Annotated in this window: 105 protein-coding genes (2 of these 105 cut by a window edge); 51 read left to right on the forward strand and 54 right to left on the reverse strand. The window is 66.8% G+C overall.

The features are described 5' to 3' along the window. A protein-coding gene (locus LMQ14_RS25415; protein ID WP_267732365.1) for a GMC family oxidoreductase crosses the window boundary here: on the reverse strand, positions 1-294 show its start. It extends 1,239 nt beyond the left edge of the window; only the first 294 of its 1,533 coding nucleotides appear in the window; its start codon is at positions 292-294; the stop codon falls past the left edge of the window. A gap of 99 nt (positions 295-393) precedes the next feature. On the opposite strand from LMQ14_RS25415, the gene LMQ14_RS25420 reads away from it, so the two are divergent. Continuing rightward, positions 394-1,119, forward strand: coding sequence for a TetR/AcrR family transcriptional regulator (locus LMQ14_RS25420; RefSeq protein ID WP_267732366.1), 726 nt, complete (start codon positions 394-396; stop codon positions 1,117-1,119). Positions 1,120-1,128: 9 nt separating this feature from the next. On the opposite strand, the gene LMQ14_RS25425 is transcribed toward LMQ14_RS25420, so the two are convergent. Continuing rightward, positions 1,129-2,619, reverse strand: a complete 1,491-nt coding sequence (locus LMQ14_RS25425; protein WP_267732367.1) for a bifunctional phosphatase PAP2/diacylglycerol kinase family protein — start codon at positions 2,617-2,619, stop codon at positions 1,129-1,131. Positions 2,620-2,661: 42 nt separating this feature from the next. Here LMQ14_RS25425 and LMQ14_RS25430 point away from each other — a divergent pair, with 42 nt between their 5' ends. Continuing rightward, a complete protein-coding gene (locus LMQ14_RS25430) occupies positions 2,662-3,453 on the forward strand; it encodes a hypothetical protein (RefSeq protein ID WP_267732368.1) in 792 nt (263 codons plus the stop codon). 12 nt (positions 3,454-3,465) lie between these two features. On the opposite strand, the gene LMQ14_RS25435 is transcribed toward LMQ14_RS25430, so the two are convergent. Beyond that, positions 3,466-4,158, reverse strand: a complete 693-nt coding sequence (locus LMQ14_RS25435) for a GAP family protein (RefSeq protein ID WP_267735677.1) — start codon at positions 4,156-4,158, stop codon at positions 3,466-3,468. A gap of 118 nt (positions 4,159-4,276) precedes the next feature. Between LMQ14_RS25435 and LMQ14_RS25440 the strand changes: the two genes are divergently transcribed. Beyond that, complete coding sequence (locus LMQ14_RS25440) at positions 4,277-5,671, forward strand: amidohydrolase family protein (RefSeq protein ID WP_267732369.1); 1,395 nt, start codon at positions 4,277-4,279, stop codon at positions 5,669-5,671. 12 nt (positions 5,672-5,683) lie between these two features. Here LMQ14_RS25440 and LMQ14_RS25445 read toward each other — a convergent pair whose 3' ends face one another. Next, positions 5,684-5,989: a hypothetical protein gene (locus tag LMQ14_RS25445; RefSeq protein WP_267732370.1), complete on the reverse strand. Its 306-nt coding sequence runs from the start codon at positions 5,987-5,989 to the stop codon at positions 5,684-5,686. Positions 5,990-6,109: 120 nt separating this feature from the next. Between LMQ14_RS25445 and LMQ14_RS25450 the strand changes: the two genes are divergently transcribed. Continuing rightward, positions 6,110-6,337, forward strand: a complete 228-nt coding sequence (locus LMQ14_RS25450) for a hypothetical protein (RefSeq protein ID WP_267732371.1) — start codon at positions 6,110-6,112, stop codon at positions 6,335-6,337. 48 nt (positions 6,338-6,385) lie between these two features. Next, positions 6,386-7,888: a glycosyltransferase family 39 protein gene (locus LMQ14_RS25455; protein ID WP_267732372.1), complete on the forward strand. Its 1,503-nt coding sequence runs from the start codon at positions 6,386-6,388 to the stop codon at positions 7,886-7,888. Here LMQ14_RS25455 and LMQ14_RS25460 read toward each other — a convergent pair whose 3' ends face one another. The 3 genes from LMQ14_RS25460 to LMQ14_RS25470 all read right to left on the reverse strand — a co-directional run bounded on the left by LMQ14_RS25460 (position 7,889) and on the right by LMQ14_RS25470 (position 10,085). Beyond that, positions 7,889-8,719, reverse strand: a complete 831-nt coding sequence (locus LMQ14_RS25460; protein ID WP_267732373.1) for a glycoside hydrolase family 16 protein — start codon at positions 8,717-8,719, stop codon at positions 7,889-7,891. It lies immediately after the preceding gene. 120 nt (positions 8,720-8,839) lie between these two features. Next, the gene (locus tag LMQ14_RS25465) at positions 8,840-9,685 is read right to left on the reverse strand and encodes a glycoside hydrolase family 16 protein (RefSeq protein WP_267732374.1); all 846 of its coding nucleotides are present in this window, start codon (positions 9,683-9,685) and stop codon (positions 8,840-8,842) included. Beyond that, positions 9,654-10,085, reverse strand: coding sequence for a MarR family winged helix-turn-helix transcriptional regulator (locus LMQ14_RS25470; RefSeq protein WP_267732375.1), 432 nt, complete (start codon positions 10,083-10,085; stop codon positions 9,654-9,656). Before LMQ14_RS25470 ends, LMQ14_RS25465 begins: the two co-directional genes overlap by 32 nt. Before the next feature lie 117 nt (positions 10,086-10,202). Between LMQ14_RS25470 and LMQ14_RS25475 the strand changes: the two genes are divergently transcribed. Beyond that, positions 10,203-10,841, forward strand: a complete 639-nt coding sequence (locus tag LMQ14_RS25475; RefSeq protein ID WP_267732376.1) for a hypothetical protein — start codon at positions 10,203-10,205, stop codon at positions 10,839-10,841. Between the two features lie 185 nt (positions 10,842-11,026). Here the strand turns inward: LMQ14_RS25475 and LMQ14_RS25480 are convergent, their stop codons facing one another. Beyond that, positions 11,027-12,043, reverse strand: a complete 1,017-nt coding sequence (locus LMQ14_RS25480) for an NADP-dependent oxidoreductase (RefSeq protein WP_267732377.1) — start codon at positions 12,041-12,043, stop codon at positions 11,027-11,029. A 47-nt stretch (positions 12,044-12,090) separates the two neighbouring features. On the opposite strand from LMQ14_RS25480, the gene LMQ14_RS25485 reads away from it, so the two are divergent. Next, the gene (locus tag LMQ14_RS25485) at positions 12,091-12,825 is read left to right on the forward strand and encodes a DUF3060 domain-containing protein (RefSeq protein WP_267732378.1); all 735 of its coding nucleotides are present in this window, start codon (positions 12,091-12,093) and stop codon (positions 12,823-12,825) included. Positions 12,826-12,831: 6 nt separating this feature from the next. Here LMQ14_RS25485 and LMQ14_RS25490 read toward each other — a convergent pair whose 3' ends face one another. The 4 genes from LMQ14_RS25490 to LMQ14_RS25505 form a co-directional block, all read right to left on the reverse strand. Further along, entirely contained in the window at positions 12,832-16,005 is a 3,174-nt protein-coding gene (locus tag LMQ14_RS25490) for an adenylate/guanylate cyclase domain-containing protein (RefSeq protein WP_267732379.1), read from the reverse strand. A gap of 54 nt (positions 16,006-16,059) precedes the next feature. Then, positions 16,060-16,446: a hypothetical protein gene (locus tag LMQ14_RS25495; RefSeq protein ID WP_267732380.1), complete on the reverse strand. Its 387-nt coding sequence runs from the start codon at positions 16,444-16,446 to the stop codon at positions 16,060-16,062. Positions 16,447-16,537: 91 nt separating this feature from the next. Then, a complete protein-coding gene (locus LMQ14_RS25500; protein ID WP_267732381.1) occupies positions 16,538-18,493 on the reverse strand; it encodes an Hsp70 family protein in 1,956 nt (651 codons plus the stop codon). Between the two features lie 154 nt (positions 18,494-18,647). Beyond that, positions 18,648-19,877 (reverse strand): hypothetical protein, encoded by a 1,230-nt coding sequence (locus tag LMQ14_RS25505; RefSeq protein ID WP_267732382.1) that lies wholly within the window; start codon positions 19,875-19,877, stop codon positions 18,648-18,650. A gap of 38 nt (positions 19,878-19,915) precedes the next feature. Between LMQ14_RS25505 and LMQ14_RS25510 the strand changes: the two genes are divergently transcribed. Together LMQ14_RS25510 and LMQ14_RS25515 are read left to right on the forward strand one after the other, a co-directional pair. Beyond that, positions 19,916-20,536 carry a TetR/AcrR family transcriptional regulator gene (locus LMQ14_RS25510; protein WP_267732383.1) on the forward strand — a complete coding sequence of 207 codons (621 nt, stop codon included), beginning with the start codon at positions 19,916-19,918 and terminating at the stop codon, positions 20,534-20,536. A 4-nt stretch (positions 20,537-20,540) separates the two neighbouring features. Further along, positions 20,541-21,020 carry a nuclear transport factor 2 family protein gene (locus LMQ14_RS25515; RefSeq protein WP_267732384.1) on the forward strand — a complete coding sequence of 160 codons (480 nt, stop codon included), beginning with the start codon at positions 20,541-20,543 and terminating at the stop codon, positions 21,018-21,020. A gap of 3 nt (positions 21,021-21,023) precedes the next feature. Here the strand turns inward: LMQ14_RS25515 and LMQ14_RS25520 are convergent, their stop codons facing one another. Both LMQ14_RS25520 and LMQ14_RS25525 read right to left on the reverse strand, forming a co-directional pair. Beyond that, positions 21,024-21,701 carry a L,D-transpeptidase family protein gene (locus LMQ14_RS25520; protein ID WP_267732385.1) on the reverse strand — a complete coding sequence of 226 codons (678 nt, stop codon included), beginning with the start codon at positions 21,699-21,701 and terminating at the stop codon, positions 21,024-21,026. 74 nt (positions 21,702-21,775) lie between these two features. After that, the gene (locus LMQ14_RS25525) at positions 21,776-22,423 is read right to left on the reverse strand and encodes a phosphatase PAP2 family protein (protein WP_267732386.1); all 648 of its coding nucleotides are present in this window, start codon (positions 22,421-22,423) and stop codon (positions 21,776-21,778) included. Positions 22,424-22,490: 67 nt separating this feature from the next. On the opposite strand from LMQ14_RS25525, the gene LMQ14_RS25530 reads away from it, so the two are divergent. Then, complete coding sequence (locus LMQ14_RS25530) at positions 22,491-22,973, forward strand: hypothetical protein (protein ID WP_267732387.1); 483 nt, start codon at positions 22,491-22,493, stop codon at positions 22,971-22,973. Positions 22,974-22,985: 12 nt separating this feature from the next. Here the strand turns inward: LMQ14_RS25530 and LMQ14_RS25535 are convergent, their stop codons facing one another. Beyond that, positions 22,986-23,258: a hypothetical protein gene (locus LMQ14_RS25535; RefSeq protein WP_267732388.1), complete on the reverse strand. Its 273-nt coding sequence runs from the start codon at positions 23,256-23,258 to the stop codon at positions 22,986-22,988. Continuing rightward, entirely contained in the window at positions 23,251-23,751 is a 501-nt protein-coding gene (locus LMQ14_RS25540; RefSeq protein ID WP_267732389.1) for a hypothetical protein, read from the reverse strand. Before LMQ14_RS25540 ends, LMQ14_RS25535 begins: the two co-directional genes overlap by 8 nt. A gap of 110 nt (positions 23,752-23,861) precedes the next feature. Between LMQ14_RS25540 and LMQ14_RS25545 the strand changes: the two genes are divergently transcribed. Beyond that, positions 23,862-24,341: a winged helix-turn-helix transcriptional regulator gene (locus tag LMQ14_RS25545; RefSeq protein WP_267732390.1), complete on the forward strand. Its 480-nt coding sequence runs from the start codon at positions 23,862-23,864 to the stop codon at positions 24,339-24,341. A 32-nt stretch (positions 24,342-24,373) separates the two neighbouring features. Here LMQ14_RS25545 and LMQ14_RS25550 read toward each other — a convergent pair whose 3' ends face one another. Continuing rightward, complete coding sequence (locus LMQ14_RS25550; protein WP_267732391.1) at positions 24,374-25,270, reverse strand: alpha/beta fold hydrolase; 897 nt, start codon at positions 25,268-25,270, stop codon at positions 24,374-24,376. Positions 25,271-25,400: 130 nt separating this feature from the next. Beyond that, positions 25,401-25,685: a hypothetical protein gene (locus LMQ14_RS25555; RefSeq protein ID WP_267732392.1), complete on the reverse strand. Its 285-nt coding sequence runs from the start codon at positions 25,683-25,685 to the stop codon at positions 25,401-25,403. A 49-nt stretch (positions 25,686-25,734) separates the two neighbouring features. On the opposite strand from LMQ14_RS25555, the gene bluB reads away from it, so the two are divergent. Together bluB and LMQ14_RS25565 are read left to right on the forward strand one after the other, a co-directional pair. Continuing rightward, positions 25,735-26,496: a 5,6-dimethylbenzimidazole synthase gene (gene bluB / locus LMQ14_RS25560; protein WP_267732393.1), complete on the forward strand. Its 762-nt coding sequence runs from the start codon at positions 25,735-25,737 to the stop codon at positions 26,494-26,496. A 247-nt stretch (positions 26,497-26,743) separates the two neighbouring features. Continuing rightward, positions 26,744-28,111, forward strand: coding sequence for a sulfatase (locus LMQ14_RS25565; RefSeq protein ID WP_267735678.1), 1,368 nt, complete (start codon positions 26,744-26,746; stop codon positions 28,109-28,111). A gap of 7 nt (positions 28,112-28,118) precedes the next feature. Here the strand turns inward: LMQ14_RS25565 and LMQ14_RS25570 are convergent, their stop codons facing one another. Next, entirely contained in the window at positions 28,119-28,898 is a 780-nt protein-coding gene (locus LMQ14_RS25570) for a trans-aconitate 2-methyltransferase (RefSeq protein ID WP_267732394.1), read from the reverse strand. 153 nt (positions 28,899-29,051) lie between these two features. Between LMQ14_RS25570 and LMQ14_RS25575 the strand changes: the two genes are divergently transcribed. After that, entirely contained in the window at positions 29,052-30,254 is a 1,203-nt protein-coding gene (locus LMQ14_RS25575; RefSeq protein WP_267732395.1) for an alpha/beta hydrolase family protein, read from the forward strand. Here LMQ14_RS25575 and eccE read toward each other — a convergent pair. The 15 genes from eccE to LMQ14_RS25650 all read right to left on the reverse strand — a co-directional run bounded on the left by eccE (position 30,241) and on the right by LMQ14_RS25650 (position 50,891). After that, a complete protein-coding gene (gene eccE / locus LMQ14_RS25580) occupies positions 30,241-31,251 on the reverse strand; it encodes a type VII secretion protein EccE (protein WP_267732396.1) in 1,011 nt (336 codons plus the stop codon). The genes LMQ14_RS25575 and eccE overlap by 14 nt on opposite strands. Then, complete coding sequence (mycP, locus tag LMQ14_RS25585) at positions 31,248-32,660, reverse strand: type VII secretion-associated serine protease mycosin (RefSeq protein ID WP_267732397.1); 1,413 nt, start codon at positions 32,658-32,660, stop codon at positions 31,248-31,250. Before mycP ends, eccE begins: the two co-directional genes overlap by 4 nt. Continuing rightward, positions 32,657-34,057 (reverse strand): type VII secretion integral membrane protein EccD, encoded by a 1,401-nt coding sequence (eccD, locus tag LMQ14_RS25590; protein ID WP_267732398.1) that lies wholly within the window; start codon positions 34,055-34,057, stop codon positions 32,657-32,659. The genes mycP and eccD overlap by 4 nt, the downstream gene beginning before the upstream one ends. Positions 34,058-34,140: 83 nt before the next feature. Continuing rightward, positions 34,141-35,019 (reverse strand): ESX secretion-associated protein EspG, encoded by an 879-nt coding sequence (locus LMQ14_RS25595; protein WP_267732399.1) that lies wholly within the window; start codon positions 35,017-35,019, stop codon positions 34,141-34,143. Positions 35,020-35,029: 10 nt separating this feature from the next. Beyond that, on the reverse strand, positions 35,030-35,320 hold the full coding sequence (locus LMQ14_RS25600) for a WXG100 family type VII secretion target (RefSeq protein ID WP_025736523.1): 291 nt from the start codon (positions 35,318-35,320) through the stop codon (positions 35,030-35,032). Between the two features lie 32 nt (positions 35,321-35,352). Next, the gene (gene esxG, locus LMQ14_RS25605; protein ID WP_267732400.1) at positions 35,353-35,646 is read right to left on the reverse strand and encodes a type VII secretion system protein EsxG; all 294 of its coding nucleotides are present in this window, start codon (positions 35,644-35,646) and stop codon (positions 35,353-35,355) included. A gap of 51 nt (positions 35,647-35,697) precedes the next feature. Then, entirely contained in the window at positions 35,698-37,176 is a 1,479-nt protein-coding gene (locus tag LMQ14_RS25610) for a PPE family protein (RefSeq protein WP_267732401.1), read from the reverse strand. A 2-nt stretch (positions 37,177-37,178) separates the two neighbouring features. Continuing rightward, on the reverse strand, positions 37,179-37,478 hold the full coding sequence (locus LMQ14_RS25615; RefSeq protein WP_267732402.1) for a PE family protein: 300 nt from the start codon (positions 37,476-37,478) through the stop codon (positions 37,179-37,181). A 34-nt stretch (positions 37,479-37,512) separates the two neighbouring features. Then, positions 37,513-41,493, reverse strand: coding sequence for a type VII secretion protein EccCa (eccCa, locus tag LMQ14_RS25620; protein ID WP_267732403.1), 3,981 nt, complete (start codon positions 41,491-41,493; stop codon positions 37,513-37,515). Next, positions 41,490-43,097 carry a type VII secretion protein EccB gene (gene eccB, locus LMQ14_RS25625; RefSeq protein ID WP_267732404.1) on the reverse strand — a complete coding sequence of 536 codons (1,608 nt, stop codon included), beginning with the start codon at positions 43,095-43,097 and terminating at the stop codon, positions 41,490-41,492. Before eccB ends, eccCa begins: the two co-directional genes overlap by 4 nt. After that, positions 43,094-44,947 (reverse strand): type VII secretion AAA-ATPase EccA, encoded by a 1,854-nt coding sequence (gene eccA / locus LMQ14_RS25630; protein WP_267732405.1) that lies wholly within the window; start codon positions 44,945-44,947, stop codon positions 43,094-43,096. Before eccA ends, eccB begins: the two co-directional genes overlap by 4 nt. A 569-nt stretch (positions 44,948-45,516) precedes the next feature. Beyond that, complete coding sequence (locus tag LMQ14_RS25635) at positions 45,517-47,001, reverse strand: PPE family protein (RefSeq protein ID WP_267732406.1); 1,485 nt, start codon at positions 46,999-47,001, stop codon at positions 45,517-45,519. 208 nt (positions 47,002-47,209) lie between these two features. Next, entirely contained in the window at positions 47,210-48,115 is a 906-nt protein-coding gene (locus LMQ14_RS25640) for a class I SAM-dependent methyltransferase (RefSeq protein WP_267732407.1), read from the reverse strand. Positions 48,116-48,244: 129 nt separating this feature from the next. Next, positions 48,245-49,831 (reverse strand): PPE family protein, encoded by a 1,587-nt coding sequence (locus LMQ14_RS25645; protein ID WP_267732408.1) that lies wholly within the window; start codon positions 49,829-49,831, stop codon positions 48,245-48,247. Between the two features lie 148 nt (positions 49,832-49,979). Beyond that, on the reverse strand, positions 49,980-50,891 hold the full coding sequence (locus tag LMQ14_RS25650) for an oxygenase MpaB family protein (protein ID WP_267732409.1): 912 nt from the start codon (positions 50,889-50,891) through the stop codon (positions 49,980-49,982). 83 nt (positions 50,892-50,974) lie between these two features. Between LMQ14_RS25650 and LMQ14_RS25655 the strand changes: the two genes are divergently transcribed. Further along, positions 50,975-51,679: a TetR/AcrR family transcriptional regulator gene (locus LMQ14_RS25655; RefSeq protein WP_267732410.1), complete on the forward strand. Its 705-nt coding sequence runs from the start codon at positions 50,975-50,977 to the stop codon at positions 51,677-51,679. Here the strand turns inward: LMQ14_RS25655 and LMQ14_RS25660 are convergent. Both LMQ14_RS25660 and LMQ14_RS25665 read right to left on the reverse strand, forming a co-directional pair. Continuing rightward, positions 51,612-52,160: a hypothetical protein gene (locus tag LMQ14_RS25660; RefSeq protein WP_267732411.1), complete on the reverse strand. Its 549-nt coding sequence runs from the start codon at positions 52,158-52,160 to the stop codon at positions 51,612-51,614. The two genes, LMQ14_RS25655 and LMQ14_RS25660, sit on opposite strands and share 68 nt — an antisense overlap. Positions 52,161-52,195: 35 nt before the next feature. Beyond that, the gene (locus LMQ14_RS25665; RefSeq protein ID WP_267732412.1) at positions 52,196-52,777 is read right to left on the reverse strand and encodes a VOC family protein; all 582 of its coding nucleotides are present in this window, start codon (positions 52,775-52,777) and stop codon (positions 52,196-52,198) included. A gap of 92 nt (positions 52,778-52,869) precedes the next feature. On the opposite strand from LMQ14_RS25665, the gene LMQ14_RS25670 reads away from it, so the two are divergent. From LMQ14_RS25670 to LMQ14_RS25685, 4 genes are read left to right on the forward strand one after another with little or no spacing between them, the layout of a single operon-like run. Then, positions 52,870-53,508 carry a TetR/AcrR family transcriptional regulator gene (locus LMQ14_RS25670; RefSeq protein WP_267735679.1) on the forward strand — a complete coding sequence of 213 codons (639 nt, stop codon included), beginning with the start codon at positions 52,870-52,872 and terminating at the stop codon, positions 53,506-53,508. 1 nt (position 53,509) lies between these two features. Further along, on the forward strand, positions 53,510-54,643 hold the full coding sequence (locus tag LMQ14_RS25675; protein ID WP_267732413.1) for an alpha/beta hydrolase: 1,134 nt from the start codon (positions 53,510-53,512) through the stop codon (positions 54,641-54,643). Beyond that, positions 54,619-55,590 carry a 2-hydroxyacid dehydrogenase gene (locus LMQ14_RS25680; RefSeq protein ID WP_267732414.1) on the forward strand — a complete coding sequence of 324 codons (972 nt, stop codon included), beginning with the start codon at positions 54,619-54,621 and terminating at the stop codon, positions 55,588-55,590. Before LMQ14_RS25675 ends, LMQ14_RS25680 begins: the two co-directional genes overlap by 25 nt. A 51-nt stretch (positions 55,591-55,641) precedes the next feature. Then, positions 55,642-57,828: an acyl-CoA dehydrogenase gene (locus LMQ14_RS25685; protein WP_267732415.1), complete on the forward strand. Its 2,187-nt coding sequence runs from the start codon at positions 55,642-55,644 to the stop codon at positions 57,826-57,828. Positions 57,829-57,999: 171 nt separating this feature from the next. On the opposite strand, the gene LMQ14_RS25690 is transcribed toward LMQ14_RS25685, so the two are convergent. Further along, complete coding sequence (locus LMQ14_RS25690; RefSeq protein WP_267732416.1) at positions 58,000-58,389, reverse strand: hypothetical protein; 390 nt, start codon at positions 58,387-58,389, stop codon at positions 58,000-58,002. A gap of 633 nt (positions 58,390-59,022) precedes the next feature. Here LMQ14_RS25690 and LMQ14_RS25695 point away from each other — a divergent pair. Further along, positions 59,023-59,406 carry an ATPase gene (locus LMQ14_RS25695; protein WP_267732417.1) on the forward strand — a complete coding sequence of 128 codons (384 nt, stop codon included), beginning with the start codon at positions 59,023-59,025 and terminating at the stop codon, positions 59,404-59,406. 22 nt (positions 59,407-59,428) lie between these two features. Here the strand turns inward: LMQ14_RS25695 and fadD2 are convergent, their stop codons facing one another. Beyond that, on the reverse strand, positions 59,429-61,108 hold the full coding sequence (gene fadD2, locus LMQ14_RS25700) for a long-chain-fatty-acid--CoA ligase FadD2 (RefSeq protein ID WP_267732418.1): 1,680 nt from the start codon (positions 61,106-61,108) through the stop codon (positions 59,429-59,431). Positions 61,109-61,166: 58 nt separating this feature from the next. Between fadD2 and LMQ14_RS25705 the strand changes: the two genes are divergently transcribed. The 10 genes from LMQ14_RS25705 to LMQ14_RS25750 all read left to right on the forward strand — a co-directional run bounded on the left by LMQ14_RS25705 (position 61,167) and on the right by LMQ14_RS25750 (position 71,607). Beyond that, complete coding sequence (locus tag LMQ14_RS25705; RefSeq protein ID WP_267732419.1) at positions 61,167-62,420, forward strand: DNA polymerase domain-containing protein; 1,254 nt, start codon at positions 61,167-61,169, stop codon at positions 62,418-62,420. A 56-nt stretch (positions 62,421-62,476) separates the two neighbouring features. Beyond that, positions 62,477-63,478, forward strand: coding sequence for an ABC transporter substrate-binding protein (locus LMQ14_RS25710; protein ID WP_267732420.1), 1,002 nt, complete (start codon positions 62,477-62,479; stop codon positions 63,476-63,478). A 100-nt stretch (positions 63,479-63,578) separates the two neighbouring features. Beyond that, a complete protein-coding gene (locus LMQ14_RS25715) occupies positions 63,579-64,241 on the forward strand; it encodes a 5-oxoprolinase subunit B family protein (RefSeq protein ID WP_267732421.1) in 663 nt (220 codons plus the stop codon). 14 nt (positions 64,242-64,255) lie between these two features. Next, entirely contained in the window at positions 64,256-65,158 is a 903-nt protein-coding gene (locus LMQ14_RS25720; protein WP_267732422.1) for a 5-oxoprolinase/urea amidolyase family protein, read from the forward strand. Positions 65,159-65,208: 50 nt separating this feature from the next. After that, positions 65,209-65,754 (forward strand): GNAT family N-acetyltransferase, encoded by a 546-nt coding sequence (locus LMQ14_RS25725; RefSeq protein WP_267732423.1) that lies wholly within the window; start codon positions 65,209-65,211, stop codon positions 65,752-65,754. 223 nt (positions 65,755-65,977) lie between these two features. After that, the gene (locus tag LMQ14_RS25730; RefSeq protein WP_267735680.1) at positions 65,978-67,378 is read left to right on the forward strand and encodes a nitrate/nitrite transporter; all 1,401 of its coding nucleotides are present in this window, start codon (positions 65,978-65,980) and stop codon (positions 67,376-67,378) included. A 400-nt stretch (positions 67,379-67,778) separates the two neighbouring features. Then, the gene (locus LMQ14_RS25735; RefSeq protein ID WP_267732424.1) at positions 67,779-69,176 is read left to right on the forward strand and encodes a nitrate/nitrite transporter; all 1,398 of its coding nucleotides are present in this window, start codon (positions 67,779-67,781) and stop codon (positions 69,174-69,176) included. A 77-nt stretch (positions 69,177-69,253) separates the two neighbouring features. Further along, a complete protein-coding gene (locus LMQ14_RS25740) occupies positions 69,254-70,399 on the forward strand; it encodes a uroporphyrinogen-III synthase (RefSeq protein ID WP_267732425.1) in 1,146 nt (381 codons plus the stop codon). Further along, the gene (locus LMQ14_RS25745) at positions 70,396-71,133 is read left to right on the forward strand and encodes a sirohydrochlorin chelatase (protein WP_267732426.1); all 738 of its coding nucleotides are present in this window, start codon (positions 70,396-70,398) and stop codon (positions 71,131-71,133) included. Before LMQ14_RS25740 ends, LMQ14_RS25745 begins: the two co-directional genes overlap by 4 nt. Positions 71,134-71,157: 24 nt before the next feature. After that, positions 71,158-71,607: a hypothetical protein gene (locus tag LMQ14_RS25750; protein WP_267732427.1), complete on the forward strand. Its 450-nt coding sequence runs from the start codon at positions 71,158-71,160 to the stop codon at positions 71,605-71,607. On the opposite strand, the gene nirD is transcribed toward LMQ14_RS25750, so the two are convergent. Further along, on the reverse strand, positions 71,604-71,960 hold the full coding sequence (nirD, locus tag LMQ14_RS25755; RefSeq protein WP_267732428.1) for a nitrite reductase small subunit NirD: 357 nt from the start codon (positions 71,958-71,960) through the stop codon (positions 71,604-71,606). The two genes, LMQ14_RS25750 and nirD, sit on opposite strands and share 4 nt — an antisense overlap. A gap of 14 nt (positions 71,961-71,974) precedes the next feature. Next, complete coding sequence (gene nirB / locus LMQ14_RS25760) at positions 71,975-74,542, reverse strand: nitrite reductase large subunit NirB (RefSeq protein WP_267732429.1); 2,568 nt, start codon at positions 74,540-74,542, stop codon at positions 71,975-71,977. 225 nt (positions 74,543-74,767) lie between these two features. Between nirB and LMQ14_RS25765 the strand changes: the two genes are divergently transcribed. Next, a complete protein-coding gene (locus LMQ14_RS25765) occupies positions 74,768-75,217 on the forward strand; it encodes an Hsp20/alpha crystallin family protein (protein WP_267732430.1) in 450 nt (149 codons plus the stop codon). Between the two features lie 72 nt (positions 75,218-75,289). Here the strand turns inward: LMQ14_RS25765 and LMQ14_RS25770 are convergent, their stop codons facing one another. Together LMQ14_RS25770 and LMQ14_RS25775 are read right to left on the reverse strand one after the other, a co-directional pair. Continuing rightward, positions 75,290-75,829: a DUF302 domain-containing protein gene (locus LMQ14_RS25770; protein WP_267732431.1), complete on the reverse strand. Its 540-nt coding sequence runs from the start codon at positions 75,827-75,829 to the stop codon at positions 75,290-75,292. 8 nt (positions 75,830-75,837) lie between these two features. Continuing rightward, positions 75,838-76,848 carry a quinone oxidoreductase family protein gene (locus tag LMQ14_RS25775; RefSeq protein ID WP_267732432.1) on the reverse strand — a complete coding sequence of 337 codons (1,011 nt, stop codon included), beginning with the start codon at positions 76,846-76,848 and terminating at the stop codon, positions 75,838-75,840. Between the two features lie 92 nt (positions 76,849-76,940). On the opposite strand from LMQ14_RS25775, the gene LMQ14_RS25780 reads away from it, so the two are divergent. Continuing rightward, positions 76,941-77,435 (forward strand): winged helix-turn-helix transcriptional regulator, encoded by a 495-nt coding sequence (locus tag LMQ14_RS25780; protein WP_267732433.1) that lies wholly within the window; start codon positions 76,941-76,943, stop codon positions 77,433-77,435. Between the two features lie 5 nt (positions 77,436-77,440). On the opposite strand, the gene LMQ14_RS25785 is transcribed toward LMQ14_RS25780, so the two are convergent. Next, on the reverse strand, positions 77,441-78,202 hold the full coding sequence (locus LMQ14_RS25785) for an isocitrate lyase/PEP mutase family protein (RefSeq protein WP_267732434.1): 762 nt from the start codon (positions 78,200-78,202) through the stop codon (positions 77,441-77,443). 114 nt (positions 78,203-78,316) lie between these two features. Here LMQ14_RS25785 and LMQ14_RS25790 point away from each other — a divergent pair, with 114 nt between their 5' ends. From LMQ14_RS25790 to LMQ14_RS25805, 4 genes are all read left to right on the forward strand, one after another. Further along, complete coding sequence (locus tag LMQ14_RS25790) at positions 78,317-78,613, forward strand: hypothetical protein (RefSeq protein WP_267732435.1); 297 nt, start codon at positions 78,317-78,319, stop codon at positions 78,611-78,613. Between the two features lie 79 nt (positions 78,614-78,692). Next, positions 78,693-79,520, forward strand: a complete 828-nt coding sequence (locus tag LMQ14_RS25795) for a hypothetical protein (protein ID WP_267732436.1) — start codon at positions 78,693-78,695, stop codon at positions 79,518-79,520. A gap of 42 nt (positions 79,521-79,562) precedes the next feature. Continuing rightward, positions 79,563-81,485: a fumarate reductase/succinate dehydrogenase flavoprotein subunit gene (locus tag LMQ14_RS25800; RefSeq protein WP_267732437.1), complete on the forward strand. Its 1,923-nt coding sequence runs from the start codon at positions 79,563-79,565 to the stop codon at positions 81,483-81,485. Next, positions 81,482-82,228 carry a succinate dehydrogenase/fumarate reductase iron-sulfur subunit gene (locus LMQ14_RS25805; RefSeq protein ID WP_267732438.1) on the forward strand — a complete coding sequence of 249 codons (747 nt, stop codon included), beginning with the start codon at positions 81,482-81,484 and terminating at the stop codon, positions 82,226-82,228. The genes LMQ14_RS25800 and LMQ14_RS25805 overlap by 4 nt, the downstream gene beginning before the upstream one ends. A gap of 12 nt (positions 82,229-82,240) precedes the next feature. On the opposite strand, the gene LMQ14_RS25810 is transcribed toward LMQ14_RS25805, so the two are convergent. Then, on the reverse strand, positions 82,241-82,729 hold the full coding sequence (locus tag LMQ14_RS25810) for a flavin reductase family protein (protein ID WP_267732439.1): 489 nt from the start codon (positions 82,727-82,729) through the stop codon (positions 82,241-82,243). Continuing rightward, complete coding sequence (locus tag LMQ14_RS25815; RefSeq protein ID WP_420714720.1) at positions 82,726-83,772, reverse strand: isopenicillin N synthase family dioxygenase; 1,047 nt, start codon at positions 83,770-83,772, stop codon at positions 82,726-82,728. The genes LMQ14_RS25810 and LMQ14_RS25815 overlap by 4 nt, the downstream gene beginning before the upstream one ends. Positions 83,773-83,985: 213 nt before the next feature. Between LMQ14_RS25815 and LMQ14_RS25820 the strand changes: the two genes are divergently transcribed. Next, the gene (locus LMQ14_RS25820; protein ID WP_267732441.1) at positions 83,986-85,821 is read left to right on the forward strand and encodes an acyl-CoA dehydrogenase; all 1,836 of its coding nucleotides are present in this window, start codon (positions 83,986-83,988) and stop codon (positions 85,819-85,821) included. 306 nt (positions 85,822-86,127) lie between these two features. On the opposite strand, the gene LMQ14_RS25825 is transcribed toward LMQ14_RS25820, so the two are convergent. Continuing rightward, positions 86,128-87,480 carry an acetyl-CoA C-acetyltransferase gene (locus LMQ14_RS25825; protein WP_267732442.1) on the reverse strand — a complete coding sequence of 451 codons (1,353 nt, stop codon included), beginning with the start codon at positions 87,478-87,480 and terminating at the stop codon, positions 86,128-86,130. 123 nt (positions 87,481-87,603) lie between these two features. Between LMQ14_RS25825 and LMQ14_RS25830 the strand changes: the two genes are divergently transcribed. Both LMQ14_RS25830 and LMQ14_RS25835 read left to right on the forward strand, forming a co-directional pair. Next, positions 87,604-88,968: a 3-oxoacyl-ACP reductase gene (locus LMQ14_RS25830; RefSeq protein ID WP_267732443.1), complete on the forward strand. Its 1,365-nt coding sequence runs from the start codon at positions 87,604-87,606 to the stop codon at positions 88,966-88,968. A 16-nt stretch (positions 88,969-88,984) separates the two neighbouring features. Then, the gene (locus LMQ14_RS25835; RefSeq protein WP_267732444.1) at positions 88,985-89,827 is read left to right on the forward strand and encodes a MaoC/PaaZ C-terminal domain-containing protein; all 843 of its coding nucleotides are present in this window, start codon (positions 88,985-88,987) and stop codon (positions 89,825-89,827) included. Positions 89,828-89,832: 5 nt separating this feature from the next. On the opposite strand, the gene LMQ14_RS25840 is transcribed toward LMQ14_RS25835, so the two are convergent. The 3 genes from LMQ14_RS25840 to LMQ14_RS25850 all read right to left on the reverse strand — a co-directional run bounded on the left by LMQ14_RS25840 (position 89,833) and on the right by LMQ14_RS25850 (position 92,961). Then, entirely contained in the window at positions 89,833-91,092 is a 1,260-nt protein-coding gene (locus tag LMQ14_RS25840; RefSeq protein WP_267732445.1) for a chloride channel protein, read from the reverse strand. An 18-nt stretch (positions 91,093-91,110) separates the two neighbouring features. Continuing rightward, positions 91,111-91,740 carry a TetR/AcrR family transcriptional regulator gene (locus LMQ14_RS25845; protein WP_267732446.1) on the reverse strand — a complete coding sequence of 210 codons (630 nt, stop codon included), beginning with the start codon at positions 91,738-91,740 and terminating at the stop codon, positions 91,111-91,113. A gap of 66 nt (positions 91,741-91,806) precedes the next feature. Next, on the reverse strand, positions 91,807-92,961 hold the full coding sequence (locus tag LMQ14_RS25850; protein WP_267732447.1) for a glycoside hydrolase family 3 N-terminal domain-containing protein: 1,155 nt from the start codon (positions 92,959-92,961) through the stop codon (positions 91,807-91,809). A 143-nt stretch (positions 92,962-93,104) separates the two neighbouring features. Between LMQ14_RS25850 and LMQ14_RS25855 the strand changes: the two genes are divergently transcribed. From LMQ14_RS25855 to LMQ14_RS25875, 5 genes are all read left to right on the forward strand, one after another. Continuing rightward, on the forward strand, positions 93,105-93,365 hold the full coding sequence (locus LMQ14_RS25855; RefSeq protein ID WP_267732448.1) for a DUF2613 family protein: 261 nt from the start codon (positions 93,105-93,107) through the stop codon (positions 93,363-93,365). Positions 93,366-93,463: 98 nt separating this feature from the next. After that, the gene (locus LMQ14_RS25860) at positions 93,464-93,679 is read left to right on the forward strand and encodes a hypothetical protein (protein WP_267732449.1); all 216 of its coding nucleotides are present in this window, start codon (positions 93,464-93,466) and stop codon (positions 93,677-93,679) included. An 85-nt stretch (positions 93,680-93,764) separates the two neighbouring features. Next, a complete protein-coding gene (locus LMQ14_RS25865; RefSeq protein ID WP_066947240.1) occupies positions 93,765-93,938 on the forward strand; it encodes a DUF2613 domain-containing protein in 174 nt (57 codons plus the stop codon). Positions 93,939-94,134: 196 nt separating this feature from the next. After that, positions 94,135-98,361 (forward strand): alpha-(1->3)-arabinofuranosyltransferase, encoded by a 4,227-nt coding sequence (locus LMQ14_RS25870; protein ID WP_267735681.1) that lies wholly within the window; start codon positions 94,135-94,137, stop codon positions 98,359-98,361. Positions 98,362-98,447: 86 nt separating this feature from the next. After that, complete coding sequence (locus tag LMQ14_RS25875) at positions 98,448-99,896, forward strand: lipase maturation factor family protein (protein ID WP_267732450.1); 1,449 nt, start codon at positions 98,448-98,450, stop codon at positions 99,894-99,896. Positions 99,897-99,903: 7 nt separating this feature from the next. Here LMQ14_RS25875 and LMQ14_RS25880 read toward each other — a convergent pair whose 3' ends face one another. Then, the gene (locus tag LMQ14_RS25880; RefSeq protein WP_267732451.1) at positions 99,904-100,371 is read right to left on the reverse strand and encodes a hotdog domain-containing protein; all 468 of its coding nucleotides are present in this window, start codon (positions 100,369-100,371) and stop codon (positions 99,904-99,906) included. Positions 100,372-100,517: 146 nt separating this feature from the next. On the opposite strand from LMQ14_RS25880, the gene LMQ14_RS25885 reads away from it, so the two are divergent. Then, positions 100,518-101,468 (forward strand): R2-like ligand-binding oxidase, encoded by a 951-nt coding sequence (locus tag LMQ14_RS25885; protein WP_267735682.1) that lies wholly within the window; start codon positions 100,518-100,520, stop codon positions 101,466-101,468. A 458-nt stretch (positions 101,469-101,926) separates the two neighbouring features. After that, positions 101,927-102,298, forward strand: coding sequence for a hypothetical protein (locus LMQ14_RS25890; protein ID WP_267732452.1), 372 nt, complete (start codon positions 101,927-101,929; stop codon positions 102,296-102,298). Positions 102,299-102,429: 131 nt separating this feature from the next. Here the strand turns inward: LMQ14_RS25890 and LMQ14_RS25895 are convergent, their stop codons facing one another. Next, on the reverse strand, positions 102,430-104,073 hold the full coding sequence (locus tag LMQ14_RS25895) for an acetolactate synthase large subunit (RefSeq protein WP_267732453.1): 1,644 nt from the start codon (positions 104,071-104,073) through the stop codon (positions 102,430-102,432). Positions 104,074-104,163: 90 nt separating this feature from the next. Here LMQ14_RS25895 and LMQ14_RS25900 point away from each other — a divergent pair, with 90 nt between their 5' ends. After that, positions 104,164-105,540 (forward strand): NADP-dependent succinic semialdehyde dehydrogenase, encoded by a 1,377-nt coding sequence (locus LMQ14_RS25900; protein ID WP_267732454.1) that lies wholly within the window; start codon positions 104,164-104,166, stop codon positions 105,538-105,540. Positions 105,541-105,591: 51 nt separating this feature from the next. Here LMQ14_RS25900 and LMQ14_RS25905 read toward each other — a convergent pair whose 3' ends face one another. Together LMQ14_RS25905 and LMQ14_RS25910 are read right to left on the reverse strand one after the other, a co-directional pair. Next, complete coding sequence (locus LMQ14_RS25905) at positions 105,592-106,530, reverse strand: R2-like ligand-binding oxidase (protein WP_267732455.1); 939 nt, start codon at positions 106,528-106,530, stop codon at positions 105,592-105,594. Continuing rightward, positions 106,527-107,228 carry a TetR/AcrR family transcriptional regulator gene (locus LMQ14_RS25910; RefSeq protein ID WP_267732456.1) on the reverse strand — a complete coding sequence of 234 codons (702 nt, stop codon included), beginning with the start codon at positions 107,226-107,228 and terminating at the stop codon, positions 106,527-106,529. The genes LMQ14_RS25905 and LMQ14_RS25910 overlap by 4 nt, the downstream gene beginning before the upstream one ends. Before the next feature lie 210 nt (positions 107,229-107,438). Between LMQ14_RS25910 and LMQ14_RS28225 the strand changes: the two genes are divergently transcribed. Then, on the forward strand, positions 107,439-110,069 hold the full coding sequence (locus LMQ14_RS28225) for a helix-turn-helix transcriptional regulator (RefSeq protein WP_324291088.1): 2,631 nt from the start codon (positions 107,439-107,441) through the stop codon (positions 110,067-110,069). A 123-nt stretch (positions 110,070-110,192) separates the two neighbouring features. Continuing rightward, on the forward strand, positions 110,193-111,407 hold the full coding sequence (locus LMQ14_RS28230) for a PPE family protein (RefSeq protein WP_324291089.1): 1,215 nt from the start codon (positions 110,193-110,195) through the stop codon (positions 111,405-111,407). A 135-nt stretch (positions 111,408-111,542) separates the two neighbouring features. Here the strand turns inward: LMQ14_RS28230 and LMQ14_RS25925 are convergent, their stop codons facing one another. Continuing rightward, positions 111,543-113,252 carry an acyl-CoA dehydrogenase gene (locus LMQ14_RS25925; protein ID WP_267732457.1) on the reverse strand — a complete coding sequence of 570 codons (1,710 nt, stop codon included), beginning with the start codon at positions 113,250-113,252 and terminating at the stop codon, positions 111,543-111,545. A 121-nt stretch (positions 113,253-113,373) separates the two neighbouring features. On the opposite strand from LMQ14_RS25925, the gene LMQ14_RS25930 reads away from it, so the two are divergent. Together LMQ14_RS25930 and LMQ14_RS25935 are read left to right on the forward strand one after the other, a co-directional pair. Beyond that, complete coding sequence (locus tag LMQ14_RS25930) at positions 113,374-114,354, forward strand: phosphotriesterase-related protein (RefSeq protein ID WP_267732458.1); 981 nt, start codon at positions 113,374-113,376, stop codon at positions 114,352-114,354. Further along, positions 114,347-115,343, forward strand: partial view of an AMP-binding protein gene (locus LMQ14_RS25935; RefSeq protein WP_267732459.1) — the 5' portion only. Its footprint extends 500 nt past the window's final position; 997 of the gene's 1,497 nt are visible here — the first part of the coding sequence; the start codon lies at positions 114,347-114,349; its stop codon lies beyond the right edge, outside the window. The genes LMQ14_RS25930 and LMQ14_RS25935 overlap by 8 nt, the downstream gene beginning before the upstream one ends.

The following is a 115,343-nucleotide window of genomic DNA, read 5'->3' on the forward strand; positions in this document are numbered from 1 at the left end:
CATGGCGTTGGTCGCCGATGATCCCCCGATGCCCCGGCCCCGGACCAGCCGGATTGACGACCCGGTGGCCGACTGCACGGTCGTCGAGTCACCCCAGTCGGCCGGACCGCCGATCATCGTGGGCCACAGGTGCGGAGTCGCACTGGCCGGAGGCGGGGTCGCCCGGCCGGCTTCCAGCAGCAACACCCGGGTGCCGGGCTGCTCCGAGAGTCGGCTGGCGATTACCGAACCGGCGACGCCGGCGCCGACGACGACGACGTCGTAGCTGCTCGTTGGTTTCGATGTTGAAGACATGGGGTCCCTCCACGCGGTCCTGTTGTTAACAGTGATAACACGAAGGACGATATCACTGATTGATACCACCGCAACCCTTAATTTGTTATCGTTGAAAACATGAATGGTCAGCGGACCCGGACACCCGGCCCCGAAGCGGCAGAGAAGGTGCTGGAAGCCGCGGCCGCACTCCTCGGCTCCGGCGGCGTCGACGCGGTCTCGACCAGGGCCGTCGCGTCGGCGGCGGGCGTGCAGCCGCCGACGATCTATCGGCAATTCGGCGACAAGCAGGGCCTGCTGGATGCCGTAACGGGATACGTGTTGCAGAGCTACTTAGAGGACAAGCGCCGCGCCGTCGTCACCGACGACCCCGTGCAGGACTTCCGCGACTCCTGGGACCTGCATGTCGGTTTCGGCCTGACCCATCCCGATTGCTACATCCTCGCCTACGTCCAGCCGCACCCCGGCAGGATGCCGGCACTGGCCCGCGAATCGATCGAGATCCTGCACGGGCTGATCGCGCGGATCGGCGATTACGGCCTGCTCAAGATGAGCGTCAAGCGTGCCGTGGAGTACGTGCATGCCGCGGCGGTGGGCTATGTGCTGGCCCAGGTTCGTGTTCCAGTCGAGGAACGCGACCCGGAGTTGTCGGCCATCACACGCGAGAACGCCATCGCCGCGATAGCGACGGACGGCTCGCGGCAGCCGACTCCTTCGGATGTTCCCGGGCGCGCGGTCGCCTTGCGAGAGGCGTTGCACGGCAACACTAATGGTGTGTTGAGCGTGGGCGAAAAGGCGATGATGGCCGAGTGGCTCGACCGGTTGGCCGATCAGGTGGACGGGTAGCGCCGGCCCTCAGCGAAATGGCCGGAACACCGGCAGAATCCGGTATTTCGCGGTGAAGCTCGCTTCGCGGTATTCGTCGCCGACCTCGCCGTCATGCGCGATAACCGTCGGCGCGTCAACGGCCGAGAAGCTGAATTCGGGCACCTGCAGCTCGTGGTAGAGCGGGCTGCGCTGCAGCCGTCCGAGGGCGAGCGCGGTCAGGATCCTCGTGGTGGCGAACCGGCGACCAGTTTCGAGGATGCGCACGTCGATCAGGCCGTCGTCCATGCGAGTTCGACGCGACGGGGCGAATCCGGTGGGCAGATACAGCGAGTTGCCCAGGAAGAGCAGCGATGTCAGCAGCGTCTTGTTGTCGTAGCGGATTCGGACGGGTTGATCGTTGCGCAGCGTATGCAGCATCGCGTAGAAGCCGGCCAGCGGCTTGCCGATGCGTTTCTCCAGCTTCTCGCGCTGCTGCACGAACGCGGGGTACGCGCCGACGCTGGCGGTGTTGATCACTATCTGACTTTCGTTGAGGCACACCAGATCAACGCGAACCACGCTGCCGCTCCGGATCGCCTCCACGGTCTTGGCCACGGTGTCGCAACCGATGTCCTTCGCGAAGTGGTTGAACGTTCCGGCGGGAAAGACCGCCAGCGGGAGTCCCGCGTCGACCGCGACCGCCGCGGCGGTGGCCACCGTGCCGTCGCCGCCACCGACCGCAAGCACCTCGGCCCGCGCGGCGGCGCCGCGCAGCACCTGCTCGGGGTCATCGTCGGGACCGAGTGCCACGATCTCGGCATTCGGCAGCTCCGCACGAACCTCGTCGACGACGCGAGCCCCGGTGCCGCTGCCCGACGCCGGATTGACCACGAACACCACGCCGGCGCCGTCGGGCCGTTCCGGCGTCTCGATGCGCAGCGGTTCCGATTGCGGCAGAGCGGTTTCCACGACCGGCGGGACCAATTTGCCACCGAGGACCGCGATCCCGGCGCCGATACCCAGCCCGACGACGACATCGCCGGGGTAATGCGCGCCGGTGGCCACTCGCGACAATCCGACCAGTCCGGCCAACAGCGCCAGCCCGAAGCCCAGCGGCGGATTCTCCAGACCCACACCGACGGCGAACGCGGCGGCGCTGGCCGAGTGTCCCGACGGAAGCGAATTGGACGTCGGGCGGCGGTGGGCTCTTCTGACCACCGGCACCGAGTCGTAGAGCGGTCGCGGGCGTGGGCGGATTCGCTTGGCGATCTGGTTGGTGAACAGGCTTGTGACACCGAGCGTCACGAGTCCACGGGCCGCGGCGCGCTGCGCGACGGGCTTCCTGGTCGCGAACAGGCCCCCGGCGATGACGAACCACAGCTTGGAATGGTCGGCCGCCCGGGTCAGCGGGGGCATCACCGTGTCCAGCAGTGGGGTCGGGGTTTCGGCCACCGCGACGAACAACTCGCGATCGAGGGTGCCCAAACCGCGGGTGATCTGCTTGATTCCGCGTATGCGTTGCCAGGGCCCCCTGCTCATTCGCTACACCTTAGCGGCGCGACTGATAACAATTGACGCACTATGACCAGGCGGCCGGCAGCGGACTACCACCAGAAGTGGCTGGCCAACGCCGAACGCCTGGGCGTGCCGCCGGCGGTCACCGCCGCGATCGCTGCACAACACGGCGTCACGCACGAGAGCTTTCGGGTTCTCGACGAAATGGCGGAGATCAACGACCCGGACGGCAAGTCGTTCTTCCTCATTCCGCCGGGCACCGCCGGCGACGCGGCGCGCGCCGCGACGCTGATGACCTACGTCCTCAACGCGGGCACCGGTTACGGCCGCCCGTCGCACCAGCCCGCTGACTTCCCCGAGACGCCGTACACCGCCGACGAGGTGCAGCGCATTGCCGATCGCCAGCAGGCGAACAACTGGAGTTACGGCCAGGACGTCGGATTCGTCGACCGCAATGGCGGGCGCCTCGTCACAACCCCGAACGGCATGCTGATGGGCTTGGGCGGCAACTGGATCCAGCGACTGTTCAGCCAGCAGGGCGGCACGGCCTGGGGTGACATCTTCCTGGTCAACGTCGCGGTTGACGTCGCAGACTCGACCGGCCCCGCCCGACGGTTGCGCCAAATCGTCGAGTCCGGGCACGCGTGGTACACCGACCGCAAGGGCCGGCCCGTGGAAAGCAATCTCGCGCTCGATCGGGTGCTGCACCACGAGGAGCTGCATTCCCAGCAGTGGGCCGCCAAGGGTCACTCCCGCATGATCGTCGCCTACGTCTGGGAAGTGCTCCGCGACAGGCTCTTTGGCAAGAGCAACCGGCTCGAAGCGCAAGCCGGGCTGGCCGATGGCGGCTACCAGTGATTCGACGCGTTACTACAACGCGCGAATTCCGTTGTGCAGCACCATCGCACCGATCAACACCAGAACTACGGCCAGCAGCGCGGCATTGTTTTTCGCCATCCAGTTTTTGAGGCGTTCCAGGAAATCGTCGAGGCGATGGCCCGCGGCGACGTAGGCCAAGATGGGAAGCGCGACCGTCGACGCGGAGATGGCGACGAAGACGATGCCGGATGACACCTTGTCGACATCGTCGAGCCCGCTGGTGCCGATGGCCAATCCGGCGGCCAAGCACATGAACAGCACCTCGACCCGGACCACCGTCAAGACCAGTCCCGTGATGCCCGCCCGCCTCGGGGTGATGGTTTCGAACGACCGCATCCACTTCGGCGTCTCGGTGTGACCATGCCGGGTCACCCACCGGTAAATGCCGAACAGGATCAGCGCGGACCCGAGGACCACCCGCAGCCAGGACGCCCACGTCGGTGGCGACGACTTGTGCACATCGCCGAGCGCACCGGAACCCGCGACGAAAAGCGCGGTCTCGGCCGCCAGCCCGACCAACCAGCCGACCAGGAAGGCCAGCCCAGCGGGCCGGGGCCGCGGCGCGTGCAGCACCAGCACGGCCGGGATGATCGTCAGCGGAGAGACGGCATTCACGAGCGCCAGCGGAATGAGCGTGGTCAACAGCGAGCTCGAGCTTCCTGCCACGGGCAGCAATCCTCTCATTGACATCGTTGCCGTGCTACCGAACCAGCCGCGCTCACTGTCCGGGCCGACGCTGAACACGCCCTGGTGGTTGTATGTGAATTGCAGCGCGACGGGGAAGACACTAGGGGAAGATCACGTGGCTCGGATTCACCTTGGGCACATTTTTCACCTTGCCGGCTCTCCGCTGGTGTCCGAAGCCGCCCATGCGTTGGTGTCCATCCCACAGGGCGCGCTGGTGGTCGAGGACGACGGCAAGATCGCATTCTGCGGTGAGCGCGCCGGCGTCCCCCTCAAATACCGTTCCACACCCGTGACGGATCACCGGCCCGGGTTTCTGCTTCCGGGCTTCGTGGATACCCACGTTCATTTCCCGCAGACGTATGCGGGCGACTCGTACAACGGTGGGCAGCTGCTGGAATGGCTGAACCACTGCATCTATCCCGCGGAAGCCCGCTTCGCCGACCGGAACTTCGCCCGCCGGGCGGCCGTCGAGTTCTGCGATCGGCGCATCGCGAGCGGAACGACGGCCGCCATGGTCTTCGGATCCCCCTTCCCCGAAGCCCAGGACGCGTTGTTCACCGAAACGGCGCGCCGCGGGCTGCGGATCGTCGGCGGCCGCGGCATCCAGACCGTCGGCCCGCAGCCCGCCAAGCCGTTGATGACGTCGGAAGACGACGCAATCCGGCTGGCCCGCGAAGAGATCAACAAGTGGCACGCGGCCGACACCGGCAACGTGAAGACGGCCCGGCTGCATGTGGCGCTGGTACCACGATTCGCGATCGCGGTGACCGCGGAGACCCTGAAAAGGCTTGGCGACCTTTATGATTCGGTGAGAGACCGCGGCGTGTACTTCCACACGCACCTCAACGAGAACGACCGCCCGGGCACCGGCGAAGTCGACACGACCAAGCAGATCTATCAGGTCGACTCGTACCTGGACACCTACGACGGCAAGTTTCTGCCCGGCTCGAAAGTCGGCGGCCCGACCATGCTCGGGCGGCGCAGCGTGCTGGCGCACGCGGTGCACTGCCAGGACACCGAACTGCAGCGGATGTCGGAGACGGGCACGTCCATCGCGCACTGCCCGGTGTCGCAACAGTTCCTCGGGTCCGGCACCATGCCGTGGCTGCGGACGGTCGCTTCCGGGGTAAACATCGCTGCCGGAACGGATTTCGGCGGCGGGGACGAGTGGCCGATCCCGCAGGTGCTCGCGACGGCCTTCAAGGCGCACATCTCCGAGCCCGGCGACGCGGGCGTGTCGATGCATCCGGCCGAGATGCTCTTCATCGGAACACTCGGCGGCGCGCGCGCACTCGACATGGAGGACCGGTTCGGCAACTTCGACGTCGGCAAGGAGGCCGACTTCGTCGTCATCGACCCGAACCGCACGCCGGCGCTGAAGGCCGTGATCACCGACGGCGTGCGATCCGACGACCCCGCCATGGCCCGCGACCAGACGCTGTTCGGCTTGCTGATGCGAACGCGTGAGACGTCCATCGCCGGCACCTACGTGCAGGGCCGCCGGCTGTAACCCTCACCGGGCCTAGCCCTTTCGTCGCAGCGTCCAGGCCGGTATCCAGTGCGTCACGGTTTTCTGCTTGGACCCGTACACGATTGGATAGGTGACCAGCCCCCACCAGTCGCCCTGCTCGCACAGACCCCAGCAGCTCAACCGCCCCTCGACGACCTTGTGCAGCTGCAGCCCGTTGGGCTGATACCGGCCGGAGCGATGCGGCTCGCGCGGGAAGAGCACCGTCAGGTCGATCAGCACCGCGATCGGCGGACGCACCACCCGAAACGGGTCGCGGACCGGCTGGCCGTTGTACCCGATCGACGCGAGCGGCCTCATTGTTCGATCATACGTTCGAAAGATGAAGGTCTGGTCAAGTCCGGTCGATTGTCCCTCGGCGGCCCGGGCGACTCGATATAGTTCGCCTCGCAACCGACCGATACGACGGGGGAGATCCGCATGAAGAGGGTTATCGCTGCCGGCTTACTGGCCTTGGGCGGGCTGATGACCACTGCGGTGGGTGTGGCCAATGCCGATGAAATTCAGGTCGACGGCGTCTACTCGACCCTGGGCGCGTGCGAAGCCGACGGCCCCCACGTCGAGATCACCCAGAACGACCACTTGTACACGCACTGGGACTGCCGCCAGCACGGCGACGGCCTGTACTACCTGTACCTGACCAACTAGCAGGCGCGCCCGGGGAGAGTCCGGGTTTGCTTCTGGCACCATAACGGTGTGTCAGGGCGTCGCGTGCTGGACCCGCTGATCGTCGGAGTACTAGCCACCGCGGTAAGTCTTGTCGGCGCTGGCCGCCCCTCGTTCTGGTACGACGAGGCCGCGACCATTTCGGCCGCCTACAGTCGTTCCCTCGGCCAGCTTTGGCAGATGCTGCGCAACGTCGACGCCGTCCATGGCTTGTACTACCTGCTCATGCACGGCTGGTTCCAGCTGTTCGCACCCACCGAGTTCTGGTCTCGTGCGCCAAGCGGTCTGGCCGTCGGAGGCGCCGCGGCCGGCGTCGTGGTGCTGGGCAACCAGTTCTCCTCTCGCACCGTGGCGCTGGCCGCCGGGGTCATCTGCGCGGTCTTGCCGCGTGCGACGTGGGCGGGCATCGAGGCTCGCCCATACGCCGTTTCGATGATGGCCGCGGTATGGCTGACGGTTTTGTTCGTCTATGCCACGCGTCGCAGCAACGCCTGGGTTTGGGCGGCTTACGGTGTCGCTCAAGCGGTTTCGGTCGTGTTCGATGTGTACCTTGTGCTGCTGGTGCTGGTGCACTTCGTGTTTGTCTGCGTCTTCCTGCGCAGCCGAGCCGTGGTGACCGGCTTTGTCGTCACGTCGGTGCTGGCGAGTGGTGCCGTGGCGCCGTTTCTGTTCGTGGCCGCGGGGCAGGTGCACCAGATCAGTTGGGTCGCACCGATCGGGCACCGAACGATCGAGGATGTGACGGTTCAGCAATACTTCGAGCGCAGCCCACCGTTCGCGGTGTTGTCGGCACTTGTGATCGCGCTGGCAATTGCCATGTGGCGCTGGACTTCCACGAAACTCGTTGCGGCAGATCGGCAATTGCTGATCTTGGCGGTCGCCTGGCTGGTGATACCGACCGCGCTGATCGTGGCGTGGTCGGCGTTCTTTCACCCGATCTACACGCCGCGCTACCTGTGCTTCACCGCGCCCGGGATCGCGCTGGTCCTGGGTGTCTGCGTGGGCGCGCTGGCAGCCAAACCGTGGGTGGCGGCGGCGATTGTTGGCCTCTTCGCGGTTGCGGCTACACCGAATTACCTACGGGCGCAACATAATCCGTATGCAAAGTACGGCATGGACTACAGCCAGGTGGCGGACCTGATCACCGCCCAGGCGGCGCCGGGTGATTGCCTGCTGATTAACGACACTGTGACGTTTATGCCCGCACCGATGCGGCCCTTGATGGCGGCGCGCCCCGATGCCTACCGGAAGCTGGTCGACCTCACCCTGTGGCAACGGGCAACGGAGCGCCGCGACGTCTTCGACACCAACCTCATCCCGGAGGTCGTCGCCCAACCGCTAAGCCAGTGTCGCGTGGTGTGGATCATCACCCAGGCCGACGAGTCGATGCCCGCCCACGAGCAGGGTTCGGCGCTGCCGCCCGGCCCGCGCTACGGCGCCACACCGGCCTTCGCGGTCCCGCACGACCTGGGCTTCCGGCTCGTCGAGCGCTGGCAGTTCAACCTGGTTCAGGTGTTCAAGGCGCAGCGGTAGCTACCAGATACGGATGTAGTCGACGAGCATCGACGCCGGGAAGACACCCGCGGCGGGATCACCGGCGCCGACGCCGCCGACGGCCAGCGTGAACATCGGCGTCATCCAGTAGCCGGGAATGTTGAACGGCCACCGCATGTCTTCCGGCGGGTTGCCGGCGACGTGAATGGGTTTGTTGGGGACCTTGAAGTACTCGGACCCGTCGCGGGAGAACTCGAATCCCTTTTCACCCCAATACATCCGCCAGGTGTGCCAGTCACCGTCGACCAGACCGGGGATCGATTTGCCTTCCCAGGTCTTCCCGTTGGACGCCGCGTGGACCGTGGTACCAGGGGCCCACGCGCCGTTGCCGTACCACTCGAAAATGTCGACCTCGCCGTCCGGCAGCGGATCCTCGTTGACTCCCCAGAACGACGGCCACAGGCCGGGGGTCAGGCAGTCGAGTTTGATCTTTGCTTCCCAGGTCTGGTTGATCATGCTGCGGAAGTTGCCGCGCAGCTTGCCGCTGTAGTAGGCGTTGCCCAGCAGGTCGTGGGTGGCGCGCAGGACGAGGTTGGAGTGGCCGTCCTGGAATACGTTTTGGGGGTCGGCGCGGTAAATCCCCTCGACCGGCGGGAAGACGTCGTCCTGCCAGGTCTGGATGGTCCATTTGGCCGGATCGGGCAGCGAGCCCGCGGGCCCGTCGAACTCGTCGGCAAAGATGTACCCACCCGGCCCGGCAGCCGGTGCGGCCGGCGCGGAGGGGGACGCCAACGCTTCCGGGAGAGGCATCGATGCCGCCGCCGCCAGCATGCCGAGCCCCGTCGTCAACAACATGCGGCGACGATCCATATGCACAACCACCCATCGCTAGAAGCCGGAGCTCCGACTCGGCACGGTCCCCCCGGCCAACTCCCGCAAACGGTGTTATACAACCATGCGCGTAGACGGCGTGCATCCCACACCCTTGACTTAGAAGACGCGCACCCAATCGACCAGCATTTCCGCCGGGTAGGCGCCCGACGCGGGGTCGCCGCCGCCCGCACCGCCGACCGCGAGGTTGAGCATCGGAAACATCGTGTAGCCGACGTCGTTGAACGGCCACATCCGGATCGGGTCGTGCACATCCTGGATGCCGGTCGCCGGCACGCTGAAGTACGGTTCGGCGCCCTCGGCATAGTCTTCCCAGAACGACATGCCGCCCGTATTCCACGTCACCCGCCAGGTGTGCCAGGCGCCGTCGACCGCAATCGGGTGGGTCTCGAACGCGGTGCCGTCCGGGTTCGCGTGCACGGTGGTACCCGAGGGCCACTGCCCGTTGCCGTACCACTCCATCAGGTCGACTTCCCCGCTGCGACCGGGATCGTCATTGGACAACCACCAGGCGGGCCAGCAGCCGCCGGTGAGGCAGTTGAGTTTGATGCGCGCTTCCCAGGTGGACCCGATGCCGCCTCGCCAGGTGCCGCTCACCAGGCCGCCGAAGTAGCTGCCGCCATCCCGGGTGGCGCGCAGCACGAGGTTGGATTTGCCGTCGACGAACACGTTCTGCCGGCTGTCGCGGTACTGCCCGAAAAACTCGGGCCGGTCGAACCCGGTCGGATTGTGGATCGGCGTACGTTGGCTCGCCACAACCCATTTCGACGGATCGGGAGCCGAGCCGGCCGGGCCGTCGAACTCGTCGTGAAACAGGTACGCCCCGGACCGCGCCGGGGCGGCGCCCGCGGTGGGGACCGCCGCAGCCAGCGCACCGAATCCCGCCAGCATCATCATCCGGCGACGATCCATCTCAACCTTTCGCGCAAGGGGTGCCCGCAGCATAAAGCAGTTCCTTGAGCTGACTTTGCTGCTCGGCGGCGAGCCGGGTCAGAATTCGCTGTTCGGCCACCGCCACGGCCGCATCCGCGCGCTTCAGCACGGCTTTGCCCCGCCGCGTCAGCTGGGCCGGCATCGCACGCCCGGCCGGTGCCGAGGCGACACGGCTCAACACACCGCGGTCCTCGAGGCCATGCAGCACCTGGTTCATCGCCTGCGCGGAGACGTTGGTGCCACGAGCCAATTCCGCACTCGTGAGCCCGGGGCGGTTGGCCAAGATCCGCATGCAGACGAATTCGGGCAGGCCGAGTCCCAGCGGCTTCAGCTCCGCGGCGACCTGGGGCCGCAACGATGCCATCACTCGGTACAACAGGAAGCCCAAAGGCTCGTCATGGGAAGCACTCATGTTCACATGCTGGCATGCGCCACAACGTTCATCGCACCGAACCATCAACTTTGTTGACATTGCCAGAGTCGGTGGTATCAAGGAGGTTGATGGTCCGATATGAAAGGAATGACAAGGATGTCTGGTGACGGATTCTTCGGCGGCCCCGGTGGTTTCGGGGGCGGCTTCGGTGGTCCCGGCTTTGGCGGCTTCGGCTTCGGAGGCGGCCCGGGTGGTTTCGGGGGCGGTTGGGGCAAACACGGTTGGGGTCAGGGCGGACCCGGCGGTCCCGGTTTCGGTGGTGGTTTCGGTCCGGGCGGTCGCCCGCCGCTGAAGCGCGCCGCCTTTGTCACGGCGGCGCTGTTGCTCGACGGTCCGGCCGATGCGGCGCAGGTCGTCCAGCGGGTGTCCGACGCGACTGACGGCGCGATCACTCCCCCGCAGGAGATCGCGGAGCTGGCCATCGGCCTGCTCGCCGGCCGTGGCGTGGTGACGGTCGACAACGGCGTGGCGACGTTGACCGAGCTCGGCAACAACCTCTTGAAGTGGCGGGGCGTCAGCAGCGAGACCGCGCACGCTTTCCTGGCGCGCGCGGGTCAGTTCGGCGACGTGTTCAAGATTCGCAGGGAACTGTTCGAGATCGCGGGCCTGGCGCGCACGATCACCTGGACCGGCACCGACGAGCAGAAGCAACAGCTGGCCGAGTCGCGGACCAAGGTTCTCGAGGCGCTGCGCGAGGCCAAGAAGACGCTGCACCGCGTGCTCGGCGAGGACTAGCGCACGCAGTCCTCAGTCACAGTGCCCACAACAGCACCGTGCTGCGGAGGACACCCCTTTTGCCCGCCTCCGAGCGACAAGCCAGGACAGTATTCGACGGCGCAATTTGTCGCTCGGAGGCGGGCAAATTACACCTCCATCTCGGCGGAAACGGATGGGACGGATGTGACGCCGCCGTCGGCTCGTTAGGCCGTGGGCTCGCTGATCTTGACCAACGTCTTGCCGATGTTGGCACCGGTGAATAGCCCGTTGAGGGCGTCCACACAGGAGGCGATGCCGTCGAAAACGGTTTCGCGGTGCGCAAGCCGGCCTTCGGCCCCCCACTTGCGCAGCGCGGCGTGGGCCTCGTCGAAGCGGCCCCATTGGTCGAGCGCGTTAAATCCCTGCATCCGTGCGGTTTTCGACAGCAGGTTCACATAGTTGGCCGGCCCCGGGTGCTCCCCGGTCAAGTAGCTGGAGATGACGCCGCAGAGCACGACTCGTGCGTTGTTGGCGAGCCGGCCCAGCACCGCGTTGAGGATCGGGCCGCCGACGTTGTCGAAGTAGACGTCGACGCGTTTCGGGCAATGCTCCTTGAGCGCCGCCGCAATGTCGTCGTTCTTGTAGTCGATGCACGCGTCGAAGCCGAAGTCCTCGACTACGGCCCGGCATTTCTCCGGGCCGCCCGCGATGCCCACCACCCGGGCGCCGGCGATCTTGGCGATCTGTCCGGCAATCGATCCGGTGGCGCCCGCGGCAGCCGAGACGACCACGGTCTCTCCGGGCTGGGGCATGCCGACGTCGACCATGCCGATGTAGGCGGTGGCCCCGGTCGGGCCGTACACCGACATCACCGCCAGTTGATCGTCCTCGCTCGGGACGGGTGTGCTGAAGACGTCGTCGCGGATGATCACATACTCCTGGAACCCGGACAGCGTGGTGACCACGTCCCCGACGGCGAAGGCGTCACACCGAGTCTGGACGACCTCCCCGATGCCGGCCGCCCGGATGACCTCGCCGAGCTGCACCGGCGGAAGGTAGCCGGGCTGGTCGTTCAGCCAGGTCCGGACCGCCGCGTCGAGTCCGACGTAGGTGGTCCGCAGCAGTGCTTCACCGTCGGCGGGCACGGGTGCCGCCGCGGTGATCAGCTCGGTGTCATCGAGCGCAACCAGCCCGGTCGGGCGGCGACGCAACAGGATCTGGCGATTCGGCGTGTCTGGCACGCTGCTGAAACTACCCATTAGACGCCGTCTGGTGGGAGCATCTGTCCATGGAATCGCAGGACGACCCGGAAAAACGAATCCGGGACCTCGAGCGCCCGCTGGCCGAGACCGCGCGCGCTTCCGAATTGGGAGGCGCACCGCAGGGCGGTCAGGCCTACCCGCCGCCGCCCCCGGGCCCGGTGCCACCGCCGCCATTCGGCACCGCACCACCGCCACCGCCCATGTACGGCGGCTATGGCGGCTCCTACGGCGGGCCCGCGCCGAAATCTTCCTCGGGAAACCGCATGTGGTGGATCGTGGGCACCATCATCGTGATTGGCGTGCTGGTGCTCGCGGGCGGCATCGCCGCCTTTGCCGCACACCAGCTTTCCGGTGTCCGGTCGATCATCTCCTCGGGCGTGACCACCTCGCCGGTGACGACGTCGCCCCGCAGCACGACGCGTAGCCCCCGGCCGTCGACCAGCGCGACGAGTCCGACCCGCAGTTCGGGTCCCTCGACGTTGCCGCTGCCGCCGCAGGGCGCACCGCTCGACGTGTCCGGAATCGATGAGAACAAGACGATCGCGTGCAACGACAACGTGGTCACCGTCAGTGGGATCAACAACACGATCGTGATCACCGGCCACTGCACGAGCCTGACGGTGTCCGGCATGAAGAACTCGGTCACCGTCGATTCCTCCGACAGCATCGATGCTTCGGGCATGAACAACCAGGTGACGTTTCACTCCGGTGCGCCGAAGATCTCCAACTCCGGCGTCGACAACGTCGTCGCGCAGGGCTGAGGTGCGTCAGTCAGCGTCCATCGCGTCGGCAAGCGCCAGATCGCCCTCGAATTCGACGTCTTGCGCTCTGGCCCGAAAGCGTTGCAGGAACTGCCGATAGCCGGCCTCGTCGCCGCGGGTCCGCGCCAGCAGTGCCCGCAGCCGCAGCACCGGAATTTCGTGCAGCACGAATCCCGGCTCGGTCGGGACGTCCGCGAGTCTGTCGACCGCGCTCTGCGCGGCCTCGATATCGCCGGGGCCGTTGCGGGTCAGCAGCGTCTCGACGAGCACGGTGGTGGCGGGTGCCCGGAACATCATCGTCCCGGCTTCGAACTGCGCGTTGAGGATTCGCGAAACCTGGTCGATCGCGCCGTCGAGATCGCCGGAGCGGGCACGGCCACGGGCGATTTCGGCGTCGGTCATGCGCCGGATCGCCACGATCAGCTTCTCGTCGACGAGCATCTCGCGAGCCTTGGCCAGATATTCGAAGCCCGCGCCTGCGCTGTCGTCGTTGCAGTGGATCAGCGCGTTGGCCCGATTCACCAGCGCGTACGCCAGCGCGGCGTTGTCACCGGAGCGTTGGGCGATGTTCAGCGACTCAGCCGTCTGCGCCACGTCTTCGGCAGTGGGCAGCACCCCGCCGTTCTGCACCGCGGCCGCATATTTGTACAGCTGCGCGAACGGATGGGTGGTCGGGTCGAACGACCTGGCCGTCGCGATGCCCTCCTCGAGGTCCTGTCGCCAGCCCGGCCGGCCCAAAAACATTCCGGCCGCGCCCTTTAACGTCAGCGCCCAGGCCAGCGGGGAGCCGATCACGAAGTTGCCCATGGTGGGGTCGCCGTGTGCGACGTCGATGATCCGTTGCGCCAGCTGCAGGCATTCGGTCGCCTCGCCCACCTCCCACTTGGCTTGGGCGGCGGCATAGAACAGCCCGGCCGTCATCGCCGGGTCGCCGATCGACTCGACCAGCGTGGCGAACTCCATCGCCATGGCGGCCGCCTCCCGATGCTGGGAGTTGAACGTCAGCGTGGTGAGGTGACCCGCCATGCCGACGGCCAATGACCTCTTGTCGCCGGCCTGCGTGGTGAGCGCCCGTAATTCGTCGAAACCGGTCTCGTCGGGCGTGCCGCCCACCTGAAACACGCTGCCGCACAACAGTGCTCGCGGTGCAATGCGCATAGCCAGCCGGTCGGGGTGATCGTCGGCGAGCCGATCGGCGATTCGCTGCGCCTGCTGCCAACTGGCCCGGGCCGCGCGGATATCCCGTCCGCCATACCAAGTCCCGGCCTGCATGTACCACTCGTAGGCCTCACGCAAATCCCCGGCCGCCGCGTACTGGGTGGCGACGATCGAGGCCTCCTGGCCGGTGAATTCGCCGTAAGTTCGCTGCAATACCGCGGCCACCCGACGATGCAATTCGGCTCTGCCGGCTTTCAATTGGGATTCATAGGCCACCGCCTGAATAAGCGGATGGCAGAAGGCGTACGTCGCGTGTGGTGTGAAGCCGACCTGTTCGACCAGTGCCGCCTGGACCAACGGTGCCACGTCGACGGCGCCCAGCAGACAATTCAGCAATTCGGTGTCGAACTGCGCGCCGATGACGGCCGCGGCGTTCAGGGTGCGTTTCGCGGTGGCATTGAGCCGATCGATGCGCGCCCCGATGATGCCCTGCAGGCTTGCCGGAACATGGATTTCGCGCACTTCGCGCACACACACGTAGGCGCCGGGCGCACCCTCGAGCTCGCCCCGCTCGGCGAGGTCACGCACGATCTCCTCGGCGGCGAATGGCAGGCCGGCCGCCCGGTCGGCGATCACCGTCGGCAGTCCGGCCACCGAAGGGTCGGCCCCCAGCAGCTCGTTGATCAATTCGGTGATGTACGAATCACCCAGTGGCTCAAGGAAGAACGGATGCGCACCCGGGATATGTGCCAGCGGCCCCGAGTATTCGGGTCGATAGGCAATGAGCAACGCCGCGTGCATTCCGGGGACCGCCGCCGCGAATTCGGCAAGCAGCGATTCGCTCACGCTGTCGATCCATTGGGCATCGTCGATGACGTAGATCGCGGACTCGGGCCGACCCAGCGAAATGGTGTTGATCAGGTCGACCAGCCGGCGGCGCCGGGCGTCCGGGGTGACGTCCGGGCAGGGCGTATCGGGGTCACGGATGCCGAGCAGGTCGTCGAGCAGCACCAGGTCCTCGGCACCCGCCCCGGGGATTTCGGTGCGCACGCGGGCCCGTGCCACCTCCAGCGTGAGCCCGCCGAGGCCGAAGACCGCGCGCAGCAACCGGGAGATCACGTGGAATGGAATCTCGCGGGTGTGCGATTCGCAATAGGTGACGGACACCTCAAATCCGGCGTTGCGCGCGATCGCCAACGACTCGCGGACCAGCCGTGTCTTGCCCACGCCCGGGCGGCCCGTCACCGTGATCACGGTTCCCGCACCACGGCCGGTCTGCTCCAGTAATTCCGCGACGGCGTCCTTTTCGCGCTGCCGCCCGACGAGGCGGGACTGGCGGCGCGGCTTGCGGTGTTCAGCGTCGGTGGCCAGCAGGCGCCGTGCCGGCACGGTGGTGGCGAATCCCTTGATGTGCACGGTCTCGGGCTCACCCAGCACGGCCCGGTCCTCGACCAGGCGTGCCGTCGATTCGCTGAGCATCACACCGCCGGGCGGCGCCACGGATTCCATCCGCTGGGCCATGCCCACCTGTTCGCCCACCGCGGTGTAGCCGAGGTGGGTCGCGCCGAGGTCGCCGGCGATCACCTGGCCGGAATTCAGCCCGACCCTCAGCCGCAGGTCGATCCCGTCCCGGCGGCCCACCTCGACCGCCAGCCGGCGGGCCACCTCCTGAATGTCCAGGGCCGCCAGGCACGCGCGAAACGCGTGATCCTCCAATGTGATTGGCGCCCCGAATAGCGCCATGATGCCATCGCCGGTGAACTTGTCGACGGTGCCGCCGTAACGCTGGACCACGGTTGCCGACTGATTGACGAGCTCGGTCATCACCTCACGCAGCCGCTCGGGACCCAACGATGCGGCGATGTCCATCGACCGCACCACATCGGCGAAGAGTACGGTCACCTGCTTGTATTCGGCGGTCTCGACGTTGGGCGCCAGCGGGGCACCGCAGGCATCGCAGAAACGCGCGCCCTGACGCGGCGTCGAACCGCACACTTGGCACACCGACGACGCTGGCGTCACGTCTGAAACCCTAGGCGCTATCCCTGCGAGGGGGAACGCCCGGAAATCGACAACCTACGTTTGCTCTTCCGTATCGTCGTCGAGGACGCTGACCGCAATGCCGTACGGCAAGAAGCGCACCTTGCGCTTCGGGTCGACGTTGTTCTTATTAGCCCGCAGCGCGTCGAGCTCGCTGGCATACACCTGTTCGACGCGCGCGTCACCCGCGGCATCGACGGTGTAGATCGCCCAGACACCGTCGCCGGCCTCACCCGCGGTCTCCGGCCCGGACCGGGGCCGCCGGGACAGGTCGTCGAAGAATGCCGAAAAGCCTGTCCGGGCGCCCGGAGCGGCGGCAAACCTGCCGATCCGCTCGAACACGTCGCGCAGCCCTTCGCTGCCTTCCCTGATCACCCGATCGAAGTCCTCGGGATCAAATCCGAATGCACCGTGCTCGCCCACGTGGCCTCCTCGCAGCTCGTAGCGTTAGTGCCCAGTGTGCGCCCGCGCGCGCTGATCCGCCACGAAGTTTGCTCGTAGCCGAACGCCACCGCTAATAGCCGGGGCCCAGGAACGGGTTCTGTGAGTACCCGCCGCCGCTGGGGGGATAGCCGCCCCCGTAGCCGCCGCCCGGATACTGCCCCGGATATTGCTGAGCCGGGTATTGCGGAGCCGGATTCGCGGGCGCCTGACTGGCCGGCACCTGGATCGGGATCGGCACCGGCAGCAGCGGAACGTGGATCCACTGCGTGGTCATCGGCACCGTCGTCGAGGTGGTCGGCGGCGGCGGAGGGGTCGTCGTCTCGGGTGGCGGTGGCGGAGGCGTCGTCGTCGGCGTGGTCATCACCGGCGATGGCGGCTGAGTCGTCTGCGGCGGACGCGGATGCGGATGCGTGACGACCGGCGGCGGCTCGGCGGTCACCACCGGTGGCGGTGGCGGTGGCGACGGTGGAGGTTCCGGCGGTGGCGGCGGAGGCGGCACCGAGGAGGGCACCGGCGCAGCGGTGGGGGGCGGTGGCACCGCCGTCGGAGGCGGCGGGACCGGACTGGGCATCAGCGAGCTGACCGGTGGCAGCGGCACGGGCGCGACGGAGGGCACCGGAGGTGCCTGGCGATTTTCGATCCCGGTCAACGTGTACGCCACACCGCCGACCGCGGTCATGGCCACCAGCGCGAACATGCCGACGACCAACTGCGACAGCCGCACCCGGCGCCAGGCGCGCTCCCGGGGCGGCTCGATCACGTTCAGGCGCATCGACCAACCACCGGGGTTGCTTTCTTCGTCGAAGGCCTCGGGCGTGTAGGGCACCCGGATATCGCCGGGGTATTCGGTTTGGGACCAGGCCAACTCGCGATCGGTGAGCGCTTCCTCGTCGATCACCAGCAGGTCGCCGGCGGGCAGTTCGATGATGTCGCTGCCCGACGACGCGGCGAGCAAGCTGATGGACGTGCGGGTGCGCAGGTCTTGTTCTTCACCGCGCGCGGCCAGCACCAGTGCGCCGGCGGCGGCCGCGAATGCGGGTTGCGCCGGTGAGACCACCGGCCGACGGCTGTGCACCGAAAGGCGTTCGTTGACAAGAGGAATGCTGGCACCACCGCCGACGGTGACCACCGCGGACAGGTCGTTCCAGCTCTTACGGTGCCGGCACAGCATGTCGTCGAACGCGTAGATGAGTCCGGTCAGCCGATCCTGGATCAGGTCGCCCAGCTCGTCACGGGTGAACTTCATGGTGGCCCGGCGTCCTCCGAGCTCGGCCGCGAATTCCGTTGCGCGTTCCGTGGATAGCTGCTCTTTGGCGGTGCGGCACTGTTCCCGGAGCCGGGCCAGTTGCCCGACCGCGGCGGTGCTGGCCGGGTCGATACCGCTGCCGTGTCCGAGCTCTTCGAACACGCAGAGCAATAATGCCGCGTCGATATCGTCACCGCAGAAGTCGGTGTAACGCATTGTGGCGCTTAGCGGTTTGAAATCGCCCGCGAGGTCTATCAGGGTGGCGGAGGTACCCGAGCCGCCGAAGTCAAGCAATCCGACGACGCCGGTTGCGGCCAGGCACAGCTCGGCGTTCGCCGCGGTCAACGAGGCGATCGAGTCCGACACCAGGCGCGGTGCCATACCGCTTCGCACGAAGCCCAGATGTGTACGCAATCCGTTGCGTAATGCCTGAGCGGTAGCGGGTTTCCAATACGACGGAACAGCGATCGAGATCTCCGAGGAGCCCGCGTCCGCGCCGGCCGCCAGCACCATCGCGTCCAGTGCTTCGACCATCAAGAGGTCGGGGTCGTGAGCGGAGCCATCGCCGGACACCAGCGCCACCGAATCGCCGACGCGGTCGACGAACCCGCTCATCAACATGCCGGGCTCAGTGAGCTTCGGGTCCTCTTCGGGTAGACCAACTTTCGGTGCGCAGTGCGGGTACAGCGTTAGTACCGCACGACGTGAAACCGGCGGGTTTCCGTCACGTGCTGCGACCAGGTTGGTGGTTCCGATCGACAACCCAAGTGGGTCGTACATAGAGCGAATACTTTCGTCTATAGGGGTCGGTGGCCAGCGTTAACGATAGCCGCGGACACGCGGAAAGCCGATGGCTTGCAATGCCATTGGTATCGCCCCGATGCGATTGTGTCACCGAAGCGGTACTAAAAACCCCTTGACAAACGCGTCGTGGTCACACGACGGTGAGTGGCAGCGAACGCCGTGGCTCGAACACGAATGATGCTCCGCCGCTGAACTTAACCACTTCCACCTCAGGTAGTTCGGCTGCGGTGGCGTCGGTTTCGGTGAACCCGGCCGTCCAGTCGGTGTCCGTCCCGCTAACACGCACCTCGATATGCGGGTCCACGGCGGTGGCGATGGCTTGCAACGGCTGCACAACCTCCGGTGAGCACAACGAGATCCAGGAACCGTCGTCGTGAGCCGGCGAGGAGTGCACTGCCAGCCGGTTGGCCTCGATGTCGGCCGTGACGTAGCCCACCGGATTGAGCAGTGGGTGCAATTCCAGCACCCGGAGCACGCCTTCGGGGCCACCCGGCAATTTCAGCGCCTTGTGAATGCGTTCGGCGGCCACCCCGGCGATGCCGACCAAGCCCTTGGTGCACACCGAGATGGCTTCGGCCTCGTCGGCGGCGCGGGCCCGCACCGCGATGGCGAACGACAGGTAGAGCAGATGCATCTGCAGGCAGACCTCGTCGGCCATCCGGACCAGTGCCGAATGCGAGAAGGCGGCAAAGTCGAAATCGGAGAGCAACGGACCCGAGTAATCCGACTGCCCCTCGTCCGCGGCATCGATGGGATCGAGTTTCCAAGTCGCAGCCCGCGTTTGGCGAACCATGTCCAGGGCGGGAATGCCCTTTACCTCCGGATAGGACTCGTCGATGACGACGGTCCACGCGCAGTGCGGATGCCGGTCCGACGGCGTTCGCGGCGGGCGGTGGATGGGACGCACCTGAGCCCGGGCATTGGTCGCCACCGCGGTCGCGTCGAAGGTCGGATCCTCGATGGTGTGGCACATCCCGAAGACGTACTGCTCGCCCATCGGCTCCACATCGAGCAGTGCGCCGCAGTGGTCGAGGTGGAATTCGCCGTGCCAGCGGTCGTGGACGGTGTAGCGGAAATCCATGAATTGCGGTGGGGCGCCGATGTCGAGCTGCAGGCCCTTGAAGATGGTCACCACGTCGACGCCCTCGTACTTCAGGGCCTGCTGCATGCGCCTGGTGTAGATCGGGCTGGCACCCGCCCACTCCTCGATGGCGATCTGCACCATCTCGTCACGGCCGAACGAGCTGATGCACCAGGCCATCCCGGAACGGTCGATCAACTGCCCGATCAGCAGCAGTTCGGGAAGCAAGACGGCCAGCTGCTCACGGGACAACTGCCGATAACGCGAGGGGCTGCTCACGCTACAAAAATAGACGCGACTATGTTATAAAGTCAACAATGTCCATCGTCGCAGGCCAGACACCCGGGCGCTCGGTCAGCCCGACCCGGCGCACCAGTGCGCCGCGTAAACGCGGCGACGACACCCGGGCCAAGATCATCGACGAGACGGTCCGCTGCATCCAGGAGGAAGGCTTCGCCGCCGCGACCGCCAAGCACGTGGCCGAACGCGCCGGCGTCACGTGGGGCGTCATCCAATACCACTTCGGTGATCGCAACGGCCTTTTGATGGCTGTCGTCGACGACGGCGTGGACCGACTGATCGAGAGCCTGTCGTCGGCCGACGTCAGCGAGCTGTCGCCACAACAGCGCATCGAGGTCGTCATCGACACCGCGTGGAGTTGCTATAGCAGCCCGACGTCGCTGGCCGCTTTCGAGATCCTGCGGGCGACCCGCGGCAGCCTGGGCGATTCCTCACGGCGGCACCTGCTCGAAATGAACTCCGCGATCGCCCAGCTCGGCCGGCTGATCACCACAGATCCAGCCAATGCCGGTGTGGCCGAGGTGATTTGGGCCACACTACGAGGTGTGGTGCTGGCCCAGATGGTGACCGGGACGACCATCGATTGGAGCCTGGAGCGACGGGCCCTGATCGACATGGTCACCCGTGTGCTGCAATGACGGGATGACCCTCGACGATCTAGCCGACATCGAAGCCATCAAGCAAGTCAAATACCGGTATCTGCGCGCACTGGACACCAAGCACTGGGACGACTTCACCGACACCCTGGCCGAGGACATCAAGGCCCACTACGGGCCGTCGATCGGCAACGAGTTGCACTTCACCAACCGCGCCGACTTGGTCGAGTACATGCGGACCTCGCTGCCCGCGAACGTCCTCACCGAACACCGGGTGACCCATCCCGAGATCATCGTGGACGGCGACTCCGCAACGGGCAGTTGGTATCTGCAGGACAAGGTCATCGTCGCCGATTTGGACTTCATGCTGATCGGCGCGGCCTTCTACCGCGACACCTACCGGCGCACCGAGAACGGTTGGAAGATCAGCGGAACCGGTTACGACCGAACCTACGACGCCACAATGTCGTTGAAGGGCATGGACTTTAACGTCAAGCCCGGTCGCGCTATCGCCAGCGCCGGCTGAGAACTACTTGCCGATCGCGATGACTGCGCCGGGCCGCAGCCATTTCATGATCGACACCAGCTGAGCATCGTCGACCGCCACGCAACCCTCGGTGGGTTGGCCGTCGGTGGTGTGGAAGAAGAACGCGGCGCCACCACCCGGGGTCTTGTTCTTGTTGACGCCCATCACGACCGCGTGCTTGTACTGCGGGATCTGCAGGTTCTCGCTCTCGGACGTGTTGAACTGGCACTGCGCCTTCTGACACACCTGCATCGAGTTGAACGTGGGGCTATGGTCGTCGCCGCTCCACCAATAGTTGGACCCGGCGACCTGGGTGTACGGCAGTCCGGTACCGGGATTCGGCGCGGTGCCGAACGCGGCGTCGAGGCTGTAGACGCCCATCGGCGTGGCCGGAACCCCGCTCTTGGCCTGCGGCGCCATGCCGGCCGACCCGACGTGAGTCGGAACGCCGGTGCGCAGCGCCTGCCAGCCGGCGGCGGTGCGTTGGTAGATGTCCATCGTCGCGTTGGAGCCACCGGTGCTGACGACCGAAACCACCTGTGTGGCATTGCCAACCGAGTTCGCGAACCACGGCGTCCCGGCTTGGGTGCCCGCCGGGGCGGCACTTCCCGTCGGCGCGAGTACCAGCGAAATCAACACGCAGCACGCCACTACGCACAGCGAAGCTAGCAATCGGCGCATGCGTTCAATCGTCAGGCGGCGCCCACCTCGGGGTCAAGTCAAGCTTTAGCGCCGATTGGGTCACAGCGCCGTGATCAACGAAAAGCCCACCACGGCAGTGGTTTAGGACGAAACACCGCCAGGCACGCCAGGACGTACAGGTATCCCAGGGCCCAGCCGGCCAACACATCGGACGGGTAATGCACGTTCAAGGCGACCCGGGAAAACCCGACCAACAACAGAATGAGCCCGCTCACCGTCATCGCGATGCGCCCCATCGTCGCGCTCATCATCGGCACGAGAAAGGCCAGCAGGGCGAGCAGGGAAGCCGTCGTCTCGAGCGCGTGCCCGGAGGGAAACGACGTCTGCGGTATGGCTACCAGCATGGTCGACGGTCGCGGCCGATCCGCCAGGCCCTTGGCCGCCTGCGTCACCAATCCGTTCAGCAGCCCGCAGGCCAACAGCACCAGCGCCGCGCGCACGTTGCGTCGCAGCAGCGCCGCCACCGCCGCCGCCGTGTCCAGCAGCCGCAGTGGGACCGGCCCCAGCACATTCGTCAACGCTTCCCAAAAGCGCAGCCACACCGGATGCTTGACCGCGACGTCGTGCGAGGCGCTCAACAACGACCAATCCATCCAATGCAGCCAGCCCCAATTCTGGCGGTACCCCACCCACATCAACACGTAGACCGCTGCCGCCGCGAGGGCGGCGTAGCCGGCCATCGAGGGCCGTAAGCGGGTCATCCCCTAAGCGATACCAGGCTCGCCACGCAGATAGCAGCAGGCGCCGCGGCGCCGTCATACTGGCGTGATGGCGGTCTTTGTCCGCAGGTTGCTCGGTATCGGCAAGCTCCCCGAGGATCTGCATGCTCAGGTCGAGGCGGAGGGTCTGCTCTATCTCGCCGACTACGTCGCGGTGACCAGGCGGTTCAGCGGTGTCATCCCCGGTGTGCGGTTGCCGCACAGCGTGGCCTACTACACCGGCTCGCTGGTGCTCACCCGACAACGGGTGCTCGCGACGCTGTCGATGCTGCCGAAGCTGGCCGGCGTGACCGTCGACGTGCCCTGGGATGCCCCGCCCGCCGGCGCGGCCCGGGCGGAGATCTCGTCGGCGGGCTTGGAGGTCAACGTCGACGTCGCGGACGTCGACGAGAAGTTCAGCGGCGAGCTGTCGCTGGTCTACAAGGCCGAGATTCCGGCGGATGTGCTCACCGGGTTGCCGGTGCATACGTTGACGTTCGACATGGCGCCGGACTGCGTCGTGCGCGCCGTCGGCGTCACCTATAGTCCGTGATTCGCGGCCATCTCAGAGCCTGAACATTTCGCGGGACATCGCTGCGTCCTCGACGAAGCGTTCGCGCCGGTGGTAGTGCGGTTCGGAAGGCCGGTCCCTGCGTCGCGGTGAAATCACCGCGGCGCGGACCGCGGTCGCGGTCTGGACGACCCAGCGCGGGATTTGTCGACCGACGATGTTGCGCGCCGAGCTGCCAGCCGACAATCGCCGCGCTGTGGAGCTCCGTTCGGGGCTGATCGGTTTGTTGACCGTCGGCTGTCTAGCCCCTACCGCGAGGTCAGTCACCGGAGGGCTCCGCGAATGCGACCTGTCGCCCAGCCAGCCGTTGCTGGGCGTACTCGCGCCCCTTGTCGGCGTCACGCAACACAGCGGCCGCGATGTCGGCAAGACGGACCACACGTCCGCCGGCGCCCCAGTTGCCGTCGGGGATCTCGTTGCCAATGACCCAGATTCGCAGCGGATCCTGGTCGTACCGCCCGTCTTCGGCCGCCAGGATTGCGTTGGTGATGGCGGCGAAGGCGCTTGCGGTGCGCGCATCGTCCAGCTGGCCTTGGGGCACTGAGGCGATCACCTTGTAGTGCGGGGCCGCGGGCGTCTCACCGGCGTGCAGCATCGCGGCGGGCCGATGCAGCCACACCTTGGCGAGCGACCGCGCAACCGGATCGGACGGGTCGGCTCCCTCATGTTCGATCAGGATCTCGGCGAGCTGGCGCAGCAAGTCTTTTTCGGCATCTGCCGGCAAGGCCTGGTCGGGAATGTAGACGTCGAGCATGGGCATAACGGTCTGCCTTCCGATTCGGGCGGCGGGCCTCAACCGCCCTGAGTTGTGTAATACAACGCAGCCTAGGAAAGCTGGGTTGCAAAGTCAAACCCTGATACGGTGGTGGGATGTCCGACCTGCGCGATCACTATGTCGCCGACAATTGCTCGATCAAGCGGGCACTCGACGTCGTCGGTGAAAAGTGGACCTTGCTGGTGATGCGTGAAGCGTTCTACGGTGCGCGCCGATTCGATCAGTTCCAAGCCCGCATCGGATGCGCGCGCAACATCCTTAGCGAACGCCTGCTGACACTGACCGAGGCCGGGATACTGAGGCGGGTCCCCTACCGCGAACCTGGACAACGCGAGCGCCACGAATACCGGCTCACCGACAAGGGATTGGATCTGATCACCGCCGTCATCGCCCTCATGCAATGGGGAGACCGCTGGGAAGCCGATGAAGACGGACCGCCGGTCACCATCTTGCACGACGATTGCGGCCACCCCGTCGAAGCAATCCTGCACTGCCCCCACGACGGCACCCTGCTGACCGCCCGAGACCTGCACCCCGTACCGGGGCCCGGTGCCCAGCCGGCACCCGGCGCGTAAAGATTTGGCCGAGGCGCTGTCTCGCTGCTTCGCTAGGTGATCGACCAGAATTCGAGCAGGGTGCGCAACGTCGCGACAAGCGGCAGCGGTTGGTCGAGCATCGGATGGTGGCCGGCTTCGGCGAGCTCCACGAAAGGGCCCCTGAGCTGGAAGATGGAGCGCAGCCGCTCGCCCATGGCGGCCGACACCAACCCGCCCTCGCAGCTCAGATACCCTATGCGGCAATGCATTTGGGCAATCATGGTCTCCAGCGACTCTTCGTCGTCGGCTTGAGGCTCAAGAAATTCACCGTCGAAGATCGTCGGATCGAATTTCCACACCCACCTTTTGCCTTCTTTGCGGACCGATTCGGCGGCGATGTGCTTGGCGATGTAGGGCAGCACCAACTCCTGCCGGGGCACCGCGGCGAAGTGGGAAAGGATTTCATCTCGTGACCCGTACTCGGTACGTCTACGGTTGCGCAGCCGTGCCGCTTCGGGCGCACGGTCCCGCAATGGCGAGTCGATCACCACGACGCTGTTGATTTCGTCGCCACAATCCATCGCCGCGATCGCCGCCACCCAACCGCCCATGCTGTGGCCGACGATCGTGGGCCGCCCCGAGGCCCCGGCGGCCGGCAGGATCGCCATCACTTCGGATGCCCAGGTTTCCAGGTCGTAGCCGGCGCGGGTGTCGCTGTCGCCGTGTCCGGACAGATCCGGCGCGATCACCCGATGGGTATGGGAAAAGAACGGCGCGATGTGGTCCCACCAGCCGGAGTGCGCGGCGCCGCCGTGGACGAACACCACGGGCGGTTGTTCCGGGTCTCCCCACGCGCGCAGGTGTATGCGGCAACCGTCCACGTCGACATCACAATGGTCCGGCTTTTGACCGAGCGCAGCGGTGAACCAGGACGGTTCCGCCGGCGTCAGGTGAGAACGGGAAAACAAGTCCGGATCCTTCGCGTTCGCGATGAAAAGTCAGCTCAGTCGATGTCTCACATTAGCGGCGGCGAACCGAATCCAAACGACACCGACGGGCCTGGCAGCTACCGGCGGGCGGTGGCGAACGCGGTCGGGGTTACTTATTCTCCGTGATCGTCATCAGCGGCCACGGCGGCTGCCGCAGCACGGCCAGGCTGCCGATGACCGCCGCGAGCAGACCGGTGAGCACGCCGATCAGCGCGACGCGATTGGCATCGACGGCGGGCACCCAGGTGCCCTTGCCCGCACGGATGACGAAGATGCCGACGGGTTTTTCGACCCGGATCACGGTGGCACCGTCGCTGGTCTCGAAGGGCTCGCCGTAGATACGGCGGCCGTCACCGTCGATGGGCAGCTGTTCGAGCACGTCGGAATACTTCACTGCACGCTCCCTTGGTCGTGTTGTGCGACTGCGCGATACATTGACGCTAATGCCATTCTCCGCTGGCGAGTACTCCGATGGCGCAGTGAGCGAACACGCGTTCAGCTCGCAAGACCGTCGCGTCGTGTACCGGGTGATCGCCGAACGACGAGACATGCGCCGGTTTGTGCCCGGCAGCGTGGTGCCCGAGGAGGTGCTGGCCCGCTTGTTGCAGGCCGCGCACGCCGCGCCCAGCGTCGGGCTGATGCAGCCGTGGCGTTTCATCCGGATCACCGATGACGCGTTGCGCCGCAGCATCCACGCCCTGGTCGACGAGGAACGCCCGCGCACCGCGGAAGCGCTGGGACAGCGGGGCGCGGAATTTCTGCGGCTGAAGGTCGAGGGCATTCTCGAATGCGCCGAACTCCTGGTGGTGGCGCTGGCCGACAATCGCGATGTCCACATTTTCGGCCGGCGCACGCTACCGCAGATGGATCTCGCATCGGTGTCCTGCGCAATCCAGAACCTGTGGCTGGCCGCTCGGGCCGAAGGACTCGGGGTGGGCTGGGTCTCGCTGTTCGATCCGCAACCCCTGGCCGCGCTGCTGGCAATGCCGGCCGGCGCCGAGCCGGTGGCCATCCTGTGCGTCGGCCCGGTGCCCGAATTCCCCGACCGGCCGGCGCTGGAGCTCGACGGCTGGACGCATGCGCGACCGCTGTCGGAGTTCGTCTCCGAAAACCGGTGGGCTCAGCCGCCCGACACCCGTCCCGGCCAGCCCGCGCCGGGGACGGATACCGGAACGGGCAGCACGGTGCCGTCCCACTCGGTGTGACTCATCAGGTGCTGCGGGCCGGGCCAATGCGCGGCGACCACGCGTCGAACGTGCTCTCCGGGCGAGAAAATCGCCGAAAACCCGCCCTCAGTGCACGTTCGGCGAAGGGCAGGACACTAATGTTCACGAAGATCGTTTCGGCCACCTGGCCATCTGCTGTTGTCTGACTGGGTGGCACACTCAGATTCATCGCACGTCGCTGCGGGTATCGTCGCCGGTCGCAAGGCAAGGTGAAAAGGTGACGGAGATGACCGGCGACAACGTACTGATCGTGCACTGGCACGACCTCGGACGCTATCTCGGCGCCTACGGTCACTCGGACGTCAGCAGCCCGCGATTGGACCGGCTCGCCGCCGAGAGCATCCTGTTCACCCGGGCCCACGCCACCGCGCCGCTGTGCACGCCGTCGCGAGGGTCGTTGTTCACCGGTCGCTATCCGCAAAGCAACGGGCTGGTCGGCCTGGCCCACCACGGCTGGGAATACCGGGCCGGCGTCCAGACCCTCCCCCAGATCCTGTCCGAATCGGGTTGGTATTCAGCACTTTTCGGCATGCAGCACGAGACGTCCTACCCAAAACGGCTGGGCTTCGACGAATTCGACGTGTCGAACTCCTACTGCGACTACGTGGTGGACAAAGTCCAGGATTGGCTGCGCAACGACGCTACGGCGCGGGGTGGACAACCGTTCCTGCTGACCGCGGGCTTCTTCGAGACGCACCGTCCCTACCCGCGGGACCGCTACGAGCCGGCCGACAGCGCGGCCGTCGACCCGCCCGACTACCTGCCCGACACCCCGGAGGTGCGCGGCGATCTCGCCGACTTCTACGGCGCGATCAGCACCGCCGACGCCGCGGTCGGCCGGATGCTGGACACACTGGCCGAGACGGGTCTGGATGCCAGCACCTGGGTGGTGTTCTTCACCGATCACGGCCCGGCCTTCCCGCGCGCCAAATCCACGTTGTACGACGCCGGAACCGGCATCGCCCTGCTCATCCGCCCGCCCACGCCGGCGAAAGGGGCCGCAACGCCCCGGGTCTACGACGAGTTGTTCAGCGGCGTCGACCTGGTGCCGACGTTGCTGGAGCTGCTGGGCCTCGACGTGCCCGCCGAGATCGAGGGCGTCTCGCACGCGCACGCCCTGCTCGCGCCGGACACGCCGGCCGACCCGGTGCGTGATCAGGTGTACACGATGAAGACGTATCACGACTCGTTCGATCCGATTCGGGCAATCCGCACAAAGGAATACAGCTACATCGAGAACTACGTGCCACGCCCGCTGCTGGATCTGCCGATGGATATCGAAGAGAGCCCGTCGGGTTTGGCGGTCGCGCCGTACGTCAAATCGCCGCGTCCGGAGCGGGAACTCTACGATCTGCGAACCGATCCCACCGAAACCACCAATCTGCTGATCGATGGCGATTCGGGCATGGACGCGGTCGCCGCTGATTTGGCTGTCCGCCTTGATGATTGGCGCCAGCGCACCGGCGACGTCATCCCCTCGGACTTCGCCGGCACCCGCATCGCGATGCGCTATACCGAAACGTATCTACAGGTCCATCACACGACCCCGACAAGCCGGTCGGCGATCGCCGCCGACCGCGGCGTCGAAGAGTAGCCGGTCGCTATCCGCCGGCGGCGCCACCGACCTCGGCGACGATGAACACCCGCCGGAACGGGAAGATCGTCGTACCGTCGGCCCGGGGTGGGTAAGCGTCGTCCAGCAGCGGGATGAGTTCCTCGCGGAACTGCGCCCAGCCCGCCTCGTCGAGTCGCTCACGCACCGGAACCAGCGCGGTGCCGGTAATCCATTCCAGCACTGGGTGTTCCCCGGTCAGCTGGTGCAGGTACGTCGTTTCCCAGGCATCGACGCGGCATCCCGCATCCATCAACAGGTTGGCGTAGTGTGCCGGCGGCTGGACCACCGCGCCGACGCGGAAAGGTATGTCCTTCAGGGTCTTTGCATAGTGTTCGCGGCGCGCCACGGCCCGCACCGCGGCATGCGAGGGAGTTTCGAAATTACCCGGAATCTGGACCGCGATCCACGATCGGTCCGGCAGTGCGCCGGCCCACCGGAGGAGCAGGTCGGAGTGATCGGGAACCCAATGCAGGGCGGCGTTGCTGACCACCACGTCGGTGTCGGGTTTTGGCTTCCAGTCCCGCAAGTCGCTGACCGAGGCATCGATCCCGCGCTCCCGGGCGGCGGCCACCATTTCCGGCGAGGTGTCCAGGGCCTCGATGGCCGAGCCGGGCCAGCGCTTCTCCAGGTACTTCGTCAAGTTGCCGGGTCCGCAGCCCAGGTCGACCACCCGGCGGGCCCGCTCGGCCCCCACCCTCGAGAGCAAGTCGTAAAACGGACGGCTGCGATGGTCTGCAAATGCCAGGTAGACGTCTGGATCCCACATATCGGTCCTCCTGATCAACACCGCGGCTGTTCGGCATATAGACAAAACGTATTACCGCATGATGCCCCCGCGCTGCCCGAGCGGCCCCGGAATCCGCCCGGAACCCGTCAAATGCCGAGGATCCACCCCTTCGGCGGGCTAGCATCGGCATTCGTGGCGACCGACACAGATCCGATCGATCCGCCCATTCCAGTTCCCGACGTTCCCGGTGCCGATGTGCCACCCGGCGCCGACGGATTGCCCCCGCTTTCGGCATTGTCGGTGCACGACCGCGGGGTGGTCGCGGCGTCGGCTCTCGGCGATATCGCATTGCGCACCTGGGTCTCGTCGCTGCTGGCCGCGACGGCCGCGCCGGTCGTGGTCGCCACCTCGTTGCGCCACACCAAATCCGGTAGCGAACGCAGCAACCTGAACTTCTACGCCGAGCTGGCGGCCGAACACGACCCGGCGAAGTCGTTTCCGGCTCCCTCCGAACTGCCACGGGTATCGTCGCGGCCCGCCGGTCCGGTCGCGAGATGGATCGCCCGCGGCACCGTCGACAACATCTCGTTTCCCAGCAGCTTCACGGCCGTCAACCCCGCGATGCGCGAGCGGTGGAATAGCTGGGGGTCCAACAACATCGTGCGCGCCCAGCATTGGCGCCACGACGACGGACCGCGTCCCACGCTGTGCGTGATCCACGGCTTCATGGGCTCGTCGTATCTGGCGAACGGCCGCTTCTTCTCGATGCCGTGGTATTACCGGTCCGGCTACGACGTCCTGCTGTACACGTTGCCGTTTCACGGTCAGCGCGCCGAAAAGTGGTCGCCGTTCAGCGGTTTCGGCTATTTCGCCGGCGGGCTCAGCGGGTTCGCCGAATCGATGGCCCAGGCCGTGCACGACTTCCGTTCCATCGTTGACTATTTGCGTCATACCGGCGTCGACCGCATTGCGCTGACCGGCATTTCGCTGGGCGGCTACACCTCCGCACTGGTGGCCTCGGTCGACGACCGGCTGGCGGCCGTCATCCCCAACTGCCCGGTCGTCACACCGGCGACGATGTTCGACCAGTGGTTCCCCGCCAACAAACTGGTCGGCCTGGGGCTTGGGTTGTCCAGCATCGACCGCGACGAACTAAGCGCCGGGCTGGCCTACCACTGCCCGCTGAACTACCAGCCGCAGCTTCCCAAAGACCGGCGGATGATCATCACCGGCCTCGCCGACCGGATGGCTCCGCCGGGGCAGGCCGTCATGCTCTGGGAGCACTGGGATCGCTGCGCGCTGCACTGGTTTCCGGGCAGTCACGTGCTGCACGTGAGCCAGCTGGACTATCTGCGCCGGATGACCGGCTTCCTGCACGGATTTATGCTGGACTAGCCGCCTCGGTTCGCGCCGCGCGGTGGACGCCCGTGACCGGCGTCGGCCAGTCGAGGCTGGCCAGCAAGTCGGCGGGCGGGTCGGTGTGGCCGTCAAGTCGTTGCGTGGACAACAGATCCAGCGCCGCCAGCGCCGGCGCTTGGTTGCCGCGCTGCGGGATCAGTCCGGCGACCGGCGCGGCGCCCTCCGGCGGAGCATCGGTGAGGAAGGCGCACGCGGCCGCGACCGTATTCTGGTCTCCCGACCGCGTGCCGACGATCTCGAGCGCGGTGCACGTCTCGCGGGCCGGATGCGACCGGATCGCCTCCAGCGTCGCGGGCAAGCCCGCGTCGACGACGATCTGGTATGCGGCAACGAAATCCGAGGTGCCGCGCTGCACCGCACGCCAGCTCTCCCGGGCCTTGGCCGTCACCCAGCGCGGCACGTCCTCCGGCGCGACAGTGTGGGCTTCCCAACCGATCTCGCGAAGGTGGTCGGCCAGCCGCCGCGCGGCGACCTCGGCGGTCTCGTACAGCGGGATGCGCGACGAACGCGCCTGCAGTGCCGGCAGGTTGTCGGCGGCCGCCACCGTGATACCAACCCACGTCTCGCGGCGTGAGGCGTCGGATGCGTTGTCGCGGCTGGTGATACGGACCTTGTCGGCGCGGATGCCGTAGCGATCCAGGTACCGCGCGATCAGCTCCAGCGGGAGCACCGCGCCGTCGGCACTGGACGGGCCGATCCGCACCAGCGCGGTTGTCTTTGCGGCATCGACGGATTGAGGGTCGGGCTCGTCGGTTCGGTTGGAACCGCGGCTCATGATGGCCAGCCGGCGCCGCAGGATCGTGGTGAAATGCAGTCCACGCCACCAGCCGAACAACACGATCACTGCTACGACGGCGATGCCGAGTAGCCAGTAGGCGCGAGTCGAGTGCCAGGGGTAGGCCAGCGCCGCGGGCACTACCGCCAACGCCGCCAGGGTGATTCGGGCACTCCCCGGGATCGAGATCGAGCTCACGAGGTGGTCTCCTTCCGTCGGCGCGCGGCGGTGATCGCGGCCGCGGCGGCAACCGCCGCGACAATCAACGCCAGCGCGGCAGTCCCGGCGAACGCGACGGTCCGCGGGGTGTTGTCTTTCGGCGCCGGTACCGGGGGCACGGCGACCGGCTTCGCCGGCGTTGCGGCCGGCCCCGTGCTCGCGGGCAGTTCCCAGGTCAGGGCCGCCAGTGGGTCCACACTTCCGGTGCCGACGACGTTCGACGGCGCCCTGGCGCCGTTATGCGCGGTCGCGGTGATCCGGCGCACCACGTCGGTGGCGGACAGGGTGGGGTACTTGCTGCGGACCAGGGCCGCGACGCCCGACACGTAGCCGGCCGCGTAGCTGGTCCCACTGAGCGCGCCCAGTTGCTGATGTTCGTCGGGCAGGCCGTTGGCGAGGCCGCCGCCGTCGCGATTGCTCACCGACACGATCTTTTCGCCCGGGGCCGCGATACCAACCCACGGCCCGGACATGGTGAATTTCGACGGCTGGCCATCCGCGGCCAGGGAGGCCGCCGATAGCACGTAGGGCTGCCAGTACGACGGGATGGAGACCGACGTGACGCCGGCCCAGTTCCGCGCATCGTCGGGGCGGCCGAGGTCGGTGAGCGGGTTTGACTCGCAGGACATTCCGCCGCCGAGCGATCCGGTGGCCCCGGTGTTACCGGCCGCCGCCACGATCACCGCGTCCTTGTCCACCGCCGCGTAACGAATCGCCGCGCCGAGCGCGGCCTGGTCGACGGGCCGATCGGCGGCCATGCAGGTGACCTCCGAGATGTCGATCACCCGGGCGCCGAGGTCGGCCGCGTGCACGATCGCCCGGGCCAGCGTCGCGACCTCGAGGGACACCCGCGCCACCATCGGGTCGCCGCCCGGTGAGCGCGGCGAGAACTTGCCCGACGCCGTCCGGATCGCCAGCACGCGGGCCGCGGGCGCGACCCCTGAGAAGCCATCCTCGGCGGACGGCTGGCCGGCGACGATTCCGGCGACCAGCGTGCCGTGCCCGTCGCAGTCGGTCAGGCCGTCCGTCGTCTCCACGAAATCGCCGCCGGGATCGACATTGGGCAACCGGGCCCCCGGCCGCACACCGGTGTCGAGCACCGCCACCAGCTGGCCCTCGCCGCGGGAAAATTGCCATGCCGCAGGAAGATTCAGCATTGCCTGACTGGGCGTAACGGCAGCGGGATCGCTGCCGCCGATGACGCCGGAGGCGGTGCAGGGCGCGCGCTGCTCCATCGGCTGCACCGGTCCCGCGGTTCCGCTGGGCGGTTGCACCCCGGGGTCGACCACCGGCTGGCTGATCGCCGATGCCGACGGACAGCCCCACGGCACAATGGCCTGCGAGAAGACCAACGCCGCTGTGAGGCAGGCGAATCCGGCACGAATCATCGATTGAGCACCCAGGCGAAGAGGCCGACCAGGTAGGCGATGACGGGAATCAGTGAAGCGTCCAGACCAGTCGCGACGAAGCCCAGCAGGCGGCGCAGCGGCAGCGAATAGGTTTCCGGCGAGGCGATCCCCGGGTTCAGCGCCACCACTGCCCACGCCAACACCAGCACGACGAGCACCGCCGCCGCGATGAGTGCGGCGACGAAACGTCCGGTCGAGGCGTAGAACACCAGCAGGACACCGGCAACCAGGAACGGCTGAGCCAACAGCCAGGCCTTGCACGCGGCCGAATCCCACACGCGGGCACGCAGCACGGAGGTCGCCGCGGTGGCGGCCAGCACGTACCAGCCCCATCCGCTCAGCGACTCGGGCCGCAGCGCGACCGCCACCGATCCCAGGACACTGAGCAGCACCGCACCGGCGATGAAGCCGCTCTGGTGGGCGTCACCGATGCGCACCCGCCGCGGCAGGTCCTCGAGCACCCGAAGCGCGGGCGCCGACGGACTCGGGTCACCCGGCGCCGGAATGACCGGCAACGGGAAGCGTGCCCACAGCGCGGAAAGCTGCGCCGCCTCGATGGTCACCAGCAGCGCCACCACAACAAGGCCGGCACCGATGGTCAATATCGGCAATTGCCAAAGCAATTCGGCACCCGCGGCCAACAACACCCCGGCCCCGACCACCGCGGACGCGGTGAAGAAACCGGCGATGCGCTCACGCTCGCTGGACGGCACCATCAGAACAATCAGCGACCACGCGGTCACACCGGCGGCGGCCAGCACCAGCTGTGCCGCCCCGAACTTCCCGGGCACCGCCAATGCGAGGGCGGCGCCGATCGGCACCAGCGCCGACATTGACAGCGCCGTCCCGGTGCGTTCCGAACGAAGCGTGACGAACAAACCGGTGATCGCGGCCACCGCTGCGATCACGCTGACCGCGACCAGTCCGGCCAGTCCGCCGGTGGCCACGCGGTAGGTCACTCCCAGACCCGTCGCCAGGAAAGCCACCACGATCGTCGCCAGCAGCGCCCCGCGCTGGATCTGCGCGATGCCCCACGGCTTGCGCCGGGATGTCGAGAAGATCATCGCGGCGTCGGCGATGTCCTCGACGATGCCGGGCGCGGCCGGGCCGGACGGAACCGGTTGCAGCGCAAGCAGATCCCCGTCGACGACGCCGACGGTGTCCAGGCTGGCGTCCAGACTGAACGGCGCTCCCCCGATAGGGGCCAGGCTCAGTAGGGAAACCGCGCCGTCGGGGTCACCGCCGTCGCCGTTCTGTGCCGCCGGGACCACCAATCGCTGTACTGCGGGCAGGACTTCGCGCAGCGGCAGCTCGGCGGGCAGGGCAACTTCTGTCAGCCTGCTGTGCGCGAGGATAGCCACGCGAACGATTGGCATGACGGCGCCGGACGTCACCGGACCCTCGAATTAGACTGGGGCCGTTCCTGGAACATCATGCTCTCTCTCTATCTGGTTGTGATTTACGCGTATTGGGTGGACAAATCTCGGGACAGCCGCTGATTGGGGAACCAGTGGCCGTCGGGCAGGCAGGCGGTCAAGTGCTCGATCGCGACGGCGATCGCGAAGGGGGTTCCCGGACTGAACGTCGAGACCCATTCACCGTCGAACGCGCGGGACGGACTGACCAGGATCCGGCCCGCGGTGGTGTCGACGATGCTCATTCCGACGTCGGTGGTGGCATGCTGCCCGTCGCGATGGCAGCCGGCAACGATCTCCACGTACGTGCGCGGACCGGTGAATACGGATTCCACCACCGTGCGCGCTGATTTTGGAATGCCCAGGTAGTCAAGGACTTCCACCAGCGGCGCACCGGAGCGCAGCCGTTCGTCGGCCCGGGCGCCGACGCGCGCCGGCATGCTGAACTCCGCGAACTGCGCCGGCGGCCGCTGGCCCAATCCCACACCGAGCACCGGAACCAGTGCGCGGGCATCGTCGATATTCATGGCGGTGAAGGTGACCAGCTGCGCGCTGCGCAGCGCGACGATGGTCTTCGAAGGCTTGCCGGTGGTGCCGGCGCGCCGCGCGACCACACCGCGCAGCAACTCGCCGGCACCGCTGGCTGCGCCGGAGCCCACGTAGCGCAAATCAAGCCATTGGTCGGGAAAACACACCAACTTGATCCAGTCGGCGACCGCCGGATTCACGACGCCGTCCGGCGACATCAGACCCATCCGGGTCAACTCGTCCTTCTGATCACGGAAGAACGCGTTGCGTTGCGCGGCGTCGCGATAGGGCGTCGTGATCGCCAAAACCCACGGGAAGCTACCCGCTCCAATGGTTTCGGCAATGAACCACGCGTTTTCGACCGTCAGCTCGACGGCATTGGGCTCGACACTCATCGAGGGAGGACTAGCCGCCCCACTTGGCTGCTTCGGCCGTGTCGCGGGCAAACATGGCCAGGGTGTTGTTTTCGTGCGTGCTGGCCATCGCCTGGTAGGAGCGCACCAACGCCTCCATGGCCTGGTTCCACTGGGCCTGCCAGACCTGGTAGGTCATCCCGGTGTCACCCTGCCACGCGTTCTGCAGTGCGGCCTGCTCGGTGGCGATGTCAGCGCCGAGCCCCTGCATCGTGCCGGCGTAGCCCGACATGTCGGCAGCGTGGCTCAGCATCGCCGGGTAGTTGTACATAATCTGCGACATCTCAAGTCCTTTCGCGGTTACTAGTGGTCAGCTCAGAACGAGGTGTAGCCGGACGCGGCTGCGGCGTCGGCGGCCACATAGGTGCCCGCTGCGTCACCGAGGTTGGCCTGGGCGATGTCCAGCAGGGTGTTGACCCGTGCGGCCATTTCCACAAACCGGGCGTGCGCGGCCTGGAACGCGGCCGAGGACTCACCCTGGTGGAACGCCTGGGCGGACATCGCTTCCTGCTCGGCACCCTGGATCGTGCTGCGCATCAGGGCCGCCTTGGCGCTGAACGCCGACTGCGAGGCCACCAATTGTGGAATGTGTGCATCCAGAAGACTCATAACGTTTCCTTTCTCTTCTGTCCCTTACGATTTCGGTTTTTGGCTGACTTGCTAACTTTTGGAGCCCCCTCCCCCCGCTTCATCGGGCTCGCCGGGAACCGGGCCGTTCTGGTCCCAGGTGCCCGGCACCATCGGCATCCGCGGGCCGCTGCCGTATTCATCACCGGCCAGCTCGGTCAATCCCGACGCCTGCAGATCCGCGTCTTTGCGCGCGGTTCCCGCAAACCCCAGCCGTCCGGCTCCACTTCCCGAAGCCATCGCGGCCGCCACTAATTCCTCTTCACTGGGCGTGCCCCAGTCGGGGTCGACGTCGACGTTCATATCCAGGAATTCGTCGCCGTGATCACGCATTGCGGCCCGTCGGCGCCGCCGCGCCGCGGCCGCCCGGCCCGGTACCGCCGCGGCGGCCGCCGGGATGGTTGCGGCCGGCGCCTTCATTCCGCCGCGGCCACCGAGGGTGGGGCCGAAGCCGGTTTCCGGATCGGCGCCCATGGCCACCGCGTAGCCGAAACTCCCGGCGACCGGTGCGGGCGCCGGCGCGGCGGCCGCACTGGCAGCCGGGGCCGGCGAGGACGCGGGCGCCGAGGCGGGCGCCGAGGCCGGCGGCGCCATGGCTGCCACCGGGGGCATCGAGGAAGCTTGCGACGGTTGAACCGGTGGGACCACCGCGGGCACGTCGTCCGGTAGGTCCCCGGGATTCAGGTAGAAGTAGGCGGCAATGCCGATGATCAAGGGAATCAGGAAGGGCGCGGTCAAAATCGCGCCCCAGGTGGGCCAGCCAAGCAGGTTGGTGACGACCTGGTAGGCGAGGAAGAACAATATCGGCCCATAGGCCACCAGGAACGGCCCCAAGTTCTGCATGAACTGCTGAATCAAGTCGGACAGGTTCTGGAAGAACTGCTGCAATTGCCTGAGCAAGTTCTCGAGCCAGTTGCCGGAGTCCTGGTCGTTCGGAGCGGCCAACGTCGAGAAGTTGTTAGTTTCGGCACCGGGACGCAGCACGTTGGGCGCCGGGTCGGTCTGCGGCGTCGCCATCAGCGCCGCGTCGGAGACGACCTGGTACGTGCTCATCGTGGTGGCGGCCTGGACCCACATCCGCGCGTAGTCGGCCTCGTTGACAGCAATCGGAATCGTGTTGATCCCAAAGAAGTTCGTCCCCACCAACACCCCGTGGATGGTGTGGTTGGCAGCCAACTCCCCCAGGGTCGGCATGGCCGCCAGGGCGCCGGTGTAAGCCGCCGCCGCGACCTCGTGCTGGGCGGCCAGACCCGCGCTGTTGGCGCTGGCCTGCATCAGCCACGCCAGATACGGCAGATGCGCGGCCGCATACTGTTCGGCGGTCGGCCCTTCCCACGCCCCCGCTTGTACTTCCCCCAGTAGCCCACTGAGTTCGGCTGCCGCGTCGGCGTATTCGGTGCTGAGCGCGGTCCACGCCCCGGCGGCCGCCAGCAGCGGCCCCGGACCCGGACCTGCGGTCAGCAACGCCGAATGCACCTCCGGCGGAGCAGCCATCCAGATAGGCGCGGTCATGCTCAGACGCCGTAGGTAGCGGCCGCCGCGGTGTCACCCACGAGATAGCTTGCCCCGCCTTCGCCCACACCGACACCGGCGCGGCCCAGCTCCTCAACGCCCTCGGCGGCCACCACGGAGTGCACCTGGCCCTGGGCGCTGAATCCGGCAGCGGTCGTCAGCGACACCGGATCCGCCGCGGGCGGCACCACTGCGGTGATCGCCGGAGCGGCCGCCGCATGCGCACTCGCCAACCGCGCCGTCAACGCCTCCACCGCCGCACTCGTCGCCGCCAGGCCTTCAGGAACAACTCGCAACGTCATAACGACTCCTTTTGTTGCGTTTCACGAACCATCATCAGCGGGCGAAACCATCATCGGCTCCCCCTACAACAGACTCGCCAACCAACGGGTTGACCAACTGCACATATGTCGGGCTTTCGCTGTCTCCCAACAGAATTGCCCGTCCCGCAGGCAACCGCCCAAATCGTTGACCACGGATCTTCCCGCTGTCCTGCGGGTTGCCCGCCAACATCAACGTCGTCGCCTGCAAGTCGTTGAAGCGGCGCAGCAACGGACTGGTCATCAGCGCGTGCCCCGACCCCGTGGCCCGTGCCGTGACGATCACCCTCAACCCCAGATCAGCAGCCTGACTCAGCTCCGGCAGGAGGCTGGTCCACGGCCGCTGGCCAATGTACGGGCCACTCATCGCCGGTGTATCCGGAATCTGGTCGACGTCATCGATGATCAGGTAGTGGGTGTGGCCCTCGTAGCTCCACCGGGCCAACTCCGCTGCCGACAAGCCTGCCGGCGGGCGCCGCGATCCGATGATGTTGGACAGGCCGAGCATCGCCGGGATGATGCGGTCGATGTTGGCGGTGTACTCGTTGTCCGCGAAGAGCGGCTCATCGACGAGATGCAGCCGCCGGTCCAGCACCGTGAACGCCACCTGGTCCGACGTGGAGTGCTCGCGGATGGTGCGAATGATGTGGCGCAGCAACGTGGTTTTGCCCGCCTTGCTGTCGCCGAACACCATCAGCAGCGGGTTCTCCGCGAAGTCGAGCACGACCGGCGCCAGGTCCTCTTCGCGCTGGCCGATGACGACCTGTTCGGATCCGCGATACAACGGCCCGAGGGCATCGGGCGCCAGGTTGGTCGGCAGCAGCCGAACCGGCGGTGCGGCAACCCCCGGGTAGCGGGCGTTGATCGCGGCCACTGGGTTTGTTTCCGCGTCCAGCTCGGGCGCCGCGAACAGGAAGTGCTCGGCGGCCATGGTCAGGCCGCGGCCCGGCTGCTCGGCCGGCACCGCGTCGGCCGGGCGGCGCAGCGCCCCGACCACCCGCACATTGCTGTCCCGCGCATCGTGCAGCTTGAGCTCGAGGCGCAGACCAAGGCCGTCGCGCATCGCCAACGGCACCTCCAGCCAGCTCGGGGTGGTGACGATCACGTGGATGCCGTACGCGAGGCCGACATTGACGAGTTCAGTCACCTTGGCCAGCAACGGGTTACGCGTGTTGAACTGGTCGGTGTTGTCCCGGGCGAAGGCGTAGAGGTTGTCGACGACCAGGAACACCTCGCCGAAGCCATCGTCGTGAGTCGCACCCTGCTTGTCCCGGAACGCCTCTCGCTGCTGCCGGGAAATCAGCAGCTGCTCGAGCTCACCGAAGGTGCGGCGAATGCGCTCGGGTTCCAACGGTGACGCCACACTGCCGACGTGCGCCAAATCTTCGAGCGCGCGCAGCTTCCCGCCGCCGTAGTCCAGGCAGTAGAAGGAGACGTCACGGGGCGAGTGCAGGCTGGCGGCCGACAGGATAAACGTCTGCAGCGCAGACGATTTACCGGACTTGGCGCCGCCGTGGATCACCATGTTGCCGGACGCCGACGTGGCGTCGAACACCAGCGGGTCGCGGCGCATCTCGAATGGCTTGTCGATCTCACCGAGCGGCCAACGCCATTGCCGGTCCGGCACTCCGGCGTGCTCGAGCACCGTGGTCAACGGGATCGGTTCGTCCAGCGGCGGCAGCCAGAGCTGCGGCGCCCGCGGCCCGTAGCGAGCGAGCTGCTCGCCGATGGTCGCGATCAGCTTGCGCGGCGGACCGGCGAACTCTTCGGTGTCCGCCCCGGTGATGACCGTGCCCTGATCGGGTTCCACCCGCCCGGCCGTGAACAGCCTTGGCTGCGGAATAGACCGCACCACAAGTGCTTTGGCGGTCTGCGGCGGCTCGTAGACGCCGTCGACGTAGGTGCTGCGGAACTTGATCGGGGCGGCGCCGGGCGCGGGCACCAAAAAGCCCACGCCCTTGTGCTCTTTGCCCGATTCGATGTGGTACGCGTCGTCCACGCCGATGATCTGGCGAGAAACGCTGGCACTGGCCACCTTCAAACCGATGCGGTACGAGGTGTTCTTGTCGATGTCCTTGATCTTGCCGACATCCAGCGTCTGGGACGCGAACAGAATGTGGATACGGAACGAGCGGCCCTTGCGCGCGACGTAGTCGAAAAGCTCCGCGTACTCCGGGTAGTCGGCCAGCATCAGCGTGAACTCGTCGGCGACCACGAACAGCGTCGGGATCGGCGGCAGGTCATGCCCGGCGGCGATCGCGTTCTCGTATTCGACCACCGAGTTGAACGCACTGCCCTGAACCCGGCGGCCGGCCTCGCGGAGCAACGTTTCGCGGCGGGCGACCTCACCGCGCAGCGTGTCGGCGAACCGATCGGCCAGCGATTTCTTCTCGGCCATGTTCGAGATCACCGCGACCACCTGCGGGAAGTCCCGGAAGCTGTCCGCACCGGCTTCACCCTTGAAGTCGGCGTAGATCACGATGAGCCGGTCCGCCGAGTGAGTTGTCAACAGCGACAACAGAATCGACATCAGGGTCTGCGACTTGCCGGAACCGGTCATACCGATCATCAGGCCGTGCGGACCCATCCCGCCCTCGGCTTCGTCCTTGAGGTCGAAGTACAGCGGCTCGCCGGTCGCGGTGACACCGATCGGCACCCGCAACTCGTCGTCGCGGCGACGCGGCCCCCACAGGGTCGGCACATCCAGCTGCGACGCGTCCGGAACATTCAGCAGCGTCGTGAAGGTCGCGCCCCGGGTTGCCGCCGAGCGCAGTCCGGTGTGGGTGGGATTGGAATCCCAGCGGGACAACTGACGAGCCAGGTGCGCGGCCTCGTCGGCGGCGAGCCGATCGGCGTTGTCGATGAAGGGCTGCCAGCCGCCGGTCTGCCAGCGCTGGATGGCCCCGTGCGCGACCCGCAGAATCGGCTTTTCCGGATCCGAATACTGTTCGCGGTTAGGCGATGTCGCGGTGCGATGCACGACGGTCACTCCGGCCCGGCCGATCCCCAGCGCCGAAGCGTTCACGTCGTAGTCGGGGTCGTCGACGATGATCAGCAAGTGCCGCAACGTATCCGCCGACGCCCCGTTGAACGCCGGACGGTCGGCCAGCGCGGGCCCCAGCAGCGAGATCAACTCATCGGGGTTACTGGACAGAAAGCGGGCCGGCCCGACACCGTCCACCTCACCGGGAATGTCGATGTGGGGCAACCACTTCAGCCAGGACCAATCGCGGCTCTCCGGATCGCGGGTAGCCATCGCCACCCCCAGCACCGTCGGGTCGTGCCAGGTGACGGCCTGAGCGATCCAGGCCCGCAACGCGCCGTGCACCTCGTCCGGCTCGCCGAGGACGGTGATCCGGGAGACTTTGCTCAAATCGATTCCGGTGGGCACATCGCGGACGGTGCGCTGGGTGTCGAGCAGGCTGCGTAATGCGCTGTGCGACACCGGTTCCAGATCGATTTCGTCGGCAGCGTCTTGAACCCGTACCGCGGTGGCCAGCGGAACCTGATGACGCCCGGCCCGCAACACCAGGAAGTCGGGGTCGTGCGGGTCACGTTCCCATTGGCGGCGAGATCCGGGCACGGTTGCCAGTGCGGCCGGCTCGGGATGCGACCACTGTGCGGCGGCGCGCTGCTGGGCAGCCTGGGTGCGGATGTTGTCCCGAACCACCGACAGGTAACGCAGATAGTCGGCGCGTTCGGCGTCGACCTCCTCGGTGCGCATCTTGTTGTCGTTGCCGCGATAGAGCGCGGTTGCCGCCAGCAGCAACACGAATGGGAAGAACAGGGTCTGCGGAGAAATCACCCGCATCCCGGTGGCGACCAGCGCGACGATCATGCCGACGATCAGGATCACCAGCACATAGGGCATGGCACGGCGCAGGAACGACGGCGGAATCACCCGGGGCAGCTCGGGAGGTGCCTCGATGGTGATGGTGCCCTGGCGGGTACTCGGCGGCGCCAGGCGCCGGCGGGCTTCGAAGATCAGTCGGCTCATCGGGGTGCTCCTTCAGCCGACACCGGACGTCCGGGCTTGCTATCGGGCGCCAAGCCGTCATGTGCGAGCAGCGCGTCGGCGCGCGATAGCGTCGGGCCCGTCGCGAACAGCGACAGTATCGACCAGGGAATGGGAATAGGGGGTGGGGTTAAGCCAAGGGCCTCAACGGTTTTGCCGTGTCCGGCGGCGCCGTTCTCGGCCTCGTTATCGATGCCGTAGCGAACTCCGGTGTCGGACACCCAGAACAGCGATCCGGCGCCCGGCGAGGTCGCACCGCCACCGACGCTCTGAGCGAAGTAGCCGGTGCCCGGTGCCAGGGCGACGCGGGTCGCGATCCCCTGGGAGCCACCACCGATCAGGTTCACGGTGCGTACCGCTTCGGGCACCGGCAGCGCTGAGCCGGCCAGCAGACTCAGTGAGCTGCTCGCGGCCCCGGCCGGTTTGCTCCAGTACGCGCAGGCGACGGGGTTCTTGGCCGCGTCGACGAGGGCGACCTGGCGGTCGGGAAAGCGCGTGGTGTCCAGCAGCCGCGACACCGGTAGCTTGGCCACCTCATCGGCGCCGAGCCGCGGGGGTTGTTCCAGGCCATAGGAATTGGTGTTGCGCAGAGTCGCGGCGAGCACCGGCGAGATCGGTTGCAGGCCATCCGGCAGCACCGCGTAGTAACGCACGTTGCCCGGGTCGACGCCGTAGGACGTCACGACCGCCCCGATCGGCGCCGGGACCGGGTAGTTGGCCGGGGCGCCGGCATTCGGGATGCCGGGTGCGGTCAACGCGGGCCCTTCGGGGATCGCGTTGAACAGGCCCGCCGCGATGGGCCGCGGTGTGGGCAGGTCGGCACCCAGGCCCAGCGCGGTGGTGACCGCGTGGTTGGCAAGGTCGATCTGGCTGCGCTTGCCGTCCCACAGCAGCCAGGTGCTGGTGCCCTTGTCACCGGTGAACTCGACCAGGATCGCCTGGCCGGCCGCGACCGCCGCGGCACGCGCGCCGCTGCTGTCGGGGGCGCCCGCGATTACGGTGACGCCGGTGCTGTGCACCGCGTGCGACCCCTGGGCCGCCTCACTGACCGCATCGCACACCGTCCAGTTCGCGTCGTGAGATGCGTTCTGCACCATGCGTTCTGGGGCACCCGGTATGCCGATCAGGTTTCCGCGCGGAAAGCGGTCCAGCTCACTGCTTTTCACCGTGGCGGGGTTGACCGGCTTGCCGACGATCAGCCGGGCCGAGGTCAGGTTCAGCACCGGGTGCAAGTCGTCACCGACCCGCACATACAGCGCGGCCGTGTCCCGATCGGCGAGCACCGCGTTGTTGCCCGCCTGACCATTCGGCCGGATCAGCGAGAACACGAAGCAGCCCGCCAGGCCGGTGATCAGAATGAGGGCGCCCATCAGCACCGCCCGCGACTGGGTACGCAGCGGGTCGACCAGCATCCTGGTGTCGTGCAAGGCAATTCCGGAGGCGATGCGGCGCATCACGAAGCGCCAGCCGGTCACTTGGTGCCGGGTGACAAACCCGCGGCGATAGACGACTTTGTCGGGATTGTCGTTGACGGGGGTACGTGAGGAGAACGAACGTCGTTCGTCCTGGGGCTCCGGGTTGGTCATGACGGCACCGAGAGCCCAAGGCCGCGCAGCAGCGGCTCTACCGAATTACTGACATCTCGGTCGGTGATCGTCATTAGCTCCTCATCGGTGAACGCACCGGTTCCCGCTTGTTCTGAATGGTCCAACCGGAATTCGCGCTCCTCCTCGGAGCGCTCGACGATGTTTCGGACGAAACGGCCGTTACCCGCGATGTCCAGGCTGCGCCGTTCGACCCCGTTGGAGTCGGGTGTCGAGGCCGTCGCCAATTTCTCGAACAGGGCGTCCATGTGGTCGAGCGCGGATTGCTCGAAGATGCTGTCGCGCTGTTCGGCCATCTTGTGCGCGATCTCCACCAACTCATGGGAGTTGTACGACGGGAAGGTGATGTTGCGGGTGAACCGCGACCGAAGACCCTCGTTGGTGTCCAGGAACTTGTCCAGATCCGCCCGGTATCCGGCGATGATCACCACCAGCCGGTCGCGGTCGTTTTCCATCCGGGCCAGCAGCGTGTCGATGGCCACCAGCCCGAAGTCGTTCTTGGCGCCGGTCGCCACCAGGGCGTAGGCCTCGTCCAGGAACAACACCCCGTCCAGTGCGCTGTCGATGATCGCGTTGGTCTTGGCTTCGGTCTCGCCGATGTGCTGACCGATCAGGTCGGCGCGGTGCACCTCGCGGATGTTCTCCCGCTTCAATAAGCCGAGGCCGCAATAGATTTTGGCGACCACACGCGCAATCGTGGTCTTGCCGGTCCCGGGCGGTCCGGCGAACACCAGGTGGTGGGCGCGTTGGGCAACCTGTAGCCCGCGCTGCTTACGCACCAGCTCCATGGCCACCGAACTCTTGAGCCGCGAAACCTGGTTCTTCACCTCGTCCAGCCCGATGAATTCGGTGAGCTGGCGTTCGGCCTCGTGCAGCAGCACGGCCTTGCGTTCGTGGGCAGCCGGGTCGACGAAGTCCTCCGCGCTGGGCTCGGTTTCCGGATCCCATGGATCGGTGCGGGCGTCGATGCGGCCCGCGTTGGTGGTCACAATCCCGAAACTGGTATCGGTCAGGGCCTGCTCGACCTGTTCGTTCTCGGGGTGTGCCGCATACAAGTCCTGCAGGACTTCGCTTGCCGACTCTTCGTCGACGTGCACGCGCAGCACGAGGGCCTTGGCCAGCGTCCCGTCGACGGTGGCGACCTCGACCGGGCCTTCGGGTTCCTCGAGGTAGGACAGCGCGGGGGCGAACAAACCCAGCCGGGCCAGCGCGGTGCCCAGGGCGATCTTGGCCGCGTGTGAGTAGGCCTCGTCGAGATCGGAGTCGTTGACGATTGGGGTCAGCAGCTTTACGACGTCGGACCACCGCTCGGCGCGATAGTTGATGACGACGGAGATCCACCGCGCCTCACGCCAACTCGGGCGGCGCGCGCTGAGACCGGTGACGATCTCGTCGGCGTCGGCAAATCGCCCGGCCGTTGCCAGGGCGGCCGCGAAGGCGAGGTGAAACTCGTCGGGATTGGCGGCGCGAAATTGGAGATAGAGGCCGCTGTCATAGCGGAAGCCCAGCGCGCCGGGCGTCAAGTCGGCCTGCCGCTGCAGGACGCCCGAGGTGGCCGCGGTGCGCGACACCGCCTCGAGTACCCGGAAGGACGCATCGCCGGCGGCCGCTAGCCCGGTCCATGCGTCGCACTGGTCATGGGCGACGCGAGTCAGCGCCGTGAAGCCCGAGCGAGCGGCGGCCAGATCGGCCGGACGCTGGCGTTCATAGACCGCGATACCCAGTGCCCGGCAGCACGTAGCAAACCGGCTGACGACGTCGCCGTCGACTCTGGTGTCCAGCCGTGGAGTGCCGGGCTGGACTGCGAGCGCACCACTGTCACCGAGTTCCACGGCCGCTATTTTCCATGAAGATAGTCTCCCCTAACTTAATTTGCTGAAGTTAGCATTGCATAAGCTAACTGTCGAGGCGCTTGGGGTCGTCCGACCGGCCACCCGCCGGCCCCCATCGGGGGCTCTGACCTCGATGTTCTGCCCGATCACCGGTGCACCTCTCCAGTTGTGGCGTTGGCCGCACTTCTCTTGGCGGCAAAGCTTACTGAATATGGTTTTCATTATCAAAGCGTGTCTCAGGTGCCCGGAGCCCGACACCTCCGACTCCGCGAGACCGGTGAAACTGACAGGGGTCCCCACCCCACGGTCAGACGTTACGACCCAGCTAGCGCCAATCCCAGGTGTCGGCTCGGATTCGCGGTGCTGGTCGTTGATCGCCGCACGCCGGCGCGGGGGTGCGGCCGTCCAAACCGGCGCGGTCACAGCAGCGACTCCTAACCGATCGGGTGGGGCGCAACGGTCGCCTTAGCTAGTAGGCGGCGCGGCGAGCAGGCAGTTAATAGTCGGCTGACCGACCGGAAAAGTTCCCCGCCTGCGCCAGCCCTCTGATCCGGCGACCACGGGCCTGTTCACTGCTGTCCGCTGTCGGGATGCCAGGTACCTGGCAGCATCGGTAACGACGGTCCGCTCCCGAACTCGTCGCCTTCGAGCGTCGCCAAACCTGCCGCCGCAACGGCGTCCTTGCCGACGGTGCCGGCAAAACCCAGCGCACCCGCTCCCTGCTCAGACGGCGCGGTGCCGGCCGCCGCGTCGACGAATGGATCCGCCGCCGACTCACCGTCGGATTCCAAGAATTCGTAACGGTAGCCGGGCTGGCGGCCCCTCATTCCCGCACTCCGGCGCCGACGCGCCTGCCGCTTCAGCTCCGCGGCTGCGGCCGCCGCTGCGGCGGCCGCAGCGGAGTCGGGCTCCTGCGCCTTGCGCTGTGCGCGACTGCTGATCCCCGAGCCGGTCCCAATCCCGGGGCCGCCCACCAGATACGGGTAGCCGGCGCCCTCGATCCCGGCAGGAGGCGGCGGCCCTGCGGACGCGGGCGCCTGGGCGGGCGCGGACGCCGGAGCCGCAGCCGGGGCCGAGCTCGGCGTCGGGGCAGCGTGCGCGCCCACCGCGGGACCGCCGGCCACCGCGTGCAGGCGCGGCGTCTGTGGCAGTGGTGCGGGCACCACCGGGGCCGGGGCCACTTGAGGCTGGATCGCCGCCAGCGACGCCAGGCTCGCCAGGGCTCCGGCGAATCCAAGGGTGGAGGTCGCCACGATGATCGCGATTTGGGGGGCGAACGCTTGAATGGCCTCGAGCGCGTGGCCGAGTTCATCGGCGATCAGGGGGCCGAGGTCGGCCAGCAGATGAGTGATGGCCCCGATCGGATCCGTCTGAAAATCCTTCAGGTCGCGTGCGAAGGTCTGGAATATCTCCAGGAATCGGTTGATCCACCAACTCAATTGGTAGGGATTGCCGGAGTCATCGTCGACGATGTCGTCATCGTCGCCGTCACCCTCGCCGTCACTGTCGTCGTCGGCGTGCATGATCACCGGCGCCGGATCGGCCTGCGGCGCGGCCACCAACGCCGTGCTGGCTACGGCTTGGTAGGTGGACATCGTGGTGGCGGCCTGGACCCACATCCGTGCGTAGTCCGCCTCGTTGACCGCGATCGGAATCGTGTTGATCCCAAAGAAATTCGTCGCCATCAGGGCGCCGTGGACGACGTGGTTGGTGGCCAGTTCGGGAAGCGTCGGCATTGCGGCCAATGCCGCGCTGTACGCCGCGGCGGCCGTCTCGTGCTGGGCCGCCATCGACGCGCTGTCGGCGCTGGCTTTCGTCAGCCAAGCCAGGTAGGGCGCATGGGCGGCCACATATTCCTCGGCGCTCGGCCCCTGCCAGGCCCCGGCCTGAGTGTCCGCCAAGATCGCGGAGAGTTCGTCCGCTGTTTCCGCGTACGAGGCACTCAACGAGCTCCAGGCGCCGCCGGCGGCCAACAAACTGCCGGGTCCCGGACCGCTGCTCAGCAAGGTGGAATGAATCTCCGGGGGCAATGCCATCCACATCGGTGCGGTCATTTTCGACCGCCGATCGCGCGCGGCAACGATGGCGCCATTCCAGCACTCCTCGCCTGGCCGGAATCGGCGACGCCCGGGCAGTGGACGGCACACGTATCAGCCCGGTAGTAGTCGGGAGGCGGTGCGCAAAAGTTCCCGTGCGTTATTGACTCATCGAATGCTCAGAGAAAGGCGCGCCAGATCGGCGCGCGAGGCTATTGCAGCGAGCTCAGGCCCGGACGGCGCTGACCAGGGTGTTGCGGGCAATCATCGGCCCGGCTTCGGTCTCCGGTCCGGGGACCGGGCGTCCGACCTCACGCAGGTAGTCGGCCAACGGGGTGCCGACCGCGTTCCAGCCGTGCTGACCGAACCATTCGGTGGCCGGGGCGTGTTGCTCGTTGTAGACCAGCTGAAAGAACACCCGCTTGTCACCCTCGGCGGCGGCCGCACGCTCTTCGGCGACGGCGGCCTCGAATTCGTCGGGCTGCAGCGGTGCGCCGTCCTCGACGGCGACATGGCTGCCGTGTCCGGCCAGGCCGTCGATGCCGGTGAACAGCTGTTCCTGGGCGGCGGCCGGCAGATAGATCAACAGACCCTCGGCAATCCATGCCGACGGCTTCGCCGGGTCGAAGCCGGTGTCCCGCAAGGCTTGTGGCCAGTCGTCGCGCAGATCGACCGCGATCTCCCGGCGCTCGGCCCGCGGCTGGTCGCCGTGGCCGGCGAGCACCTCACGCTTGAAGTCGAGCACCTGCGGGCGGTCCAGTTCGAAAATCGTGGTCGCGGCGGGCCAGTCCAGCCGGTAGGCGCGCGAGTCGAGTCCGGCGGCCAGGAGGACGACCTGCCGCACGCCGGCGTCGGCGGCCCGCAGGAAGTACTCGTCGAAGTACTTCGTGCGAGCAGCCTGGAAGTTGACGAAGTGCTCGCCGAAGTCGGCGCTCTTGAGCGGGTGGTCGGGTTCCTTGCCGTCGAGAACGTCCGCCGACGAACCACCGACGGCACGGCAGAAGATCTCCGCATACGGGTCGAGGGCCAGCGGGTTGGGCTTTTGCGCCTCCAACGCCCGCGCGGTCGCTACGAATAACGCCGTCGAACCGACGCTTGTGGTGATGTCCCAGGTGTCGCCTTCGCTACGCACCCGACCGACACTACGCCGCCGCGCGCACACCCCGTTCCCCCTGGGGTGCAACGGGTATTGAGCACAGGCAACCGACGTTGCCATCGGTCAACGGCACGGTGAACTGCGTTCGACGGCCGCGTTGGGCGGCTAGCCGTCGCTGTCGTGCCGCCCTGCACTGCCCTGCTGGTCCCAGCTGCCCGGGAGCATCGGCATGCGGGGCCCACCGCCGAATTCATCGCCGGCCAAGGTGGTCAGGCCCGCCGCGGCAGCAGTTTCCTTGCGCGCCGTGCCGGCGAACCCGAGATGCCCGGCGCCCCGATCGGACGCCTCCGCCGCCAAAGACGGCGGCCCACCCCAGTCCGGGTCGACGTCGACGTTCATGTCCATGAACTCGTCGCCGTAGCCGCGCTGTCGCCCCCGGCGCCGGGCCCGGGCTTCTTCTCGGGCGGCCGCCGCGGCCGCCACTGCGGCCGAATCTGGTTCCGGCGCCTTCTTTTTGGCACCCGCGGCAGCACTCGCGCTCATCCCGGAGCCAAACCCGATGCCGGGTGGCGCCACGAAGTAGGGCGGCGCAAAACCGGCCCCGGCGGGAGGTGCAGCGGGTGACGCCACACTGGCCACGGCGCTTGCCGTGGGAGTCGGCGCGGGTGCGGGTGCCGTCGCGGCGGCGGCGGCCGGTGCGGCGATGGGCGTCGTCCCGAGCGCCGCCGGCAGGCCGGGCGCGGGCGCGGCGGGTGGGGCCGGCGCCGCCGCGGGCAGCGGGGCAGACGGCAGCCCGGCCAGGCCCGCGAAGCCGCCCACCGCGCCGAATGGCGCGGCCGCGATCAGCATGGGCACCAAGAACAACTGCGGCTGGGCCGGTAGCCAACTGCCGAGCTGGGCGAGGTGGGTCGGCCAGTCCAGCAGCACCAGCTGCGTGATGAATTGGAAAGCCGCCGCGGGGTTTTCCTGCAACAACGCCCCGAACCGTTGAAAGTCGGAGAAGAGCTCAAGGGCGCGCACCACCCACCAGAGGATGTCGCCCGGGTTCGTGTAGTCGTCGAAGGGCACACCGTTCAGCGTCCCCTCGGCGGGATCCCAGTCGAGTCCAAACAGGCGCAGAATCTGGGCGAGAAACTGGTTGAGCGGGCTGTCGAAGCCGTGCTCGTGCCCCTCGTGATCGTCGTCCTCGTGGTCGTGCGCGGCCGCGGCCTCCGATCTCAGGATCTGCGGCGCCGGGCCGCTGTGCGGTGTGGCCGCGACCGCGGCAGTGGAGACGGCCTGATAGGCCGTCATCGTGCCGGCCGCCTGAACCCACATACGGGCATAGTCGGCCTCGTTGAGCGCGATCGGAATCGTATTGATGCCAAAGAAATTCGTCGCCATCAGCACGCCGTGCACGGCGTGGTTGGCCTCCAGCTCGCCCAGGGTCGGCATCGCCGCCAACGCGGCGGCGTAGGCCGTGCCCGCCGTCTCATGCTGTACGGCGGCCGCGGCACTGTGCGCGCCGGCCTGCGTCAACCAGGCCAGATACGGGCCGTGCGCGGCCAGGTAGGACTCGGCGCTGGGCCCCTGCCACGCTCCGGCGTGCGCCGTCGCCAGCACCCCGCTGAGTTCTTCTGCGGCCGAAGCGTATTCGGCGCTCATCGAACTCCACGCCGCCGCGGCGGCAAACATGGATGCGGGCCCCGGGCCGCTGCTCAGCAAGGCGGAGTGAACCTCCGGCGGCGAAGCCATCCAGATCGGGGCGGTCATTGCTGGACACCCCCGCTGAGATCCAACGAGGCGACTGCGACCTGCGACGTCATCACCGGCAACTCCTGGGCTGGGAAAGCTAAAGGGTTGCCGAAGAGACTACTGAAAATGATTGTCGTTATCAATGCGGGCGACGGGGCCCGCTTCGCTAGACCAACGGGCGTCCCGTCCGGATCCGGCGGTCCAGGTCCCAGAGCATCAGGTTGAACGGGAACTGCCGGATGATCCGCGGCAGCAGGCGATTCACGACTCCCAGGACCGACATCAGCCGGTCGAAGCGCCGCTGCTTGGCGGCGTCCCACGGCAACCGCATCTCGTCGCGAAACCGTTGCGGCAGAAAGCCGGTGGTGATCAGCAGGTTTAAATTCTCCAACGGCTCCCGCACCCGGCGGGGCAGGCGCACGCCGCGGACCCGGGACGCGGCAATCGGATACAGGAACTCGCGGACGGAGTCATCGATATGCACCTTGTCCAGCGATTCCTGCCAGTACTTGTCGAAAGCCGCCCGGTCCGCCGGCCACATCGCGGCCGGCACCTGCAACGTGGTGCCCAGCGTGATGCTCTCGCGGTAGAGGCGATCGGCGTCCTCGTCGGACATCTCGCCGACCAGGGTCCGGTAGACGTCGACGAGGCCGCCCTTGTAGATGCAGGCCGCCACCCACAACTGCAATTCCGGGTCGAACGCGTTGTACTGCACCGGGTCGCCAGGCCTGGAGTAGACGTCCGCGTGCGACCGGTTGACCGCGCGGCGATACGCGGCCTTCTGGGCGTCGGTCCCGGCGTTGGCGACCGCGATGTAGGTAAAAGTCGTGCGCGCCCGCTTGATCGGATGCCGGTCGATGCGGCCGCTCTCGACACGGCTCTCCGCCACGCCGTGGCCGACGCCGGGACGCGCGAGCTCCATGATCACGTTCGCCGAGCCGGCCAGCAGCGCCATGCCCATCAGCCGGTAGTCGTCAGGATCCCGCCGTCGCCGACGACTCGGCTGCGGGCGGGGCGGGTCGGAGACCGGACGCTCGACATGCGGGACGGGCTGGTGAACCGCCTCGTGAATCGTCATCCGGAAACCCCTCCGCCGCTCCATACGCTAAATGTGACAACGCTTGTTTCCTGATATTGTCCGCGGATCGCGTCGGTGTCAAGATGGTCCTCATGGTGCAGACCCCCAGCGAGCGCCCCTACCGCGGCGTCGAGGCGGTGCGGCGACTGGCCGAACGACGGGGCCGGCTGCTGGCCGCCGGCCTGGACCTGCTGGGCGCCGACCAGCAGGATGCCTCCGCGCTGACGGTTCGTGCGGTCTGCGCCCGGGCCGGCCTGACCCCTCGCTATTTCTACGAAAGCTTCAGCGACAGAGACGGATTCGTCGGCGCGGTCTTCGACTCGGTGATCGCGGACCTGGCGGCCACCACCCAGGCCGCGGTGGCGGCGGTGCCGATACCCGAACAGGCCCGCGCCGGTATGGCCAACATCGTGCGGACCGTCGCCGATGACCCCCGCGTCGGACGACTGATGTTCAGCACCCAGCTCGCCGATGCCGTGATCGTGCGGAAACGCGCCGAATCCACCGCGCTGTTCGCCATGCTGCTGGGCCAGCACGGCAGCGACATGCTGCGGATGCCGGCAAACAACAGCATGAAGGCGGGCGCGCACTTCGCGGTGGGCGGCGTCGGGCAGATGATCAGCGCCTGGCTGGTCGGCGACGTAGCGCTAGACCCCGACCAACTCGTCGATCAGCTCGCTGTGCTGCTCGACGAACTCGCCCATCCGCGGCTGTACGGCGTCACGGAAACAACGGGAGCTGCCGCAGCCGCATCCCGGGATCCAGGAGCCACAGGCGCAACATCGTGAGCCGCATGATGCGCTGTGCGCCGCGGATCATGAAAATCCCGAGCGGCACCTCGATCGCCAGCGCCGTAAACACCGATATCCAGATGTCGTCGGGCCCGGCGGTCATCAGGTCGAACCACGCGTCGCAGATCAGCAGCACGCCGGAAGTGAATGCCGCGAACAGCAGCACCTGACGGCGGAGGTATCCGAAAACCGCTGTCGCCAGCATGAATCCGACTAGCAGGATATCGAAGCCCACCCAGGTGAGCCACCAGTTGCGGGCCACATAATTGTCGGGCAGCGTCAGGGTCAGGTACACCACCCAGGGAATCATCACGATCGAACCACCGGACATCAGCCCTAGTCGAATGCGGCGTATCCGAGCCAGCACCACCGGGTCGATGACCTCGTGCAGCGGTGCCTCCAGCCGTGTGATCAGGTCGCGCCGCTGCGCGGGCGTCAACGCCGCGATCTGCTCATCGGTCAATATGCCGTCGGTCATCATGGACTCCCCCGGCTCGGCCCTGGGTTTTCCGACTAGGTTACGACGTGCTCCCGGGGTCGCCGGTCGGCTGCCGTCTTGGGAACAGCCTGCGCGTCACTCGCCCCGAATTCCTTTACCCAGCAGGCGAACTCAAGCGTCACGCCGTCGGGATCCTGGAAATAGAACGAGCGCACGTAGACACCGGGATGCACGGTCGCCGAAACCTGCATCTCGCTCTCGTCGTGGTTGAGGATCGGGCCAACTCGTACACCCTTGTCCTTGAGCCGCTGCCGGTAGGCGTCGAACTTCTCGGCCGGGACGTGAAAGGCGAGATGGTTCATCGTGCTGACCGCGCTGGTGATGTCCCCGATACCCGGGATTGCGCCCGGCGAGGAGATGCCGGGCACCCGATCGGGCGCGTCGGCGAACCAGAAGAACGCGACACAGTCGCCGTTGCCGGCATCGAAGAAGAAGTGCTGCCCGGCACCTCCGGGTAGGTCGAGCGACTTGATCAGCGGCATGCCGAGGATGTCGCGGTAGAAGTCCACGGTGCGAGCCATGTCGGAGCACACCAGCGCAACATGATTGATCCCGCCGAGTTCGAATTCGGTGTTGGTGTTGTCGGGCTTGATCATGTTGCGGCTCCCATCGATTGGGCCTGGCCAATCCGTGAAACTGAATCTAACATCAGGTTCAGTTTCACTCCAGGGGAGGACATCAGGTGTCGATCGCGGCGGAATCCAGCGGCCGGGCCAGCCGGCCGGCCGAGTTCCCGACGCACCGCGGCAGACGGACGCAGGCGGCGATCGACGCAGCCGCGCGAACGGTGATCGCGCGCAAGGGAATCCTGGCGACGACGATTGCCGACATCGCCGCGGAGGCCGGCCGCTCGTCGGCATCGTTTTACAACTACTACGACTCCAAAGAGGCAATGGTCCGCCAGTGGGCCTTGCGCTTCCGCGACGAGGCCAACGAGCGTGCGCGCTCGGTCACCGGGCACGGACTGTCCAACCGGCAACGCGCCCACGAGGCGGCCGCGGCGCACTGGCACACCTACCGCAACCGGCTCGCCGAGGTGATCAGCGTGTCCCAATTGGCGATGGTCAACGACGACTTCGCGCAGTACTGGGCCGAAATATGCGATATTCCAATCTCTTTCATCGCCGAGACGGTCCGGCGGGCGCAAACCAAGGGGTATTGCGCGGGCGACGATCCGCAGCTGATCGCCGAGGCGATCGTGGCGATGTTCAACCAGTTCTGCCACATCCAGCTCAGCCGGGCCGACGACGAACTCGACGACCAGGCCTGCATCCAAACCCTCGCCAACATCTACTACCGGGCGATCTACTCGAAGGAAGGTCGCTGAATTGACGCCTAACAGCGGCAGTGCAGGCGTTGTCCGCGAGTTCGTCGGCCTTCCGTCGCCCACCGCCGGGCGGGCCGGCGCGGGCGGACATCCGTGCCAGGGGCTGTATCACCGCGGCGTGGGACGCAAGCCGAAGGTGGCCATGGTCGCCACCCACTACCAGATCGACTTCTCCGAGCATTATCTCGCCGATTACCTGGCCATTCGGGGTATCGGATTTCTGGGCTGGAACACCCGGTTCCGCGGTTTCGAAAACAACTTCCTGCTCGACCACGCGCTGGTCGACATCGGCGTGGGGGTGCGCTGGCTGCGCGAGGTTCAGGGCGTGGATACCGTTGTTTTGCTGGGTAATTCGGGAGGGGGATCGTTGATGTCCGCCTACCAGTCGCAGGCCGTCGACCCGAATGTGACCCCGTTGCAAGGCATGCGACCGGCGGCCGGGCTGACGGAGTTGCTGCCCGCCGACGGCTACGTCGCCACCGCCGCTCATCCCGGACGCCCGGAGGTGCTGACCGCCTGGATGGACGCCGCCGTCGTCGACGAAAACGATCCCGTCGCCACCGATCCCGAACTCGACCTGTTCAACGAGGTCAACGGCCCGCCGTACCCGCCGGACTTCATCGCCCGCTATCGCTCGGCGCAGACCGCGCGCAACCACGCCATCACCGACTGGGCCGAAACGGAGCTCAAACGTGTTCGCGCGGCAGGATTTTCCGACCGTCCGTTCTCGGTGATGCGAACCTGGGCCGATCCCCGCATGGTCGATCCGAACATCGAGCCCACCAAGCGGGCACCCAACCAGTGCTACGCGGGTGTGCCGGCCAAGGCCAACCGGTCCGCCCAGGGCATCGCCGCGTCCTGCACCCTGCGCAACTGGTTGGGCATGTGGAGCCTGCGGGTGGCCCAAACCCGGGCCGAGCCGCACCTGGGCCGCATCACCTGCCCGGCCCTGGTGATCAACGCCGAGGCGGACACCGGCGTGTTTCCGTCTGACGCCCAACGCATCTACGACGCGCTCGCCGGCACCGACAAGTCGCAGGTTTCGATCGACAGCGACCACTACTTCACCACCCCCGGCGCGCGCAGCGAGCAGGCGGATACCATCGCCAGGTGGATCAGCAAGCGGTGGCGCTGAGAGTTCTCGCCCACTTCGTTCCCGGTGACAAAGTCCTCGATTTCCTTGCGGCCGAAGCAGATTGGCTTGACATTCGGTGGTGTGCCGCCGACGATGACACGGCCTTCTATCGCGAGCTTCCCGAGGCCGAGGTGATCTGGCATGTACTACGCCCGTTGTCGGGCGCCGACCTGCAGCGCGGAGAACGGCTGCGGCTGGTGCACAAGCTCGGCGCCGGGGTGAACACGATCGACGTGGCGACGGCGACGGACTGCGGCATCGCGGTCGCCAACATGCCCGGCGCCAATGCGCCGTCGGTGGCCGAGGGAACCGTGCTGTTGATGCTGGCCGCGCTGCGCAGGCTGCCGGAGCTGGACCGCGTCACCCGGCAAGGGCGCGGCTGGCCGCTGGACCCCGAACTGGGCGAGACGGTCCGCGACATCGGGGGCTGCACCGTCGGCCTGGTGGGCTACGGCAATATCGCCAAGCGGGTCGCTGCCTTGGTGAGCGCCATGGGCGCCACCGTTGTGCACACCAGCACGCGCGACGACGGGCGGCCCGGCTGGCGGCCGCTGCCCGAGCTGCTGGCCGTCAGCGACATCGTCTCGCTGCACCTACCGTTGACGGCGCAGACCCATCATCTGCTCAACCGGGATGCGATCGACTTGATGAAGCCCAGCGCGGTGCTGGTCAATACGTCGCGCGGCGCCATCGTCGACGAAGACGCGCTGGTCGGTGCGCTACGCGACGGGCGGCTGGCCGCCGCCGGTCTCGACGTTTTCGAGGTCGAGCCGACGGCGTCCGACAATCCACTGTTCGGCCTGGACAACGTCGTGCTGACACCACACGTCACCTGGTACACCGCCGACACGATGCGGCGCTACCTCGTCGAGGCCGTGTCCAACTGCCGCCGGCTTCGCGACGGCGAGCCACTGGCCAATGTGGTCAACCAACCCACCGGTTATTAGATTGATGGGTGCTTGGCCGAAACGAACCCCGAAAGCAAGGGAAGGCGACCAATGCCGATCGCAATAATTTCTGAGCATCAAGACCTGGCCGCCTCGGTGCGATCCCTGGTGGCGCGCGTCGCGCCGTCAGAGGTGTTGCACGCCGCCATGGAGACCCCGGTCGAGAACCCTCCGCCGTACTGGCAGGCGGCCGCCGAGCAAGGCCTGCAGGGTGTTCACCTCGCCGAGTCCGTCGGCGGGCAGGGCTTCGGCCTGCTCGAGCTGGCCATCGTGCTGGCCGAGTTCGGCTACGGCGCCGTGCCCGGGCCGTTCGTGCCGTCGGCGATCGCCAGTGCGCTGATCGCCTCGCACGACCCGGACGCCAAAGTGCTCGCCGAATTGGCGTCCGGCGCGGCGATCGCGGCCTACGCACTGGACTCCGGGCTGACCGCCACCCGCAGGGGCGACGTGCTGGTGATCCGCGGCGAGGTGCGCGCGGTTCCCGCCGCGGCGCAGGCATCGGTGTTGGTACTCCCGGTGGCGATCGACAGCGGCGACGAGTGGGTGGTGCTGCGCGCCGATCAGGTCGAGATCGAGCCGGTGCAAAGCCTGGACCCGCTGCGGCCGATCGCGCATGTGCGGGCCGACGGCGTTCAGGTCGGCGAGGATGCCCTGTTGAGCACCCTGACCATGACGACGGCCTACGCGCTGATGTCGACGCTGTTGTCCGCCGAGGCGATCGGCGTGGCCCGCTGGGCCACCGATACGGCGGCGCAATACGCCAAGATTCGGGAGCAGTTCGGCAGGCCGATCGGCCAGTTCCAGGCCATCAAGCACAAGTGCGCGGAGATGATCGCCGACACCGAGCGGGCCACCGCGGCGGTGTGGGACGCGGCGCGCGCAATCGACGAAGCCTCTCCGGACGTGGAGTTCGCCGCCGCCGTGGCCGCCACGCTGGCACCGGCGGCCGCCCAGCGGTGCACGCAGGACTGCATTCAGGTGCATGGCGGCATCGGCTACACCTGGGAGCACGACGCAGGCGTGTACTACCGCCGGGCGCTGATGCTGGCCGCCTGCTTCGGCCGCAGCTCGGATTACCCGCAGAAGGTGGTCAACACCGCGACCACCACCGGCATGCGCCCGGTGGACATCGACCTGGACCCCGAGACCGAGAAGCTGCGCGACGAGATCCGCTCCGAGGTCACCGCGTTCAAGGCGATGGACCGGGAGCCACGCACCGTGGCGCTCGCCGAGGGCGGCTGGGTCTTGCCGTACCTGCCCAAGCCGTGGGGCCGGGCCGCCGGCCCGATCGAGCAGATCATCATCGCCCAGGAGTTCGCCACCGGACGGGTCAAACGGCCGCAGGTCGGGATCGCCGCGTGGATCATCCCGTCGATCGTCGCGTTCGGAACCGAGGAGCAAAAGCAACGGCTCCTCCCGCCGACCTTCCGCGGCGAGATGATCTGGTGCCAGCTGTTCTCCGAGCCGGGCGCCGGATCGGACCTGGCTGGGCTCTCCACGAAGGCAACCCGGGCCGACGGCGGCTGGCGCATTACCGGCCAGAAGATCTGGACCACCGCCGCGCAGTACTCCCAATGGGGTGCGCTGCTGGCCAGGACGGACCCGTCGGCTCCCAAGCACAACGGCATCACCTACTTCCTGCTGGATATGAAGAGTGAAGGTGTGACGGTCAAGCCGCTGCGCGAGTTGACCGGGAACGCGATGTTCAACACCGTCTACATCGACGACGTGTTCGTGCCCGACGAGTGCGTGCTGGGCGAGGTCGACCGCGGTTGGGAGGTCAGCCGCAACACGCTGACCGCGGAGCGGGTATCGATCGGCAGCAGCGACGCGAACTTCCTGGCGACCCTGCCCCAGTTCGTCGAATTCGTTCGCAATTACCGTTTCGAAGGCCGATTCGATCAGGTCGCGCAGCACCGGGCGGGGCAGTTGATCGCCGAAGGGCATGCCGCCAAGGTGCTGAACCTGCGCTCGACGCTGTTGACGCTGGCCGGCGGCGACGCCATGCCGTCCGCGGCGATCTCCAAGCTGCTGTCCATGCGCACCGGCCAGGGCTACGCCGAATTCGCGGTGTCCTCGTTCGGCACCGACGCCGCGATCGGAGACCCCGATGAGCTAGCGGGCAAGTGGGGCGATTACCTGCTGGCCAGCCGGGCCACGACGATCTATGGCGGGACGTCGGAAGTGCAGCTCAACATCATCGCCGAGCGACTCCTGGGCCTGCCCCGCGACCCGTAAAACAAAATCCATGCCGACCCGGGGCCGGTCCCAGGTCGGCATGGACGTCTATTGAGTTAGGGGGCCACGCCGGCCTGAGATTGTCAGACCGGCGTGGGTTCCCCCCCGGGATGCGGGTTCGGCCAGCCTATGACTTGGCAGGACGAGGCCGGCCGACCGCGCGCTAGTAGGTCAGAACCACGGGCGGAACCAATGGCCCCAACCCCAGCCAGGGTTTCCCCAACCGCCGTGGCCCCAGCCGCGGCCCCAGCCACCGCCGTGGTCCCAACCGCGGCCCCAGCCGCCGCCGTGGCCCCAGCCACCGTGGCCGCCACCCCAGCCACCGTGGCCGCCGCCACCCCAGCCGTGGCCGCCATGGCCGCCGCCGGGTCGTTCCGGAAGAATTCCGGGGCTCAGCGGTGCGCCGCCGTGCGGGCCGTTGATTTCGAAAGTCGTCGCAGGGGCGGGCGCCGGTGCGGCCTGTGCCGCGGGCATACCGCCGAACAGCATCGCGCCGGCCACCGCGCCGGCGCCGACAGCACCAGCGGCCGCGCCGCGTATCGATCGCAGTGAATTCCTCATCATGAGCTCCTTCCGAGACCCCAATTCCCCGACATCTCGAAACGCTACGCATAAATTCCTGGGCAAACAATAGCAATGGCGCTAAATTGACCTGTGAATTCGGTAACAACGAAATTTCTTTGGCCGTTGCGTAATTGCGTAATTGCGGATTACATTTCCGCATTTCCGGCAATACTTATTCGCACTTGTCAGGAAGTACGCAACTACTGAGATCAGTAACCACTGAGATCGTTATATCAGCAGTTTAATGCCGTTCTACTGACATACTGAAGTACGTATTTTGACGTGTCAGTAGGTCATTACTTCCGCGTTTTAGTACTTTCCAATATACGCGCCATCACCACTCGCCATCGCGAGACATAAACGGTCTGTCAGAAACGGATGCATGTTTTTGTCTGTCGCATGCGTTATTTCCCGCAGCTACTATCAATAATTTCCGCAGGTGGGAGCCCTTTACTTCGCGGGCCAGGGTCGCCGCGGCCCGGTGGCGTTCAGCGGTGACACTCGGCGTTCAGCGGTAACACCCGGCCTCGCGCGACGCGACTTACGCTGGTGTCAGTGAGACAATCAGTAGGCACGTGCACTGAAGTACTGATTTACTGATTGGGACCCACGGGAGGGACGGTCGCCCCAGTGAGCTTCAACCCCGGCCACATCGGGCCCGGCGCCGGAGCGTTCCGGGGGCAGATGTCCGCCGCGACACCCCCCGGCGACGGCGCACCAACCGAACGTCTGACCGGCTTCCGGCAGCCGCGCCCGCAACGGATAGTCAGCGAGCCCGCGGAACCCCGATCGCGATCCACCGGCGAAACCCCCCGCATCCAGCGGACGCGTCGCACCGTCGACCTCCCGGCGGCCACCCACCGAGCCCTTGACATCTGGCAGCGCGAGGCCGCCGACCAACTAGGGGTCGCCCGCGTCACCGGGCAAGAGGTACTCATCGCGCTCATCGATCAGCTGCTGGCCGATCCCAAACTCGCGGCCCAGATCACCCGGGCCATTCAGGACCGCCGCTAGGGTGGCCCCGCCCCGAAAATCGCTAGTCGACCTGCATTTCGCGTAGCTCGCGCTTGAGGATCTTGCCGGTCGGGTTGCGCGGCAGCTCCTCGAGGAAGATCACTTCCCGCGGCACCTTGTAGCGGGCCAGGTGGTCGCGCACGTATCCCTTGATGGTGTCCTCGTCGACCTCGGCGCCTTCCTTCTTCACGACGAACGCGCGCAGCCGGTGACCCCACTCCTTGTCTTCGACGCCGATCGCGGTGGCCTCCACCACGGCTTCGTGTCCGCTGATCAGGTCCTCGACCTCGGCCGGGAACACATTCTCGCCACCGGAGACGATCATCTCGTCGTCGCGACCGCTGACGTACAGCAGACCGTGCTCGTCGAAGTAACCGACGTCGCCCGATGACATCAGGCCGTCGATGATCTGCTTGTGCCCGCCGCCGGTATAGCCCTCGAACGGGAAGGCATTGCCGACGAAGATGCGTCCCACGTCGCCCTGGGGCAGCTCGTTGCCGTTGTCATCGAGGATCTTGACCTTCACACCCTTGACGACCGGGCCGACCGTCGACGCGTTGCGTTCCAGGTCCTCGGGCCGGGCGATCGTCGCGAACGCGATCTCCGTCGAGCCATACATGTTGTAGACGACCGGCCCGATGTCCTTCAGCGCGCGGTTGGCCAGCTCGGCACCCAGCTGGGAACCGGACACGAAGATGATCTTCAAGCTGGACAGGTCGGGCTTCTTGTCCATCTTTTCCAGCGTGTCGAGGATGCGCGACAACATCACCGGCACCACGACCATGGCGGTCACCTTGTGCTTCTCGATGTCCTCCAGCACCAGCGGCGGTTTGAATTTGCGTCGCAGCACCAGCGTGGATCCGAGGAACATCGCGATGGTGGCGTGCAGATATCCGAGCGCGTGGAACATCGGCGCCGGCAGCGAGGTGACCTCGTTGGCCTTGAACGGGACGTGCGACAGGATGCCGCCGACGGGGGCCAGGGTGGGCGGAGTACTGCGGTTCGCGCCCTTGGGCGTCCCGGTCGTGCCACTGGTCAGGATGATGATCGACGCGTGCTTGCTCGCCTTCGGGGCGGGCTCCTTGCTGCTGCGCGCGATCAGATCGGCGAGAGTTTCGTCGGTGCTGCCCGACGGGTCGTCGCTGTCCGGATTGACACCGAGCGCGCGCAGCTTGCCCAGCTCCGGCTCGGCCTTGCTGACGGCGTTGGTGTATTCGTCGTCGTAGATGATGACCTTGGCGCCCTCGCGCTCGGACACCTCTTTGATCTGCGGTCCGGAGAACTCGCTGTTGAGCAGGATGATGCGGGCGCCGACCCGGGCCGCGCCGTAATTGGCGATGACGAACCAGCGGTGGTTGCGGGCCAGGATGGCGACGCCGTCGCCGCCCTTGACGCCCTTGTCGATCAGGCCGTTGGCCACCGCGTGGGCGGCCTCGTCGAGGTCTTTGTAGCTGAACTCGCCCTCTTCGTCGATCAGTGCCGCGCGGTCGGGAGTACGCCTGGCGTTGAGCGACGGCAGCATGCCGAACTCGCCCCACTTCGCGATGTCGGTTGCCAGCGCGGCGGTCTTCAGCGGCGACTCCAGCTTGAACGCGCCCGCCTCGAAGATCTTCCGCACGTAGTGCAGTTCGGCCGAGCCACGTTCGACGTACTGCTGGACCTTGGAGACGGCTTGCCCGGGCAGGCCAGGAAGGTTTGGCATACGCTCACCATATGTGACGCGGGTCGCAACGCGACCAGAAAATTTTCCCGGAATTACGATGAACCCCATGGCCGGTCCGGTGTCATTGGAGGTTGCCGGGCACCGCGTCGAGATCACGCACCCGGACAAAGTCGTGTTCGAAGGCCGTGGTGAAACGGGGCCTTACACCAAGCTCGACCTGGTCCGCTACTACCTCTCGGTCGCCGACGGAGCGTTGCGGGGGGTGGCCGGCCGGCCGATGATCCTGAAGCGCTTCGTCAAGGGCATCGCCGAAGAGGCGGTGTTCCAAAAGCGCGCGCCGACGAAACGGCCGGACTGGGTCGACGTTGCCGAACTCCACTACGCGCGGGGCACGTCCGCCGCGGAGGCCGTGATCCATGACGCTGCCGGGCTGGCGTGGGCGATCAACTTGGGCTGCGTGGATCTCAACCCCCATCCGGTGCTCGCGACCGATCTCGATCACCCCGACGAGCTGCGGGTCGATCTGGACCCGATGCCCGGGGTCGACTGGCAGGGGATCGTCGACGTGGCATTGGTGGCCCGCGAGGTGCTGGAGGACTACGGGCTCGTCGGGTGGCCGAAGACGTCCGGGTCGCGGGGCTTTCACATCTACGCCCGCATCGCCCCGCGCTGGGAGTTCCGTCAGGTCCGGCTGGCCGCCCAGACCGTGGCCCGTGAGGTCGAGCGGCGGGTGCCCGACGCGGCGACCAGCCGCTGGTGGAAGGAAGAGCGCGAGGGCGTTTTCGTCGACTTCAACCAGAACGCGAAGGACCGCACGGTCGCGTCGGCCTACTCGGTGCGGGCCACCGTCGATGCCCGGGTGTCGACGCCGCTGCACTGGGACGAGGTCGCCGACTGCCGGCCGGAGACGTTCACGATCGCCACCGTTCCCGAGCGGTTCGCCGATATCGGCGACCCGTGGGCGGGGATGGACGACGCGGTCGGCGAGCTGGACCGGCTGCTGATGCTGGCCGAGGAAATGGGACCCCCGGAGCGGGCGCCCCGCGGCGCGGGAAAGAGTCCCGACGGCCGGCGCCAGTCCTCGATGCCGCTGATCGAGATCGCCCGGACCAAGACCAAGGACGAGGCGATGGCCGCGCTGGATACCTGGCGCGATCGCTACCCCGCCGTCGCCGAGCGGTTGCAGCCGGCCGACGTGCTGGTCGATGGCATGCGCGGGCCGAGTTCGATTTGGTACCGGATCCGGATCAACCTGCAGCACGTTCCGGCCGACCAGCGCCCACCGCAGGAGGAGCTGATTGCCGACTACAGCCCCTGGGCGGGATACACACCGCCGGCCTCCCGGGGCTGAGCGGCCAAACCGAGCGGCGATGCAGGTCAGGGTCAGCGACGCGATACTCTCACGCGATGCGACAGGGATGGAATCGGCGGGGGTTCTTGCAGCTCGCCGGTGCCGCTGCGGCCGCCGCGGCAGCCGGGGTGTCGGCGGGGTGTTCGGACCCCAAACCGACGACTCCGAGCGCCCCGGGCGGCGACGGCGTGACGATCACCCATCTCTTCGGTCAGACCGTCATCAAGGCGCCACCCAAGCGCGTGGTCAGCGCCGGCTACACCGAGCAAGACGACCTGCTCGCGCTCGGCGTCGTGCCGATCGCGGTGACCAACTGGTTCGGTGACCAGCCGTTCGCGGTGTGGCCGTGGGCCCAGCCCAAGCTCGGCGGCGCGCAACCCGTGGTGTTGAACCTGGACAACGGAATTCCCGTCGATCAGATCTCCGGCCTGAAGCCTGATTTGATCGTCGCGATCAACGCCGGCCTAGACGCCGACACCTACCAGAAGCTGTCCGCGATCGCCCCGACCATCGCGCAGTCCGACGGCGACGCCTTCTTCGAGCCGTGGAAAGACCAGGCCACCGCGATCGGGCAAGCGGTCTTCCAGGCCGACCAGATGAAGACGCTGATCGATGGCGTCGACAAGCAGTTCGTCGCCGTCGCCCAGAATCACCCACAGTGGAAGACCAAGCGGGCATTGCTGATGCAGGGCAGCCTGTTTCGGGGCAGCGTGGTCGCCACCGCGGCGGGCTGGCGGACCGACTTCCTCAACCAGATGGGTTTCGTCATCGCCGACAGCATCAAGTCTTTCGTCAGCGATCACCGCGCCGTCATCCCGCGCGATCAGATCAAAACGGTGCTCGATTCCGCCGACGTGGTGATCTGGACGACCCAGAGTCCCGACGAGCAGAAGGCGCTGCTGGCCGATCCCGAGGTAGCGGGATCGCAGGCGACCGCGCAGAACCGCCACGTCTTCACCACCAAGGACCAGGCCGGTGCGATCGCATTCGCGTCGCCGCTGAGCTACCCGATGGTCGCCGATCAACTGCCCCCGATGATCGGCAAGGTCCTCGGTTAGACCCCGCCTCTTTGAGCATTCGCTAAGGCAGCTCTGGCAGTGCTCGAAATTCCCGCCCCAGCCCCTTTGCCTGCGTCGATTCCGAAGTTACCGTTCAGTAATGAGTGTGACGGATCTCCCCACGGACGTGCCGACCGAGTTGATCGGCAACGTCGTTCTGGACTACGGCGACCAGGCGCTGTTGGTGCAATGTGGCAGCACCGCGGAGGTATTGGCATGGGCGGACGCGTTGCGTGCGGCGGCGCTGCCCGGGGTGCTCGACATCGTTCCCGCCGCCCGAACGGTGCTGGTCAAACTCGACGGCCCGCGCTATCAGGGAGTCATCCGTCAGCGACTGCGGAAACTGCGGGTAACCGCGGATACGGCCGCCCCGGCGCAGCGCATCGCCGACGTGGTGATCGACGTCGTCTACGACGGTCCGGACCTCGCCGAGGTCGCCGGCCACACCGGGCTGACGACAGCACAGGTCATCAACGCTCACACCGCCACGTTGTGGCGAGTCGGATTCAGTGGATTCGCACCAGGTTTCGCGTACCTGGTCGACGGCGACCCCCGGCTGCGGGTGCCGCGCCACGCCGAGCCGCGCACCGCGGTACCGGCGGGATCGGTCGCACTGGCGGGCGAGTTCAGCGCGATCTATCCACGCCAATCCCCCGGCGGCTGGCAACTCATCGGTCACACCGACGCAGTCCTGTGGGACCTGGCGCGATCCGATCCGGCGTTGCTGACGCAGGGCATGTGGGTTCAATTCCGCGCCGTGTAACCGAGGAGCATGCCGTGACAAACCCCGTTGTCAGCCTGGAAATTCTGCGTACCGGACCGCTCGCCGTCGTCCAAGACCTCGGCCGGGTCGGGCAGGCCCACCTCGGCGTCGGCCGGTCCGGCGCCGCCGATCGCCGCTCGCACAAGCTCGCCAACCGGCTGGTCGCTAACCCCGACGACCGCGCGACCGTCGAAGTGACCTTCGGGGGTTTCGCGGCCCGGGTGCGCGGCGGCGACGTCGACATCGCGGTGACCGGTGCCGACACCGACCCGTCGGTCAACGGAATCAAGTTCGGCACCAACAGCATTCATCACGTCCGCGACGGCCAGGTGATTTCGCTGGGCACCCCGCGGGCCGGACTGCGGACGTACCTGGCGGTGCGTGGCGGCGTTTGCGTGGAGCCGGTGCTGGGCTCGCGCAGCTACGACGTGATGTCGGCGATAGGCCCCTCTCCGCTGTCCCCCGGAGACCAGCTGCCGGTCGGTGCGCACACCGACGAATACCCCGAACTCGATCAGGCTCCGGTGGCGGCCATCACGGGTGACACGGTCGAGCTGTTGGTGGTACCCGGACCACGCGACGACTGGTTCGTCGATCCCAACGTCCTGGTCCACACCGACTGGGTGGCATCCGATCGCAGCGACCGGGTCGGGATGCGTCTGGTCGGCCGCGCGCTGCAGTACCGCTTCCCCGACCGGCAGCTGCCCAGCGAGGGCGCCACCCGAGGCGCAATTCAGGTGCCGCCCAACGGATTACCGGTGATCCTGGGGCCCGACCATCCGATCACCGGCGGTTACCCGGTCGTCGGCGTGGTGATCGATGAGGACATCGACAAGGTCGCCCAGGTGCGAGCGGGTCAGCGCGTGCGCCTGCATTGGGCGCGGCCCCGATCGCCGATGGGCGACCAGTCCCACTGAGCCCGATTCTCCTGATGCGCGCCCCGCGACAAGACTGGTAGACAGGGAGTGTGCGCCCCCAGGTACACACCGCACGCCTGGTTCACACTGCCGATCTCGACAGCGATACTCGTCAGCGCGTCCACCAAATGGTCACCGAAGCCTTCGCGGGCGATTTCACCCAGGACGACTGGGAACACGCCCAGGGCGGTATGCACGCCCTGATCTGGCATCACGGCGCGATCATCGCGCACGCCGCGGTGGTCCAGCGGCGGTTGATCTATCAGGGCAACGCGTTGCGCTGCGGCTACATCGAAGGGGTTGCCGTCCGGGAAGACCACCGCGGCCACGGGCTGGTCCACGCGTTGTTGGACGGAGTCGAGCAGGTGCTGCGCGGCGCGTATCAGGTGGGAGCACTGAGTTCATCGGTCCGGGCCCGCGGAATCTATGCCGCCCGCGGCTGGGTGCCCTGGACCGGTCCGACGTCGGTACTGGCCCCGAGCGGCCCAACGCGCACACCCGACGACGACGGAACGATATTCGTCTTCCCGGTCACGATCACCTTGGACACCGCCGCGGAATTGACGTGCGACTGGCGCGCCGGCGACGTTTGGTAGGTGTGCTCGAAATCTCGCGCACCCCAGCGCGATTCATCACACCGCGGTTAGCTACACTGTGAGTTGTTGTCGCGTTTGCCGCCGCGATTGTGGTGCACGCCACACTGATTGACCGCCCTCACACCACCGGACTCCGGCAGGTGAGCGGAAATTCACGCCCGGGTCATTGCGGGCAGCGCTCGGGCAACAATGGATTTCTAGCGTTATCGTCATGAAACTCTCGCTGGGCCGTTCGCATGTCCTTTCGAACTGGGACCCCGAAGACACGGCGGCCTGGGAGGCCGGCAACGACAAGATCGCCCGTCGCAACCTGATCTGGTCGGTGGCCGCGGAGCACATCGGCTTCTCGGTCTGGTCGATCTGGTCGGTGATGGTGCTGTTCATGCCGGCGTCGGTGTACGGATTTTCGGCCGGGGACAAGTTCCTGCTCGGCGCCACCGCAACACTGGTCGGGGCGTGCCTGCGCTTCCCCTACACGTTTGCGACCGCGAAGTTCGGCGGGCGCAACTGGACGGTGTTCTCCGCGCTGGTGCTGTTGATTCCGACCGTCGGCACCATGCTGCTGCTGGCCCACCCCGGCCTGCCGCTGTGGCCGTATCTGGTGTGCGCGGCGCTGGCCGGCCTGGGCGGCGGCAACTTCGCATCGTCGATGACCAACATCAACGCGTTCTACCCGCAGCGCCTGAAGGGCTGGGCGCTGGCGGTCAACGCCGGTGGCGGCAACCTGGGTGTGCCGGTGGTTCAGCTGGTCGGCCTGCTGGTGATCGCGGCCGCCGGAAACCGGCAACCATATTGGGTGTGCGCCATTTACCTTGTGCTGCTGGCGATCGCAGGTATCGGCGCCGCGCTCTACATGGACAACCTGCAGCACTACCGCATCGATACGAGCACCATGCGGGCGGTGCTGTCCGAGCGACACAGCTGGGTGATCGCGCTGCTGTACATCGGCACCTTCGGCTCGTTCATCGGTTTCTCGTTCGCGTTTGGCCAGGTGTTGCAGATGAACTTTGTCGCCAGCGGCGAGAACACCGCGCAGGCCTCTCTGCATGCCGCCCAGATCGCTTTCCTGGGGCCACTATTGGGATCGATATCGCGGGTATACGGCGGCAAACTCGCCGACCGCATCGGCGGCGGCAGGGTCACGCTCGCCGTCTTCTGCTCGATGATCCTGGCTGGCGGAATACTAATCAGCGCAAGCACTTTCGGTAGCCACGGCGCCGGCCGGACTTCCGCCGCCACGATGGTCGGTTTTGTGATCGGGTTCGTGGCCCTGTTCATCCTGTCCGGCATCGGCAATGGGTCGGTGTACAAAATGATTCCGTCGATCTTCGAGGCGCGTAGTCACTCGCTGCAGATGGGCGAGACGGAGCGCCGGCAGTGGTCACGCTCAATGTCGGGGGCACTGATCGGGCTCGCCGGTGCGATCGGCGCCCTCGGTGGTGTCGGCGTCAATCTGGCGCTGCGGCAGTCGTATCTGCACAGCGGTACCGCAACGTCGGCGTTCTGGGCCTTCACGTTGTGCTACGTCGCCGCCTCGATCCTGACCTGGGCGGTGTACGTGCGCCGCCCACTTGAAGTGACCGCGCCCGAGGCTGCATCGGGGGCTCGGCTGGCTACCGTATAGGCGCGGTATACGAGCCATACCGATTCGGTAGAGAACGAAATGTATTGCACCTCACACCGAATTCCACGCCCACCCTGGCACGGTCGAGTATTTACCACTTTGCGTATGAGTATTGCCGGAAGCATCCGGCCTGAGCTGCGACGATCTCCTACCTGAAATAATCCCTCAGCGATCTACCAGATAACTAGGATTCAACTTACAGGCGATATTGGTCCGAATGAGTTGACGCAGTTCGGTTCCGAATGTGAGCATCGAAACTACGGCAGGGCATGCCTCATCAATTCGAGGCGCCCACAAGGGCATTGAAGGCCAGAATCACCACAGCTCTTCCCACCTATGGGTTGAACTGGTTGACGCCCAGACGATTTCGACCACTCGTTCACGAAAGGTACAGATCGGCATGGGCCGCAACCACCGCATCACGGATTGGAATCCGGACGACACCGCGGCCTGGGACGCCGGCAATAGCAAGATCGCTCGGCGCAATCTGTGGTGCACGATGGCGGGGGACCATGTCGCCTTCTCGATCTGGACTCTCTGGTCGGTGATGGTGCTATTCATGCCGGTGTCGGTCTACGGCTTTCGCGCCAGCGACAAGTTGCTCCTTGGTGCCGTCGCCACTCTGGTCGGCGGCTGCGCGCGCATTCCCTACACCTTGGGCATCGCCAAGTTCGGCGGCCGCAACTGGACCGTGTTCTCCGCGTTCGTGCTGCTGATCCCGACCGCCGGCACCATCGTCCTGCTGGCCAATCCCGGACTGCCGCTGTGGCCGTATGTGATCTGCGCCGCACTGACCGGACTGGGTGGCGGCAACTACGCGGCATCACTGGCCAACGTCAACGCGTTCTATCCGCAGCGGCTCAAGGGAACGGCGCTGGCTGTCAACGCCGGCGTCGGCAATCTTGGTGTCGCGGTGATCCAACTGATCGGTCTGCTGGCGCTGGCCACCGCGGGCCACCAGGCGCCGTACTGGGTGTGCGCGGTCTACTTGGTGTTGCTCACCGCGGTCGGCATCGCGGCGGCGCTGTTCATGGACAACCTCGACCACGGCGTCGAGCTCAACCACATGCGCTCGATCCTGTCCGACCGGGACGCCTGGGTGATCTCGCTGCTCTACATCTGCACCTTCGGCTCCTGGATCGGGTTTTCCTTCGCCTTCGGCCAGGTCCTGCAGGTCAACTTCGGAGCCAATGGCGAAAGCGCCGCGCACGCGTCGCTGCACGCGGCTCAAATCGCCTTTGTCGGGCCGTTATTGGGCTCGCTGGCGCGGATCTACGGCGGCCGACTGGCGGACCGCCGCGGCGGTAGCCGCGTCACCCTGGGCGTCCTGGTGGGCATGATTGTGGGCGCCGGTCTGCTGGTGGGCATCAGCATGGTCGAGGACCGCAGCGCCACCACATCTGCTACAGCGGTGGTCGGCTACGTCATCGGGTTCATCGTGCTGTTCGTGCTGTCGGGAATTGGCAACGGCTCGGTGTTCAAACTGATCCCGTCGGTCTTCGAGGCGCGCAGTCGCTCGCTGGATGTCAGCGAAGCGGAGCGCCGGCAGTGGTCGCGCGCCAAGTCGGGATCCCTGATCGGCATCTGCTCGGCGGTCGGCGCGCTCGGCGGCGTCGGAATCAACCTGGCGCTGCGCGAGTCCTACCTGCGCAGCGGCACCGAGACTTCGGCCTACTGGCTGTTCCTGGCCTCCTACGTCGTCGCGGCGATACTGACGTGGCGGATGTACGTGCGTCGCCCGGAGTCGGCGTCGGCCGCACCGAATTCGGTGCTCACAATGGAACCCGCGCGGGTGTGACAATCACCGCAACATGGGCAATGCGTCAGCAATCGTCAGGTAACGGAGTGGAAACGTCACAGGCATACACAGATCGTATGGAGCAGCCCGCCTCACCACCGCTTACCGGTTACCGGATAGCGGTTACATCGGCGCGCCGCTCCGAGGAGCTGTGCGCGTTGCTGAGCCGTCAGGGCGCCGAGGTCTCCAGCGCCGCCGCGATCAACATGATCGCGTTGCCCGAAGATGAAGAACTGCAGAGCAATACCGAGGCCGTGATCGCCGACCCGCCCGACATTTTGGTCGCCCACACCGGTATCGGATTTCGCGGCTGGGTGGCCGCCGCCGAGGGTTGGGGTTTGTCGAACCAGCTCATCGCGTCGTTGTCCAAGGCGCGGGTGCTGGCCCGCGGGCCCAAGGCGACCGGAGCGCTGCGCGCCGCCGGCCTGCACGAGGAGTGGTCACCGAAATCCGAATCCTCCCAAGAGCTTCTCAGGTACCTACTTGAGCCGGGAGTATCCGGCGCGCGTATCGCGGTCCAATTGCACGGCGCCGCCGACGCCTGGGACCCGTTCCCGGAATTCATCGGGGGCTTGCGCGCCGCGGGTGCCGACGTGGTGCCCATCCGGGTGTATCGGTGGAAGTCCACCGCCTTGGGCGGCCACTTCGACCAACTGGTCACGGGAATCGCGCGACGGCAATACGACGCGGTCAGCTTCACCTCGGCGCCCGCCGCGGCGGCCGTCCTGGAACGCAGCCGCGACTTGAATATCGAGGAGCAGGTGATCGAGGCGCTGCGCACCGACGTACACGCGATGTGCGTCGGCCCGGTGACGGCACAACCGTTGCACCGCAAGGGTATTCCGACGTCGGCGCCCGAACGAATGCGGCTGGGCGCCTTGGCTCGCCACATCGCCGAAAAACTTCCGCTGCTCGGCTCGTGCAATGTGAAGGCCGCGGGTCACGCCGTCGAGATCCGGGGAAACTGCGTACTGGTCGACGGATCGGTCCAATCGCTGTCCGGATCCGGGATGGCGGTGCTGCGCGCGTTGGCGCAGCGCCCCGGCGACGTCGTAGCCCGTGGTGAATTGTTACGGGTACTGCCCGGCAACAGCAACGACCCGCATGCCGTCGATACGGCCGTGCTGAGACTGCGAACTGCTTTGGGCGACAAGAACATTGTCGCGACGGTCGTCAAGCGCGGTTACCGGCTGGCGATCGACGAACCGGTGGGATTGTCGTGAGCTTGATACTTGCCGCACACGGCACCCGCCGACCGGGCGGTGTTGCGATGATCGGCGACCTGGCGGCACAGGTGAGCAGGCAGCTCGGCCAGACGGTGCGGGTGTCCTTCGTCGACGTCTTGGGACCCACACCCAGCGAGGTGCTTTCCGCGGTCGGCGGCCAGCGGGCCGTCGTGGTTCCCGCGTTCCTGTCGCGCGGCTACCACGTCCGCGCCGATGTGCCCGAGCACGTCGCGGCCAGCGGGCATCCCAATGTGATCGTCACCCCGGCGCTGGGCCCGGGTGGCGAGATCGCCCGGATCGTCGCCGACCAATTGATGAAATCCGGTTGGCGCCCTGAGGATTCGGTGATCCTCGGAGCGGCTGGAACATCGGATCCCATCGCGCTCGCGGACTTGCACACCACCGCGACACTGTTGTCCGCGCTGACCGGATCACGAGTTACCTTGGGATTCGCCGCCATTGGCGATCCGCAGATCTCCGAGGCCGTCGAGATGGCGCGGGCCGACGGAGCGCGCCGCGTCGCGATCGCCTCCTATCTGCTTGCCGAGGGCCTGTTTCAGGAGAAGCTCCGCAACTGCGGCGCCGATCTGGTCAGCCAGCCGCTGGGGACTCATCCGCAGTTGGCGCGCTTGATCGCGAGCCGATTCCGCAGGGCGGTGCCGGTGGCGGCCCGGCATCCGGTACGTCGCCACCGCTCGGGCGCGCCGATGCGCGTGATGCTTGATCTTTGACCACGCACGGGTGATCCTGGCACCATGCCCAGTCGCGAAGAGCCATCGCGTGGGCTCCTCGACCCGGTCGCGAAGATGCTGCGGTTGCCGTTCGGCACACCGGAATTCATCGACCGGATCATCACCGGAGGCGTCAACCAGGTCGGCCGCCGCACCCTCTTCATGCTGATTACCACGTGGGATGCCGCCGGCGGTGGCCCGTTCGCGGCCAGTGCGATCGCGTCGACCGGGATGGCCAAGACCGCAGAGGTTGTGCAAAGCATGTTCATCGGACCGGTTTTCGGCCCGCTACTGAAAATGCTGGGCGCCGACAAGGCAGCCGTCCGGGCGTCGTTGTGCGCCTCGCAGCTGGTCGGCCTCGGCATCATGCGCTATGGGGTGCGCTCCGAACCGCTGCACTCGATGTCGGTCGACGCGCTCGTCGACGCGATCGGGCCGACAATGCAGCGGTACCTGGTCGGCGATATCGACTAGGCAGCCAGTCGCGCGATCTGGATTTCTCCGTCGTCGGTGATGCGCACCTGGTACACCGGCACCGACACCCGCGGGTCGTCCAGGCAGAGACCGTCGTCGAGGGCGAAAGCCTGCTTAAGGATGGGCGATTGGACGGTCGCACGACCGCCACGGTCACCGACGATCCCGCGCGAGATCACGGCCGCACCGGAGAACGGGTCGACGTTGCCGACCGCGTGCACCGACCCGTCGTCCAGCCGGAACAGCGCCGCCTGCGAACCGTCATCGAGCAGCACGCCGACTCCGCGACCCGGGATCAGGTAGTCGTAGCTGCACGCGGTGGTCCACACCGCAATGTCGTTGACAAGTGTCACGCTGCCTCCTGAACTCATGAACGGACCCGCGGCATGCCAATGGACACAGGGATTTTGCGCCCGGCATGCTCGGTGAATGTCACAGTCGAATCGATTTCGTCCGGCGCGTTGACGAAGGAGACAAACCGCGAGAGTTTGTCCGGATCTTCGAGCACGCCCTTCCACTCACATTCGTAGTTCTTTACGTGCCGCTCCATTGCGGCCTCGAATTCCTGGGCCAGGCCCAGGGAGTCGTCGCACACGACCTCGCGCAGGTGATCGAGGCCGCCGTCCAGGGAGTCGACCCACGGCGCGGTGCGCTGCAGCCGGTCGGCGGTGCGGATGTAGTACATGAGGAACCGGTCGACGTAGCGGACCAGCGTCTCGGTGTCCAGGTCGCTGGCCAGCAGCTGGGCATGCTTGGGAGTCATGCCGCCGTTGCCGCCCACATAGAGGTTCCAGCCCTTTTCGGTGGCGATGACGCCCACGTCCTTGCCTCGCGCCTCGGCGCATTCCCGTGCGCAGCCCGAGACCCCCATCTTGATCTTGTGGGGTGCCCGCAGCCCGCGATAGCGCAGCTCCAAATCGATGGCCAGCTGCACCGAATCCTGCTGCCCGTAGCGGCACCAGTCGGTGCCCACGCAGCTCTTCACCGTGCGCAGTGCTTTGCCGTAGGCGTGGCCGGATTCCATGCCGCCGTCCACCAGCCGCTTCCAGATCTGCGGCAACTGGTCCACCCGGGCGCCGAACAGGTCGATCCGCTGGCCACCGGTGATCTTCGTGTAGAGCCCGAAGTCCTGGGCGATCTGGCCGATCAGGATCAGGTGCTCGGGCTTGATGTCGCCGCCGGGCACCCGCGGCACCACGGAGTAGCTGCCGTTCTTCTGAATGTTGGCCAGGAAGTGGTCGTTGGAATCCTGCAGTGCGGCTTGCTCGCCGTCGAGGATGTGGTCGGAACCGGTCGAGGCGAGAATGGAAGCGACGACGGGTTTGCAGATGTCGCAACCCTTTCCGCGACCGAACCGCTCCAGCAGACCGGAGAAGGTACGGATCTCGGTGGCCGAGATGATCTCGAAGAGCTCCGCGCGGGACTGGCTGAAGTGCTCGCACAACGCCTTGGACTGCTCCACGCCCTCGGCTTCGAGCAGCTGCTTGAGCAACGGGACGCACGACCCACACGACGTGCCGGCCGCGGTGCACGACTTCAGCGACGGAACGTCGCCGCAACCGTCGGCGATCGCGCACTTCAGATCACCCTTGGTGACGTTGTTGCAGGAGCAGATCTGTGCCGAATCCGGTAGCGCGCCGACGCCCAAAGCCGAAGCGCCGCCGCCGGATCCCTCCGGTGCGATCAGCGCGAGCGGGTCGCCCGGCAGCTCGCTGCCGACCATCGGCCGCAGCACCCCGTAGGTGGAGGCGTCGCCCACCAGCACCCCACCGAGCAGGGTCTTGGCGTCGTCGGAGAGCACCAGCTTGGCGTAGGTCCGGTTCACCGCGTCGTTGATCGCGACCTCGAGGCAGTTCTCGGTCTTGCCCATCGCGTCGCCGAAACTGGCGACGTCGACGCCCAGCAGTTTGAGCTTGGTGGACAGATCGGCTTCGGGGAACTCCGCGGCGCCGCCCAGCAGCCGGTCCACTACGACCTCGGCGGAGGTGTAGCCCGGACCGACCAGGCCGTAGCACCGCCCGTCGATCGCGGCGACCTCGCCGATCGCGTAGATGTCGGGATCGCTTGTCCGGCAGGACAAGTCGGTGAGCACGCCCCCGCGCTCGGCAAGCGTCAGCCCCGCCGCCGCGGCCAGCTCGTCGCGAGGCCGGACGCCGGCGGCGAAAATCACCGGGCCCGCCTCGATCACTTGGCCGTCGGTCAGCCGCACCCGCGTCGCTACCGAACCATCAGCGCGCGGGGCGGATTCGATCGATTCCGTGCCCGTGCCGACGTGCACCGAAATCCCGAGCTCGGTGATCATCCGGGCCAGCAGCCCACCGCCGGCCTCGTCGATCTGCTGCGCCATCAGCCGCGGCATCATCTCGACGACGTGTGTCTCCAACCCGAACTGCCGCAACGCATTGGCCGCTTCGAGCCCGAGCAGACCGCCGCCGATCACGACACCGGCCGCATTGTGACCGTCATCACGGGCTTGCTCGGCGGCGGCGCGAATCGCGTCGAGGTCGTCCAGGGTGCGGTAGACGTGGCAGGCGGGCAGGTCATGCCCGGGCACCGGGGGAACGAAGGCGTAGGAACCGGTGGCCAGCACCAGGGCGTCGTAGTCGTGCCGTCCGCCGTCCGCCGTCACCACCGAGTTTGTCGCACGGTCGATTTCGGCCACCCGTGCCTTCAGTAGCAGCCGCACCCGCTCGTCGCCGGGGTAGTCGTTACCGGGTAGCGCCAGCAGGCCGCGGTCCCAGCTTTCGGTGTACGAGGTCAATCCAACGCGGTCGTAGGCGGCGTCGGCCTCTTCGGCCAAAACGGTGATGCGCCAGGACCCGTCGGTGTCCCGGGCACGCAGCGCCTCGACCAGACGGTGGCCCACCATGCCGTGCCCGACCACAACCAAGTGACGGGCAGCACGGTGCGCGCGCGTATCGGGGGCTGGGGTCATGCCACGAGGTTAAGGGCTAGAAATTACGGAAATTTCGCTGAATGTATCGCTCGTATGACGTGGCTCTCACACCTCACAACTTCCTGTGTGATGTGTGTTCGCTCCGGGCGAACGGGCAGGTGGAACTTAAGCGTGGTGAACTCAAGTTTGTACCTGTAGCGGGCCGGCAGAGTGCCGGTCACAGCACACTCACAATGAAGTTCAAGGAAGCGAAGAGGAGACGCCATGAGCAATCTCGCAGTGTGGTCGCGCCCGGCTTGGAACACCGACCGGTGGTTGCGTGACTTTTTCGGCCCCGCCGCGGCGGCGGACTGGTACAAGCCGGTGACCAGCGGTTTCCATCCCGCGGCCGAGATCGTGAAGGACGGAGACGACGCGGTAGTGCGCCTGGAACTGCCCGGTGTTGATGTCGAGAAGGACGTCAACGTCGAGGTCGACAAGGGCCGCCTGGTAGTCCACGGCGAACACCGCGACCAGTACGCCCAGGACGCAGGGGAAGATGACGGCCGCACGCTGCGGGAAATCCGTTACGGATCGTTCCGCCGCTCGTTCCAGCTGCCCGCGCACGTCACCGGCGAGGCCATCAAGGCTTCCTACGACGCCGGCGTGTTGACCGTGCGGGTCACCGGCGCCTACGCCGGAACCCAGGCGCAGCGCATCGACATCACGAAGTAGTTCCTGTCACGTCGACCGTCGAGTTGTTGGGCAAAATCTCGACAAACCGCCCGACAACTCGACGTTCGCGCTTTACTGGGAGAACGCCTCAGCGGCGTCAATTCCGATGATCTGCAACAGGTTTACCACCTTGCGATCCAGACTCTCGCCCACCTTGGTCACGTCGGCGATGCCGAGGCTGCCGAACGCGGCACTGGGCTGGTCCATCGAAAAGACCGCATTGCCATCGGCGTCCGCGTAGATCAGTAGCCGTAATGGCGCGTACAGCAGGGCTTTCGGGTCATGTCGGAACATCGTCTCGGCGATCGTGTGGTTGCCGAGCAGGTATTCCGTCGCCTTTGTCGTGTGGCCGGCGAGCACAAACAGCGGCAGCGCGTCGATCTTCGCGTAGACCATCAGGTCATTCGGCGCGTTGGTTCTCGCGGCCGCAAGAACATCGTCCCACGAGCCACCCTGTTCGACGAGCCGCAGCACCGACTCACGGTCGAAGGTGGGTGCCGCTTCCTCGAAGGCGGTGATGAAGTCGTCGAATGCGACTCCGGTGGCGATGTCGACGCGATTCAGGGTATGCGGCACCACGTTGAATTCGACGGTCTTAGCGCTACTTGTCATGGCATTCCTCAAGATTCGATAGTCGGGTCCAGGACGATGACGCCGCGCACTTCGCGGCTCTCCAACCGCCGATGCGCCTCGGCGGCCTGGCTCAATGGCAATACCTCATCAACGTGGGAGATGATCTGCCCAGTCTTGAGGCCGTCGGCCAGAAAGCGCAGCGCGTTGCCGATCAGCTCTGGCCGGTCGTAGAACACCGGAAGGTAGAAGCCGATCAGGGCTTGCGATCTGGTCATCAGTCGGCGCGGCGCGAACGGTTCGCCGGGCCCGCGGGTGGAACCGAGCAGCAGATACCGGCCGAAAGTGGCTAGCGCGTCGAAGTTTTGCTCGAATACCTCGCCACCGATCGACTCGATCAAGACGTCGACGCCGCGGCCCGAAGTCAACTCACGCACCTGCTCGGTCCACCCGGGTTCGTCATAGGAGATTGCCGCGTCGGCGCCCAGCTTCCGGACGAACTCACGCCGCGACGCGGTGCTGGCCGTTCCGATCACCAGCCCCGCACCGAGTGCCTTGCCGATCTGCACCGCAAGACTGCCCACTCCCCCGGCGGCTCCGTGCACCAGCAGCGACTCGCCGGCTCGCAGCGTGGTCGAGGCCTGCAACAGCAGATGCGCGCAGGCGGCCTGCGCGGCGAAACCCGCGAGCGCCAACGCCTCCGAAGCAAAGACATCGTCGTCGACGACCGCACAGAGCGCTTCGTCGGCAACGGAAAGCTGGGCATAACCGCCCTTCTTCATCAGCGCCACCACTCGGCGGCCGACCGCCACCGAAGCTTGCGGGCCCGCCGCGACCACGGTGCCCGCGACCGCCAGGCCCCCCACCTGCGGAAGCTGCACCCCACCGACGCGGGTCTCGGCCTTGTTGTAAACGCCCAACCGCTCGCGGATGTCGGGGAAATTCACTCCGATCGCCGCGGTTTCGATGAGCAGTTGCCGCGGACCGGGCTCTGGGTCCGGAAGATCCACGTACTCAAGCACTTCCGGCCCACCGAAACGGTCGTAGCTGACTGCCTTCATCGCGGTTTTACTTCCAGTGGTTCGGTGAACGAACTTGACGATTTTGAGTATACGGTTCAGTGAATGAACCAGCAAGGGGTAAGATCGACACCGTGGCACTTCCCCGCGAATACCCCGACGAGCATTGCCCGATCGCCCGGTCCCTGGAGATCGTCGGCGAACGCTGGACGTTGCTGATCGTGCGCGACGCCTTCTACGGCGTGCGGCGCTTCAGTGACTTTCACAACCACTTGGGCATTCCCAAAGCTGTGCTGTCCGAACGGCTTACCTTCCTGGTGGGCGAAGGCGTGCTGGCCAAAACTGCAGCCGAATACACGCTGACCACCAAGGGTAAGCAGCTGTGGCCGCTGATCTGGTCAATGATCGCCTGGGGAAGCGAAAACTTGCTGGACAAGCCGACCCGGACCTATCGACACGCAGACTGCGGCGGGCTGGTCGGACACGATCGCCGCTGCGAACGCTGCGAACAGGTTCCCGACGTCGCCGACCTGATCGTGCATCCGCCGCGACGTCCGCGGGACCCGAATCGCGACGATCCGGTCAGCCGTGTGCTGCACCGGCCCCACCGAATGCTGGAGCCGATCTAAGCCGGTCAGCCCCAGCGGGCCAGCAGTTCCTTGGCCCGGCGGCCCAGCGCGGCTTGCCAGAACGGGCCGAAACTGATCCGGGCCACACCCAGCGGGCCGAATGACGCCGGGTCGTCCTGGTCGGGCAGCGCGATCGCGTTGATCGGCAGCGGCAGCTCAGTTGCCAAGCGCCGCAACGTCTCCGGGTCATGGCGGCCAACCGGGTACAGCACGTCCGCGCCGGCGTCGGCCGCCTCGGTCAGGCGTGCCACGGCACGCTCGACGCGGTCCGAGTCGTCCCCGTCGTTGCGCAGGAAAACGTCGGTGCGGGCGTTGATTACGACCCGCACCCCGGCCGCGTCGGCGGCCGAGCGCAGCGCGCCTACCAATTGGGCATGCTCACGGGCGGAGCGAAGTCGCTTGTTCTCGGCGTGCACGGTGTCCTCGATGTTGAGCCCGACGGCGCCGACACTCAGTAAGCCGTCGATCAGGCGCTGGGCCGGCTGGCCGTACCCGGACTCGATATCCACCGACACCGGGACGTCGACCGCCGCCGTGATCTGGGCGACCCGGGCGAGCACATCGTCGAAGGACATGCCCTCGCCGTCGCGTTTGCCAATGGAGTCGGCCAACGGATGGCTGCCAACGGTCAGGGCGGCGAATCCGGCATCCGTGGCCAGGCGCGCCGACCAGGCATCCCATACGGTCGGGAGCACCACCGGGTTGCCCGGTTGATGCAATTCCAGCAGCGCGGCCGCGCGCTGCGCGGCGGTGGTCTGACCTGTCATGTGTGTTTGCTCCGCAATCTGGGCGAGTCAGCTATCCGACGTCAGTCCTGCGCGGTGGATAGTATCGAAAGTCATACTGTGATCCTTGACACCCTCGGCCCTAGGAGATCTCTCTTGTCCACCACGACTGAACTCGCCGAACTGCACGATCTAATCGGCGGTTTGCGGCGGTGCGTGAGCTCCTTGAAGTCGCGCTACGGCGACAGCCCGGCGATGCGTCGCATCGTGATCGACGCCGACCGGATCATGAGCGATGTCGAATTACTCGACACCGATGTTTCGGAATTAGACTTGGCGCGCGCTACTGAGCAGCATTCCGGCGAAAAGATCACCATTCCCGACACCCAGTACGACACCGACTTCTGGCGCGATGTCGACGACGAGGGTGTCGGCGGTCACAATCGCTCCTGATATTCCACGCCCCCGTTAAAACGGGGGGCTCGGTCTTGTACCCTTCGACCAACAGCCCTGTTCGAAGAGGAACATTTGCATGAGCGCACCCGCGGCGAACCGTCCTGCGTCCGGCATCTTTTCACCGACGCGCGCCCAAATCTCGCAACGGACACTACGCACCGACCGGTGGTGGTTGTCGCCGTTGCGTATCGACCTAGGGTTCGCCGCATTTCTGATTTATGCGACGGCGCGCGGACTGCAGAAGGAGTACTTCTTCGTCCCGCAGTACCACTACCTGACGCCGTTCTACTCGCCGTGCATGGCGAAGGCCTGCGGTGAGGCCAGCGAGTTCTGGCCGCAGATCCTGCCGGACTGGTGGTTTGTGCCGTACGCGGCGCTGACGCTGCCCTTCCTGCTGCTGTTCCGGCTGACCTGCTACTACTACCGCGGCGCCTACTACCGCACGGTGTGGCAGTCACCCACCGCCTGCGGGGTGGCCGAGCCCCGCGTCCACTACACCGGCGAGACCAAGCTGCCGCTGATCATCCAGAACACGCACCGGTACTTCTTCTACATCGCCGGCATCATCTCGGTGATCAACACCTACGACGCCATCGTCGCGTTCCACTCCGAGACCGGGCCCGGCGAATTCGGTTTCGGACTGGGCAACATCATCCTGCTCGGCAACGTCATCATGCTGTGGATCTACACGCTGTCCTGCCACTCGTGCCGGCACGTGACCGGTGGGCGGCTCAAGCACTTCTCCAAACACCCTGTGCGGTATTGGATCTGGACCCAGGTCAGCCGGCTCAACACCCGGCACAAGTTGTACGCGTGGATCACCCTGGGCACGCTGATGCTCACCGATTTCTACGTCGCACTGGTGGCCAGCGGCACCATCTCTGACCTGAGATTTGTTGGCTGAGAAGCCCTTTCACGCAAATCGGAAAAGCTAAGTGAGGTTGGAATGACTGAGGTCGAACGGCACTCCTACGACGTGGTCGTGATCGGTGCCGGCGGCGCGGGGTTGCGCGCGGTCATCGAGGCGCGCGAACGCGGTCTCAAGATCGCGGTGGTGACCAAGTCGCTGTTCGGCAAGGCCCACACGGTGATGGCCGAGGGCGGCTGCGCGGCCTCGATGGGCAACACCAACCCCAAGGACAACTGGAAGACCCACTTCGGCGACACGATGCGTGGTGGCAAGTTCCTGAACAACTGGCGGATGGCCGAACTACACGCCAAAGAGGCACCGGACCGGGTCTGGGAGCTGGAGACCTACGGCGCGCTGTTCGACCGCCTCAAGGACGGAAAGATCAGCCAGCGCAACTTTGGTGGGCACACCTACCCGCGGCTGGCGCACGTCGGGGACCGCACCGGCCTGGAGCTGATCCGCACCATGCAGCAGAAGATCGTCTCGCTGCAGCAGGAGGACTTCGCCGAACTCGGTGACTACGAGGCGCGGATCAAGGTGTTCGCCGAATGCGCCATCACCGAGTTACTCAAAGACGGCGACGCGATCGCCGGAGCGTTCGGCTACTGGCGCCAGAGCGGCCGGTTCGTCGTCTTCGATGCACCCGCGGTGGTGCTGGCCACCGGCGGGATCGGTAAGTCTTTCAAGGTCACGTCGAACTCTTGGGAGTACACCGGCGACGGCCACGCGCTGGCGCTGCGGGCCGGCGCGACACTGATCAACATGGAGTTCATCCAGTTCCACCCGACGGGCATGGTGTGGCCGCCGAGCGTGAAGGGGATCCTGGTCACCGAGGGTGTGCGCGGCGACGGCGGCGTGCTGAAGAACTCCGACACCAAACGCTTCATGTTCGACTACATCCCCCCGGTGTTCAAGGGCCAGTACGCCGAAACCGAGCAAGAAGCCGACCAATGGCTCAAGGACAACGACTCGGCCCGCCGCACTCCGGACCTGCTGCCCCGCGACGAGGTCGCCCGCGCGATCAACTCCGAGGTCAAGTCCGGGCGCGGCACCCCGCACGGCGGCGTCTACCTGGACATCGCCTCCCGGTTGACGCCCGACGAGATCAAGCGCCGGCTGCCGTCGATGTACCACCAGTTCATGGAGCTGGCCGGGGTCGACATCACCAAGGAGCCGATGGAGGTCGGGCCCACCTGTCACTACGTGATGGGCGGTGTCGAGGTCGAGCCCGACACCGGCGCGGCCACCGTCGCCGGGCTGTTCGCCGCGGGCGAGTGCTCCGGCGGCATGCACGGCTCCAACCGGCTAGGCGGTAACTCGCTGTCGGACCTGCTGGTCTTCGGCCGGCGGGCCGGGCTGGGTGCGGCCGATTACGCGCGCGGTCTGAGCAGCCGCCCGACCGTCAGCGAGGACGCGATCGAAGCGGCGGCGAAGCGGGCGCTGGCCCCCTTCGAGGCGCCGACCAACGGCACCGCCGCCGAGAACCCCTACACGCTGCAACACGAACTGCAGCAGTCGATGAACGACCTGGTCGGCATCATCCGCAAGTCGGAGGAAATCTCCGAGGCCCTGGACCGGCTCAACCAGCTGCGCGAACGGTTCAAGCACATCCACGTCGAGGGGCACCGTCAGTACAACCCCGGCTGGAACCTCGCCATCGACCTGCGCAACCAGTTGTTGGTCAGCGAATGCGTGGCCAAGGCCGCGCTGATGCGCACCGAGAGCCGTGGCGGACACACCCGCGACGACCACCCGGGCATGGACGCGTCGTGGCGCAAGGTGTTGCTGGTGTGCCGCGCGGCCGGCGGCGAGGACGTCGTGATTCCCGACGTCACCGTCACCCGCGAAGACCAGGTGCCGATGCGGCCCGACCTCTTGGAGGTCTTTGAGATCTCCGAGCTGGAGAAGTACTTCACCGATGAAGAGCTGGCCGACCACCCAGGACGGAGAAGCGAATGAGCTACGACGCGACGATGCGGGTGTGGCGCGGCGACGATGTCGGCGGCGCCCTGCAGGACTTCACGGTCGAGGTCAACGAGGGCGAGGTGGTGCTCGACATCATCCATCGCCTGCAGGCGACGCAGACTCCGGACCTCGCGGTGCGGTGGAACTGCAAGGCGGGCAAGTGCGGATCTTGCTCGGCCGAGATCAACGGCAAGCCGAAGTTGATGTGTATGACCAGGATGTCGACGTTCGCCGAGGACGAGGTCGTGACGGTGACGCCGCTGCGGACCTTCCCGGTGATCCGCGACCTGGTCACCGACGTCTCGTTCAACTACGAAAAGGCCCGCGAAATCCCGTCTTTCGCGCCGCCGAAGGACCTGCAGCCCGGCGAGTACCGGATGGCGCAGGTCGACGTCCAGCGCTCGCAGGAGTTCCGCAAGTGCATCGAGTGCTTCCTGTGCAACAACGTCTGCCACGTGGTCCGCGACCACGAGGAGAACAAGAAGTCCTTCGCCGGTCCACGCTTCCTGATGCGGGCCGCCGAGCTCGAGATGCACCCGCTGGACACGTTGGACCGCCGCGACCAGGCGCAGGAGGAATTCGGCCTGGGCTTCTGCAACATCACCAAGTGCTGCACCGAGGTCTGCCCGGAACACATCAAGATCACCGACAACGCGCTGATCCCGATGAAAGAGCGCGTCGCCGACCGCAAGTACGACCCCGTGGTGTGGCTGGGTAACAAGCTGTTCCGGCGCTAGACGCCCGAGGTTTCAGACGCCGAGGCGGCGAAATGCGCTGCGGTGGAAGACAATCGGTGCCACCTCGGCATCCACTGTCACCTCGTTGACCCGCAGCACGACGATGACGTGGTCGCCGGCCGGGATCACTTGCTCGATCGCGCTCTCCAGCCACAGGCCGGTGCCCTTGATGAAGACGGCGCCGGATTCGTAGGAAACCGTCTCCATCCCGGCGAACCTGTCGCCGGTCTTGGCGGCCAGGGTCCGCGCGTGCTCGTCGTGCGTCTCGCCCAGCACGCTGATGCCCAGCATCGGCAGGTCCTTGAGCTTGGGCCAGGTGGTCGACGTGTTCTGCACGCAGAACGAGACCAGCGGCGGTTCCAGCGAGACGGGGACGAAGGTACTGGCGGCCAGTCCCACCCGGACCCCCGCAACCTCGGCTGCGATCGCCACCACGCCCGACGGGAAGTGACCGAAGGCGTCACGCAGTGTGGATGGTGTCAGCTTGTTCGATGCATTCACTGGACTTCATTCGCCCCTTGCGCCGACGACGGATTCGCGTTTCCGACATTACCTGCCGAGTATCCGTGTGCGACGGCCACATCCGGGTGGGCCCGCAGTCTGCTCTTCCAGGCATTGCGACCGTAAACCGAGAAGATCGGGTCCGCCGGGTTGTCGGTCGGTGTCCAGGTCTTGTCGGTGTGCGCGGCGAGTTCGCCGGGTAGCGACAGCACCGGTATCTGCGCATCCAGCCGGGGATTGAAAAAGAACGGCACCGAAATCCGCTCCGCTGGCCCGCAGTGCAGGTTCACCCGGTGTTCGGTAGCACGCAAATAGCCCCCGGTCGCGACCTCGAGCAGCTCACCGATGTTGACGATGAACGCCCCGTCCACCGGGGCGACGTCGATCCAGCCGTCATCGGCGCCGCGGCGCACCTGCAGGCCCCGGCTGCCCGCCTCGGCCAGCAGCAGCGTAAGCACCCCGGAGTCCCGGTGCGCACCCACGCCCTGCGGGCTGGCCGCGCGGGCGGGATAGCGGATGACCTTGATCAGGGTGGCCGGCGTCTCGGCGAAGGCCTCGTCGAACACCTCGGGCGGACTGCCCAGCGATGCCGCCCAGTGCCGCAGCAGGGTGCGGGCCACTCGCGACAGCGCGGCGTCCCACTCGGCGATGATCGCCGGCAGCTCGGGCAGCGCCGCCGGCCACTGGTTGGGGCCCTGCAGCCAGAGGTAGTCGGGCTTGCCGGGCCCGCCCACCGGCGGACGCTCGGGTCCAATATCAATCTGCTCGCGCCAATCCACCTCGCCCAGGGTCAGCTCGCCACCCAGCCGGGTGTAACCGCGGAAATGCGGACTGCGCACCATCGCCACGGCGTCCTTGTCTGCTTGCGGCAACGCGAACAAAGCACGGGCCACCTCGAGCACCCGCGCGACCAGCGAGCGCGGTACGCCGTGGCCGGTCAGATAGAAGAAACCCACCTCATGGGCGGCCGCGCGGAGACCCTCGCGCAACACTCCGATATCGGCTGTCAGGTCCACCACGGGCAAGGCGGTGACGCTCTTCACACCTGGCACGCTTCCATTATCGCCGCAGGTAGAGCGCCTGTCGAAGGCGTGAGCTGGGGCTTCCCAACCGGTTGGTTAATTAGGTAGTGAAATCTAGCTCACAGTCACTTGCGCTCATGTCACGGGCCGATATATTTTTAGCGGAGTTACTGGTGGGTAACTTAGCCCCAAGTACCCAACCACAGCGTGGCATTCTCAACGAGGAGGAGAGTAGTGAGCCACTACAAGAGCAACGTCCGTGACCAGGTATTCAACCTGTTCGAGGTGTTGGGCGTCGACCAGGCACTAGGCCAAGGCGTATTCAGCGACCTTGACGCCGACACCGCCCAGGAAATGCTGACCGAAATGAGCCGGCTGGCCGAGGGGCCGGTCGCCGAGTCGTTCGTCGACGGCGACCGTAATCCGCCGGTTTTCGACCCGCAGACCCACTCCGTGACCCTGCCGGAGTCCTTCAAGAAGTCGGTTCGCGCCGTCCAAGAAGCCGGCTGGGACAAGGCCGGCATCGACGAGGTGCTGGGCGGCATGCCGATGCCCAAGGCGCTGGTATGGGCGCTGCACGAGCACATTCTGGGCGCCAACCCGGCGGTGTGGATGTATGCCGGCGGCGCAGGTTTCGCCAACATCATCTACCACCTCGGTACCGAGGAGCAGAAGAAGTGGGCCGTGCTGTGCGCAGAGCGTGGCTGGGGCGCGACCATGGTGCTCACCGAGCCGGACGCCGGCTCGGACGTCGGCGCCGGCCGCACCAAGGCCGTCCAGCAGGACGACGGCTCCTGGCACATTGACGGTGTCAAGCGGTTCATCACCTCCGCCGACTCCGACGACCTGTTCGAGAACATCGTGCACCTGGTGCTGGCGCGCCCCGAGGGCGCCGGCCCCGGCACCAAGGGCTTGTCGCTGTTCATCGTGCCGAAGTTCCTGTTCGACCACGAAACCGGCGAGCTGGGCGAGCGCAACGGGGTGTTCGTCACCAACGTCGAGCACAAGATGGGCCTGAAGGTCTCGGCGACGTGTGAGTTGTCGTTCGGCCAGCACGACGTGCCGGCCAAGGGCTGGCTGGTCGGCGAGGTGCACAACGGCATTGCGCAGATGTTCGAGGTCATCGAGATGGCCCGGATGATGGTCGGCACCAAGGCGATTGCCACCCTGTCGACCGGTTACCTGAACGCGCTGGAGTACGCCAAGTCCCGCATGCAGGGCGCCGACATGACCCAGATGACCGACAAAACCGCACCGCGGGTGAGCATCACGCATCACCCGGACGTGCGCCGGTCACTGATGACCCAGAAGGCCTACGCCGAGGGTCTGCGCGCGCTGTACCTGTTTACCGCGACCTACCAGGACGCGGCCGTCGCCGAGGCACTGCACGGTGTGGACGCCGACCTGGCCGTCAGGGTCAACGACCTGATGCTTCCGGTGGTCAAGGGGGTGGGCTCCGAGCAGGCCTACGCGAAGCTGACCGAGAGCCTGCAGACGTTCGGTGGATCCGGCTTCTTGCAGGACTACCCGATCGAGCAGTACATCCGGGACGCCAAGATCGACTCGCTCTACGAGGGCACCACGGCCATCCAGGCGCAGGACTTCTTCTTCCGCAAGATCGTCCGCGACAAGGGTGTGGCGCTGGCCCACGTGTCGGAGCAGATCCAGAAGTTCGTCGACGCCGAGACCGGCAACGGCCGGTTGAAGAGCGAGCGCGAGCTGCTGGCCAAGGCCCTGGAAGACGTCCAGGCGATGGCGGCCACCCTGACCGGCTACCTGATCGCCGCCCAGGAGGACGTCACCAGCCTGTACAAGGTGGGCCTGGGTTCGGTGCGCTTCCTGATGAGCGTCGGCGACCTGGTTATCGGCTGGTTGCTGCAGCGGCAGGCGGCGGTGGCCGTGCAGGCGCTCGACGCCGGCGCCACGGGCGCGGAGCGGTCCTTCTACGAGGGCAAGATCGCGGTGGGGTCGTTCTTCGCGAAGAACTTCCTGCCGCTGTTGGCCAGCACCCGCGAGGTGATCGAGACGCTGGACAACGACATCATGGAGCTCGACGAGGCCGCCTTCTAGACGACTCGACCAAGCACGCAAAATCCCCCGCTTCCACGCTGAAGCGGGGGATTTTGGGTCTTGGGGTGCGGTTACAAAAAGACCGCCGCTGGATCCCCTCACTCCAGCGGCGGCCCTTTTCGTACGCCCGTCTTTTCATCCCGGCGCTCGTCTCGATGACGCCCCGTTGTCGTCGGGGTCACGGTCGTCAGACCACAACACGGGGCCATCCCGACATCGGTTACCCATCCCCTGCTGTTGCTAATCAGCTGTGACGAACTTCATTTCGTCAGATGGGCAAGGGACCGAGCACGGCGCGTGCGCAGGTCAGGCCTCCAAAATAGCGGCGACGCCCTGCCCGCCGGCCGCGCAGATCGAGATCAGCGCGCGCGCCGGACCCTCGCCTTTGCGCTCCGCCTTCTTCTCGGCCAGCTGTTTGGCGGCCTGGGCGAGAATCCGCCCGCCGGTGGCCGCGAACGGGTGGCCGGCGGCCAGCGACGAGCCGTTGACGTTGAGTTTGGACCGGTCGATCGACCCGAGCGCGGCGTCGAGCCCAAGCCGCTCCTTGCAGTACTCCTCGGACTCCCACGCCTGCAGATGCGCCAGCACCACCGAAGCAAAGGCCTCGTGGATCTCGTAGAAGTCGAAATCCTGCAGGGTCAGCCCGTTGCGGGCCAGCAGCCGGGGCACCGCATAGGTCGGCGCCATCAGCAGCCCGTCCCGTCCGTTGACGTAGTCGACCGCGGCGGTCTCCGCGTCCACCAGGTAGGCCAGCGCGGGCAGCGAATGCTCGGCGGCCCACTCGTCGCTGGCCAGCAGGGCGACGGAGGCTCCGTCGGTCAACGGTGTCGAATTGCCCGCCGTCATCGTCGCGTCGCCGGCCTTCACCCCGAAGACCGGGCGCAGCGTGGCGAGCTTCTCGGTGCTGGAGTTGGGCCGCAGATTGTCGTCGCGGTACAGCCCCAGGAACGGCGTGACGAGGTCGTCGAAGAAGCCTCGGTCGTAGGCCGCGGCCATGTTGCGGTGGCTGGCGACCGCCAACTCGTCCTGGTCGACCCGCTTGATCCCCAGCTGCTTGGCGGTGATCGCAGCATGCTCGCCCATCGACAGCCCGGTACGCGGCTCGCTGTTGGCCGGGATTTCGACACCCAGGGTGGCGGGCAGCGTGCCCACCAGCTTCAGCCGTTGCAGGTTGGACTTGGACCGGCGCAACTTCAGCAGGGTGCGGCGCAGGTTGTCGCCCAGGCCGATCGGCGGGTCGGACGTGGTGTCCACCCCGCCGGCGGCGGCGACGTCGTAGCGGCCCGACGCGATGCCGTCGGCCGCGGCGATCGCGGCCTGCAGGCCGGTACCGCAGGCCTGCTGAATATCGAATGCCGGTGTGTACGAAGATAATTCGGAACCCAGCACGCACTCACGCATCAGGTTGAAGTCGCGGCTGTGTTTGAGCACCGCACCACCGACGACCACGCCCAGTCGCTGCCCGCCGAGCCCGAACCGGTCCACCAGCCCGCCCAGTGCCGCGGTGAACATGTCTTGATTGGACGCATCCGCATAGGCGCCGTCTGATCGTGCGAACGGAATGCGATTGCCGCCCAGCACGGCGACGCGTCGCCGGGACTTCACACTCGCCTGAGCAGCCTGATTACTTTGCTGCGAGCTTGCAGGGGCCACGTTCATCTCCAATTTTCAGTTTGGGGGATTGGCCGTAGGGACCCATACTACCCACGGTTCTTACTCTGCAGTAAGTTCGTCCCCGATACGGTTGGCTCGTACGGCACTCAAGAAACGGAAGGCAGCTCAGTGGCTCCCAATCGTTCGTCCGATCTGTTCTCGCAAGTCGTCAATTCCGGGCCCGGATCCTTCCTGGCGAAGCAACTCGGCGTCCCGCAACCCGAGAACCTGCGCCGCTACTCCCCCGGTGACGCGCCGCTGGCCGGAGCGCTGCTGATCGGCGGTGACGGCAGGATCGTCGAGCCGCTGCGGGCCGCGCTGGACAACGACTACGACGTGGTCGGCAACAATCTGGGTGGCCGCTGGGCTGACCGATTCGGCGGCCTGGTTTTCGACGCCACCGGCATTACCGCACCGAGCGGACTGCGGGCGTTACACGATTTCTTCACGCCGCTGCTGCGCAACCTTGGCCACTGTGCGCGCGTCGTTGTGGTGGGCACCACACCCGATGCCGCGGGCAGCACCGACGAGCGGATCGCGCAGCGCGCGCTGGAAGGCTTCACCCGATCGCTGGGCAAGGAGCTGCGCCACGGCGCAACAGCGGCGCTCGTCTACCTGTCACCGGAGGCCAAGCCGGCCGCGACGGGCCTGGAATCGACTATGCGGTTTATCCTTTCGGCCAAATCGGCCTACGTCGACGGCCAGGTCTTCTACCTGGGAGCCGACGACTCCACCCCACCGGCGGACTGGGACCGGCCGCTGGAGGGCAAGGTCGCGATCGTCACCGGCGCCGCCCGCGGCATCGGCGCGACGATCGCCGAAGTATTCGCCCGCGACGGTGCCCGCGTCGTCGCGATCGACGTGGAATCCGCCGCGGAGGCGCTGGCCGAAACCGCAAGCCGGGTGGGCGGCACCGCGCTCTGGCTGGACGTCACCGCCGACGATGCGGTCGACAAGATCACCGAGCACCTGCGCGACCACTACGCCGGGCATGCCGACGTGCTGGTCAACAATGCCGGTATTACTCGCGACAAGCTGCTGGCCAACATGGACGATGCTCGCTGGGACGCCGTTCTGGCCGTCAATCTTCTTGCCCCGCAACGCCTTACCGAAGGGCTGATCGAAAACGGCAGCATCGGCCACGGCGGCCGGGTGATCGGCTTGTCGTCGATGGCCGGCATCGCCGGCAACCGCGGGCAGACGAACTACGCCACCACGAAGGCCGGGATGATCGGCCTCACCCAGGCGCTGGCGCCGGAACTGCACGGAAAGGGCATCACGATCAACGCCGTGGCGCCGGGATTCATCGAAACCAAGATGACAGAAGCCATTCCGCTGGCCACCCGCGAGGTGGGCCGCCGGATGAACTCGCTGTTCCAGGGTGGGCAACCGGTCGACGTCGCGGAGACCATCGCCTACTTCGCCAGCCCAGCGTCAAACGCGGTGACCGGTAACGTTATTCGCGTCTGCGGCCAAGCGATGCTGGGCGCATAGGTTCAAGGAGAGCGCGATGAATCAACCAAGCGGACTGCGGAACATGCTGCGCGCGGCCGCCGGGGCGCTACCCCTGGTGTCCCGGACGGACCAGCTGCCCAGCCGCACGGTGACCGTCGAGGAACTGCCGATCGATCAGACGAACGTGGCCGAGTACGCCGCGATCACCGGTCTGCGCTACGGCAACAATGTGCCGCTCACCTACCCGTTCGCGCTGACCTTCCCGGCGCTGATGTCGTTGGTGACGGGGTTTGACTTCCCTTTCGCCGCAATGGGTTCGGTGCATACCGAGAACCACATCACGCAGTACCGCCCGATCGCCGTCACCGACACCGTCGCGGCGAAGGTGCACGCCGAAAACCTCCGCGAGCACCGTAAGGGCCTACTGGTCGACCTGGTGACCGACGTCAGCGTCGGCAACGAAACCGCGTGGCACCAGGTGACAACCTTTCTGCATCAGCAGCGCACCAGCTTGTCCGACGAACCCAAACCGCCACCGCAAAAACAGCCCAAGCTGGCGCCGCCGCCCACCGTGCTGCGCATCACGCCCGGCCAGATCCGGCGCTATGCCGTCGTCGGCGGCGATCACAACCCGATCCACACCAATCCGATCGCGGCCAAGCTGTTCGGATTCCCGACCGTCATCGCGCACGGAATGTTCAGTGCAGCAGCGGTATTGGCCAACATCGAAGCCCGGATCCCCGATGCGGCGCGGTACTCGGTGCGGTTCGGCAAGCCGGTGGTGCTGCCCGCGACCACGGGCCTCTACATCGACGAAGGCAACCAGAGCTGGGAGCTTTCGCTGCGCAATATCGCCAAGGGCTATCCACATCTGACCGGTAGCGTCCGGCCACTGTAACCGGCTCAGCCGGCGCGTTCGTCGTGCTTCTGCGCGCGCACGCTCAGCAGCTTTTTGAGTCCGTGCGCACCGGTCGCGGTCAACAGGAAAACCAAGAAGAGCCAGAGCGGCGGCCGGGCCAGTTCCCAGACGAAGATCGCGGCCCAGATCGGCGAACCCTGGGTGACCGCGAGCACGCCTGCGGCGCCGGCCAGCGAGACCGCCGGCACGTGCAGGTGTGTCCCGGCAACCCAATTGATCGTCAGCACCAGCAGCGTGCCCGTCGCCGCGCCGGTGGCCAGCGACGGGGTGAGCATCCCGCCGGCCCCGCCGGCCCGGAGGAACAGCGCGGTCAGCAGCGGCTTCAACAGCAGGATCGCGGCCGCCGCCGTCAGCGTCAGCCCACTGGCCAGGCTGACGGTCAGGATGCTGCGGCCATTGCCCGGCAGTTCGGGCCACCAGTGCGAGCAGATGCCCATCACCAGCCCGGCGCCGGCGAGCGCGGGAATCAGCACCCAGCTGCGGATCTGGCGCGCGGGGCGCGCCGCGGCCATCAGCCGGTTGAACGCCAGGCCCACCGAGAGGGCGAACGGGGCCAACAGCAGACCGTGCGCGGTCAGCAGATAGGTGGACTCCCCGATCGGCCAGTCCAGGTTGGGCTGATCGCGGGTGATCGCCGAGCCGATCGCGACGGCCAGGCTGGAGGTGAGCAACGCCGCGCCCATCGCGCGCGGATGCCAGGTGTTGAGCATGATCCGCAACGAGAACAACGCCCCGGCCAGCGGCACGGCATACACCGCGCCCAAGCCGGCCCCGGCCGCGCAGGCCAGCAGGATCTCGCGGTCACGACTGGACAGCCGCCTGAGCCATCCGGTCGCCAAATCGCCGAGCGCCGCGGCGAATTGGCGGGGCGCCCCCTCGCGGCCCAGGGATGCCCCCGAGCCGACCAACAGCACCTGCAGCATGGCGTCGATGCTCCAGGACAGCCGCGGTATCCGCTCGTGGCGGGCGATGGTTCCGGCCAGTGGTGGCACCTCGGTGCGGCGCCGCAGCATCCACCAGCCCAGTCCGGCCAGGGCCGCGCCCACCATCGGCCCCAGCACCCGGCGCACCGGGCTGCTGCCGGTGACTCCGGCCAGCAGGGTGCCGAAACTGTAGTGATAGGTCAGGTGCGAAACGACGTGCAGCACGAACGTCGTCGACAGCCCGGCGACGCCGGCCAGCAGCCCCACGATGACGACGGCACAGAAGAAGTCGACATTGCGGCCCGAAGCGGAGGCGGGCACGCGGGGCACTGCACGAATCTAGCCCGCGTTGCGAGTTGAAGCGCTGACGTCTTGATCCACCGGCACGCCCCGCAGGCCGTGCCAGAACAGGTCGATCATCAGCTCGGCGGCCTCGTCGACGTCGATGTCTCCGGTGGACAGCCGGTTGGCCATCGCCTCGCCCGCGCCCACCAGCGCGACGGCCATCATCTGGTGCTCGGCGTCGGTCCGCGGCGTGCGACTGTTCTCCCGCACCAGGCCGGCTACCAGCTCGATGATCTGCTCGCGCCCTTCGCGCACGGTGTGGGCGAACGCCTGCGAGCTGATGGCCTGGGTGTACATCACGATCCAGGACGCCCGGTTGGCGTCGATGTAGCGCAGGAACGACCCGATGGTGTTGCGCAGCAAGTCCCGGGGGCTTTGGGTGAAGTCGATGTCGGCGCGCACGGCGTCGATGAACCGGCCCATCTCGCGGTTCAGGCAGGCGCCGAATAAGTCCTCTTTGGAGCCGTAATACAGGTACAGCATCGGCTTGGAGATCTCCGCCGCGGCGGCGATGGTGTCCATCGACGTCTCGTGGTAGCCGTTGACCGAGAACATCTGCACGGCGGCGTCGAGCATCTGCTGTTCGCGCACAGCACGCGGTAGCCGCTTGGTACCACCTGCCATCGCTGCGCCCTTTCAAGCCCTTCGGGCCCCGTCAATCTGACTCCAGGGTAACGATCGAGCGGCCGATTAGTGTCCACACGTCCGGGCGGGTCCCTTCACCGTCGCCACCCGCACCAGCGATTGGTCCACCGCAGGCAACGCCAATTCGCCTGCGGATACCGCCTTTTCGAGCCGGTCCAGCACCGCGGGGACCTCGTCGGTGGTCACCCAGAGGGCGACGTCGATGCCCGCCTGCAACGTCTTTAGCGCCGCTTCGGCGACGCCGAACCGATCGGAGATCGCGGCCATGCTGGACAGGTCGTCGCTGAACACCGGGCCGTTGAACGGCGGGGCCCCGTAGCCGATGCCATCGCGCAGCAATTGCACCGCCGGCCGGCTCAGGCTGGCCGGGTCGTCGCCGGTCAGCCCGGGAACCTGCAGGTGACCCACCATGACGGCGACCGGTGTCGCGGTGATCAGCGTCCGGTACGGAACCAGGTCGCTGCTCTGCAGGTCGCTCAGCGGCGGCGTGACGACCCCGCCCTTGTGCGAATCACCGGAACCGTGCCCGTGGCCGGGGAAGTGCTTGAGCACCGGCAGCACTCCGGCGTCGCGCAGGCCCTGCGCGTAGGCCCCGGCATAGGCGGTGACGGTGGCCGGGTCGCTGCCGAACGAACGGTCCCCGATCACGGCGTCGGCCGGCTCGTCGGACACGTCGACCACCGGCGCAAAGTCGATCGTGATGCCCAGGTCGTGCATCTTTTTGCCGCGCTGCGCCGCCTGGTCGCGGACCTGCTCGACCGTTTGGGTCTTGGCCAACTCCCGCGGTGTCGGGGCCGTGCCGATCAGCGACTTCAGCCGCGACACCCGGCCGCCTTCTTCGTCGACACTGACCGCCAGCGGCAGCGGCCCCGCGCTGCCCGCGATCTCGGTCAGCGGGCCTGAAAAGATGCCCAGGTCCGTCCAGCTGCCGATGAAGATGCCGCCGACGTGGTAGCCGTTGACCACGGCGCGGGCGTCGTCGGCATTCTTCACACCCACCATCAGCAGCTGGGCCAGTTTGTCGCGGGTCGACAATTTGGCCGGCAGCGTCGCCGGGTCGGCGCAGACCGGGGGCGCCGGAGGTGCGGCGACCACCTTGCTGGTCGTGGTCGATGCGGGGGGCCGGGCGGCGTCGTGGCCACATGCTGCCACCAGCGCCGTGGCGGCGGCCAGCACGGCCAGAGTGCGCGGAAAAGCCATCGGGACATGGTGTCACGAGGGGTACGCGCGTCGGTGCGGCCCCACCGGGCGATCGGCTCGGCGACGGCAAATGCCGATTCGTCGCACGTGAGGGTGGCGGAGCCGGTTAACTTAGCCGCAGTCCCATCAGGGAGGAGCAAGCGATGACAGCCCTCATGCTTGCCGCCGCGGCGGGAATCGCGGCGGGTCTGGCAATCGGCGCGGTCGCGACCGTCGGCGTCACACTCGCCGCCGAAGACCACACCATGGTCCCGGCCCGGGCCCCGTCCAACCCGTCCTCGCCCTACCTCGTGCAGTACGGCGACCGGTGCATCGGCGGGTATTGCCTGCCGTGCGACAGCCCCGACGACTGTCTGAACCAGATCCCGCCGGTGCCGAACCTGCCGCCGGAGCTGCAGCCCTGACCCGACTCGGGACCAGCGGGCGCGCCCAACGGCGCTACAGCGCCTCCCCGGTTAAGTTGGCAGTAGACCGAATTTGACTGGCAAGGGAGGAGCCAGCAATGACGGGGTTCACGCTGGCCGCTGTCGCCGGCGTCGCGGCGGGGCTGTTGATCGGTGCCGCGGCGACCGTCGGCGTCACGCTCACCTTGGACGTCACGGCAGACCACAGCCGCGTGCCGGCACAGATCGCACCGGCCGCGCGGAGCCTTTCCGTGCCCTACCCCGTGCAGTACGGCGACCGGTGTTGGCACGGTCATTGCATACCGGTGCCTTGACTCGCTGGTCCGGTCGATCACGGCCGTTCTGCTAGGTTGACTTTCGGGTAGTCCGCCGTGACGACCGCGAGACCCAAGGAGACCGATGAACCGGATCATTGCGCCCGCCGCCGCGAGCGTGGTGGTTGGTTTGTTGCTGGGCGCAGCCGCGATCTTCGGCGTCACCCTGATGGTGCAACAGGACACGAAGCCGCCACTCCCCGGGGGCGATCCGCAGTCGTCAGTGCTCAACCGGGTCGAGTACGGCAACCGTAGCTAGCGGCGATCGCAAGCGCGGCCGTGGCGATCGCAAGCGCGGCGTAGCCGGGCGCAGCGGGTCGCCACTACAGGAAGAAGCCGCGCGCATGGGGGCACCTCCCGCTTGCGGGGGAGGGTCGCCGCCATCGAACTCTGCGGCGGCAACGACTCCGTCGGCGACGCCCGCGGAATCGGCCACGGCCTCGTCGGCTGCGCCGCTGTCGCGACGCTGGCTCTTCGGAGTTGGCGCGATCGCACTGGCGCTGGCGTTCGCCCAATCCCCCGGGCAGGTGTCCCCCGACACCAAGCTGGACCTGACCGCCAACCCGCTGCGCTTCCTGGCCCGCGCGACCAACCTCTGGAACAGCGAGCTGCCCTTCGGCCAGACACAGAATCAGGCCTACGGCTACCTGTTTCCGCACGGCACCTTCTTTGCGATCGGCCACCTGCTCGGCGTGCCCGGCTGGATGACCCAGCGGCTGTGGTGGGCGTTGCTGCTGACGGTCGGCTTCTGGGGATTGCTGCGGGTCGCCGAGGCGCTGGGAATCGGCAGCCCGACGGCACGGCTGATCGGCGCGGCCGCGTTCGCGTTGTCCCCGCGAGTGCTGACCACGCTCGGCTCGATTTCGTCGGAGACCTTGCCGATCATGCTGGCGCCATGGGTATTGCTGCCGACGATCCTGGCCCTGCGGGGAAACTCCGGACGCTCGGTGCGGGCACTGGCCGGCCAGGCTGGGCTGGCGGTCGCGCTGATGGGCGCCGTCAACGCCATCGCCACGCTGGCGGGTTGCGTGCCGGCGGTCATCTGGTGGGCCTGCCATCGGCCGAATCGGTTGTGGTGGCGCTACACCGCGTGGTGGCTGTTCAGTCTTGTGCTGGCGATGTCGTGGTGGGTCGTCGCGCTGGTGCTGCTGCGCAACGTCAGTCCGCCGTTCCTGGACTTCATCGAATCCTCGGGCGTGACGACGCAATGGTCCTCGCTGGTCGAGATGCTGCGCGGCACCGACAGCTGGACTCCGTTCGTGGCGCCGACCGCGACCGCGGGCGCGCCGCTGGTGACCGGATCGGCAGCCATCCTGGCGACCTGCCTGGTCGCCGCGGCCGGGCTGGCCGGGCTGGCCAGCCCGGGGATGCCGGCTCGCGGACGGCTGGTGACGATGCTGCTGGTCGGGGTCGTGTTGATGGCCGTCGGCTACAGCGGCGGGCTGGGCTCACCGCTGGCGCATGCGGTGCAACTGTTCCTGGACGCCGCGGGCGCACCGCTGCGCAACGTGCACAAGCTGGAGTCGGTCATCCGGATTCCGATCGTGCTGGGCGTCGTAGCGCTGCTCGGCCGGGTACCGCTGCCGGGCAGCGCGCCGAGAGCACAGTGGCTGGGCGCGTTCGCCCATCCCGAGCGCGACAAGCGGGTCGCCGCGACAGTAGTGATACTGACCGCGCTGATGGTGAGCACCTCGCTGGCGTGGACCGCGCGGCTCACTCCGCCGGGCACGTTCAGCGCGATCCCCCGCTACTGGCACGACGCCGCCGACTGGCTCGGCGCCCATAACACCGGTACGCCCACCCCCGGACGGGTGCTGGTGGTCCCGGGGGCACCGTTCGCCACGCAGATATGGGGCACCACCCACGACGAACCGCTTCAGGTGCTCGGCAGCAACCCGTGGGGCGTGCGCGACTCCATCCCGTTGACTCCGCCGCAGACCATCCGGGCGCTGGATTCCGTGCAACGCCTGTTCGCCGCCGGCCTCCCCTCGGCGGGACTAGCCGATACCCTTGCCCGCCAAGGAATTTCGTATGTCGTGGTACGCAACGACCTGGATCCCGACTCGTCGCGTTCGGCGCGCCCGATCCTGGTCCATCGCACCATCGAGGGGTCGCCGCGACTGGAGAAGGCGGCGCAGTTCGGTGACCCGGTCGGGCCCGGCACGTTGCCCGGCTTCGTCGCCGACAGCGGACTGCGCCCGCGCTATCCGGCCGTCGAGATCTTCCGGGTCGCCGCTCCCGGCAATCCGGGAGCGCCCTACTTCACCGGCATCGACGCGGTGGCCCACGTCGACGGCGGTCCCGAAGTGCTGCTGCGTCTCGACGAGCGGCGTCGGCTGCTGGGCCAGCCGCCGCTGGGCCCGGTGCTGCTGACCGCCGACGCCCGAGCTGCCGGGCTGCCGGCGCCCCCCGGGGCTGGGGTGACCGTGACGGACACCCCGGCCGCGCGCGAGACCGACTACGGCCGCGTCGACGAGCACTCGTCGGCGATCCGGGCCGACGGCGACACCAGACACACCTTCAACCGGGTGCCCGACTATCCGGTCCCCGGCGCCGATCCCGTGTACGGCGGCTGGAATGGCGGGCGGATCACCGTGTCGAGTTCGTCGTCGGACTCCACGGCCATGCCCGATGTCGCGCCGGCGACGTCCCCGGCCGCGGCGATCGACGGCGATCCGGCGACGGCGTGGGTGACCAATGCCCTGCAAGCCGCCGTCGGGCAGTGGCTGCAGGTCAACTTCGACCACCCGGTGACCAACGCGGCGCTCACCCTGACTCCCAGCGCCACCGCCGTCGGCTCCCAGGTCCGCCGCATCGCGATCGATACCGCCACCGGCAGCACCACCCTGCGCTTCGACCAGCCCGGCAAACCGCTCACCGTGGCGCTGCCCTACGGCGAAACCCCGTGGGTGCGAATCACCGCCGCCGGCACCGACGACGGATCCAGCGGCGTGCAGTTCGGCATCACCGACCTGTCCATCACCCAGTACGACGCCTCCGGCTTCGCGCACCCGGTCGACCTGCGGCACACCGTACGGGTGCCGGGGCCGCCGCGGGGTTCGGCGATCGCGGGCTGGGACCTGGGCTCGGAATTGCTCGGCCGGCCGGGTTGCGCCCCGGCGGCCGACAGCGTGCGCTGCGCGCCGTCGATGGCGCTGGCCCCGGAGGAGCCGGTCAATTTCAGCCGCACCCTGACCGTTCCCACGCCGGTGTCGGTCACCCCTCGGTTGTGGGTGCGGCCCCGGCAGGGCCCCAACCTCGCCGACCTGATCGCCGAGCCGAATACCACTCGGGCCCAAGGCGATTCCGACACGGTGGACGTCCTCGGCTCGGCCTACGCGGCCACCGACGGCGATCCTGCCACCGCCTGGACGGCGCCGCAGCGGATGGTGCAGCACAAGAGCGCGCCGACGCTGACGCTGGTCCTGCCGCGACCGACCGAGGTCGCGGGGCTGCGGCTGCTGCCCGGTCGCTCGACGTTGCCCGCCCGGCCGACGGTGGTGGCCGTCAACCTCGGCGACGGCCCACAGGTCCGAAAACTCACGCCGAGCGGAGAAGGGGCCGCCCAGCCCCAAACGCTGTCGCTGCGACCCCGGGTGACCGACACCGTCACCGTCAGCCTGCTGGACTGGCAAGACGTCATCGACCGCAACGCGCTGGGCTTCGACCAGCTCAAGCCGCCGGGGCTGGCCGAGGTCGCGGCGCTGGGTACCGACGGCAACCCGATCGCCCCCGCCGACGCGGCGCGCAACCGGCCGCGCGAGATCGTCGTCGACTGCGATCACGGCCCGGTCATCGCGGTCGCGGGCCGGTTCGTGCACACCTCGATCCGGACCACAGCGGGAGCGCTGCTGAACGGCGAACCGATACCCGTCAGCACCTGCGATCCCAATCCGATCGCGCTGCCGACGGGGCAGCAGGAATTGCTGATCAGCCCCGGCGCCCGGTTCGTGGTGGACGGGGCACAGCTCTCGACCGCCGATGCCGCCGAATTGCCCAGCGCCACGGGTCTTTCCACGGTGCCAGCGGCGACGGGGGCCTGGGGCCCCGACCGTCGCGAAGTCCGGGCCCCGGCATCGCCCACCTCCCGGGTGCTGGTCATTCCCGAGAGCATCAATCCCGGCTGGGTGGCACGCACCAGCAGCGGCGCCCGACTGACGCCGGTGGCCGTGAACGGGTGGCAGCAGGGCTGGCTGGTGCCCGCCGGAGATCCCGGCACGATCACGCTGAGCTTCGCGTCCAATTCGCTGTACCGGGTCGGCCTGGCGGTGGGTCTGGCGTTGCTGCCGCTGTTGGCCATGCTCGCGTTGTGGCGCCGGCGCGGGCGGTCCGACGACGCGCCCGCGTCGCCATGGTCGCCCGGGCCCTGGGCGGCGGTGCCGGTGCTGGCGGCCGGGGCGGTGATCGCCGGCGTCGCAGGGGTCGTCGTGCTCGGCGGTGTCCTCGGTCTGCGGTACGCGCTGCGTCATCGCGAGCGGTGGCGCGACCGGGTCACCATCGCCGCCAGCGCGGGCGGCCTGATTCTGGCCGGGGCGGCACTGTCGCGGCATCCCTGGCGATCGGTCGACGGGTACGCCGGCCATTCCGCGAATGTGCAACTGCTGGCACTGATTTCGCTGGCCGCGGTCGCCGCCTCGGTGATCGCCCTGCCGGATCGCGGGCGCGCGGCGCACGACGAATAACCTTTCCGGCGTTGGCTAGCCGATTAGCGGCTGGTTGACTGGATACGCGGAACGGTGTGACCGCCATCGTCCGAGGAGTTATGCCCATGGGATGGTTTTCTGCCCCCGACTACTGGTTGGGCAGGCTGGTGCTCGAGCGCGGCGTGGCGGCCATCTACCTGATCGCGTTCATCGCCGCCGCGCTGCAGTTCCGCGCGCTGATCGGCGAGCACGGAATCCTGCCGGTGCCACGGTTTTTGGCGCGGCAGTCGTGGTGGAAGTCGCCGAGCATCTTCGCGGTGCACTACTCCGATCGGCTGTTCGCCGGTGTCTGCTGGTTCGGGGTGGCGCTGTCGGCGACCGTCGTCGGCGGCGTGGCCGACCTGGTGCCGCTCTGGGCCGCGCCGGTGATCTGGCTGACGCTGTGGGTGCTCTACCTGTCGATCGTCAACGTCGGGCAGGCGTGGTACTCGTTCGGCTGGGAATCCCTGCTGCTGGAAAGCGGATTCCTGATGATCTTCCTCGGCAACGATCGCGTCGCGCCGCCGGTGCTGACGTTATGGATGGCGCGACTGCTGCTGTTTCGGGTCGAGTTCGGTGCCGGGTTGATCAAGATGCGCGGCGACGCGTGCTGGCGCGACCTGACCTGCCTGTACTACCACCACGAGACCCAGCCGATGCCGGGGCCGCTGAGCTGGCTCTTCCATCACCTGCCCAAGCCGCTGCATCGAATTGAGGTGGCGGGCAACCACTTCGCGCAGCTGGTGGTGCCGTTCGGACTATTCGCGCCCCAGCCGGTGTCCAGCGTGGCCGCGGCGATCATCGTCGTCACCCAGCTATGGCTGGTGACCTCCGGTAACTTCGCCTGGCTCAATTGGCTGACGATCGTCCTGGCGTTCAGCGCCATCGACGACTCTTCCGCGGCACTGGTGTTGCCGATACCCGGGCATTCGCCGCTGCCGCTGTCGCCGCCGTGGTTCGTCGGCCTGGTGGTGGCGTTCGCGGGTGCGGTGCTGTTCCTGACGTACTGGCCGGTGCGCAATATGTTGTCCCCACGTCAACGAATGAACATGTCCTTCAACCCGTTTCACTTGGTGAACAGCTACGGCGCGTTCGGCACCATCGGCCGGGTGCGCCACGAGGTGGTGATCGAGGGCACCGACGAACCCCGACTCACCGCGCAGACGGTGTGGAAGGAATACGAGTTCAGGGGCAAGCCCGGCGCTGTTGGACGGTTGCCCCGCCAGTGGGCGCCCTATCATCTGCGACTGGACTGGCTGATGTGGTTCGCCGCGATCTCTCCGGGTTATGCCCAGCCATGGCTGGAACCGTTCTTACAACGGCTGCTGCGCAATGACCGCGCCACACTACGGCTGTTGCGGCACAATCCTTTTCCCGATTTGCCGCCGCGTTATGTTCGAGCTCAGCTCTACCAGTACCGCTTCACCACGCCAGCGGAACTACGGCGCGATCGGGCATGGTGGCATCGGACGCTGGTGAGTCAATACTTTTCGCCGACGACGCTAGCGGGGGCGACGTCGCCGCCCGCCGGCTGAACGCAGGTCAGCCAAGTCTGCTGATGTCCGTAATGAGCTGGGAGACAACCGTGATCGAGGCGATCCGGCGCCCGGTGTCGTCGTCGAGGTCTGCGCCCAGAACGGCGTTCGTCTTCGTCAGCTTCAGCACTCGGCCCGTGGCCTCATAGGAATTCGCAGTTCCGCCCCGCAGGATCGTCACCGTCATGCTCAGCGTCGGGCAGGGACAACCCGTCACCAGCGAGCCGCAATGCGTGGCCGTCTGATCCAGCATCTCGGCCATCGACCCACCGCTGAGTTGAGCGAAATTGAAAGCACCGGGCCCAGGTTCGTACGACATGCGTAGCCATCGCTCGTCTCGACAGCCCTCGAGGAACCTCGCGTTCAGCGCCGAAAGGTTGGGTGTCAGGTGTTTGTTCGCGTGCGCAACCCATTCCGCGTCGGACAGGGCGGCCCCAGGTTCTCCGAATAGGCCGAGGTATCCAGCGACATCCACGTCTGCCAGGTTAGAACGAATCGACCTTCCGCCGCAGCGGGTGCGTTTGGCGTATTAACTCGTGCGTGTTCTGTCCATGTCCCTGGCCGTATTCCCGACCTGGCGTCACCATCGAGTCAATGCACTCGATTGAGGGGGTCAACCAGATGACACGCACACATTCGGGTTCGCTGGCTGCGGGCGGACTGAACTGGGATAGCTTGCCGCTGCGGCTATTCGCCGGGGGCAACGCCAAGTTCTGGGATCCGGCAAATATCGACTTCTCCCGCGACCGCGCGGACTGGGAAAGCCTGACCGATGAGGAACGCCGCCTCGCCATGCAATTGTGCGTCCAATTCATTGCCGGGGAGGAGGCGGTGACCGAGGACATTCAGCCGTTCATGGCGGCCATGCGGGCCGAGGGCCGGCTGGGTGACGAGATGTATCTGACCCAGTTCGCTTTCGAGGAAGCAAAACACACCCAGGTGTTCCGCATGTGGCTCGACGCCGTCGGAGAGACCGACGATCTGCAGGGCTACCTCGAGCCGCTGTCCGCGTACCGACAGATCTTCTACGAGGAGCTGCCAAACTGCCTCGACGCGTTGACAATCGACCCGTCACCCGTCGCGCAGATACGGGCATCCGTGACCTACAACCACGTGGTCGAGGGCATGATGGCGCTGACCGGCTACCACTCGTGGCACAAGATCTGCGCCGGACGCAACATCCTCCCCGGCATGCGGGAGTTGGTCCGGCGCATCGGCGACGACGAGCGACGCCACATGGCGTGGGGCACCTTCACCTGCCGGCGCCACGTCGCCGCCGACGACACCAACTGGGCCGTGTTCGAGGCACGGATGAACGAGCTGATTCCGCTGGTCATGCAGGCGACCGAACAGTCTTATGCCACGTTCAGCGATCCCATCCCGTTCGGCCTGGACCTAGACGAGTCGCGCCAATACGCCTCCGACAAGGGGATGCGCCGGTTCGGCACGATTTCCAGCGCCCGCGGACGTCCGCTCGGCGAGATCGACCTCGACTACTCGCCGGTGCAGCTCGAGGACACCTTCGCCGACGAGGACGAAAAGGCCATGGCCGCAACGGGATCAGTGAGATGAAAGCGCTGTGCATTGTCGCGGCAGCCGCCATAGCGCTCGCGCCGCTCTCAGCGGTAGCAACGACAACCGCTGTGGCACAAGCGGCTCCGCTTTCCGACGCTGGTGCAGACCCTACGGGTCCTTCCGCACCCGCGTACCGTCCCGGCAGGGCCGCTGATGAGCAGCCGAGCCCACCCGGGCGGGACGTGGCGCTGCACTATGCGGTGTTGATGACAGCGGCGGGCCTTGTCGCCTGGGCTATCGGATCGCCTACACGTCGCGGCAGTGGCACACCTGCGATCCCGGCCCGGCCGGTACCTCGCCGGGCCGGCCGCGGTGCGCTAGCCGTCAAATCCACGCTCACGTTTGCGGCGACTGATCCTCCAGGCTCGGAGGTCAAGAGAAGGGTGCTGGTCGAGGCCGCCCATAGATGCGCCGTCCCCACCTGTCGACACCCAACGACCGAGATAGCTCACATCGTGCCTGGCTCACAGAGCCGTGACGACTCGTTCGACAACCTCATCGCGCTATGCCCGGACTGCCAACAGAAAGAGATCGATCGGCGGTCGATCCGCAGGTACAAGCGTAATCTCGGGATCTTGAACAGCCGCTACTCTGATCTCGAGCGCCGGGTGTTCGATCAGATCGCCGAGACAGATCGGAGATCCTTCATTGTCGAGGCGGGGCTGGAGATCCCTCTCCTGCACGCCGTCAATGATGGGCTTTTGAAACGAGTCGAACCATCGCCAGTACCGACGCAACGCGGTGAACCAACTCATTACAAATACGAAGTCGCCGACGCGGGGCTGGAATTCGTCAGCCGATACGTCCAGGGTGAAGACATATCGTGAGGTCCCGTAACTCCGCCCGTTGAGCCAAGGCCGCTGGGCTACTACCCGGGCTTACTTCTGGTAGGACAAGGCTCCCGTTCCCGCGAGCTGACCGCCCTCGACGATCAGCAGCTGGCGAAACAGCATGGACGCTATAGCGTTTCGTCTAGCTCGCCGAGCCGGTCGGTCAGCCGCAGATTCTCCGAGTAGTCCACCGGGCAGCAGATCAGCGACACTCCGTCCTCGTCGAGTGCGGCCCGCAGCGTCGGCAGCAGCTCGTCGGCACTGTTGATCCGATATCCCTTGGCGCCAAAGCTTTCGGCGTACTGCACGATGTCGGGATTGCCGAACTTCACGTAGTAGTGGGCCCCGAGCTCGAGATCCATCTTCCATTCGATCAGGCCGTACCCGCCGTCTTCCCAAATCAACACCACCAGCGGTATCTTCTCCCGCACGGCGGTCTCGATCTCCTGCGAGTTCATCAGGAAGGCACCGTCACCCACCACCGCCAGCACCTTGACGTCGGGTTGTGCCAGCTTCACCCCCAGCGCACCGGGTAGGGCAAAACCCATGGTGGACAATCCGTTTGAGATCAGACATGTGTTGCGTTCGAAAGTCGGATACAGCCGGGCCATCCACATCTTGGTGGCTCCGGTGTCGACCAGCACCACGTCGGAGCGGCCCAGCGCCTCCCTAGTGTCGGCAACCACCCGCTGCGGGGCCAATGGGAATCGCGAATCTTGTTGTCCACGAGCGAATTCCTCGGCCAACAACCCCGACCCGGGTACGTCGGCATCGTCGAAACGGTGGCCGGCGAGAGCGTCGGCGAGTTCGTTCAGTGAATCGCTGATGTCGCCGATGATGCCGACATCGACCGAGTAGTGCGCGTCCACCTCGGCCGGGAAGCGATGGACGTGGATGATCTTCTTGTCGGCCTGCGGGTTGATCCGGACCGGGTCGAATTCCTGCAACTCGTAGCCGACCGCGATCACGACGTCGGCGCAGTCGAACCCGAAGTTGACGTAGTCGTGCCGCATGAACCCGATGGTCCCGATGCTGTTGGGGTGATCGTCGGGCATCACGCCCTTGCCGTGGAAGGTGTTGGCGACCCGGATCCCGAGTTCCTCCGCGAAGCGGACCAGGGCCGCGGTGGCGTCGCTGCGGGCGGCCCCGTGCCCGGCCAGCAGCACGGGACACTGCGCGTTGCGCAGGATGTCGACCGCCCGCGCCAGCTGGCCGGGCGCCGGCGCGTCGGCGCGGACAACGTTGCGCGGCAACGCCGTCAGCTCGTAGTCGGTCTCGTCGGCGTCGATCTGCTCGGGCACCGCGAGATACACCGCAGCGGGTCGTTCGGTCTCGGCGGTTTTGAACGCCTTGCGGACCATCTCCGGAATGGCGTGCGCAGTGGGGACCGCGGCCGACCATCGGGTGATCGGCGCGAACATCGACACCAGGTCGACGTACTGGTGGGACTCCTTGTATTCGCGGTCCTGACCGACCTGTGCCGAGATGGCGACCACCGGGGTGCTGTTGGTGGTGGCGTCGGCGACGCCGAGCTGCATGTTGATCGCACCCGGGCCCAGCGTGGCCGACACCACGCCGGCGCGTCCGGTGACGCGGCCGTACATCTCGGCCATGAAGGCGGCCGCCTGTTCGTGCCGGGTGAGCACATAGCGGATGCTGGAGTGCGCCAGCGCCTGAGTAAACCGGATGTTCTCCTCGCCCGGTATCCCGAAGACGAAGGCAACCCCCTCGTTCTCCAGGCACTTCACGATCAATTGAGCCGCAGTGCTCATCCGCCACCTCCCTCTGGGAACGATAGTGGCAGGCTAGATGTTGGACATTTTTGCAAGCATCTTGAATGACGCAGATGAAGGAGGCCCACTGTGGCCATCGCCACTATCAACCCGGCCACCGGCGAGACAGTAAAGACCTTCACTCCCGCGACGGACGACGAGGTCGATGCCGCGATCGCGCGTGCGCACGCCCGGTTCCTCGACTACCGCCACAACACCACGTTCGCCCAGCGCGCCGAATGGGCAAACAATGTCGCGGATCTCCTGGAAAAGGAGGCCGACGACGTCGCGGCCATGATGACCCTCGAGATGGGCAAGACCCTGAAATCGGCCAAGGCCGAAGCGCTCAAGTGCGCCAAGGGTTTTCGTTACTACGCCGAGAACGCCGAGAAGCTGTTGGCCGACGAGCCGGCGGAAGCTTCCAAGGTCGGCGCGAAACGGGCCTACACCCGGTGGCAGCCGCTCGGCGTGGTGCTGGCGGTGATGCCGTGGAACTTCCCACTCTGGCAGGCGGTGCGGTTCGCCGCGCCGGCGTTGATGGCCGGCAACGTCGGCCTGCTCAAGCACGCGTCGAATGTGCCGCAGTCGGCGCTGTATCTCTCCGACGTCATCACCCGCGGCGGGTTCCCCGCGGACTGCTTCCAGACGCTGCTGATCTCGTCGAGTGCCGTCGAGCGCATCCTGCGCGACCCGCGCGTCGCGGCGGCCACCTTGACCGGCAGCGAACCGGCCGGCCAGTCGGTTGCCGCCATCTGCGGTGACGAGATCAAACCCACCGTGATGGAGCTCGGCGGCAGCGACCCGTTCATCGTGATGCCGTCGGTGGACCTCGATGAGGCCGTCAAGACCGCCGTCACCGGGCGGGTGCAGAACAACGGGCAATCCTGTATCGCCGCCAAGCGGTTCATCGTGCACACCGACATCTACGACACGTTCGTCGACAAGTTCGTCGAGCGCATGGCAGCGCTCAAGGTCGGCGACCCGACCGACCCGGACACCGACGTGGGTCCGCTGGCCACCGAATCGGGCCGCGACGAAATCGCCAAGCAGGTCGACGACGCGGCTGCGGCCGGCGCGAAAATCCGCCTCGGCGGTCAGACTCCCGACCAACCGGGATGGTTCTACCCGCCGACGGTGGTCACCGAGATCACCAAGGACATGGCGCTCTACACCGAAGAGGTCTTCGGTCCGGTTGCGTCGATGTACCGCGCCCAGGACATCGACGAGGCCATCGAGATCGCCAACGCCACGACGTTCGGGCTGGGCTCCAACGCCTGGACCAACGACGAGGCCGAGCAGGAGCGCTTCATCGAAGACATCGAGGCCGGGCAGGTCTTCATCAACGGGATGACGGTGTCCTACCCGGAGCTGGGCTTCGGCGGTATCAAGCGCTCCGGCTACGGTCGCGAGCTGGCGGGCCTGGGCATCCGCGCGTTCTGCAACGCCAAGACGGTCTGGGTCGGCTAGCGGGTCTGGCCCGGACGCCGCGGCGGTCGCAAGCGCGGCGGGCCGCCGCCATCAAACGGAGGCCAGGGCCAGCTCGTCCTCTTCGGCGAAGGTGTCCTCGAGCTGCAGCGGCGAATAGTCGAGGTCGATCTCGCCGAGCGGACGCCCGCGGGCGCTGGAGATGGTGCCGAACCGGCGCATGCCCTTGTCGGAGGCGTACTGCATGAACTCGTCCACCGACAGACCGAAGGGCATCGGGTCGTACAGGGCGAAGCCCTCTTCGATCAGGCGCAACCCGAGCGGCATCAGCTCGTTCATCCGCGTTTCGAAGACGCCCCAGTTGGCGTCGTCGGCGGCGACATGGCGCCGGCAGGTGAAGGTGCCCCACGCCATGTGGCGTCGCTCGTCGTCGCCGATGCGCCGGACCAGCTCCTGCATGCCGGGCAGGATGCCGCGCTCCACGCAGATCTTGTGCCAGCCGAAGTAGCCGGTCAGCGCCAGCATGCCCTCGACCATGTGGTTGTAGGTGACCGACGCCCGGACCTGGGCGGCCGGCGACGGATCGACCGACAACGCGCTCAGACAGTCCGGCAGCTCCTCGTAGAAAATCGTCCGGTAGGTCGGGACGTCCTCGAGAAAGTTGTGTAGGTCCTCGGTGATGCCTACGGCGTCGAGCCACATCCGGAACACCTGGACGTGCTTGGCCTCCTCGAAGGCGAACTGCGTCAGATACATCTCGTCGCCGAGTCGGCCCTCGGCCCGCATCGCGGCCATGAACGGCTGGATGTCCTGCGTCACCGATTCCTCGCCGGCGATGAACTCGGCGCACAACCGGGTCGCGTAGCTGCGTTCGTCGTCGGTCAGGCGTTCCCAGTCCTCGCGGTCGCGGGAGAAGTCGATGTCGGCCGGATTCCAGAATTTCGCGTTACCGCCCGCAAATAACTTGAGCGGCAAGCTATCCCAGTTGAGGCCGCCCTCGGACATTGAGGCAATTCGGGTGCGGTGATTCATGTGACCTCCTCAGATCGCATTGGGGCTGGGTTGGTGGAGGCATTCGGTGTCGCGGGCGAGGCCGCGAACGCGGCGATCAGCACCGCGACCAGCCTGCGCACGGCCAGCGCCGGCTGCTCGGGGCTGGGCTCGTCGAGGCCGAGTATCGGGTCCAGGCCGCGCATGTAGGGCGCGAGCGCCAGGTGCGGAAAGATCAGCAACAGCAGCGACAGCAGCGCGTCGGTGTCGGCGTCGGCGCGCAGATCGCCGCGGGTCTGGGCGCCGTGCACCAGCGGCCGCAGCACCTCCAGGTAGTGCCGGTGGATGACGCTGCGCACGCTGATGCGGGCGTCGGTGTCGACCTCCAGGGTCGCCGCGGCGTGCAGCGATCGTTCCCGCGGATGCTCGGCGAAGTAGGCGACCCAGCCGTCGAGCAGCTCGGTGAGAAATTCGAAGAACGGCCGGTTCGGGTCGAGCTCGCGAATCAGGTCTTCCATGTAGGTGCGCACCCGCTGGCTGCCGATGTCGGCGATGAACGCGAACAGGTCGCGCTTGTCCGCGAAGTACTGGAACAGGCTGCCCTTGGCGACCCCGGCCCGGCGCGCGATCACGTTCAGGCTGCCGCCGGAAAACCCGTGCGCCCCGAACTCGGCCTCGGCGGCGTCGATGATGGCTGTGCGTCGAGCGGGGTCGACCCGCGCCCAGGTAACCGTCGGCATCTCGCCTCCTTGCGTCGATGACCAGTGGTCATTCTACTGTGAGCCACGCCACAGTCAAGAGGGTGCGTTCCGGTCCTCGCGGCCCAACGTGAAACTAACTTCACGCTCGCGGCCCAACGTGAAACCAACTTCACGCTCGGCGTGCCGGACACCGGCAGCGGCACAGCCAGATCGCACGCGAAGATTGAAGGCACTGGCTACCATTTTCAGGTGTTTGAATACTGGCCCATCGTCGGCAGAAGCAGGGAGATCGACGAGGTCAGCCGCCTGCTCGCCGCTGCTGACGGGCTGGGGGGTGTCGCATTGTCGGGCAAAGCCGGGGTGGGCAAGTCGCGATTGGCCCGCGAGGCCGTGCTGGCGGCCGCGGATGCCGGCTGGACGGTCCGCAGCACAGCCGCCACCGTTACCAGCCGCACGATTCCGCTGGGCGCCTTCGCAACATGGACCGACGATGCCGACGGCGCGCCCCACACATTGGCGCGCCGGGTCGTTGATGCGTTGACCGCCGGTACGCAACCGGACCGTCTCCTGGTCTTCGTCGACGACGCCCACCTCCTCGATGATCTGTCCGCCCTGGTGCTGCATCAACTCGTGCAGTTGCAGGCCGCGACGGTCATCGTCACGATTCGTACGGGCGAGCGGGCTCCGGCCGCAGTGACGGCACTCTGGAAAGACGGACCGGTGGAGCGGCTCGAGGTCGACCCGCTGACCCACGGCCAGATCGACGAGCTGTTGTTGGCAGTGACGGGGTGCGCACCGGATCAGCGGTGCGGGGACGAACTGTGGCGTCTCACCCGCGGAAACGTGTTGTTCCTGCGGCAGCTGGTCGAACAGGAGCTCCGCGCGGGACGCATGGTGAGCGACGACGGCGTGCTGCGCTGGCAGGGAAACCTCGGCGTGTCCGGGTCCCTCGCAGAGCTGGTGGACGCGCAGATCGGCGCCATTCCCGACGACGTGCGCGACGTCGTCGATCTCGTGGCCGTTTCCGAACCTGTCGACTGGCAGTGCCTGAGACTGCTCGCCGAGCAGGACGCCATTGAAGAGGCCGAACAGCGCGGATTGATCCGGTTGTCCGCCGACGAGGTGTACATCGGCCATCCCATGTTCGCCGAGGTGCGCCTGGATCGCTGCGGCTCCTCGCGGTTGCGACGCCTGCGCGGCCAGGTCGCGACCGCGATGAAGGACGGCGGGCGCGCCGCGAAGGTGATGAAGCGGGGACTGCTCTGGTTGGAGTCGGACCTGCCGCCTGAGCCGGACGTGCTGCTGTCGGCAGCCACGGCGGCGAGTTCGCTCTTGGACTTCGAAACCGCGCAGCGGCTTTTCGCCGCCGCCGCCGCAACCGGTATCGGCGCGCAAGCGCGAATACCCCTTGCCTACTCCCTGTTCATGATGGAGAAGGGCGAGCTTGCGTTGGAAGTCCTCGACGGCGTCGAGGTCGACGAGGCGACAGAATCCGCATTCATCAACGACATCGTGATGCGTGCGTCAAATCTCTTGTGGGGCATGCGATCACCGGAGCGGTCCTGGCGGCTCATCGACGATGCCCTCAAGGCCTCGCACGGTGCGCGACGGCAGCAAGTGCTGGTGTTTCGCGCCAATCAGCTTGCGCTGGCGGCGAAGCCGCATGAGGTCCTGACGACGATGGACGAGGTCGATTATCGGGACCTCGACCGCTACGGGGCGACGATGGCGTATGGCGCCGAGAGCATGGCCTATGGCGAACTCGGTCAACCCGATCAGGCCGTGGCAAAGGCTATCGAAGCCGACGAGGCACTCACGCTGAGCGAGCAGGGCAAGTTCCTTCGCCAGACGCTGACCGAGTTTCACACGTTCGCCTTGGTGGCCGCCGGACGCATTGCCGAAGCAGTCGACGTGGCCGAACGCCACTTCCGCGCCCACCGCGACGAGCCGCCGGATGTACGAGCGGTGGCGGCGGAGATCCTTGGCATGGTGATGTTGGCCGCCGGTGACCTCGACGCGGCGCTGCGGCATCTGCCACATGAAGTCGATGCCCAGAACGCCAACAGTTTCCACGTCGTGAACAGCTTCCATCGGTTCCACTTGCTGCGTGCGCAGGCACTGGCCCGATCCGGCGATGCGGATGCAGCCGCTGACACGCTGGACACTGCCCGAGCACATTGGCATCCGGCCTACGTGTACGTCACGTCCACCGAACTGCTGAGCGAAGCCTGGCTGGCGGCGGTTCGCTCGCGCTCTACCGAGGCGCGCCAACTCGCACGCAAGGCGGCGGACTTCGCGCGCGACCACGATCAACTTGCCCGTGAAGTGTGGTGTCTACAGACCGCCGTGCAATTCGACGACACCGATGCGGCCGAGCGGCTCGCGGATCTCGCGACGCGCGTCGAAGGCCCGCGCGTTGTGGTCGCGGCGCGCTATGCGGCGGCGCTGCAAGCCGACGACGCCGGCGAACTCGACCGGGTATCAACCGAATTCGAGGCGATGGGCGACCTGCTGACCGGCGCCGACGCCGCGGGGCAAGCCGCCACGTCACACCGGCGCGCGGGCCGCGCAGGCAGCGCGATGACAGCCGCGGCACGCGCACACCGGCTGGCGGCACGGTGTCACGGCGCGACCAGCCCCGCCATCGAAGCAGCTTCCTTCGCACCGCCGTTCACCAACCGAGAACGCGAGATCGCGGTGTTGGTTGCCCAGGGCCTGTCGAATCGTGAGATCGCCGAGGCGGTGTCGTTGTCCGTGCGGACCGTCGAGAGCCACATTTATCGGGCCTGCAGTAAGGCCGGTGTGGCCGGCCGCGGCGGCCTGGCCGACGTCATCGGCGGTGCGGCCCGCGCGCCTCGCTACGGCACCGCCGAGCGGTGAATGCAGTAGTCCTTCGCTGAGGCTGGCAAAAATGCAGTAGTCCGTCCCGGAACGAACTGTCGTCGCTTTGGCACACGATGGTCGGCGAATGTGCTGGCCATGTCGTGACGAAAGCAAAATGCCATGGATTTCGGGTTGTTGCCCCCAGAAGTCAACTCGGGGTTGATGTATGCGGGTCCGGGGTCGGGGCCGCTGCTGGCCGCCGCCGCAGCCTGGGATGAAGTGGCCGCCGAGCTGGAATCCACCGCGGCGGGCTACTCCACGGAAATCGCCGACCTGACCGGATTGTCCTGGTTGGGGCCGTCGTCGACGGCGATGTCGGGCGCGGCCGCACCCTATGTGGCGTGGTTGCAGGCCGCGGCGGCGCAGGCCGGAGTCACCGCCGCCCAGGCCTACGCGGCGGCCGCCGCCTACGAGGCCGCGTTTGCGATGACGGTGCCGCCGCCGCTGATCGCGGCCAATCGGGCACTGTTGATGGCGTTGATCGCCACGAATTTCTTCGGGCAAAACACCGCCGCGATCGCCGCCACCGAAGCCGAATACACGCAGATGTGGGTCCAAGACGCCGCCGCCATGTACGCCTATGCGGCGGAAGCCGAAACGGCCAGCACGCTGCAGTCGTTTGACGAGCCGCCGCAGACCACCAACCCGAATGGTCAGACCGACCAGTCCAACTCGGTCGCCCGCACCGCCGGCAACACCGCCAGCGCCCGCAGCCAATCCCTGGTTCAGAGCCTGGCCACTCAGCAGGCCAACCTCGTCGACCCGCCCGTGCCCCAAGGCAGCACCGCCAACATCGCACCCGGCGGCGCCACCCTCGACGTCGGCACCACCGTCACCGTTACCCCCGGCTCCCCCGTGTCCGGCAGCTACAGCGCCACCTTCACAGCCAACACCGACGTCACATGGATAAACCTCTCCACCGGATTCGCGGGCACTTCCCGAGCCGGTGGGGTCTACATCGTGACCGGCGATTTCACGTTTTTGAGCGGCCAACTCTTCATCAACAGCCCCAGCACCTTTTTTGGGGGGACAGGTGTGTTCACTGTCCCAAGCGGCGCCATCACCGCCGGCAGCAGCGGCGTCGAGGTCACCATCAACGCCAGCACCGGCCTGGTCACCGCGATCAACGCCGGCGGCGTCATCACCGGCCCCGTCACCGCCACTCCGTACTTCCTGCCCCCCGTCGCCCCCGTCGTCTCCAGCGCGCCCAGCGCCTTGGGTGCGGCACCCGCGGCCATGGCAACCAGCGCACCGGGGCTGGCGGGAACCGCGGCGATCCAACCCCAACTCAACGTCGACGCACTCCTCGACGCGCTCTCAGCCGCCGCCGAATAGCTGCGCAGACTGACCCGTTTCTTGGCGAACGTGACGCCACAGTCAAGAGGGTGCGTACCGCTCCTCTCGGCCCAACGTGAAACTAACTTCACGCTCGCGGCCCAACGTGAAACCAACTTCACGCTCGGCGGGAGGCTACGGCCGCATTTCGTAGGCGCCGTTGATCGGCAGGATGTGGTCCTTCCAGACCTGGTCGTAGCGCGCGGCATCGAACACCGGCCGGCGGATCATCCGCATCGCGAAGCGGGCCTGTGCATCCGTCGTCGCCGACTTGTCGCTCAACTCGACTGCGTAGCTGTTGAAGTCGCGCACCAGCACCGCGAAGATCTCGTCGATCAGCGCCTCGTCCACCCCGGACAGCGGGGCCTCCTCCAGGATCAGCTGGGCGTAGGGCACCGTCGCGAACAGCTGGCCGACCCCGAAGGCGAAGTCAATATCCTTCTGCTGCAAGGCATCTGGCGTGGCAGAGGCCAGCATCTCGGCCAGCACGTCAATTTGCTCGCGCAGCAGGGCGACGTTGGGCAGATGCGCGAAGCTCTCGAATGGCGCGCGCCAATCATGGAAGCGCACCTTGCCCAATCCCCCGGTCGGGCCCTGATTGAACAGGAACGCGTCGTCGACCGCGTCGTCGCGGCGCCCGAGCAACGGCAGTTCGCCGTTCGGCGCGAACAGGTAGTTGGGCATGAACTTGCCCAGCAACCCGATGTTGATGTGCACCGTGCCTTCCAGCCGTGGCAGCAGCCCGATCTCGCGAGTCATGGCCTCGAAGATGGTGTCCTTCTCGACACCCTTGGCGGCGATGACGTCCCACAGCGCGATGATCACCCGCTCGCCCTCGCTGGTGATCTTCGCCTTGGTCAGCGGGCTGTAGAGCAGGTAGCGGCGGTCGTCCGCCGAGGCACTGCGCATGTAATCGGACGCGCGGGTGGCGACCATCTTCATCGCGATCAGTCGCGCGTAGGCGTCGGTGAGCAGGCGTCGCACGTGGCTGAAGTCGGTGACGACGGTCCCGTATAGGTAGCGGTTGGAGGCGTGGGTGACCGCCTCGTACATGGCGTGGGTACACATGCCAACCGCGCCCCAGCCGAGGTTGTACTTGCAGACGTTGACGGTGTTCAGCGCGGCGTGGAAGGCCTCGGGGCCGCGGTGCAGCAGGTCGGCCTCGGTGACCGGATAGTCGTGCAGCGCATAGTTGGCGACATAGTTCTGCGAGTTGACGACGTTCTTCTTCAGCTCGTAGCGGTCGTGCTGGGAGTCGGCGACGAAGAACACGTACTCGTCTTCTTGTCCTGGAGCGCCGGCGATCTTGCCGAAGGTGGAGACCATCCGGGCCGCGTTGGCGTTGCCGATGTAGTACTTCTCGCCGTTGGCGACCCAGCCGTGCTCGGACGGCGTCAGGATCATGTCGGTCTGGTAGACGTCGGCGCCGTGGGTCTGCTCGGACAGGCCGAAGGCGAACACCTCACCCTGCTCCAGCTGGGCGGCGGCCTTGCGCTTGGCGTCCTCGTTGTCGCTCATCCAGATCGGGCCCAGGCCAAGGGCCGTGACCTGGAAGGGGTACCAGTAGTTCAGTCCGTAGAAGCCGACGATCTCGGCGAACTCGCTGATCCGGTAGGTGTCCCAGCGGCAGTCGGCGGCGCCGTACTCGGAAGGCGTCAGCAGCGAGGCGAAGATCCGCTCCCGGCCGATGTGGTCCAGGAAGTCGGAATACCAAACCCGCGCATGGTCGTCGGCCTTGAGCCGCGCCTTGCCCCGGGACTCGAAGAAGTCCACGGTGGCGGCCATGATCTCCCCCGAGCGAGCGTCGGGGTATTGACGGTTCAGGTGGTTGGGGTTGAGCAACATGCGGCAGACGGTACGCCGATGTGCGGGGTCGCGGTATCAGCCCGCGGTTAGCTGGGAAATCCGAATTGTCGTCGCAATTGCCTCTGTTGGATAAGCACCGGCCCGGCCTAGCATCAGCGACGTGTCCGAATTAAATACCGCGCGCGGATCCATCGATACCGCCGACCTCGGCGTCACGCTGATGCACGAGCACGTCTTCATCATGACCACCGAAATCGCCCAGAACTATCCCGACGCCTGGGGCGATGAAGAAAAGCGGGTGGCCGATGCCATCACCAGGCTCAATGAGCTGAAGTCGCGCGGTGTGGATACCATCGTCGACCTGACCGTGATCGGGCTGGGCCGCTACATCCCGCGCATCGCCCGCGTCGCGGCGGCCACCGAGCTGAATATCGTTGTGGCAACAGGGTTTTACACCTATAACGACCTGCCGCTGCGGTTCCACTACGAGGGCCCCGGCGGGTTGCTGGGCGGCCCGGAGATCATGACCGACATGTTCGTCAAGGACATCGAGGAGGGCATCGCCGACACCGGCATCAAGGCCGGAATCCTCAAATGCGCCACCGACGAACCCGGCGTCACCCCCGGCGTCGAGCGGGTGCTGCGTGCCGTCGCTCAGACGCACAAGCGCACCGGGGTGCCGATCTCCACGCACACCCACGCCGGGCTGCGCCGGGGCCTCGAGCAGCAGAAGATCTTTGAAGAAGAGGGCGTCGACCTGAGCCGGGTGATCATCGGGCATTCGGGCGACAGCACCGACATCGGCTACCTCGAGGAACTCATCGCGCCCGGCTCCTACATCGGCATGGACCGGTTCGGCATCGACGCGTACCTGCCGTTCGAGGACCGGGTCAACACGGTGGCGCAAATGTGCGAACGCGGGCACGCCGACAAGATGGTGCTCTCGCACGACGCCAACTGTTACTTCGACGCCCTGCCCGAAGAGCTGGTGCCGCAGATGATGCCGAACTGGCATTACCTGCACATCCACAACGACGTGATCCCGGCCTTGAAAGAGCGCGGCGTCACCGACGAGCAACTGCACACCATGCTGGTGGACAACCCGCGGCGCATCTTCGAGCGCCAGGGCGCATATGAGTGAGCCGATCCCGCCGATCGGTAGCCAGACGGCTGCGCTGGCCGCGCTGGATCCCGATCGCCCAGCCGTCAGCTGTGAGGGTCACACACTGACCCGGGCCGAATTGGATCGCTCGACCAACCGGCTGGCCCGCGCCTACGCCGAACGCGGCGTCGGGGTCGGCGATTACGTCACGATCTTGCTGCCCAACTCCGTCGAGTTTGTACAGGCCGCGGTGGCATGCTGGAAGTTGGGCGCGGTGCCGCAGCCGTTGTCGCCGCGGCTGCCGGCCGCGGAGTTGCAGGGCCTACTGGACCTGCGTCCCAGAGCACTGCTGGTCGGCGGCGAGGATCCGCAAGGCCAAATATCCAGTGTGCCTAAGGGTTTCACTCCTGACCCGACGTTCTCGGATGCGCCGCTGCCCGAAGCGGTGTCGCCGAGCTGGAAGGCGATGGGATCCGGCGGCAGCACCGGGCGGCCCAAGCTGATCGAAGCCGGTGGCGACAGCCGGGTTTCGACGCTGACTGGGTACGCGATGGGCGCCCAGGACGACGACGTCACCTTCGTGCCGGTGCCGCTGAGTCACAACACCGGCCTCACCACCGCGGTGATCGCCTTGATCGGTGGTCACCATCTGGTGCTGATGAACCGCTTCGACCCAGATCAGTTCCTGCGGGTCATCACCGACCACCGTGTCACTTTCATGGTCGCGGTACCGACGATCATGCAGCGGGCGCTGCCGGTCTACCAGGCCAACCCGCAGGCCTACGATCTGTCGTCGATCCGGCGGTTCTGGCACGTGGCGGCGGTTTGCCCGCCGACCGTCAAGCAGGCCTGGATCGATCTGCTGGGGCCCGAGAAAGTCTGGGAGCTTTACGGCGGCACCGAATTACAGGCGCTCACCTTCATTTCCGGCGATCAGTGGCTGGCCCATCGCGGGTCGGTCGGCATCGTGGTCCTCGGCGAGATGAAGGTGCTCGATGACGACGGCAATCCCTGCCCGCCCGGCGTGA

The organism is Mycobacterium sp. Aquia_213 (assembly GCF_026625985.1).
Taxonomy (GTDB): Bacteria; Actinomycetota; Actinomycetes; order Mycobacteriales; family Mycobacteriaceae; genus Mycobacterium.

Coding starts and splice junctions, on each gene's coding strand:
- LMQ14_RS25825 (WP_267732442.1), bottom strand. CDS start 87,480: ATGAACGTGGCCCCTGCAAGCTCGCAGCAAAGTAATCAGGCTGCTCAG.
- LMQ14_RS25450 (WP_267732371.1), top strand. CDS start 6,110: ATGAAGAGGGTTATCGCTGCCGGCTTACTGGCCTTGGGCGGGCTGATG.
- LMQ14_RS25690 (WP_267732416.1), bottom strand. CDS start 58,389: ATGAGGAATTCACTGCGATCGATACGCGGCGCGGCCGCTGGTGCTGTC.
- mycP (WP_267732397.1), bottom strand. CDS start 32,660: ATGATTCGTGCCGGATTCGCCTGCCTCACAGCGGCGTTGGTCTTCTCG.
- LMQ14_RS25925 (WP_267732457.1), bottom strand. CDS start 113,252: ATGTTGCTCAACCCCAACCACCTGAACCGTCAATACCCCGACGCTCGC.
- LMQ14_RS25565 (WP_267735678.1), top strand. CDS start 26,744: ATGACCGGCGACAACGTACTGATCGTGCACTGGCACGACCTCGGACGC.
- LMQ14_RS25665 (WP_267732412.1), bottom strand. CDS start 52,777: ATGATCAAGCCCGACAACACCAACACCGAATTCGAACTCGGCGGGATC.
- LMQ14_RS25910 (WP_267732456.1), bottom strand. CDS start 107,228: ATGCCGACGGTTACCTGGGCGCGGGTCGACCCCGCTCGACGCACAGCC.
- LMQ14_RS25660 (WP_267732411.1), bottom strand. CDS start 52,160: ATGACCGACGGCATATTGACCGATGAGCAGATCGCGGCGTTGACGCCC.
- bluB (WP_267732393.1), top strand. CDS start 25,735: ATGCCATTCTCCGCTGGCGAGTACTCCGATGGCGCAGTGAGCGAACAC.
- LMQ14_RS25795 (WP_267732436.1), top strand. CDS start 78,693: ATGAGCGCACCCGCGGCGAACCGTCCTGCGTCCGGCATCTTTTCACCG.
- LMQ14_RS25800 (WP_267732437.1), top strand. CDS start 79,563: ATGACTGAGGTCGAACGGCACTCCTACGACGTGGTCGTGATCGGTGCC.
- LMQ14_RS25805 (WP_267732438.1), top strand. CDS start 81,482: ATGAGCTACGACGCGACGATGCGGGTGTGGCGCGGCGACGATGTCGGC.
- LMQ14_RS25475 (WP_267732376.1), top strand. CDS start 10,203: ATGTCTGGTGACGGATTCTTCGGCGGCCCCGGTGGTTTCGGGGGCGGC.
- LMQ14_RS25735 (WP_267732424.1), top strand. CDS start 67,779: ATGGGCCGCAACCACCGCATCACGGATTGGAATCCGGACGACACCGCG.
- LMQ14_RS25500 (WP_267732381.1), bottom strand. CDS start 18,493: ATGTACGACCCACTTGGGTTGTCGATCGGAACCACCAACCTGGTCGCA.
- LMQ14_RS25530 (WP_267732387.1), top strand. CDS start 22,491: ATGGCGGTCTTTGTCCGCAGGTTGCTCGGTATCGGCAAGCTCCCCGAG.
- LMQ14_RS25425 (WP_267732367.1), bottom strand. CDS start 2,619: ATGAGCAGGGGGCCCTGGCAACGCATACGCGGAATCAAGCAGATCACC.
- LMQ14_RS25705 (WP_267732419.1), top strand. CDS start 61,167: ATGAACCCCATGGCCGGTCCGGTGTCATTGGAGGTTGCCGGGCACCGC.
- LMQ14_RS25525 (WP_267732386.1), bottom strand. CDS start 22,423: ATGACCCGCTTACGGCCCTCGATGGCCGGCTACGCCGCCCTCGCGGCG.
- LMQ14_RS25885 (WP_267735682.1), top strand. CDS start 100,518: ATGACACGCACACATTCGGGTTCGCTGGCTGCGGGCGGACTGAACTGG.
- LMQ14_RS25710 (WP_267732420.1), top strand. CDS start 62,477: ATGCGACAGGGATGGAATCGGCGGGGGTTCTTGCAGCTCGCCGGTGCC.
- fadD2 (WP_267732418.1), bottom strand. CDS start 61,108: ATGCCAAACCTTCCTGGCCTGCCCGGGCAAGCCGTCTCCAAGGTCCAG.
- LMQ14_RS25775 (WP_267732432.1), bottom strand. CDS start 76,848: ATGAAGGCAGTCAGCTACGACCGTTTCGGTGGGCCGGAAGTGCTTGAG.
- LMQ14_RS25600 (WP_025736523.1), bottom strand. CDS start 35,320: ATGTCGCAGATTATGTACAACTACCCGGCGATGCTGAGCCACGCTGCC.
- LMQ14_RS25515 (WP_267732384.1), top strand. CDS start 20,541: ATGACCCTCGACGATCTAGCCGACATCGAAGCCATCAAGCAAGTCAAA.
- LMQ14_RS25835 (WP_267732444.1), top strand. CDS start 88,985: ATGAATCAACCAAGCGGACTGCGGAACATGCTGCGCGCGGCCGCCGGG.
- eccB (WP_267732404.1), bottom strand. CDS start 43,097: ATGACCAACCCGGAGCCCCAGGACGAACGACGTTCGTTCTCCTCACGT.
- LMQ14_RS25650 (WP_267732409.1), bottom strand. CDS start 50,891: ATGACGATTCACGAGGCGGTTCACCAGCCCGTCCCGCATGTCGAGCGT.
- nirB (WP_267732429.1), bottom strand. CDS start 74,542: ATGACCCCAGCCCCCGATACGCGCGCGCACCGTGCTGCCCGTCACTTG.
- LMQ14_RS25905 (WP_267732455.1), bottom strand. CDS start 106,530: ATGAATCACCGCACCCGAATTGCCTCAATGTCCGAGGGCGGCCTCAAC.
- esxG (WP_267732400.1), bottom strand. CDS start 35,646: ATGAGTCTTCTGGATGCACACATTCCACAATTGGTGGCCTCGCAGTCG.
- LMQ14_RS25595 (WP_267732399.1), bottom strand. CDS start 35,019: ATGAGTGTCGAGCCCAATGCCGTCGAGCTGACGGTCGAAAACGCGTGG.
- LMQ14_RS25570 (WP_267732394.1), bottom strand. CDS start 28,898: ATGTGGGATCCAGACGTCTACCTGGCATTTGCAGACCATCGCAGCCGT.
- LMQ14_RS25430 (WP_267732368.1), top strand. CDS start 2,662: ATGACCAGGCGGCCGGCAGCGGACTACCACCAGAAGTGGCTGGCCAAC.
- eccD (WP_267732398.1), bottom strand. CDS start 34,057: ATGCCAATCGTTCGCGTGGCTATCCTCGCGCACAGCAGGCTGACAGAA.
- LMQ14_RS25465 (WP_267732374.1), bottom strand. CDS start 9,685: ATGCTGCGGGCACCCCTTGCGCGAAAGGTTGAGATGGATCGTCGCCGG.
- LMQ14_RS25615 (WP_267732402.1), bottom strand. CDS start 37,478: ATGACGTTGCGAGTTGTTCCTGAAGGCCTGGCGGCGACGAGTGCGGCG.
- LMQ14_RS25850 (WP_267732447.1), bottom strand. CDS start 92,961: ATGGCTTTTCCGCGCACTCTGGCCGTGCTGGCCGCCGCCACGGCGCTG.
- LMQ14_RS25655 (WP_267732410.1), top strand. CDS start 50,975: ATGGTCCTCATGGTGCAGACCCCCAGCGAGCGCCCCTACCGCGGCGTC.
- LMQ14_RS25895 (WP_267732453.1), bottom strand. CDS start 104,073: ATGAGCACTGCGGCTCAATTGATCGTGAAGTGCCTGGAGAACGAGGGG.
- LMQ14_RS25545 (WP_267732390.1), top strand. CDS start 23,862: ATGTCCGACCTGCGCGATCACTATGTCGCCGACAATTGCTCGATCAAG.
- LMQ14_RS28230 (WP_324291089.1), top strand. CDS start 110,193: ATGGATTTCGGGTTGTTGCCCCCAGAAGTCAACTCGGGGTTGATGTAT.
- LMQ14_RS25740 (WP_267732425.1), top strand. CDS start 69,254: ATGGAGCAGCCCGCCTCACCACCGCTTACCGGTTACCGGATAGCGGTT.
- LMQ14_RS25635 (WP_267732406.1), bottom strand. CDS start 47,001: ATGACCGCACCGATGTGGATGGCATTGCCCCCGGAGATTCATTCCACC.
- LMQ14_RS25540 (WP_267732389.1), bottom strand. CDS start 23,751: ATGCCCATGCTCGACGTCTACATTCCCGACCAGGCCTTGCCGGCAGAT.
- LMQ14_RS25610 (WP_267732401.1), bottom strand. CDS start 37,176: ATGACCGCGCCTATCTGGATGGCTGCTCCGCCGGAGGTGCATTCGGCG.
- LMQ14_RS25485 (WP_267732378.1), top strand. CDS start 12,091: ATGGAATCGCAGGACGACCCGGAAAAACGAATCCGGGACCTCGAGCGC.
- LMQ14_RS25770 (WP_267732431.1), bottom strand. CDS start 75,829: ATGACAAGTAGCGCTAAGACCGTCGAATTCAACGTGGTGCCGCATACC.
- LMQ14_RS25785 (WP_267732434.1), bottom strand. CDS start 78,202: ATGACAGGTCAGACCACCGCCGCGCAGCGCGCGGCCGCGCTGCTGGAA.
- LMQ14_RS25685 (WP_267732415.1), top strand. CDS start 55,642: ATGCCGATCGCAATAATTTCTGAGCATCAAGACCTGGCCGCCTCGGTG.
- LMQ14_RS25520 (WP_267732385.1), bottom strand. CDS start 21,701: ATGCGCCGATTGCTAGCTTCGCTGTGCGTAGTGGCGTGCTGCGTGTTG.
- LMQ14_RS25865 (WP_066947240.1), top strand. CDS start 93,765: ATGAACCGGATCATTGCGCCCGCCGCCGCGAGCGTGGTGGTTGGTTTG.
- LMQ14_RS25645 (WP_267732408.1), bottom strand. CDS start 49,831: ATGACCGCCCCGATCTGGATGGCTTCGCCGCCGGAGGTTCACTCCGCC.
- LMQ14_RS25860 (WP_267732449.1), top strand. CDS start 93,464: ATGACGGGGTTCACGCTGGCCGCTGTCGCCGGCGTCGCGGCGGGGCTG.
- LMQ14_RS25510 (WP_267732383.1), top strand. CDS start 19,916: ATGTCCATCGTCGCAGGCCAGACACCCGGGCGCTCGGTCAGCCCGACC.
- LMQ14_RS25715 (WP_267732421.1), top strand. CDS start 63,579: ATGAGTGTGACGGATCTCCCCACGGACGTGCCGACCGAGTTGATCGGC.
- LMQ14_RS25445 (WP_267732370.1), bottom strand. CDS start 5,989: ATGAGGCCGCTCGCGTCGATCGGGTACAACGGCCAGCCGGTCCGCGAC.
- LMQ14_RS25435 (WP_267735677.1), bottom strand. CDS start 4,158: ATGAGAGGATTGCTGCCCGTGGCAGGAAGCTCGAGCTCGCTGTTGACC.
- LMQ14_RS25765 (WP_267732430.1), top strand. CDS start 74,768: ATGAGCAATCTCGCAGTGTGGTCGCGCCCGGCTTGGAACACCGACCGG.
- LMQ14_RS25845 (WP_267732446.1), bottom strand. CDS start 91,740: ATGGCAGGTGGTACCAAGCGGCTACCGCGTGCTGTGCGCGAACAGCAG.
- LMQ14_RS25855 (WP_267732448.1), top strand. CDS start 93,105: ATGACAGCCCTCATGCTTGCCGCCGCGGCGGGAATCGCGGCGGGTCTG.
- LMQ14_RS25750 (WP_267732427.1), top strand. CDS start 71,158: ATGCCCAGTCGCGAAGAGCCATCGCGTGGGCTCCTCGACCCGGTCGCG.
- LMQ14_RS25460 (WP_267732373.1), bottom strand. CDS start 8,719: ATGGATCGTCGCCGCATGTTGTTGACGACGGGGCTCGGCATGCTGGCG.
- eccCa (WP_267732403.1), bottom strand. CDS start 41,493: ATGAGCCGACTGATCTTCGAAGCCCGCCGGCGCCTGGCGCCGCCGAGT.
- LMQ14_RS25875 (WP_267732450.1), top strand. CDS start 98,448: ATGGGATGGTTTTCTGCCCCCGACTACTGGTTGGGCAGGCTGGTGCTC.
- LMQ14_RS25470 (WP_267732375.1), bottom strand. CDS start 10,085: ATGAGTGCTTCCCATGACGAGCCTTTGGGCTTCCTGTTGTACCGAGTG.
- LMQ14_RS25420 (WP_267732366.1), top strand. CDS start 394: ATGAATGGTCAGCGGACCCGGACACCCGGCCCCGAAGCGGCAGAGAAG.